The organism is Clostridium sp. UBA5712 (assembly GCF_002419845.1).
GTDB lineage: Bacteria > Bacillota > Clostridia > Clostridiales > Clostridiaceae > Clostridium_J > Clostridium_J sulfidigenes.
Map to the genome: position 1 here is coordinate 71198 of NZ_DIGW01000007.1, position 115343 is coordinate 186540.

The window sequence follows — 115343 nt, forward strand, 5'->3', positions numbered from 1 at the left end:
ACAAATCCTACCTACGAAGATGTATGCTATGGTAATACATATTTTGCAGAAGTATGTGTGATAGATTATGATGAAAGTATAATTTCCTTAGAGGAAATACTAAATAAATTTTGGGGAATAATAGACCCAACCGCACTGAATAGACAGGGAAATGATAGAGGAAGTCAATATAGAACTGGAGTTTATTATGTTGATAAATTAGATGAAGAAATAATTCGAAGAAATATAGAAAAAGTACAGAAAAACTATATAAAGAAAATAGTTACAGAAGTAAAAACTTTAGAAAATTATTATAGAGCAGAAGAATATCATCAAAAGTATTTAAAGAAAAATCCTAATGGATATTGCCATATAAAATTAGATTAATAATAGGTTCAATGCAGTATTTCTACACTGTGTTGAACCTTTATGTTACTATTAAATATATAAATTAAAATCATAGCGTGTTATAAAGGAGAGTTAATCATGGGATGGATTGAAGATATAAAAAATTATATTCCACATAATGAGGAAGAGGAACAGGATAAAAATGTAGCTTTATTAAGTATAAGTAAATTTAATAATTTGTTAACTAGAGAAAATCCATTAATTCATGTAACCAGTTCAGGATATATTGTAAATAAAAATAGAACTAAAGTTTTAATGGTTCATCATAATATTTATAGAACTTGGTGTTGGACAGGTGGACATGCTGATGGGGATGAAGATTTACTTCATGTAGCAATAAAGGAAGCAAAGGAAGAAACTGGATTAGAAAATATAAGAGCTATTACTCCAGAGATATTATCTCTAGATATATTAGAGGTTATTGGACATTTTAAAAGAGGTAAATACGTCTCAGCCCATCTTCATTTATCTCTTGCATATTTGCTAGAAGCTGATGAAGAGGAAAAAGTTAAAATTAAAGAAGATGAAAATAGTGGTGTTAAATGGCTTCCTATTGATGAAATTCACAAACATAGTAATGAGCCTAATATGATAAAATTATATGAAAAATTTAATGATAAAATAAAAAGTAGAGGATGGTAATGAAAAATGGATAATTAGTTATAAGTGCATTTAAGATAGTAATCCTTTTGTATATAATAAAACTAATAGATTAAATAGGTGAAGAACATTGATTAATATATACATTATAAGCACTAAATTAGCAGTGATATTTGAAATGAAAAGCCCTTTTAAGGTTGCGCCTTTAAGCCTATAGTTCCAGTAAAGGATAACTAATAATACTATAGATATTTTTAAAAAGAAACATAGAGGAAAATTAGTCATAATGACTTTTGCAATAGCATTAGCCTCGTAAAATATACCACTGTACTTACCCACAAAAAGCCAAGTAAAAAGCAAATCACTAATATTAAAAAAAAGAATAAAGAGTAATTTTTTTCTTATAGGCTTTGAAGTTGTAACTTCTGATTTAGTTGTAAATTTAATAAAATTCATAAAATAACACCTCACAAAGAAATATATCCATATTATGTTAAAATATGCTATTATATTAAAAGTTTATGTGAGTTACAACTTATATCGTAGAATAAATAGTTCTATGCGATAATGTAAAGGTGTATCAACATAGTTTGTATATTTTATCACTGTAATTTTCAACAGAATCTTTTAAATATAGTGTTGACATATCCACTTTATAAAATATATAATAGTAAAAACATACAATGGTAAAAATAAATATAATTTAATTTGATGATAAGGAAGAGTAGTTTAATTTAGCTTTGATAAAGAGAGTTGGGGATGGTGGAATCCTAGCATGAAGGAATTAGATGAATGGACCTTTGAGAAATAAGGGGAAATTATTAGTGAGAATACCTGATATCGTAGGCTACACGTTACAGTAGATAGAGTATGTAAGTACTTGAAATTAAGAGGCATATTGATAAATTTGTATTAGTGTATTTATCAATAGCAATTTAGGTGGCACCACGGAAGTATCTCCGTCCTATTTTTATAGGACGGAGTTTTTTTTATCTTTTTATTGTTGTATGGAAGTATTTGAAATGTTTTAGGTGGTGGTATGTATGAAGTGAAAGTGCGAAGAATTAAAAGCAAAACTTAATATATTTAATAAAAATTATAGAAATAATTTTGGAGAGAAGGAGATTTTATCATGAAAGGATATTTTGGTAAGTATGGTGGAGCATTTGTTTCAAATGAGGTGAAAAAAGCTTTAAATGAGTTAGAAGAAGCTTTTGAAAAAGCTATTGAAGATAAGGAGTTTATGAGGGAGTATAATTACTATTTAAAGGATTATAGCGGCAGAGAAACACCCTTATATTTTGCTGAGAACCTAACAAAATTTTGTGGAGGTCCTAAGGTATATTTGAAAAGAGAAGATTTAAATCATACAGGAGCACATAAAATAAATAATGTTTTAGGACAAATTCTATTGGCTAAAAGAATGGGAAAAAATAAAGTAATTGCAGAAACGGGAGCTGGTCAGCATGGAGTAGCTACAGCAACTTTAGCTGCAAAATTTGGAATGGAATGTGAAATTGTAATGGGAGAGGAAGATATAAAAAGACAAGAGCTCAATGTATTTAGAATGAAAATATTAGGAGCAAAAGTTACTCCAGCAACTAGTGGTACTAAAACATTAAACGATGCAGTGAATGAAGCTTTAGAAAAATGGGTAAATAATATTTCAGATACTTTTTATGTCCTTGGTTCCGCTGTGGGACCTCATCCTTATCCAAAGATTGTTAAGGAATTTCAGAAAATAATTGGTGAAGAGGCTAGAAAACAAATATTGGAAAAGGAAAATAAACTTCCCAATTATGTAGTTGCATGTGTTGGAGGAGGAAGTAATGCCATTGGAATTTTTACAGCTTTCCTAGAAGATAAAGATGTTAATCTTATTGGAGTAGAGGCAGCAGGCTTTGGAGTAGAAACAGAAATGCATGCAGCTACAATAACAAAAGGAAAAGAGGCTATCATTCACGGTATGAATACCCTTGTATTAAAGGGTGATAGTGGAGATGTTAAGGAAGCTTATTCTATTTCCCCTGGGCTTGACTATCCAGGAGTTGGACCTGAACATGCATTTTTAAGTGAGATTGGTAGAGTAAACTATAAATATATTACAGATGATGAAGCTATAAAAGCTTTTATGCTTTTATCAAAGTTAGAGGGAATAATACCTGCAATTGAAAGTGCTCATGCCATTGCCTATACTATTAAATTAGCAAAAAACCTACAGGAAAATGAAGTCATAGTAGTAAATCTTTCAGGTCGAGGGGATAAAGATGTGTCTGCTATAAATAAACTTCTTAATTAGTATGATTTTAACTGTTATAAGTTTAATTATCTGATTTAAATTGAAAATCCTTTATTTAAAGTATTAATACTTTACCTAGTTTCCTATATAAATATTTATATAGGAAACTAGGTAAATATAAAACTATTTAAATAGTTGTTTTATTCATGCTGGTTTGAGGAGTCTTTGATTTTCAAAAACATTAATAAATTATATAAAGCTACCTCTCATTGAGGTATATTTTTTTGTGTAATACCCCTTATTATCTACAATTTTCTTTATGGCATATAAGAATTTATCAATTTCATCTATTGTATTGTAAATACCAAAACTAATTCTAACCATACCAGGCTGAATATCCTTAGATGCAAGAGTCATTTCTTCTATCATTGATTTAGGAATTTTTAAAAGCCTTTGTAGATATGGATGAGCGCAGAAACATCCACTTCTTACAGCAATGCCAAATTCATAGGATAGTATTTTGGCCACTATAGTATGGTGTATTCCTTCTATATTAAATGGAATAATACTAACTTTATTTTGAAAATCGGAATAATTGCTATATATTTTTACTGAATGTATAGATTGAAGATGTTTTGTAGTATATACAGTTAAATATTTTTCATATTCATCAATATTAGACATTCCAATTTTTGAAAGCTCATTTATAGCAGCACCTAAAGTTATTGAACCAATAAGGTTTGGAGATCCAGATTCTTCCTTATCAGGGGAAGCAGTCCATATTACTTTATCATGAGATACGAATTTAATGGTTCCTCCACCGGTATGGTCAGGTTCATACTCATTAAAAAAATCTTTAGGTCCAATTAATACACCACAACCAAAGGGTGCATACATCTTATGTGCTGAAAAAGCAACAAAGTCAATAGGTCCTAAAGGGAGTTGAAGGCCTATAGAAAATTTACTGTGAGGAATCAGTTGAGCTCCGTCTACTAAAATTTTAGCCCCATAACTATGAGCTAAATTTGCTATGGTATATATAGGATTTTTAATGCCAGTAACATTTGAAGCTCCGGTTATTGCAACTAAAGAAATTCTTCCATTATATAGTTCTAGTTTAGACTTAAAATCATCCATATCTAAATAACCTTCATCATCTACTTCTACATATTTCACTTCAAAATTTTTTCTCCATGGTAAATCATTAGAATGATGCTCCATAGAAGTGGATAGAATAATTGACTCCTTATCTTGACTAGCTAATATACCAGCTAGCTTATTTATAGCTTCAGTACAGTTTTTTACATATATAACATCCATCATATCACTATAATCATTAATGAAAAATTTCACAATTTCCCTTGAAGTTTCATACATATAGGTGGATAATTGAGATTTATATCCATCTCCTCGATGTATTGAGGAGTAATAAGGAGAAAAGTTTATTACTTCATCAATTACAGATTTTAATGGAGGCGTTGTAGCTGCATTATCGAAATTGATACCTATGCAATATGATTTATCTATCAATGGTACTTTAATATCTACTCCATAAACTAATTCTCGATATGGATTATCCCTAAAGTTACTCATTTTTTACCTCCTTAATTAAATAGTTGTTATTATATAATATTAAAGATATATTTTATTGGTGCAGATATTAAAAGAATAGTTGACATAAATACTCTGATTTGATATTATTAAACCATAGTAAAGTACTCAACATTAAGGAATGATTTTTATGAAGTTATCAACTAAGGGAAGATACGGGGTTAAAGCTATGGTTGACCTAGCTATTAACTACGGAAAAAGCCCTATATCTATTAAGAGTATTTCAAGTAGACAAAATATTTCGGAATATTATCTTGAACAGTTATTTTCTGTGTTAAGAAAAGCAGAGCTAATAAAGAGTATAAGAGGAGCCAATGGAGGATACATTCTAGCCAAGGATCCAAAAGAAATTACAGTATACCAAGTATTAGAGGTGCTAGAAGGACCTATCGAAATTTCAACCTGCTTAGATAGTGATGGATGCAATAATATTGATTGTTGTGCAACCAGAATAGTATGGAAAAAAATTAAGGATAGTATTGATTCTGTAACAATGGCAATAACTTTACAGGATATTGTAGACGATTATTTTAACATATTGAAAATTAAAGGAGTGAACCTAAATGAATAAAACAGTTTATATGGATTATGCGGCAACAACATACACAAAACCAGAAGTATTAGAGGATATGATACCTTACTTTACGGAGTTTTATGGTAACCCATCATCTATATATTCGATTTCAAGGGAAACTAAAAAAGCTATAGATAAAGCAAGAAATAGAATAGCAAAAGCTATTAATGCGGATCCAGCAGAAATATATTTCACTGGTGGTGGATCAGAAGCAGATAACTGGGCGATTAAGGGAATAGCACTTGCCAACAAAAATAAAGGAAATCATATTATAACTACTAAAATAGAGCATCACGCTGTACTTCACACTTGTGAATATCTTGAAAAACAAGGATTTGAAGTAACTTATTTGGATGTGGATGAAGAAGGGCTTATTAGATTAGAAGAACTAAAAAATGCTATAAAGTCAAGCACTATATTAGTGACTATAATGACTGCTAACAATGAAATTGGAACTGTACAACCTATTAAAGAAATAGGCGCTATATGTAAAGAAAGAAAAGTTTTCTTCCATACAGATGCAGTTCAAGCTATAGGTCATATAGAGATGGATGTTAAAAATATGGATATAGATGCACTATCGCTATCAGGACATAAAATTTATGGTCCTAAAGGTGTTGGAGTTTTATACCTAAGAAAAGGTATAAAAATTCACAACTTGGTTCATGGTGGAGCGCAAGAAAGAAATAGAAGAGCTGGAACAGAGAACGTAGCTGGAATAGTTGGATTAGGAAAGGCTATAGAGCTAGCTATGGAAAATTTAACTGAAGAAAAAGAAAGATTAACTTATTTAAGAGATAAGCTTATAAAGGGATTACTAGAGATCCCATATTCTAAACTTAATGGTTCAGTAGGAGATAAAAGACTGCCAGGGAACGTAAATATTAGTTTTGAATTTATAGAAGGAGAGTCAGTACTTTTAATGCTTGATGCTAAAGGAATATGTGCATCAAGTGGAAGTGCTTGCACATCTGGATCTTTAGATCCATCTCACGTATTATTGTCTATAGGACTTCCTCATGAAGTTGCCCATGGTTCGTTAAGACTTACAATGGGTGCTAAAACAACTGAAGAAGAAGTAGATTACGTAATAGAAACTGTACCTGCAATAGTGCAAAGGCTTAGAGATATGTCACCATTATATGACAGTTTCTTAAATGGAAAAATTAAAAGCTTTTTTAACAAGGAGGACAAATAATTATGATATATAGTGAAAAAGTAATGGATCATTTTACAAACCCAAGAAACGTTGGAGAAATAGAAAATGCTAGCGGTATTGGAGAAGTTGGAAATGCTAAATGTGGAGATATAATGAGGGTTTATTTAAAAGTTGAAGATGAGAAAATCGTAGATTGTAAGTTTAAGACTTTTGGATGTGGATCTGCCATAGCATCTTCTAGTATGGCTACAGAGTTAATAAAAGGAAAAACCTTAGATGAAGCATGGACACTTACAAATGTAGCTGTAGCAGAAGCTTTAGATGGACTTCCACCAGTTAAAATGCATTGCTCAGTTCTTGCAGAAGAAGCTATTCATAAAGCTATAAATGATTACAGAGAGAAACAAGGATTACAGCCTTGGGATTACGAAGAACATGATGATATACATGATCAAGTTCATGGAGAATAGGTGTGATACTTAGATGAAGAAAAAAGTTGTAATAGGGATGAGTGGAGGCGTTGACAGTTCTGTAGCAGCATATCTTTTAAAAGAACAAGGATATGATGTCACTGGAATAATGATGAAGTTATCTCCAGATAATCCTGAATATGCAGAAAATGAAGGTGGTTGTTGTTCTCTTTCAGCAGTTAATGATGCAAGACGAGTAGCCGATGTTTTAGATATACCCTTCTATGTTATGAATTTTAAAGCTCCTTTTAAAGAGCATGTAGTAGACAATTTTATAGAGGAGTATTTTAGTGGGAGAACCCCAAATCCTTGTATAGAATGTAATAGAAAAATTAAGTTTGAAGAATTTTTAAGAAAAGTTCAAGGGCTAGGCGCTGATTATATTGCTACTGGGCATTATGCTACTATAGATTTCAAAGATGGAAGATATAGATTAAAGCGTTCAGAAGATGATAGAAAAGACCAAACCTACGCGCTATATACGCTAACACAAGATCAATTGGCACATACTTTGATGCCTTGTGGAGCTTATTCTAAAACAGAAATCAGGGCTATCGCTGAAAAAATAGGTTTGGAAGTATTTAGAAAGAAAGATTCTCAAGAAATTTGCTTTATACCTGATAACAATCATGGTAATTATCTTTCTAGATTTAGTGGAAGAGAAGTTGTACCAGGAAATTTTGTAGATAGTACTGGAAAAATTTTAGGTAAGCATAAGGGCATAGTATATTATACTATAGGTCAGAGAAAAGGTCTTGGAATTGCTCTTGGAAAACCTGTATTTGTAACTAACATAATCCCAGAAAGAAATGAAGTAGTTTTAGGCGAAGAATCAGAAATCTTTAATACTACGCTTATTGCTAAAAACATAAATTTAATTCCTATGGATAAAATAGAAGGAGAGATTATGGTTGAGGCTAAGGTAAGATATTCAGCTAAACCGGCTCTTGCAAAACTAACTCAATTAGATGGAAATCATATTAAGTTAGACTTTGAAACCCCTCAACGGGCTATAACTAAGGGTCAGTCTGTAGTTTGTTATCAAGGGGACCTTGTTGTTGGTGGAGGAATTATTGAAAGAGTTATAAAATAGTAAATTAAATATAATTTTAAAGTACAATAAAAAGATTGAATGATATTTTAGGGTTGTCTTAAAGAGAATCAGCTAGATTTATTGATATAAGTTTAGCAATCTTTAAGACAATCCTTGAAGTCATTCTAGGAGGGATTTTTATGGATTACAGTGATAAAGTTCTAGAGCATTTTTATTCACCAAGAAATGTAGGTACTTTACCTGATGCTGATGGCATAGGTGAATGTGGAGATGTAAGGTGTGGAGATGTAATGAAGATATATTTAATTATAGAAGATAATGTGATTAAAAATGCTAAATTTATGACCTTTGGTTGTGGATCTGCTATTGCATCATCCAGTATTGCCACAGAACTTATTATTGGAAAGACTCTAGAAGAAGCCTGGAATCTTACTAATGAATCTGTTATAGAAGCTTTAGATGGATTACCATCTTCTAAAATTCATTGCTCCGTACTTGCAGAACAAACTATACACAAGGCTATTAATAACTATAGAGAATCTCATGGACTTGAAAAGTGGAAGGATAAGTATAACAATGAATAGATGATGTTTTTGGTTATATAACTTAGTCCACATTAATATTAGTATAAACTCTCTTTAAATAGGCAAGGATAGAAATATCATTTCCTATGAAGGGAGTTTATTTTATGGCTAAAAGTAGAGATTACATCTATATGGATGTAATGAATATCCAAGGAAAAAAGATAGGATATATAAAGGATTTATTAGTTGATTTTAATAAGGGGGAAGTGATAGGATTTAAAATTAGCCCATATAGATTATTGGGTAAGGAGTTTAACGTACTAAAAGAGAATATAGTATATTATAAGTCTCAGCTAGTAATTAACAATATAGTTAAGGATAAGTACTTAGAATTTTCAAGTATTCTGAATATGCATGTTATAGATAAATGTTCTAATATATTAGGTTTAGTAAGTGAGGTTATATTCGGTGATGATGACTTTAAAATAAAAGGACTTGCAGTAAAAGATTATAATATATTCAGCATGTTTAAAAGTAGAAGTATTTTATTAAAACCATACTTGATACTAGGAGACGATTATATATTATATACAGCTGAAAACACTAATATAGCTTTGGAATGTATGCCTAATGTAGGAAAGAAAAAAGCTACTAATAAGGATGTATATTATGAAAAAGATTGATTGGAATTGGAGTAACTTAGGTAGGTTAGCAATAGCTCTATTAATTATAGGTATAATAATATTTTTATTGTGGAAGTTTCCTATTTTTACTGAGGTTTTAGGAGTAGTGATAATATCCTTTATAATTTCATATAGTATTAGACCTTTTCATAAGTTCTTTATGGAAAGGGGACTTAATAGAAAGTTAAGTGCTTTAATAGTAATTCTATCTATTATATTATTTGTAGTTATAATATTTTCTATTTTAGTTCCATGGATATATAATGAAAGCTCCAATTTTGCTGAAGTAATAGGTGAGATGAAAGGTTATTATGAAAGAATTACTGGAGATATTAAATATGTTACTGATAGTCCTTTCGTTAAGGAAGTATTATATAATTCCTATGAAAGATTCAAAGACGCTCTTATGGTAATTATATCGAATTTTTTATCAAAAATTGTATCTATAGCTGAAAATTTGTTATTGCTATTTATAATACCAACTTTAGTGTATTTCTTTTTAAGCGACGGAGATAGTATTTCAAAAGGAATCATGAAGTATATGCCTTTTAGCAATAAATATGCCATTAGAAGAGCTTTAAATCACATGGATAAGGTAATGGAAAGATATATAATAACTCAGTTTGAATTGTGTGGAATAATTGGTATATTGACCTTTATAGCACTAAAGGTAAGTGGTATAAAATATGCTTTAATATTATCTTTAGTAAATGCAGTGTTTAATATAATACCATATTTTGGTCCGGTTATAGGAGCTATTCCAATAATTTTAATAGCACTTTTAACATCTACTAAGAAAGCTGTTATTGTTATATTTTGGTTGTTTGTAATTCAACAGCTAGAAGGAGATATTATATGCCCTAAAATTTTAGGTGAAACTGTAGATTCTCATCCAGTAACCATATTATTACTACTTATAATAGGTGGAAGTATAGGTGGAATTTTAGGGATGATTATTGTAATTCCAGTATGGGTAATGATTAAAATAGTTGTAGGAGAAATAGATTATTATTTATTTTAGTTTAGAATTATTGACAATTGCTGAAATGCTAAATATAATTTATCATATAAGTAGAGAACCAGAATCTATGATTTGGTGTGACTCACTTACTCAACGAAGGCAGTGAGTCGAGTTTCAATTAAATAGAGAACTCAAATCTATGATTTGATGTGAATCACTTACTAAGCGAAAGTAGTGAGTCGAGTTCCAATTGAATATGAAGTTATGATAAGAATTAGTAGATATGGGAAACTTTCAGAGAGAAAGTGGTAGGTGAAAACTTTCAGTGAAACATATTGAAGCTGTCTTGGAGCTATAATTAATTAAGAGATACTAGTTAATCTAGTATAATTAGGGTGGTAACGCGGAAAACTTTCGTCCCTTTTCAGGGATGGAAGTTTTTTTTATTTTATTTTAGAAAAATTGAATAAAAGTCATTGTTATTAGAAATAATTAGGAGGAATGTAATATGAATAATATGGGTTTAAATGAAATAAGAGAAAGCTTTTTAAAGTTCTTTGAAAGTAAAGAGCATTTAAGACTTAATAGCTTTTCTTTAGTACCTAAGAATGATAAGAGTCTTTTACTAATAAATGCGGGGATGGCTCCATTAAAGCCATATTTTACTGGTATTCAGACGCCACCAAGTAAAAGAGTAACAACTTGTCAAAAGTGTATAAGAACTGGTGATATTGAGAATGTAGGAAAAACCTCAAGGCATGGTACTTTTTTTGAGATGTTAGGAAATTTTTCTTTTGGAGATTATTTCAAAGAAGAAATTATAGTATGGGCTTGGGAGTATATAACAGAGGTTTTAAAAATATCTAAGGATAAACTATATGTAACTATATATCTTGAAGATGATGAGGCTTTTGATATTTGGACTAAGAAAACTGATATAGAGTCAAGTAGGATCTTTAGATTAGGTAAAGAAGATAACTTCTGGGAACATGGTGCTGGTCCATGTGGTCCATGTACAGAAATTCACTATGATAGAAAATCAGATCTTCCGCAAATAGAAACTACTGAAGAATTTATTAAAGCTGGTGATGAAGATAGAGTAATTGAATTTTGGAATTTAGTTTTCACACAGTTTGACGGAGATGGTAAGGGTGGATATGAGAGATTAGCAAATCCTAATATAGATACAGGAATGGGACTTGAGAGAATATCTACTATAATGCAAGGTGTAGATAATATCTTTGAAGTAGATACAATTAAGGATGTTTTAAGTGCAGTTTGTAAAAAAGCTGGAAAAACCTATGGCGAAAATAAAGATTTAGATGTGTCTATAAGAATAATAACTGACCATGTAAGAAGTATTACCTTTATGATTGGAGATGGAATATTACCATCTAACGAAGGTAGAGGATATGTATTAAGAAGACTTCTTAGAAGAGCTGCAAGACATGGAAGAATTTTAGGAATCACAGGTACATTTCTAAATGAACTTTGTAACGTAGTTATTGATAGTTCAAAGGGAGCTTATGAAGAATTAGAAGAGAAAAAAGACTATATTAAGAAAGTCATTAGCTTAGAAGAAGAAAGATTTGCAGAAACCATAGACCAAGGTATGGATATATTAAAATCCTATATCGATGAAATGAATACTGAAAAGATAAATGTATTAAGTGGAGAAAAAGCATTTAAACTTTATGATACTTTTGGATTCCCAGTTGAACTCACCGAAGAAATTTTAGTTGAAAAGGGAATGAAAATTGATTTTGATGCTTTCCATAAAGAAATGGAAAATCAAAGGAATACAGCAAGAGCTGCAAGAGGTACATCAAACTACATGGGAAATGATGAAGGTGCTTTAAACAATATTCCAATGGAAATAACTACTGAGTTTTTAGGCTATGGAACTATAAGTAGTAAAGGTAAAGTTTTATCTATGATAAAAGATAATGAGTTTGTAAGCAAAGTAGGAGAAGGGGAAAGATTTGTAGTTGTTACTGAAAAAACTCCATTTTATGCAGAAATGGGGGGGCAAGTAGGAGACATTGGAACTATACACACGGATAAATTCCAAGGAAAAGTTTTTGATTGTAAAAAAAGTACCAGAGGTCATATACTTCACTTTGTAGAAGCTATTAAAGGAGAACTTAAGATAGATGAAATTGTTGAACTGTTAGTAGATTCCACTGTGAGAAGTAATATATGCAAAAATCATACTGCTACTCATATGCTTCATGAAGCTTTAAAAGAAGTCTTAGGAGACCATGTAAATCAAGCTGGATCTTATGTAGATGGGGATAGATTAAGATTTGACTTTACCCATTTCTCAGCTATGACTTCAGAACAACTTAAAGAAGTAGAAGAAAGTTTAAACAGTGAAATTCTTAAAGCTTATGATGTAAACACGGAGATTATGACTATAGATGAAGCTAAAGAAAAGGGAGCTGTGGCTTTATTCGATGATAAATATAAAGAGGATGTTAGAGTTGTATCTGTAGGTGAATATAGCAAGGAACTATGCGGTGGAATTCATGTTAAGAATTCTGGCGAAATAGGGCTGTTTAAGATTCTAAATGAGAGTGGAGTAGCAGCAGGAATCAGAAGAATTGAAGCTGTTACAGGTATTAAATCTGAAAGCTATGTAAATGAAAAAGAGGAGTTATTAAAAGAAATATCGGCAACTTTAAAGTGTGGAGAAAAAGATTTATTAAATAAGTTAAATGGATTACTTACTACTTTAAAAGAAAAAGAAAAAGAAATACAAGGATTAAAGGAAAAATTAGCTAGTGGTATTGAAGATGAAATAATTAATAAAGCTGAAAATATTAAAGGAATCAATGTAATTGCAGCTGCGCTAGATGATATTGAAGGAGATGCACTTAGAAATCTATGTGATAAACTTAGGAATAAGGTTTCAGATGCAGTTGTAGTTCTTGGGAGTAGAGTTGCTGGAAAGGTTCAATTTGTTGTAATGGCTAGTAAGGAAGCAGTTGCAAAGGGTGCTCATGCTGGAAAGATTATTAAAGAGGTAGCTATCATCACTGGCGGTGGTGGTGGTGGAAGACCTGACATGGCACAAGCAGGTGGAAAGAAACCAGAAAAACTAGATGAAGCAATTTCAAAGGTAAGTCAAATAGTAGAAACTTTAGTAAAATAGTATACTTTTTGCATCCAATGATGGTATAATAGAAAATAAAGTAAGGTTGAGAAGGTGATATAATGGATAAACAACATACAGTTCAGTTTGATGTAATGAAAGATAAGAAAGATATGACAAAAGTTATACTAACTGATGTATATGATGCTCTAATTGAGAAGGGCTATAATCCAGTTAACCAGTTAGTAGGCTATCTTATATCTGGCGACCCAACTTATATAACCAACTATAATGGCGCAAGAGCATTAGTAAGTAAACTAGAGAGAGACGAGATATTAGAAGAAGTTTTAAAATCTTATCTAGATATAAAATAAAAATGCCTTTTAAGGCATTTTTATTTTAAAATTACACATAATATGTAATAGGTAAAAGTGTAATACAGTCCATTAAAGATGTATATAGTGTTGGAATAATAAATTGATTTTATCCATTAGTGTTAATTATAATAGCATATAATTATTAATTTGTAATGATCAGAATAAGGAGCACCCATATAAGGATAAAGAAGAGGTTTATCCTATGACTACCCGCTCTAATACTCCCATCTTCTTCAAAGTGGGAGTAAAGAGCGGCTACGACCCTGGATAACGATTTCTAACCTTCAGGGGGAGTAAAAACTCCCTCTGAAGCAAAGAACTCTGTTTATCATAATGGAGCTCCTATATTTGTAATATACAGTTAGGAGAAGAGCATGAGAGTACTTGGATTAGATGTGGGTGATAGAACTATTGGAGTAGCTATAAGTGACCCACTAGGCTTCACAGCTCAAGGAATTACCACCATAAGACGTAAAAAGGAAGAGGCAGATATAGAAGAAATTATAAAAATATGCAACGAATATAATGTTGAAACTATAATTTCAGGATTACCTAAGAATATGAATGGTACTATAGGTGAGCAAGCAGAAAAGGTACAAAGATTTTGTGAAGCGTTAAGGGAGCACGTAAACATAGAAATTAAATTTTGGGATGAAAGACTTACTACTAGGGCAGCACATATGGCTATGTTAGAAGCTGATATGTCAAGAAAAAAAAGAAAAGGCTTGGTTGATAAGATAGCTGCTACTTATATTTTACAGGGGTACTTAGATAGTCTTAGTAAATAATATTATCATGAATAAGATAATATATAGTATAAACTTAAATAGGCACTTATAGCTTACAGAATAGAATTGTAATATAGATAATTTCTATATAGAAAAATACTACCAATATGTAGAAGGAGGAAATTTTTATGGAAAATTTTTTAGAAAATATAACATTGACTGACGAAGAAGGTAATGACGTTGAGTTTGAAGTTATAACCAAGTTAGAAATAGAAGATACAGAGTATTTTATAGTAGCGCCTATTGATGATGAAAATGAGGATGCTATTGCATTAAAGGTTCTTAAGGATGAAGATGGAGAAGAATACTTTGCAACAGTAGAGGATGAAGAAGAGTTTAACATGGTTAATGATGCTTTTGAAACTCTATATGATGAAGGTGTTATAGAATAAATATACTTCACCTAGTGGTGAAAGGAGTAGTGTTAATTTATGTCTAATGAGAAAATTGAAAATTTAAAACTTATTCTAAAAGAAAAGGGCTATAAATTGACACCTCAAAGAAGGTCTATACTTGATGAGATTATTAAAAATGAAGGTAGCCACTTAACCACAGAAGAAATATATGATTTAGTAAAGGTTAATTGTCCGGAAATCGGACTTGCAACTGTGTATAGAACTGTTCAGTTATTAGAAGAAATGGGAGTGCTATATAAACTTGATTTAGATGATGGATGCAGTAGATACGAACTTTGTGATGAAGATGAAAGTCATCAACATCATCATTTGATTTGTCAAAATTGTGGTAAAGTCATTGAGGTTGAAGGAGATCTTTTAGAGGAGTTAGAGCAGGGAATAGAAAAAAAGTATAACTTTAAAATAAAAAATCATAGTTTAAAGTTTTATGGAATTTGTGATAATTGTTCTTTACAATAATAACTTTATTATTAGTAGAGATGTTATATAAATCTATACTATATGATATTAAAATTTCTATTAGAAATTAAATGTATATATGTACAGATTAGATTAAGATGCTCAAAAACCTAATCTTTTATATTAATAAAGTTAGGCAGAGCATAAAGAAAATTATGTAGAAAAGGAGGGTAGGTTTTGAAAAAAGAAAAAGAGAAGATTAAAATAATTCCTTTAGGGGGATTAAATGAGATAGGTAAAAATCTAACTGCTATAGAATATAAGAATGATATAGTTGTTATCGATTGCGGATTGAAATTTCCAGATGATGAGATGTTGGGAATTGACGTAGTTATACCAGATGTTACTTATCTAGTTAAGAATATTGATAGAGTAACTGGAATATTTTTAACCCATGCTCATGAAGATCATATTGGTGCTTTACCATATGTATTAAAGCAAATTAATGTTCCTGTTTATGGGACTAAACTTACACTGGGAATTGTGGAAAGTAAATTAAGAGAGCATGCATTATTAGGAGTGGTTGACTTAAGAGAAGTTAAGCCAAAGGATATCATAAAGCTTACTAGTGTATCTGTAGAATTTATTAAAACAAATCACAGTATAGCAGATTCGGTAGCTATAGCTATACACACACCATTAGGTGTAGTACTTCATACTGGAGATTTTAAGATTGACTTTACACCTATAGATGGCAAGGTTACAGATTTAACTAGATTTGCAGAGCTAGGGAAAAAAGGAGTAACTGTACTCTTAGCAGACAGTACTAATGTAGAGAGACCAGGATACACTATGTCTGAAAGCATAGTTGGAGAAAGTTTCGAAAAGATTTTCCATGGTGCTAAGGGAAGAGTTATTGTTGCAACTTTTGCTTCTAATATTCATAGGGTTCAACAGATAATAACAGCAGCTAGAAAGTATAATAGAAAAGTTGCACTTTCTGGTAGAAGTATGGAAAATATAATCGCAGTTGCTATAGAACTTGGATATATTACTATAGAAGAAGATGCATTAATAAGTATAGATTCTATGGGGAAATATCGTGATGATGAAATAGTTATGATAACTACTGGAAGTCAAGGAGAACCTATGGCAGCTCTTTCAAGAATGGCAGCTTCTGAGCATAAGAAGGTAAATATACAAAAGGGAGACCTAGTAATATTATCTGCATCGCCTATACCAGGAAATGAGAAATTAGTTTCTAAGGTTATAAATCAATTGTTTAAACAAGGGGCAGAAGTAGTATATGAATCACTAGCAGAAGTTCACGTATCAGGTCATGCATGCCAGGAAGAGTTAAAACTTATGCATTCTTTAGTAAAACCGAGATTCTTCATACCAGTTCATGGTGAATATAGACATTTAAAACAACATGGTGAACTAGCTGTTAAGTTAGGTTTGTCGGAGAAAAATGTGTATATAGGAGAAAATGGAGATCTTATTGAAGTAAGTAGAACATCTATAAGAAAAGCAGGTACAGTAGCTTCAGGGCAAGTTTTTGTAGATGGACTTGGAGTTGGAGATGTAGGAAATATTGTTCTAAGGGATAGAAAACATCTATCACAAGATGGTATCCTAACTGTTGTAGTTACCATGGGTAAAGATACTGGAAGTGTTATTGCAGGTCCAGATATAATTTCAAGAGGCTTTGTCTATGTTAGAGAATCTGAGGATTTAATGGATAAGGCTAGAGAGGTTGTTAAAGAGGCCCTTGCACATTGTGAAGAAAAACACATTACGGAATGGCCTACTATAAAAGCAACAATTAGAGAAGCTCTTAGAGAGTACCTTTATGAAAAGACTAAGAGAAGACCAATGATTTTACCTATAATTATGGAAGTTTAAAAAACTTCATTTTTCATTAATTGTTATAAGTTGAGATTACACAAATAGTAATTAATGATAAATCTATTCTGTATTGGGATTTAATAATGTTTTAATAACATTGACTTTTTATCCACATAATATTAGAATTGAAATAGTTAATTTAAATTGGATACTTAAGTATCCAATTTTATTTTGTGGTTTATTATTAAAATAAAATTTTGGAGGAAAAATATGAATTTATATACAAGAGAAGATATAAGAAACATCGCTATAATAGCTCACGTTGACCATGGTAAGACAACTTTAGTGGATGCGCTTTTAAAGCAGAGTAAAGTATTTAGAGAAAATGAAGTAATGCAAGAGAGAGTTATGGACTCAAATGATTTAGAGAGAGAAAGAGGAATAACTATTCTTTCAAAAAATACTGCAGTAATGTATAATGGAGTAAAAATAAACATTATAGATACTCCAGGCCATGCTGATTTTGGTGGAGAAGTTGAGCGTGTACTTAAAATGGTAGATAGTGTTTTACTTGTAGTAGATGCTTATGAAGGAGCTATGCCACAAACTAAATTCGTTCTAAAAAAGGCCCTTGAGCTTGGATTAGATCCAATGGTTGTTATCAATAAAATTGATAGAAAAGATGCAAGACCAGAGGCAGTTATAGATGAGATCTTTGACTTATTTGTAGAATTAGGTGCTACAGATGAGCAATTAGATTTTAAAATAATATATGCATCTGCTAGAGATGGAGTTGCAGTATCAGAACTTGAAGATGAACCTGTAGATATGGTTCCATTATTTGAAGCAATTATTGAAACTGTGCATCCACCAAAAGGTTACATAGACGAGCCACTACAAATGCTAGTAACATCAATAGATTACAACGAATATGTTGGTAAAATTGGAATAGGTAAGATTGAAAGAGGAACTATTAAAAAGAATCAAACCGTAGCTCAAATGTCAAAGGACGGATCAAAGAAAAATGTAAAAGTATCAAATGTTTATACTTACGATGGATTAAAAAGAGTTGAGGTAGAAGAAGCTAAACTTGGTGATATTATAGCTATATCAGGAATTCCTGGTATAAATATTGGAGAAACAATAGCAGATGCTACAAACCCAGAAGCATTGCCATTTGTTGATATTGATGAGCCAACGCTTAGTATGAACTTTATAGTTAATAACTCACCTTTCGCAGGTCAAGATGGAGATTTTGTTACATCTAGACACTTAAGGGATAGACTTATGAAAGAACTTGAAACTAATGTAAGTTTAAAAGTTGAAGAAACTGATTCAGCAGACTCATTTAAAGTTAGTGGAAGAGGAGAACTTCATCTTTCAATTCTTATTGAAACTATGAGAAGAGAAGGATATGAATTCCAAGTATCTAAGCCATCTGTTATATACAAACATGAAAATGGAGAACTTTTAGAACCTATGGAAAACTTAACAATGGACGTACCAGAAGAGTATATGGGAGTTGTTATGGAAAAAATGGGTCCAAGAAAAGCAGAGATGGTTAACATGACTAGTGCTGTTAATGGATATACTAGACTTGAATTTAAAGTTCCATCAAGAGGAATAATTGGATTAAGAAATGAGTTTATGACTGAAACTAGAGGAAATGGAATAATGAACCACGTTTTAGTTGGTTATGAAAAATACAAAGGTGATATAGTAGAGAGAAACAGAGGATCTCTAGTTGTGTTTGAATCTGGAGAGTCTATTGGATATGGATTATTCAATGCACAAGAAAGAGGAAGATTATTTATAGGACCAGGAGTTCCAGTATATCAAGGAATGGTTTGTGGAGAATGTTCAAGAAATGAAGATATAGAAGTTAATGTATGTAAGAAGAAACATCTTTCAAATACAAGATCTTCAGGATCAGATGATGCACTTAAATTAATACCAGTACCTAATATGTCATTAGAGCAATGTATAGAATTTATAGCTTCTGATGAGCTTGTAGAGGTTACTCCAAAAACTATAAGATTAAGAAAGAAAATACTAGATCCAACCCTAAGAAAGAGAGCAGCATTAAAGAAATAATATTTCCGTTCATGGGGGTGTAATATGAAGAAAATTGTAAGTATAATTGTAATAGTATTAATAGTAATATTAACAGTCAGTGGTTTTTATTACAATTATTCGACAAAGTCTCCATTAAAAGGTGAAGAAGTCACCGTAGTTGTAAATGAAGGGGATTCGCTTTACAACGTATTAGATAGGTTAGATAATCAAGGTTTTGTAAAAAGTAAAACATTAATCAAGATTTATATGAAGTTGCATAATACTTCAGCAGAACTTGTACCAGGAACATTTAAGTTATCAGGTAATTTAAGCTTTGAGGAGATAATTGCTGTTTTAGAGAATAAAAATAATGAAGGCTCTATATCTGTAACTATTCCAGAAGGATATGATATAGAAAAAATGGCTATATTATTTGAGGAAAAGGGATTATTTACTAAGGATGAGTTCTTAAAAGCTATAAAAGAATATGCAGCTCCTGATTATATTCCATCAAAGGAAGGAAGGAGATATGATTTAGAAGGATTTTTATTTCCTGATACATATTTCTTTAATCAAGGAGTTAAACCTAATGAAGTTATAGCTACTATGAATAATGCTTTTAATTCTAAAATTAATAGCATTATTCCTGAAGGAACTAATATTTACGATATAATAACTATAGCTTCTCTTATTGAAAATGAAACTAGAGTAGATGAAGAGAGACCATTAGTTTCCTCAGTTATATACAATAGGTTGAAAAAGGAGATGAAGCTACAGATTGATGCTACAGTTATTTATGCTTTAGGTGAGCATGTAGATACTGTTTTAAATAAACATTTAGAGGTAGACTCACCTTATAATACTTATAAAAATCATGGATTGCCATTGGGGCCTATATCTAGTCCAGGAATATCATCAATTTTAGCAGCAGCTAAGCCTGAAAGTACTGATTATTTATTTTACGTTTTAGAAAAAGATAAAACACATCATTATTTTACTGATAATGATGTAGACTTTATGAATAAGTTAAAAGAATTAGGATACTAAGATATTAAATTTAGAATAAAAAGTTGTAAGCTCAATAATTTTGAGCTTATAACTTTGTATTATAAAATTATTATATTCTTAATAGTAAATGTATATGATATGTATAAGAGATTTTAAATAGAGTATATAAATAATGATTAAATTATATAGGATTATATGGAGGAAGAAATGAGCGGTATTACATATGATTATATGGAAAATTACTTAAGAGGTCTCATAGGAGATTCTAAAGGGATGTTAAAAGAGTTAGAAAATTTTGCAGAAGAAAATGCAGTGCCTATAGTTCAAAAGGAAACTGCTAGATTAATAGAGTTTATGATTAATTTAAAAAAACCTAAAAAGATACTTGAGCTTGGCACAGCAATAGGATACTCCTCCATTTTAATGTCCTTAGCATCGGAAAATAATGTTACTATAACTACCATTGAAAGAGATGAAAAAATGGTAACCATAGCAACTGAAAATATAAAAAAAGCAGGTTTAGATGAAAAGATATCAATAATACAAGGTGATTGTTTGGAAGTTCTTGAAGGATTAGATGATGAGTATGATCTGATTTTTATGGATGCAGGTAAAGGTCATTATAGTGAATTTTTACCTCATTGCATAAGAATGTTATCAAAGGATGGAATAATTATATCAGATAATGTATTATTTAGAGGTATGGTTGCATGTAAAGACTTGATGATAAGAAGAAAAATTACTATAGTAAAAAGAATGAAGAAATATATGGAAACAATCTCAAAGGATGAAAATTTACTTACAACAGTAATACCAATGGGAGATGGTATAGCACTGACAGTTAGGAGGAATGAAAATGAAAACACCGGAACTATTAGCTCCAGCAGGGAACTTGGAGAAGCTTAAAGCAGCATTAAATTTTGGAGCAGATGCAGTATATCTAGGTGGTAGCAAGTTAAATCTTAGAGCTTTTGCAGATAATTTTAGCAATGAAGAATTATTAGAAGGTATAGAATTTGCTCATTCAAAAGGTAAAAAAGTATATGTAACTTTAAATGTATTTCCACATAATGATGACTTAGATGGTTTAGAAGATTATCTGAAGGAATTATATGAAGCAGGAGTAGATGCAATTATAGTATCAGATCCTGGTATAATTTTGATGGCTAGAGAAACTGTACCAAATATGGAGTTGCATTTAAGTACTCAAGCAAATACTGTTAACTGGAAGACTTGTGAGTTTTGGCATAAGATGGGGGTAAAAAGAGTTGTTTTAGCTAGAGAATTATCCCTTGAAGAAATAAGAAAGGTACAAGAGAAAATACCTGAAACTATGGATTTAGAGATATTTGTTCATGGTTCTATGTGTATGGCATATTCAGGAAGATGTCTTATATCTAACTATATGGTAGGGAGAGATTCTAATAGAGGGTCTTGTGCGCAACCATGTAGATATAAATATCATCTAGTAGAGGAAAAACGTGAAGGAGAATATTATCCTATCATGGAAGATGATAAGGGAACATATATAATGAATTCTAAGGATTTATGTATGATTGAGCATATTCCAGAACTTATGGAAACTGGAGCACTGTCATTTAAAATAGAGGGTAGAATGAAGAGCACTTACTATGTGGCAAGTGTTGTTAAAGCTTATAGAGAAGCTATAGATGAATATATGAAGTCTCCAGAAGACTATAAGTTTAATCCAAGATGGTTAGAAGACTTAAATAAACCTAGTCATAGGCAATACTATACTGGATTCTATTTCAATGAAGAAAATAAACAAGTTCAAGATAGTTCAGCCTATGTAAGAAATTATGACATTATAGGTATAGTTAAGGATTATAATAAAGGAACAGGAATAGTTACAATTGAGCATAGAAATAAAGTAGTTGAAGGAGCTCAAGTAGAGGTTTTAAGACCAATAGGAGAAAATAAGCAAGTTGTTCTTAGAGACCTTCATGATGAAAAAGGAAATAAAATTGAGTCAGCACCTAGTGCAAAAATGATATATACGGCTAAAGTTAATGAAGAATTAGAAGAAAATGATATTATAATAAAGGCTAAGGAGGAAGTTTAATGAAACGTCCAGTTATAATAGGAATAACAGGTGGAACTGGTTCAGGGAAAAGTACCATAGCAAAGGAAATATGCAAAAGTTTTGATGGAAATTGCATAGCTATGATAGAACAGGATTGTTATTATAAGGACCAAAGCCATTTAACTATGGAGGACAGAGTAAAGACAAACTATGATCATCCATATGCCTTCGATACAGCCTTATTAGTAAATCATTTAAAATCTTTAATTGATGGTAAAGCTATTGAGAAGCCTCAGTATGATTTTGAGGTACATAATAGAAAAAAAGAAACTATAATGGTAGAACCAAGAGAAATAGTAATAGTAGAAGGAATACTTGTTCTTGAGGATGAATCTCTTAGAGATATGTTAGATATAAAAATATATGTAGATACTGATGCAGATGTAAGATTCATAAGAAGACTAGTAAGAGATCTTAATGAAAGAGGAAGAACTGTAGATTCAGTAATAACTCAATATTTAACTGTAGTTAAGCAGATGCATGAACAATTTACAGAGAATACTAAGAAGTATGCAGATATTATTATCCCAGAAGGTGGACATAATAAAGTAGCTATAGAAGTTATTAAAGGAAATATCCACCAGATATTAGCAAGACAAGAGTAATTATTACATAGGTCAGTATAATCAAATTTCAAAAATTTGGTATTAAACACCTTTCTTTAGTCAAAGATTATACTAAGGGAGGTGTTTTTATTGTTTCAAAAAAGTAATAAAGGACAGGTAGCTAAGAGAAATTATTACCTATTATCCATTATGATATTAATGTTTATAGGATTAATTATTAGGTTTATCTATGTTCAATTAATGGAGGGGCCTACACTTTCAGTATCTGCTAATGAACAATATTACTATGAAGAGGATATAAATAATATTAACTTTAAGTTGCTTGATCGAAATGACAATAATATTTTTGAAAGTACATTAAAATATTATATAGTGATAGATCCATTAACTTTTTATACATTAAATGAGGAAGCAGCTTTTATTTCAATGAAAAATGTATCCTATATACTGCGAAGTTTTAATAGAGATTATGATATTTCCTTATTACAATATGAAATTGAAAATGGAAATAAACAATATGAAATTGATAAAGAGTGTTATGAAAAGTTAAAAAATATAGAAGATGTAAGAGGGATGTATGTATACGAATATACTGAATATAAAAAGTATAATGATTGGAATATAAAGAATATACTAGCTAGTGGAGTAAAATATTCTGATAATTCAAAGCTGAAAGATGAGGGAACACTAGAAAGAGAAATATATGAATATATTAAGGATAATAAAAAAGAGCAATTAAAGCTTGAAAAGGATGTTAGTGGTAATATTATTAAAAAAGTATTTAGTGATATAAAAGGTAATAATAATGTAGCTACAACCCTAGATTATAATATTCAAAAAAAAGTAGAAGAGATTTTAAAAAGTAAAAATTATGAAGAGTACGGTCAAATTGGAGCAGTACTAATGGAAAGCACCACTGGGGATATATTATCAATGGCGCAGAAAAATGATAGTTTATCTAATGTAAATATTGGAATACCTAGTGGAAATGGTTTTTTACTTGGTTCTACCTTTAAAACTATACTATATGAAGCAGCTTTAGAAAATCAATTAATAGGAAGAGATGAAAAGTTCTATTTAAAGAAAATTTTCCCCAAAAGTATTGAAAAGCTAGGTTCATATAATATGGAGCAAGCATACATAGCATCATCTAATGATACTTTTGCTCAAATTGGATGGAAGGTTGGAATGGATAGAATATATGAATTATCTAATAGATTAGGGTTATTTAATAAGACGCTAAATCTTCAAGATGAGAAAAGTGGAACGATAGAAGGATATAAGGTAGAAAATAACTTAGATATCATTACTAATACATCTATAGGACAAACGGTGAGAACTACACCGCTAGCAGCATTATCCATTCCTAATACAGTAGTTAATGGTGGTAAATATATTAAACCTAAAATTATAAATAAAATAATAAGTGAAGAAGGAAAAATTTTAAAGAAGTATGAAAGTGAATCTATAGAGGTCTTCAGTGAAAGTACTGCTAATATAATTAAAAAAGGTATGATAGGTGTAGTAAATGATGAGCTTGGTACAGGAAGCAATGCTAAAATAGATAATATAGAAATCGGCGGCAAAACTGGTACTACTGAATATTTGAATGGAGATAAAAAGTGTTCTGATGGCTGGTTCGCAGGGTTTTTCAAATATGATAACAAGTATTATTCAATGGTTATATATTTACCACAGGTAGAAGAAAAAAGTGGTAGTAGTCAAATTGCATGTTCTGTATTTAAGGATATAGTAGAAAGTTTAACTCATAGTAATATTATGAAACTAAACTAAAGTTAGATTTTACATTGTATAATATAATATTCCTAAAATATAAAATTTTTCTTTGAAATAAATATTACCATATAGTCACTTTTCCCCTAAAGTAAACATATTATAATAATAAGCACTATTAGGGGGAGCATAAATGTTTTGCTTGAGTTGGTTATTGAATGTAATTAGCGAATATGCCTTACTTACAGGATATGTTTCAGGAAATAACTCTTTTCCACAGCCACTTACAGAAGTAGAAGAAAAAGAATATTTACAGAGATTAAAAGATGGAGATCCTGAAGCAAAGGGTGTCTTAGTTGAGAGAAATCTAAGATTGGTAGCACACATAGTAAAAAAATATTCATTTCCTGGGAAAGAAGTGGATGATTTAATATCAATTGGAACAGTAGGATTAATTAAGGCAATAGATTCATTTGATATGGATAAGGGAACTAGGTTAGCGACTTATGCTGCAAGATGTATAGAAAATGAGATTCTTATGCTTATTAGAAACAATAAGAAAATTAGAAGTGAAGTATACTTGCAAGATCCCATAGGTCTAGACAAAGAAGGAAATGAAATATCCCTTATGGACATATTAAGTAGTGATAAAGATTCCATTTTGGAGGTAGTGGAAAATAAGATACAAGTGAAAAAATTATATTGTATACTGCAAACATGTCTTCAAGAAAGAGAGAGAAGAATAATAGAAATGAGGTACGGGTTAATAGATGGGAAACCAAAAACACAAAGAGAGATAGCTTCAATATTAGGTATTTCAAGATCCTATGTATCTAGAATAGAAAAAAGAGCATTAAAGAAACTACTTAAAGAGTTAAATTTTGGAGAAGGCTAATAATATATATTAATTAATTATTTACTATATAATTATATTTATATTATAAAAGGTATTGATATGTATTGATTCATATATCTTTATGAATCAATACATATCATATTTTTTAGAAAACTTTAACTAATGTTAAAGAATTATATAAATATAAATATATTTAATACGATTATATAAATTGATATACTAATTAAAATTATAGTAAACTTAATGTAAAGTAGATAATTATAAATATAGCAATGTAGGTGGAAATGTATTTTATTATATGTAAGGAGATAAAAAATGGAACTAAAGGAACTTTTAAAATATGTGGTTGAAAATCAAGGTTCAGATTTGCATCTGTCTGTAGGAGCACCTCCTATTCTACGAAGAAATGGAGAATTATCAAATATAATAGAAGAAGTTTTATCTGAAGAAATAGTTAAGAAATATAGTAAGGAAATCCTTGGAGAAGATTACTTTATATATAATGAAATAGGGGAGAGAGATATACTATATACTCTACCGGATGTAGGCAGGTATAGGGTTAATGTATATAAAGAAAGAAGTTTTGATACTATTGCAATTAGAGTAATACCAGTAAAAGTTCCAACTCTAGAAGATTTAAATATGCCTACAATTATAAAGGAATTTACAAATAAAAAGGATGGTTTAATTCTTATAACTGGGCCAACTGGAAGTGGTAAGAGTACTACTATGGCAGCTATGATAAATGAGATAAATTCAAATAAAAAAACTCATATTGTGACTTTGGAGGATCCTATAGAGTATTTACATAATCATAAGAAGTCTCTAATTAATCAACGGGAAATAGGAAGGGATACGGAAAGCTATGATAGTGGGCTAAGAGCCATACTTAGAGAAGATCCAGATGTAATTTTAGTTGGAGAAATAAGAGATTTAGAAACTATGTCAGCAGTACTTCTGGCAGCAGAAACAGGACATCTAGTAATTTCTACATTACACACCATAAGTGCCTACAAAACAATTGATAGGATCATAAATTATTTTCCGTCAGAACAGCAATTAAGGATAAGAAATCAGCTTTCTACGGTGTTAAAAGGTATAGTATGTCAAAGATTATTTAAGAAGGTGGATGGTAGTGGAAGAGTTGCAGCTCTTGAGGTAATGGTTAATACCCCAGCAGTTCAAAATTTAATTAGAGAAGGGAAAATACATCAAATACCATCAACTATGGAAACTTCGTCAAAATATGGTATGCAGACTATGGAAATGGCTATAAGTAAAATTATAAGATATATTGATAAAGAAGAACTGTAAACAGAGTTCTTTGCTTCTTAGAAAACCTATAATATCAATGGTATAGGGAATTTAACTATTGTGTTTTTTTTAATTAAGTTTTATACTATAGATAGAATATAAATGATTAAATGGCGTATTTATAATATATTGAGATAATTTCGTTATTTACCTGTATATGGTAGTAAGGTATTATAGAGACTAGGCATTATATAAATATATTCTAAAAATATTCTGCTATTTTGAAGGAATTTCATTTTTCATGTTGAATATACCTTTGTACACTGTAAACTTCTTAGGGAGTAGAATGTGGGAGGAATATGTTATATGAATAATTACATTGTTGGAATAGATATAAGTTCTTCAAAGGTATGTGGAGTAGTTGGGAGATTAGACCAAGAAAACAAAATACAAGTTATGGGAATTACTACTTCAGATTATGAGGGAGTTAAGGATAATGTAATGTTGGATGAAGAGGATATTTCTTATATTTTACGCAATGTAGTAGAGCGTTTAAAGGAAATTGTAAATTCACCATTAGAAGAAGCATACTTATCTGTACCAATTTCTTTATGTGAAATCGTAAAGACTAAAGGTGTTTTGTCTTTCCCAGAAATGAAAGAGATTAGCAAAGAAGATATATTAAATGTGGGAGAAGTTGCAAAGTTTTGTGTTGGCAAGGAGCAAGAAATTGTCCAAGTTGATATTGAAGAATACATAGTTGATTCTATGAAGAATATTACTAATCCATTAGGAATGAAAGGGAAGGTACTAGAATCAGAAGGCAACGCATTTATACTAGGTAAAAAATATGTTGATGGATATAAAAAATGTTTAAAAGAAACTGGAATCGAGATAAAGGGATGGGTAGTTAATGCTATAGGTATAGGCAAGGATATAATTGAAGATCTTGAACTTGCCAAAGGTGTAGCAATTATCGATATTGGAAGTTCTAATATGGAAGTTACAGTTTTTAAGAATAATAGATTCTTAGATTACTTTTCAGTACCCTTAGGTGGTAATAATATTACAAATGATATTTCTATTTGCCTAAAGTTATCATTACAAGATAGTGAGAGATTAAAATTTAAATGTAATACTTTATTGAACGATAATTCAACTGAAAGTCATAAAATAAAGATTAATACTAGTGGAAATAGTATAGTGGAAATTAATTATGAAATGTTAGTAGATATAATAGGTGAAAGAGTTAAAGAACTACTTGAAATAATAAATAAGCGCATTGAAAAAGAGCAATTAAGTGATCAAATTGGCAGTTTCGTAATTGTTGGAGGTGGAATATCTTTATTTAGAGATATTACGACTATAGCTTCAGAAATATTAGGAAAGCCAGTTAGAATAGGTGTTCCAAATTATGTTGGAGCAGCAAACCCAATATATTCAACAGCTACAGGAATCATAAGAGATGTTTTAAGTAAAGAAGAAATATTTAATAAAGAAAAAAGTTCCTGTGAAAGTTGTAATGAAAAGTTGAGTAGTAGCAATAATAGAAGTAAAGAAAATAAGTTTATAGCAAGACTAAAAGGAATTCTAAAGAGTTTTTCTAATGAGGAGGTAATAAAGTGATTGATTTCGATGTTCAAAATGATGATTTATGTAAAATTAAAGTTGTAGGTTGTGGTGGCGGTGGAAACAACGCTGTAAATAGAATGATTGAAGAAGGACTTAAAAATGTTGAATTCATAGGTATTAATACAGATAAACAAGCATTAGTTTTATCTAAGGCTGAGTTTAAAATCCAATTAGGAGACAAGCTTACTAGAGGCTTAGGTGCAGGTGCAAATCCCGAAATAGGAAGAAAAGCAGCAGAAGAAAGTAAGGAAGAAATAATTGAAGCATTAAAAGGTGCAGATATGGTATTTGTTACTTGTGGAATGGGTGGAGGAACTGGTACAGGAGCTGCACCAGTAGTAGCAGAAATAGCTAAATCTATGGGGATTTTAACTGTAGGTGTTGTAACTAAACCGTTCCCTTTTGAAGGAAGAAAAAGAATGATTCATGCAGAAGCTGGAATTAAGGCTTTAAAGGAATCAGTTGATACATTAGTAACAATTCCAAATGAAAGATTATTATCTCTTGTGGATAAAAAAACTACTCTTGTAGAATCTTTTAGAAAAGCAGATGATGTTTTAAAACAAGGTGTACAAGGTATTTCTGACTTAATAACTATACCAGGATTAATTAACTTGGACTTTGCAGATATAAGCACTATTATGGTTAATAAAGGACTTGCTCATATGGGAGTAGGTGTTGGAACTGGCGATAATAGAGCGCAAGATGCTGCAAGAGAAGCAATAGCAAGCCCACTTTTAGAAACTTCAATTATAGGAGCAACTGGAGTACTTTTAAATGTTACTGGGGGATCTGATTTGTCTTTGTTAGAAATTAATGAAGCTGCACAAATAGTACAGGAAGAAGCTGATCCAGATGCAAATATTATATTTGGTGCTGTAATTGATGAGAGCTTAAATGATGAGATAAGAATAACAGTTATTGCTACTGGATTTGATTGTGAAAAAGCTAAAATGGAAAGTGGAGTAAGCTTTGACTCTATTAAAAGTCAGAGTCCTAAATCAGAGGTAGCAGCAACTCAATCAAGTGAAACTACTACACCTTCTAAAGAGGAAAGTGAAGATTTTACAGTTCCTACATGGCTAAGAAAAAGCATGAGATAATATAAGATTATTATATATTTTATTAAGAGACTATTGCAAAATGATTTTTAATCATTTTGCAATAGTCTCTTCTTATTTAAATTTTAAAAATTCCATGTAAAGGCTGATTTAGAATGAAAGGTATTCTATTTCAGCCCTTTATTATTTCAGGGACTTTTGTTTAAATTACACAGTTTACTTTTTAACAGATACTTAATTTAAAAAAAAAATCGTAAAATGACATAATTTTCTAGTAATAATATGAAATTTTACCATACAATTTTACAAATTTTACCGTAAGTAACCTATATAATAATCTTTAAGGGGGTAAATAAAATGGTAGTGTACTTAGATATGCTTTTGTTAGAAAATTTTTTAGTGAATTTATTTTTATTAACAATAACTATGCAAACTATAAAAAAGAAGGTTTTAATGAGTAGGTTAATGCTAAGTTCAGCTATTGGTGCTTCATATGTTTTTGCTATACTTATTCCTAGGCTACAGTTTTTTACATCTACGCCCTTTAAAATAGTAGTAGCTCTACTGATGATGACGATATCTATTAAAGATAAAAGTATGGGTGAAGTATTAAAAGCTACGGGAATATTTATATTGTATTCTGTGCTTCTTGCAGGAATGTCTTTTTATATAGCCATAAAGGATAATCCATCTTTATCATCAAGTGCTATGATATATAATTTTTCCTATAAAAATCTTATATTGTCTTTAATGATTATTTATATGTTAATTTATAAGTTGACTGTATATGTAAAAGATAGACGCTCATTAATTAATTATGTATATACTACTGAAATATGTATCGATAATGTGAAGACTATAATAAAAGCCTTTTTAGATACAGGTAATGAACTTAGAGAGCCAGCAACAAATTTGCCTGTAATAATTGTAGAAAGGAAGTTTTTCAAAGATTTAAATTTAAAGAACCATAGCATATATAACATTCCTTATTCTGTGGTAAGTGGATGTAATGGAAAACTTATTGGAATTAGACCAGATAGTGTGAAGATAAACATTAACGGAAATATAAAAGAGGAAAGTTTGATATTGGCATTTTGTGATAATAAGCTTAGTAAACATAGTGATTATAATGGACTTTTACCAAGGGGGATTATAGAATAGGAGGAATTTTTATGAATAAAATATCAAAAAAATTTTTAGAAGTGAGAAATGGGTTGCAAAGCATACTAAGTAGATTTTTAAGTAAGTTTAAAGGCTTTGCAAAATCAATTTACTACATAGGGGGAAATGATGCATTACCACCACCATTGACTAAAGAAGAAGAGGAAGTATTGGTAGAAAACCTAGAAATGGGAGATGAAAGCATAAGATCCATATTAATTGAACGTAACTTAAGATTGGTAGTTTATATAGCAAGAAAATTTGAAAATACAGGAGTAAATGTAGAGGATTTAATATCAGTAGGTACTATAGGACTTATAAAAGCCGTAAACACTTTTGCACCAGAAAAGAAGATTAAATTAGCAACCTATTCTTCTAGATGTATAGAAAATGAAATACTTATGTATCTAAGAAGAAATAATAAGATAAAAACAGAAATATCTTTTTATGAGCCATTAAATATTGATTGGGATGGAAATGAACTGTTATTATCAGATATATTAGGAACTGATAGTAATGTAGTATATAACTATATAGAAGAAGAAGTAGATAAACAACTTCTTGGAATTGCTATGGATAAATTAAATAGTAGGGAAAAAGAAATAATAGAGTTGAGATTTGGACTAAATGGAATTACAGAAAAAACCCAGAAGGAAGTTGCGGATATGCTTGGTATATCTCAATCCTACATTTCTAGATTGGAAAAAAGAATAATTAAGAGACTTAAAAAAGAAATTAATAAAATGTTATAAGGTTGTCTTTAGTATAAAAAAGCTACATCAGGAAATAATTTTAATGTAATTATTCTGAAGGGAATGAGACCTTATGATGATTAATAAAGTAGAAATTTGTGGAGTGAATACTTCGAAACTACCTGTATTAAAAGAGAAGGAAATGAGGGAACTACTAATCAAGATAAAGCAAGGTGATAAGGGCTGTAGAGAGGATTTTATAAAAGGAAATCTAAGGTTAGTATTAAGTGTAATTCAAAGATTTAATAACAGAGGGGAAAATGTAGATGACTTATTTCAAGTAGGTTGCATAGGTCTAATGAAGGCTATTGACAATTTTGATTTAAGTCAGAATGTTAGATTTTCCACTTATGCAGTACCGATGATAATTGGAGAAATTAGAAGATACCTTCGGGATAATAACTCTATTAGAGTAAGTAGATCTTTAAGAGATATTGCTTATAAGGCATTACAAGTGAGAGATAAGCTTGTTAACAAAGATAATAAAGAGCCAACTATCTCTCAAATTGCAAAAGAACTAGAAATGCCTAAAGAGGAGATAGTATTTGCACTAGATGCAATTCAAGACCCCATTTCATTATTTGAACCTATTTACCATGATGGTGGAGATGCCATATTTGTTATGGATCAAATTAGTGATAGTAAGAATTTAGATGATGGATGGCTTGAAAATATATCAATAAAAGAAGGTATGAAAAAGCTTACAGATAGGGAAAAACTAATCTTAAACTTAAGATTTTTTCAAGGAAGAACCCAAATGGAGGTTGCTGATGAAATTGGAATATCTCAAGCTCAGGTTTCGAGATTGGAAAAGACAGCACTTAAACATATGAGGAAACATGTGTAATATGCTTATTTACAGGTAGGTAGCTTATTTTAGAATTAAAACTAGTTGCAATAGTTTATGTAATGAAATCATATTGTATTAAAATTCATTGCAATGAGGTTAAAATTAAAAAATTATAACTCTACAAAAAGGAGCCTAGGCTCCTTTTTGCTTTATAGCTTATTATAGATTTAGAATATGTGGATAATTTGATATGAGCCTTTGTATGAAAATAAACATTTATATCTTATACAATATATTGAATAGGTAAGCTTAAAATTATGAAAATTTCAAATTGAGTAAAATTTGATTAAAAGATAGCTGTTCTGTTAAAATATTTTTAGGGGAGATATTATTTAACTTATGTATTAAATTTTTTTGAATTTATCATACTCATGGATAAAAATAGTATGTTTGTAATTTATTAACGAAATAGATTATTATAGGATAAGTTATTTGAGCAGATTTTAGTAATTCTGAAATATTGGATGAAGTTAAGTATATATTTGAAATTGAGGTGATGGAATAGTGGAAGGCGAAAGGATAAAGGAAATAATGATCCAGAGAAAAAATATGAAGTATAGATTAGTTTTTCAAGGAATTATTGTAGGTTTAGTAACAGGAGTAGTAATAGTACTTAATAGGATACTAATAAATAAATTCTCGCTACTTTTTAATAATTTTTATTCATGGGGAAATAAGGATTTATTAAAAGCGATTTTAGTTATTGGAATTTTAGCAACTATTGGAATAATAGTAGGAATCATGGTTAAACATGAAGGCATGATTTCAGGTAGCGGTATTCCTCAAGTAAAAGGACGAGTTATAAATAAATTAAAAATGAATTGGTCTAGAATATTAATATACAAGTTTATTGGAGGATTTTTAGCTTTGTCAGCTGGGCTTTCTGTTGGTAGAGAAGGTCCTTCAGTTCAAATTGGAGCTTCAATAGGTGAAGGAGTTGGAGAAAAAAGTTATAAAAATATGCCAGTTAAAAAGGAATTTTTAATAACAGCTGGAGCGTCGGCAGGTTTGTCTGCTGCATTTAATTCACCTTTATCTGGAATAATCTTTGCATTAGAAGAAATTCATAGAAATTTTTCTCCATTAGTATTATTGACGGTTATGCCGGCGGCTATAACTGCAGATTTTGTGACAAAAAGATTTTTAGGCATTGAGCCAGCTTTAACTGTGGGTGCAATGGATGCATTACCATTAAATTATTATTGGATTTTAATTATATTAGGTATTTTAACAGGAATAATGGGAGTTATATTTTCAAAGGGAATATATTTATTTCAAGATTTATATTCTAAATTTAAAAATATACCTGAAGAAGTAAAAATAATGATCCCCTTTGTACTAACAGCAATTATTGGATTGACAGTACCTATGTTATTAGGTGGAGGTCATGAGCTGATATTACATTTATCTTTAGAAGAAAAATCAATCTTATTTTTAATAATAATATACATAATTAAATTTTTATTACTTTTAATTTGTTTTGGATCTGGGGTACCAGGTGGGATATTCTTACCAATGTTATTATTAGGAGCAATTATAGGAGCTATAGTTGGAAGTTTTTCAATAGATGTTTTTGGAATAAATAGCTCATATATTATTAACTTTATAGCTTTAGGTATGGCAGGATATTTTGCATCTGTAGTCAAAGCTCCTATAACGGGAATTGTTCTTATAATGGAAATGACAGGTTCTTTTAATCATTTGTTGTCTTTATCAGTAGTAGTTATAATTTCATACATTACTTCAGAGTTGTTAAAAAATGAACCAATTTATGAGGTGCTATTAGAAAGATTGCTAAAAAGGGTTGGATTAACTAAAGAGGAAAGTGACAGTAAAAAGACCATATTAGAATTTTGCATTGAAATGGGAAGTATAGGTGAAGGGAAATTTATAAGTGAGGTTGATTGGCCGAAGGGCTGTCTTCTTGTCTCTATAAAAAGAGGAGAAAAAGAAATAATACCAACAGGTAATGTAAAATTAATAGGTGGAGATTATATAGTTGTTTTAGTAAATGTAGATAGACGATGTTTTATAATAGAAGAAATAAATAAACTTACTTTAGTATAAAAAATAGAGCCTAGGCTCTTTTTTTATGTTCTATATTATTTTAAAGAGAATATAGATTAAATGATATAAAATTTAAGGAGGGAGTTTTTCTATGGAAACTTCAATGTTTGCAATAAATAGTTTAAAAACTATGGAGATAATAGATATTAACACAGGTACTAAACTTGGCTATATAAAAGATTTTAAAGTTAATTGTGAAGAATATAAATTAGAAGCAATAATACTTCCAACACAAAAATCAGGATGGTTTTCAAAAAATGAAGATATAGAATTGCCTTGGGAGAGAATTAAAAAAATTGGAGTAGATGTTATTTTAGTAGATGGAGAGGGTATTGTTGAAAATAATTAGGAGAAAATAATTAATTATATACAAATAGTGAATACTTTGTGTATAATCGTAGTATAAACAGAAAAAACTTAGAGGATGTGATTATAGTGAAGTGTCCTTATTGCAATGGAGAAGAAAGTAAGGTTGTAGATTCTAGAGCAACAGAAGATGATGGTGCAATTAGACGTAGAAGAGAATGTCTTAATTGCAATAAAAGATATACTACCTATGAAAAAATAGAGGATATACAAATATTTGTTATAAAAAGAAATTTAACTAGAGAGTTATTTAATAGGGATAAAATCATAAGTGGTGTTATCAGAGCCTGTGAGAAAAGACCTGTATCGAGATTAGAGATAGAAAACTTAGTAAATTCTATTGAAAAAAGACTTAATAATACCATGACTAGTGAAATAAGATCTGAGGAAATAGGAGAATTAATATTGGAGAAATTAAGGTATATGGATGAAGTTGCTTATATAAGATTTGCATCTGTATATAGAAAGTTTGATGATATTAATAGCTTTATAGAAGAGATAAAGGGTTTAAGTGGTGATAAGTAATATGAGATCTTATAACATAGAAAATAATGAATTTCTAACCTATGATTTAGATGATATAACCATTGGATTTTCTACAGCAAAAAATAATTTAAACTTTAATAAAGCATTTAATGAAGGAAAGTCTAGTTTAAATAATTTAAAAAAGTGGTTTAAAGTAAATGAGGTTGTATATTTAAATCAAGTTCATGGAACTAAAGTATTTTCTTATGAAGAAAATATGGATATAGTAAACTATGATGGAGATGGTATTGTAACAAAAGAAAAACAGGTTGCTATTGGAGTATTTACAGCGGATTGTGTACCAATAATTTTAGTAGATACTAAAAATAAAGTAATAGCAGCTCTTCATAGTGGTTGGAAAGGAACTTTGAATAATATAGTTTCTAAAGGAATTAAAGTTATGAAAGAAAATTATGGGTGTAATCATAGCTATATTAAAGCTTTTATAGGACCTCATAATAAAAGCTGTTGCTATGAAGTAAGCCAGGAGCTTATAGATAATTTCAAGGATTGTGATTTATTTAAAAATCAACAGATTAATTATGGTAGAAATTTAGATTTACAAAAGTGTGTAGAGATACAGTTAATGAATGAAGGTATCAAAAATAATGATATAGTATGTTTAAATTTATGTACATACTGTAGCAAGGATAAAAAGTTATATTCATATAGAAAAGAAGAAGAATCTCATGGTAGGTTATTTTCCTTTGTATTTATCCATGAGTTTAAGGAGTGATATTTATGGAAAAAACAATATTAGTAGTTGATGATGAGGCACATATTCAGGAACTAATTAAATTTAATTTAACTAAGAATGGGTTTAAGGTTATAACTGCTGATAATGGAATTGATGCATTAAAAATAGCTGAAGATGAAAAACCAGATCTAATATTTTTAGACCTCATGTTACCGGGGATGGATGGGTTAGAAGTATGTAAGTCTATTAGAAAAAAATCATCTATAGAGTCTACACCAATAATTATGATTACAGCAAAAGGTGAGGAGTTAGACAAGATTTTGGGCTTAGAGTTAGGAGCAGATGATTATATAACAAAACCTTTTTCGGTGAGGGAACTAGTAGCTAGAGCTAAAGCTATATTAAGAAGAACGAGTTTTAAACAAGAAGACAATAGCTTTAAGTTTGGAGATATAAATATAGATTATCAAAAACATGAAGTATATAAAGGAAAAGAAAAAATAGAGCTTACATTAAAAGAGTTTGAACTTTTAGAAATACTGATAAAAAACAAAGGAAAAGTTATGACAAGAGATTTTCTTTTAGATAAGATATGGGGCTACGAATATGTAGGAGAAACTAGAACTGTAGATGTCCATGTGAGACATTTAAGACAGAAAATAGAAGATAATGACAAAAATCCAATTTATATTCAAACTATTAGAGGTATAGGATATAAATTTAATTCTGGGGACAGTTATGAAAGATAATTCACGAAGAACTATGAAAAAAAGACTAATGCTAAGTGTTTTTGCAGCATTAGTTTTTGTATTAGGATTTCTAACTACAGTATTTTATACAATAGTTACCTATGAAAGTGAAGAGAGTGCTAAAGAACAATTAAATGTTTATGCTTATTTAGTAAGTGAACAGTTACACAACATTGACCAGGCGAGTTTTTCTAATGTGGTAGATAAAATGAAAAATTTGAATATTAGAATTACTATTATAAATAGCAATGGCACTGCCCAATTTGATTCTTTAGGAAATGTGGAAAAATTAATAAATTATAATAATAAAGATGAAGTTATCATGGCTAAATCTAAAGGGGAAGGTACTGTTACTAGATATAGTGATAGGGAAGAAACGTATGTTATTTACTATGCTGTAGCTATAGAAGATGGTATAGTGGTTAGAGTTTCAACCCCTGTAAAAGCAACACATAAATTAAATGATACATATATAGTATGGTATGGAAGTGCTATAATTATAATGATTTTTATATCTCTTTGGATTGCCAATAAGTTATCCTATATAATTGTTAAACCAATTAGAGATTTAGATGTTATTACTTCTATGATCACTAATGGAAATTTAAGTAGAAGAATTAAAATTACCACCAATGATGAGCTTGGTAAGTTAGCTTTGAACTTTAATCATATGGCTGATAGACTTGAAAGTAGCTTACATGAGGTAAGTGAAAAGCAAAATAGACTTTCAGCAATTCTTCAAAGTATGGAAAGTGGCGTAATTGCTATAGATAATAGTCACAATATAATAATGATAAACAACTATGCAAAGAAAATTTTTAATATTAAAGAAGATGTAGTAGGCAATCCAGTTGAAAATATATGTAAAGAAGTGAATTTAAAATTTATATTTTCTATGAGAGATAGAGATATTAAAGAGTTTAAGTTAAGTGCTCCTACTATAAAATTTCTTAGGGTTAGAACCGCAGATATTATAGTTCATAATCATCAGCATATTGGAGCAGTAGCAGTAATACAAGATATTTCTGACTTGAAAAAGCTAGAAAATATGAGAACTGAATTTGTGGCTAATGTATCCCATGAACTTAAAACTCCGCTTACATCTATAAGAGGTTTTGCTGAGACTTTAAAAGAGGTTGATGATGATGAGACTAAGAAAAAATTTTTAACTATAATAAATGAAGAAGCAGAAAGACTTACAACACTTATATCAGATATACTATTGTTATCACAAATTGAGCATAAACAAGAATTTAAGAAAGAAGTATTTAATGTAAATAAAGCTATAGAGGATGTTTTTTATTTAATGAAGAATACTGGTGAACAAAAGCAGGTGCATGTAAGTATAGTTGGAGATGAGATACCTAATATTCTAGGAGATAAGGATAAATTTAAACAAATGCTTATAAATCTAGTAGATAATGCAATAAAATATAGTGAAGCCTTTGATACAGTAGTAATAACAAAGATAATTTATGATACCTACTTTAAAGTTATTGTAGAAGATAGTGGTATGGGAATTGCAAAAGAATATATACCAAGACTTTTCGAAAGATTTTATAGGGTGGATAAAGCTAGATCTAGGGCAAAGGGTGGAACAGGATTAGGTCTTGCTATAGTTAAACATATAATTATTGGTTTTAATGGTAGTATAGATGTAGAAAGTACTTTAGGCGTTGGTACAAAATTTATTATTACAATTCCATATCATATAGAAAAATAGAATAATTAAGATAAGATATTCATAAAAGACTAGAGAGAAAATAAAATGTACCCTTTGTCAAGGACAGTTTTAAAAAAGACTAGGCGGTACTAAGAAGATGATTTCTGTATTTTACAGGAGTCATCTTTTTTAAATTCCATTGACCTCTATAATTATTGTAGTAATCCATATATTCATCAATTTCTTCCAAGAGTTCAGCAAATGTATTACAATTTTTAATATTTGTTTTGTCCTTAAGATGTCCAAAGAATGACTCCTGCGGAGCATTATCCCAGCAGTTACCTCGTCTAGACATAGATTGTCCTATATTATACTTTTTAAGCAATTTCTGAAATATGGGACTAGTGTAATGTGCTCCTTGATCTGAATGAATAAATGAATCTGAAGATATTAAATAGTTATTTGATGAAACCAATTTTTCAATAGTTTCAGTCACAATATCTATTTTTAGACTTTTAGATATATTATAGGTTAATAATTCATTGGTTGAACCATCTAAAACGGTTGACAAATAAGCCCTTTGACCATTTTTATAAAATAGATATGTTATATCAGTAAGTAATACCTTTCCAGGGACTTCTTGCTTCAATTCTCTATTTAGTAAGTTTGGTAGGACTGAATGTTCTTTGGTGGCTTTCATCATTCTTCTATATGGGTTAGCTTTTCTATGTGGGCATATGATATCATATTTATCCATGATTCTTCTAATACGCTTTAGATTATATTGCATATTAAACTGATTTTCTAAAGTCATTTTAATTTGTTTAGCACCCTTTTCACGATTCTTAAATTTAAATGCTAATAATACATTGTTATAACTCTCCAAATCACGCTCTTCGCGTGCTATACGATTAGTATGCGCTTTCATAGAAAAGTAATTATAATATCCAGAACGAGAAACATTTGATATTTTACATAAATAACTAACCATATTTTAAAGTTTATATTTATCAATAACTGACTTTATGATGAGATATTTTTCTTGCGTCAGCAACTTTATTTTTGGGTTTTCACACCCCTTTCTAACATCTCTAACTTTTTTAAAAGTTCATTTTCTGCTTCTAATAATTTAATTTTAGCCTGTAATTTTTCATATTTTTCTTCAATGGATAAATTACATTCACTAGTCCTTCCACTATTGAATTTCCTTGTATCTTGCAGCTGTGCAATTCCATTCTTTCGAAAAGCCGCACGTCATCTTTTACCTGATGATCGAATACGACTTTCTCCAATAATTTCTATATCAAAGCCATATTCTTCGAATATTTGTCTTGGAAACTTTCCGCGTTCATTTTCACTAATAAATATTCTTTTAAACTCATCCGAGTATGTAAATCCTTTCATACTAACCTTTTTAACATATTTATTTTTAGATAAAATCTCTATTTGACATTCAGTAAATAATTTTTTGCTCATTATATTTCTCCTAATGTAAACTCCTCTTTATTTCATTATACATAAAAGTACCCTACGGGATAGACTTTTTTTAGTGTCTATCCTATAGGGTACATTTTAAAATTCTCTAGTCTTTTTCTTATGAAGTTAAGAGCTTTGTTTATGTTAAGTATTATTAACCTAAGTAAAGTTTTTTTAATATATGGATAATAATAGCTTAACTAAGAAAGGATATAATCAATATTGTAAGATAAATAAAAAAACAAATTGGAGGGGAATTTAAATGAAAAAGAAGTCAATAAAATTATTAATAGCAGGAATAGTTGCAACAATGACCATGGGATTATTAGTAGGTTGTGGCGGAAAGGATACTTCCAATTCAAATAATAGCGGTAATAATACTAGTGATAATAAAGCAAAAGCAATAACTATTAAAATATCAGGTTCAACTTCTGTAGGGCCATTAATGGAAAAGGAAGCAGAGAGTTACAAAGATGAAAATCCAAATGTTACTGTAGAGGTTCAACAAATAGGATCTTCAGCAGGAATAAAAAATGCTGTAGAAGGTATTAGTGAAATAGGTATGGCTTCACGTGAGTTAAAAGATGAAGAAAAATCAGAACTTGCTGAAACAGTAATTGCTTATGATGGAATAGCCTTAGTAGTCCATCCATCAAATAAAGCAGAAAACTTAACTATGAAACAAATTAAGGACATATATACAGGAGCTATAACTAACTGGAAGGAAGTTGGAGGAGTTGATGCCCCAATAGTGGTAGTTTCAAGGGAAGATGGTTCAGGAACTAGAGATGCGTTCCAAGAAATTGTAGGATATACTTCAGAAGAATTGGAGAAAAATGCAACTATAGCAGAAGGTAATGGAAGTGTTAAAACTACAGTTTCAACAAATAAAAATGCAATAGGATATATTTCTTTTGAACAATTAGATGATTCAATTAAGGATTTAAAAATAGAGGGAAGTGAAGCAACACCTGAAAAAGTATTAAGCAAAGAGTATAAATTATCAAGACCTTTCTTAGTAGTATATAAAGAAGATAAATTAACAAAGGATGGAAAACAATTTATTGACTACATTTTAAGTGAAAAAGGTCAAGGTATTGTTGGAGAAGCTGGTGGAATAAAAGTAAAATAGATAATTTATGCGCCACAATGGGTATAGACCTTTGAGAGAAAAATTATCTTAAAGGTCTATTGAATTAAAATTGGAGGTCAAATATATGTCAGTGAAATCAGTTAAGACGGAAAAACCCCACAAACTTAAGGGGATAAAATATATAATTGATGATATATCAGAGAATGTTTTTAAAGTATGTGCTTTAATAGCAGTAATAAGTTTAATTTTAATAATAGGTTTTGTATTTTATAAGGGTTTGACACCGTTTATATCTAAAGGATATTCCTTTGGAGAATTTTTACTAGGAACAGAGTGGATACCTAGTTCAGAAAAGTATGGAATTCTTCCTATGATAATTGCTTCTATATATGGAACCCTAAGCTCTCTTGTTATAGGGGTACCCATAGGAATATTAACAGCTATTTTTATTGTTGAAATAGCACCTAAATCAGTAGCAAAGATAATGTCTCAGGGAATGGAATTATTAGCAGGAATTCCTTCTGTATTATTTGGAGTCTTTGCACTTGGAATAATAGTACCAGCTATTCAAAGTAAATTATCCCTTCCTAAAGGACAAAGTTTACTTGCCATTATAATAGTTCTTTCAGTAATGATGCTACCAACTATTATTTCAGTGGCAGAAACAGCTATAAGATCAGTACCAAAGCAATATAAAGAGGCATCTTTAGCTTTAGGTGCATCTAAAATTGAAACTATATTTAAAGTAATTTTACCAGCAGCTAAGTCTGGAGTTTTAACAGCTATAGTACTAGGGATGGGAAGAGCAATAGGAGAAACCATGGCAGTTATCTTAGTTGCTGGGAATAGCCCCATAATACCAAATAATATAACAGATAGTGTAAGACCTCTCACTACTAATATAGCATTGGAAATGGGATATGCCTTTGGAACACATCAAGAAATGCTTTTTGCAACAGGAGTAGTTTTGTTTTCTTTCATTCTATTGTTAAATTTTGTAATAGCTAAAATATCAGAAAAGGCAGGTAATTAATATGAGAAAAATAAAAGACAATATATTAAAAACTATTTTATGGTTATCTGCAGCTATTACAGCTCTAATTATTGCTATTATAGTAGGATATATATTTAAAAAAGGTTTTGGACTTGTAGATTTTAACTTTATTTTTGGAGATTATTCTCCCACAAATGGTGGTGGTATATTTCCGATGATTGTTACTACATTGTTAACGGTAATATTATCTTTATTAATATCAATTCCGATAGGGATTTGTGGAGCTATATATTTACAAGAGTATGCAAAGCAAGGAAGAGGAGTTAAATTAATTAGGTTTGCAACAGAAAGTCTTGCAGGTATACCATCTATAATATATGGACTATTTGGAACAGTATTCTTTGTATCTACTCTTAAATTGCAATTTTCAATTGTATCAGGTTCTTTAACACTAGCTATTATTGTATTACCTGTAATTATAAGAACCACAGAAGAAGCTTTAAAGACAGTTCCTCAAAGTTATAAAGAAGGTGCAGTAGCTTTAGGTTCAACTAAGTTTGAAGTTTTATACAAAATAGTAGTTCCTAGTTCAATGCCAGGAATTTTATCAGGAGTAATATTATCTATTGGAAGAATTATAGGCGAATCAGCAGCAATTCTTTTAACCGCTGGTACAGTAGCTGCAATGCCACAAAACCTTATGTCTAGTGGTAGGACTCTTACTGTACATGCTTATCTAGTTACTAAGGAAGCTGGAAATATAGAGCTAGCATCTGCAATTGGAGTTATACTAATATTTATAATTTTAGCTTTAAGCTTGATAGCTAAGGGAATCACCAAAACAATAAATAAAGAAAAATTTTAATCATTAGAATGTAACTAGGAGGAAATATAATGTCAATAATATCTGTAAAAGATCTTAATTTACACTATGGAACAAATCATGCTCTTAAAAATATAAATATAGAAATAGATAAGAATAGTGTTACAGCTTTAATAGGTCCATCGGGGTGTGGAAAGTCTACTTTTCTTAGAACTTTAAATAGAATGAATGATTTAATTGATGATGTAAAAATAGAAGGGCAAGTTTTTTTTGAAGATAACAATATCTACAAAGAGCTAAATGAAATAGAATTAAGAAAAAGAATAGGAATGGTATTTCAAAAACCAAATCCATTTCCAATGTCTATCTATGATAATATTGCCTATGGACCTAGAATTCATGGAATAAAGGATAAAAAGAAGTTAGATGAAATTGTAGAGAAATCTCTTCAAGGAGCAGCTCTTTGGAAAGAGGTAAAGGATAGGCTTAAAAAAAGTGCTATAGGATTATCGGGAGGTCAACAACAAAGACTTTGTATTGCCAGGACCATAGCTGTTGAACCTGAGGTCATACTAATGGATGAACCTACTTCTGCATTGGATCCAATATCAACTTCTAAGATAGAGGAACTTATGGACGTGCTTAAAGAAAAATACACTATAGTCATAGTAACTCATAATATGCAACAAGCAGGACGTATATCAGATAAAACAGCATTCTTCTTAAATGGAGAAATTGTGGAGTATGGAAAGACAGAAGAGATGTTTCATATGCCAAAGGATAAGAGAACAGAAGATTATATCACAGGAAGATTTGGTTAATAATAGAATGAAATTAGGTAGTTATCAATAATTAAAATTTATAAAGTGTAGGTGAAGAAGATGACAAGAAATAGTTTTGATCTTAAATTACAACAACTTCATGAAGATTTAATGGCCATGGGTGAGGCTGTAGCCAAACAAATAGAAGATAGCATTGATGCATTAAAAAAACAGGATGAAATCTTAGCAGAAAAAGTAATTCAAAAGGATGATGTAATAGATGACTTTGAAGAAGATATAGAGGATAAGTGCATAAAACTAATGGCTACAGAGCAGCCCTTAGCCAGTGATTTAAGAAGGATATTTATCACTACAAAGATCATAACTGATTTAGAGAGAATGGGAGACCATGCTGTAGACATAGCTAAGATTTCAAAAAAACTTATAGGAGAAACTTATATTAAGGAACTTATAGATATACCTAATATGGCTAAAATTGTAGAAAAAATGATTAAAGACTCTTTAGAGGTATATATAACTACAGATATAAATAGAGCTCATGAAGTAAGTAAAATGGATGATCAGGTAGATAGATTATTTAAGAGTATATTTGATGAATTACTTGTAATAATGAGAAATGATCAAACTACTATAAATCAAGCTAGTCAATTTTTATTTATATGCAAGTTTTTGGAACGCATGGCAGACCATGCTACCAATATTTGTGAATGGACTATATATTTAGAGAGCGGAGAAAAACTAAAATTAAATTAATTTAAATCCACCTTCAAATTACAAGTTGGCTATGTGTAGTCAGCTTTTTTATTTTACTTAGAAATTAAATTATATTTTTGTTGAAAAATAGAAAGCTTTGAGGTAATCTTAATGAGGTGCATTGACTAGGGAATATAATTAAGATAATATAACATAATAGTGGTATAATCATGCTATAGGAATGAAGGAGATACAAATATGAAAAATGAAATAAGTAAGGTTATTCCAAATTCTATTGCAGAAGAAGTAGATATCGAGGTTGGAGATAGACTTTTAAGGATAAATGAAAATGATGTTAAAGATATAATAGATTATAAATTTCTTATTACTGATGAAGTACTTCTTTTAGAAGTGGAGAAGAAAGATGGAGAGATTTGGGAAATTGAAATTGAGAAGGATTATGATGAAGATTTAGGGATAGTATTTAGAGAAGGAATTATTGATAAACCTATGACATGTCATAATGATTGTATTTTTTGCTTTATAGATCAATTACCGAAAGGAATGAGAGAAACTTTATATTTTAAGGATGATGATTCTAGACTATCCTTTTTACAAGGAAATTTTTTAACTTTAACTAATATGAAAGAAGAGGATATAGAAAGAATAATAAAATACAAGATAAGTCCTATAAATGTATCTGTACATACTACAAATCCAGAACTTAGAGTTAGAATGCTCAACAATAGATTTGCGGGTAAAATATATGATATACTTAAGAGGTTATCAGCAGCAGGAATAAAGATGAACACTCAAATTGTTTGCTGCCCAGGAATTAATGATGGAGAAGAATTAGTTAACTCTATAGAAGATTTATATAGACTTTATCCTAATGTTAATAGTGTAGCAGTAGTACCCTTAGGGATAACTAAGCATAGAGAAGGATTAAAAAAGCTAAATTTATTTACACAAGAAACTTCTTTAAAACAAATCAATTTAGTTAAAGAGCTACAAAAAAAGTATTATGAAGAAAGTGGAACACCCTTTGTTAGATTGTCAGACGAATTTTATATAGTATCAGGTGAGCAATTACCAGACTCTGAGCATTACCAAGGATTTGAGCAAATTGAAGATGGTGTAGGAATGGTGACTCTATTAAAGGATACCATAGATACTACACTTCCAGATTTAAAGAAAGATGGAGTGGGATCTTTTACCTTTGTAACAGGGGCTTTAGTTTATCCTGAAATAGTACATATAAAAGATAAAATTCAAAGGTTAAATAATAATATAAATATTACCGTAGAGGAGATACCAAATAAGTTTTTTGGAGAGACTATAACAGTAACAGGGCTTTTAACAGGAGTAGACATAATAAACACACTTAAAGAAAGAGAAGTTGGAGACTATATAATAATACCCGATAACGTCCTTAGAAAAGGATATGAACTTTCTAATTCAGATGAAGCCATACTGTTAGATGATTATACTGTGGAAGATTTGTCTAGAGAATTAAATAGAAAAGTTATTATTTGTGATTTCACAGGAGATGATTTAATAACTATAATAAATGAACATTTAAGGGAGGATTAATATGGGAAAACCAGTAGTTGCTATTGTTGGAAGACCAAATGTAGGTAAGTCTACACTTTTTAATAAATTAGCAGGAAAGAGAATAGCTATAGTAGAAGATACACCAGGAGTTACAAGAGATAGAATTTATGCAGAGGCTGAATGGCTAAGACATAACTTTACAATTATTGATACTGGTGGAATTGAGCCAGAAAATGAAGACATTATAATGGTTCAAATGAGAAGGCAAGCAAATATTGCTATTGAAACAGCAGATGTAATTGTATTTATAGTAGATGGTAAAGCCGGTCTTCATCCATCAGATTATGAAGTGGCACAAATGCTTAGAAAATCAGGAAAACCAATAACATTAGTAGTAAATAAAATTGATAGAAGAGAATTAGAAGATAATGCTTATGAATTTTATAACTTAGGTATAGGTAATCCAGTAACTATTTCAGCGACTCAAGCATTAGGTCTTGGAGATATGCTTGATGAAGTTGTAGCTCATTTTGATGAGTTGGGAAGTAGCGAAGAAGATGAAGAATACATAAAAATTGCCATGGTGGGTAAGCCTAATGTTGGAAAATCTTCACTTATAAATAAGTTACTAGGTGAAAATAGAAATATAGTAAGTAATATTCCAGGCACCACAAGAGATGCTATTGATAGTAAATTAGAAACTGATGAGGGTAAATTTATATTAATAGATACTGCAGGATTAAGAAGAAAAAGTAAAATTAAAGAAGAGATAGAAAGATATAGCGTTATAAGAACTCTTACAGCCATAGAGAGAGCTGATGTATGTATATTGATTCTTGATGCTACAGAAGAGTTAAGTGATCAAGATGAAAAGATTATAGGATATGCCCATGAACTTAATAAGGCAATAGTTGTAATAGTTAACAAATGGGATTTAATTGAAAAAGATGACAAGACTATGAATGACTATAAAGCTAGAATCGGTAGAGGATTATCTTTTATGCCATATGCTAATTATCTATTTATATCTGCATTAACAGGTCAAAGGGTAAACAAAGTTTTAAATGTAGCTAAAGAGTGCTACAATAATTATACCAAGAGGATAGCTACAGGGGTATTAAATGATGTGGTAAGTAAAGCTGTACTTATGAATGAACCTCCAGTAGTTGCATTAAGAAGACTAAAAATTTATTATGTAACCCAAGTGGATATAAAACCACCTACATTTATATTTTTTGTAAATGATCCAGCTTTACTACACTTCTCTTATGAGAGATATTTAGAGAATAAGTTAAGGGAAAGTTTTGATTTTAAAGGTACTGGAATAAAAACTATATTTAGGAAGAGAAAAGAAGATTAATAAAAGTTTTATATCCTTTATTACAAATGGATTTTTAGTAAATAAGAAGAAATTAATAGAGACAATGAGAATAAATAATATAATATTTATTCTCATTGTTTTATATAATTTAAGAAAGTAGGGATAAGGTGAATAAGATTTCTTTTATAGGAGGAGGAAGTTTCGGTACAGCTTTAGCTGTATTACTTTCTAAGAAAGGGGCAGAATGTTCTGTATGGTGCCATAGTGAAAGCACAGTTAATGATATTAATATAAAAAGAGAAAATGCAAAGTATCTTAAGGGAATTGCCATACCAGAAAAAGTTACTGCCTATGGTGATCTTGAAGAAACTATAGAAAATAGTAATATAATAGTTCTTGCAGTACCTTCAAAGGCTATTAGAGAGATTTCAAAAAAAGTAGAGCCTTTTCTTAAAGGTGATGAAATAATTGTAACTGTGGCTAAGGGCATAGAAAATCATACATTAAAAAGAATGTCAGAAATAATTGAAGATGAAATAAAAGGTCATCCTGTAGTAGTGCTATCAGGTCCTAGTCACGCAGAAGAAGTAGCAATGAATATACCTACTACAGTAACGGTATCATCAAAGGATATGAAAGCTGCAAAAAAAATCCAGGATGTATTTAGCAATAATACATTTAGAGTTTATACAAATAATGATCTTATTGGAGTGGAAATAGGGGGAGCTTTTAAAAATATCATTGCCCTTGCTGCTGGGATTTCAGATGGCATTGGATATGGAGATAATACTAAAGCAGCTCTAATGACTCGAGGTATGAGTGAAATAATAAGGGTTGGAACTAAGCTCTCAGGAAAAGCTGAGACATTCTATGGGCTTACAGGAATGGGTGATTTAATAGTTACTTGCACTAGTATGCATAGTAGAAACAGAAGAGCAGGAATATTAATTGGAAGTGGAAAGACAATGGAAGAAGCCGTAAAAGAGATAGGTATGGTTGTAGAAGGAATTGAGGCTGTTAAAGCCTTTCATGAATTAAAATCTAAAACTGATGTAGATATGCCGATAACTACTGCATTGTATGAAGTTCTTTTTAAAGGTAAGAATGCTAAAGAATGTGTTACAAAATTAATGGGAAGAAAATATAAGGATGAAAACAATGAATTGTAAACATTTATTTAATTAAAATATTTTATTTTGATAATATCTTAATATTTGATATAATGATATAAGGTTAGATAGATGAGAATTAATTTTATTTTCAATGAAAAATTGAAGATAAAGGTAGGAGGCTAACAAAAACGTATGTTGAATAATAAAAATTATACAAAGAAAAAAAATGCATTTTATAAAAGAAAAGATATTTTCTATAAAAAGAAATCAGGTTTTAATAATGGAACTACAATAATTATTGGGTTGTTATTTTTAGTGGGTATAATGATCGGACTTGTGTTAAAGGAAGATTCAAAAGTCCTTAATACAGCTAATATATTCAACAATGATTATGAGAATAAAACTTCTAAATATAGCCAAGGGAAAACAACACCTTCTAGGGGCAATAGTATTAATGAACATGAATATAACGATTTAGAAGAAGTACCTGATTTAAATGACTCTACAGTTAGCGCTACCTTAACAAAGGATGAGATAAATGAAATAAAACATATTATTAATAGTGATACGACAGGATTATATACATTGGTAAACAAAGAAAATTTACTTTCTAAGGAGTATATGCCAGGTAATTTAGTTATTCCGAATATCAACTTAGTATCTGAAAGAAGTAATGAAAAAAACCTAGTTAGTGGAACTATGATTGAAGATTTAGAGCAGATGTTTTATGATGCTCAAGAAGAAGGTATTAATTTATTTTTAAGTAATGGATTTAGAGGATATGATTCTCAGACATATATCTACAATGAGGATATTCAAAATAAAGACAGTGAACATAGTGAATATGTAGCAAAACCTGGTGAAAGTGAACATCAACTTGGATTAGCTATTGATATTACTAGCAGAGATATGGCCTTTGATTTAAATCAATCCTTTGAGAATACCAAAGAAGGTGCTTGGGTTCTAGAAAATGCTTATAAGTATGGCTTTATTTTAAGGTATACTAAGACTAAAGAAGATATAACAGGTTATAAATATGAGCCATGGCATTATAGATATGTTGGAAATAAAACAATTAGTAAACTTTGTCACAATAAGGACTTAACATTAGAAGAATTACTTAGTTATGCTAAAAGTGAATAATTTAATTTAAAAACTTATCAAGTATTAAAAGTTTTCCTTTGAAAATAAAAAGGGGAACTTTTTTATTTTATTAATGCATAATATTAATTCTATATCAATATATATATAATGTTAATATGTAGTTGCGGGAGGGTAGCCTTGGAAAATTTTGATATATATAAAGATATAGCAGAAAGAACTCAAGGGGATATATATGTGGGGGTAGTTGGACCAGTTAGAACAGGTAAATCTACTTTTATTAAAAAGTTCATGGAACTAATGGTTATACCTAACATAGAAAATCCTCATAAGAAGGACAGAGCAAAAGATGAATTGCCACAGAGTGGATCAGGAAAATCTATTCACACTACAGAACCTAAATTTGTTCCTAATGAGGCTGTAGAAATTCAGTTTGAGGACGGAGTGAAATTTAAAGTTAGAATGGTTGACTGTGTTGGATATATAGTAAAGAATGCATTAGGCTATACAGAGGCTGATGCACCTAAAATGGTTTCTACTCCATGGCATGATTATGAAATTCCATTCGAGCAAGCGGCAGAAATAGGAACTAAGAAGGTAATAACAGATCACTCTACAATAGGTATAGTTGTAACTACAGACGGAAGTATCACAGGCTTAGATAGGGAGGATTATGTAGATGCTGAGGAGAGAGTTATAAAGGAGCTTAAAGAGATAAATAAGCCATTTATAATAGTTCTAAACACTGTAAATCCAAATTCAGAAGAGAGTAAAGGACTAGGAAGGGAACTAGAAGAAAAGTATGATGTTCCTGTAAAAGTTATGGATGTAATGAATATAGGAAATAATGAGATTACAGAAATATTTGATACAGTTCTAAGAGAGTTCCCGGTAAAAGAAATAAATATTGATATGCCTCAGTGGATGGAGAGTTTAAATTCATCTCATTGGTTAAAGGTAAACATAATGACTATTCTAAAAGCCATGTGTAAAGATATCTATAAAGTTAGAGATGTTAAGAGATGTCTTGATGCCTTTAAAGGAATTGAATTCTTATCAGACATAAAAGTTAAAGAAATGAACATGGGAGAAGGTACTTCCTGCGTGGATATTAATCCAAAACATGAATTATTTTATAAGATTCTTGGAGAGATTTGTAATACTAATATAAAAAATGAAAATGATTTATTAAATATTATGGAGAGTTTCTACAAGGCTAAAATAGAATATGATAAGGTTGAGGAGGCATTAAAAGAAGTTAATGAGACAGGTTATGGATTAGTTGCACCACAGCTTACTGAAATGAAACTAGAAGAGCCTGAAATTGTTAAGAAGGGTAATCAATATGGAGTAAAACTAAAAGCCTCAGCTCCATCATTACATTTAATTAAAGCTGATATTGAAACTGAAATTCAACCAATAATGGGTAGTGAAAAACAAAGTGAAGAGTTCTACAAATCAATTTTAGAGCAATTTGAAAATGATCCTTCACAAATTTGGCAAAGTAACATGTTTGGAAAGTCTTTAGAAGAATTAGTTAAAGAAGGACTTCAAAATAAACTTTACAAAATGCCTGAAGATGTGCAAATTAAACTTCAAAAAACCCTTCAGAAAATTATTAATGAGGGAAATGGTGGACTTATCTGCATAATTATCTAATGAATGTTAAGACATTTTCTTTAAATTCAAAAATATAGTTTTGAAATTAATATTAATTTCAAAACTATATTTTTTATTGTATAATTCTAAACATTGTAATATATTTAATTATGTAAAAGATTTCATTGGAATGATTATAATGGATAAGGTACATTTACAATGCCCTTGATAAAGAGATATAATTAAAATTGATTATAAACAAGTTAAGTGTAATTGAACTTTTATTTTGGATTGTAAATAATAAAGATTTTGGAGGTACATAAAGTATGAGTAAAGTTGTAGTAATATTTAATGGTGGAACTATATCTATGAAGGTAGATGAAAAGATAAAAGCAGCGGTGCCTAATTTAACAGGTGAAGAAATAATGTCTATGGTAACAGGTATTGAATCCTATGCAGAAGTAGAATCATATACATTTTCTAGCCTTCCAAGCCCTCATATGACCCCAGATATAATGATGGAATTATCAAATTATGTTAAGAAGTTTTTAGAAAGAGAAGATGTAGATGGAGTAGTAGTTACCCATGGAACAGATACTCTTGAGGAAACAGCTTATTTTTTACAGCTAACTATAAATAGTGAAAAGCCAGTAGTAGTTACGGGTTCCATGAGAAATAGTTCTGAGCTAGGATACGATGGACCTGCTAACTTAGCAGCATCAATTTGTACTGCTACATCTAAAGAGTCAAGAAATCGTGGAGTAATTGTATGTTTAAATAATGAACTAAATTGTGCTAGTGAGGTTACAAAGTCTCACTCTATGCACCTTAATACGTTTCAAAGTCCAGAATTTGGGCCAATAGGTATTGTTGACAGTAATGAAGTAAGGTTTTATAGAGGAAGCACTACAAAGGAATATATAAATACTGATGTAATAGAAAATAATGTTCAGCTTATTAAATCCTGTGCAGGAATGGATGGAACACTTATAGATTATTGTGTTAGTCAAGGTGCTAAGGGATTAGTAATTGAAGCTATGGGGAGAGGCAATATTCCACCGTTAATGGCTAATTCTGTAGAAAAGGCTATAAATAAAGGTGTGGCAGTAGTTATAGTTTCCAGGTGTTATAAGGGGAGAGTTCTAGATAGTTATGGTTATGAAGGCGGAGGAAAACAATTAAGAAATATGGGTGTTATATTTGGGGATAGCATGCCAGGGCAAAAGGCTAGAATAAAGATGATTTTAGCCTTGGGAAAAACAAGGAATTTAGACGAAATAAGAGAAGTGTTTGAAAAAGGACATTATTAATATACGAACATTATAAATAAAAATAAAATTAATATACGTAAAAATCATTGACATAGGTATATAAAGTTGATATTATAATCTTGTAAAAAGAAATAATCACTAATTTTCATATAGGTCTAATGCGATGGATTAGATGTTTCTACCGGATACCGATAAAATCCGACTATGAGAATTCCTATGTTAAAAAAACTGTCACTGGGATTCTTATCCAGTGACAGTTTTTTTGCAATAATACATATTAATAGGAGGACAAGTATTATGGAAAAATTTTTTAAGTTAAAAGAAAATGGTACCGATGTAAAGAGGGAAGTTGTTGGTGGATTAATAACTTTCTTAACTATGGCGTATATAATAGCCGTTAATGCTAACATATTAGGAGATCCTGGTGTTGGAATGAATCCAGGAGCAGTTGTTACAGCAACTTGCCTAGCAGCTGGTGTTACTACTATTTTAATGGGAATCTATGCCAATCTACCATTAGGATTAGCTTCAGGCATGGGACTTAATGCATTCTTTGCATATACAGTAGTAATGGAAATGGGGATATCTTGGCAAATAGCGTTAACAGCAGTATTTGTAGAAGGAATTATATTTATTTTATTATCATTAACAAAGGTTAGGGAAGCTATTGTAAATTGTATACCAACTAACTTAAAATATGCAGTTACTGCAGGTATTGGACTATTTATAGCATTTATAGGTTTTGGTAATGCTGGAATAGTAGTTGGAAGTGAAGCTACAAAGGTAACCATGGGTAGCTTAGTAAGTCCAACAGCGTTAATTACAATATTAGGTGTAATGGTTATAGTAATTTTATCTAAAAAAAATGTAAAAGGTGCAATACTTTGGGGAATGGCTGCTAGTGCTATAGCTGCATGGATATATGCTGCTTTATCACCAGAAGCTGCTACAGCTGCAGGAATATATTTACCAAAAGGTATTTTAAAGTTTGAATCTATAGCACCTATTGCAGGTAAATTAGATTTCTCAGTATTCACTAATGCGGGAACTATATCAGAATTTATTTCAGTTGTGTTTGTATTCTTATTTATAGACTTCTTTGATACAGCTGGAACTTTAGTTGGAGTAGCATCAAAGATTGGAATGATAGATAAAGATGGTAAAGTTAAAAATGCAGGGAAGGCATTACTAGTAGATGCAATTGGAACAACTTTTGGAGCTCTTGTAGGAACATCTACAGTTACAACTTATGTAGAGAGTTCTGCTGGAGTTGCATCAGGAGCTAGAACAGGTCTTTCAGCAGTAGTTACAGGAATATTATTCTTACTTGCTATGTTCTTATCACCATTATTTGTTGCTATACCAGGTTGTGCAACAGCACCAGCTTTAATTATTGTAGGGTTCTTCATGATAGAATCAGTTAAAAATATAGATTTTTCTGATTTCACTGAAGGTGTACCAGCGTTCCTTACTATAGCATTAATGCCTATGACATATAGTATTGGAGATGGATTAATGATAGGAATGTTATCTTATGCTATATTAAACCTAATAGCTAATATTACAACTAGGGAAGCTAAGGATAGAAAACAAGTATCTTTCGTTGTATATATTCTAGCAATAATATTCTTATTAAAAATAATCTTTGGTTAAATAAAGTTTTAAATGTATATTTATTAATATCAGTGATGTTATTGAACTAATTTATAAATAAGGGACATAAGCTTAAAATACAAGCTTATGTCCCTTATTTATAGAGTGAATATTTTAAATTATAATGGTTTTTCTAAGGTTTTCTAAAGAATATTTCATTTTTCTTTAAAATTCTTTTGTTTATGGGTTGAAATAAGCCACATACATTATGTATAATAAATAAAGAATTTAAGAAGGTCTAGAAGGGTGCGTTGTATATGATAAAAAGCATGACTGGATTTGGAAGAGGTACATCAGAGAGCGAAGCATCTAGTTTTATTGTGGAAATAAAGACAGTAAATCACAGATACTTTGAGCTTAATGCTAGAATGCCAAGAACTTTAATATCTTTAGAAGATGGTATAAGAAAATATGTAAATGACAAGATTAAAAGGGGAAAGGTAGATATATTTATTACTCAAAATCAAGGAGCTAACGAGGATATGTCTGTAGTGGTAAATGAGAGTTTAGCTGAAAATTATGTGGAGGCATTACATAATTTAAGGGATAAGTATGATTTAAGGGATGATATTTCTGCTACAACCTTAGCACGTTTTCCAGAAGTTTTAAAATTAGAACAAAAGGAAGAAGATTTAGAAAAAACATGGAAGATATTATTACCAGCAGTAGAAGAGGCAGTACACAATCTTGTGTCCATGAGGCAACAAGAAGGTGAAAAACTTTTGATAGATATTACAAAGAGATGTGAATGTATTTCAAGTAATGTTGATATAATTAATAGAAGGGTGCCAGAAGTTACAGAAGAGTATAGAGCAAGACTTCTAAAGAAAGTAGAAGAAATTTTAGCAGAAAAAAGTATTGATGAAAATCGCATTGCTATGGAAGTAGTTCTTCAAGCTGATAAATCCTGTGTTGATGAAGAAATTGTTAGACTTAAAAGCCATGTTGCGCAAGTCATCAAAACTTTTAAACTAGGAGAGCCAATAGGTAGAAAGCTAGACTTCATTGTTCAAGAAATGAACAGAGAAGCAAATACAATTGCATCTAAAGTTAACGATTTGGAATTAACTAATATAGCACTTGATATAAAAAGTGATATAGAAAAGATTAGAGAACAGGTTCAAAACATAGAATAAATTTAGGAGGTAGGGCATGGGTATAAAACTTATAAATATTGGATTTGGAAATATTGTTTCAGCAAATAGATTAGTAGCTATTGTTAGTCCAGAATCAGCGCCTATAAAAAGAATAATTCAAGAAGCTAGAGATAGGGGTATGCTAATAGATGCTACCTATGGTAGAAGAACTAGAGCAGTTATAATAACTGATAGTGACCATGTAATACTATCTGCTGTTCAGCCTGAAACAGTAGCACATAGATTGTCATCTAAAGGTGATGATGCTATAGATGAGGTAGAGGATTAATATGGGAAGTAAAGGACAATTATTAGTTATATCTGGACCATCAGGAGCAGGCAAAGGGACTGTATGTAAGGCGCTAATTGAAAAAAGTCCAATATGGATTTCTACATCTTGCACTACGCGTAAGCCAAGGGAAGGTGAAGTAGAAGGAGTAAATTATTTCTTTATAGAGAGAGATGAGTTTTTAAATAGGATTGATAAAGAAGATTTTCTGGAATATGCAGAGGTTTATGGTAACTTTTATGGGACACCTAAATCTGAGGTTTTAAAGATGTTAGAAGAAGGTAAGGATGTAATATTAGAAATAGATATACAAGGTGCATTAAAAATTAAATCTTCATATCCTAAAGGAATATTTATATTTATTATGCCTCCGTCTATGGAAGAACTTAGGAATAGAATAACAAATAGAGGAAGCGAAACTCCAGAGTCATTAAAGACTAGAATGGAATGTGCTTATGATGAAATAAGCTTTGCATCTAAATATGACTATGCCGTTGTAAATGATAAGGTTGAAGATGCAGTTAAAAAAATTGAAAGTATAATAGTCGCTGAAAAATGTAGAGTATTTAAAATTAAAGATGAGCTATTAGGGAGGTTCTAAAAGATATGAGTAATTCAAAGAGCAATTCAATGATTAATCCATCTATTGTGGAATTATTAGAAAAAGTGGATAACAGATATTCATTAGTAGTATCTACTTCAAGAAGAGCAAGAAAAATAATTGACGGTGAAGAGCCAAAAGTACAAGGCGTAGGTGCAAAGCCATTAACTATTGCTATTAATGAAGTTAAACAAGGGATTATAGAAATTAGAGAGGCAGATGATAAGTTTACTAAGGTTCAAGAAGTTGAACTAGTAAATGAAGAAGCGGAAGAAGGCTCAAATTTAGATGAGTAAGAAAAATGTAGTTATTGGAGTAACAGGTGGAGTTGCAGTCTATAAGGCTCTAGATGTTATAAGCAGATTGAAAAAGAAAGATATAAATGTGGACGTTATTATGACAAAGTCAGCTTGTGAGTTTGTTACTCCATTAAGTTTTCAATCATTAAGTCAAAATGCAGTAATAAAGAATATGTTTGATGAACCTAAGGTTTTTGAAATTCAGCATATATCTTTAGCTAAAAAAGCGGATATACTAGTAGTAGTTCCAGCTACAGCAAATATTATAGGTAAAGTAGCAAATGGCATTGCTGATGATATGTTATCAACTACTATTATGGCTACTAATGCAAAGGTAATCTTTGCACCAGCTATGAATACTAATATGTATAACAATCCCATAGTTAAAGAAAATATTAAAAAATTGAAAAGTTATGGGTATGAGTTTATAAATCCTAGTAGTGGGCGATTAGCTTGCGGAGATGTAGGAAATGGAAAACTTGCTGACACAGAAGAAATTGCAGAAGTGGTTTTATCACATCTTCATGAACCAAAGGACCTAGTAGGTAAAAAAGTGCTAGTAACAGCAGGACCTACTAGAGCTAATATAGATCCAGTAAGGTTTTTAACTAACAGATCTACTGGTAAGATGGGATATGCAATTGCTGAAGAGGCTAGAGACAGGGGAGCAGAAGTGGTTCTTGTCAGTGGTCCTACCAGTATAAAAGCACCATTAGGAGTTAAAATCATAAAAGTAGAAACCAATGAAGAAATGTTAAAGGCAGTTAAAGCAGAATTTGATACTAGTGATATTGTGGTTAAATCTGCAGCAGTAAGCGATTATAAACCTAAGACTTATTCAGATAAGAAGATAAAAAAGGGACCAGGTAATTTAAATATAGAACTAGAAAGAGATAACGATATTCTAAAGGAACTAGGAACCCTGAAAAAACACCAAATCTTAGTTGGATTTGCAGCTGAGAGTAACGATGTAATAGAAAATGCTCACATAAAGCTAAAAAAGAAAAATCTTGATTATATTGTAGCTAATAATATAACTGAAAGTAATGCAGGCTTTGGAAGTGATACTAATAGGGTTACTGTTATAAATAGAGATGGGAAAGAAATATCTCTTGATAATATGAGTAAAAGATTAGTTGGACATGAGCTTTTTAATATGATTTTAAACAATAAATAAAAAGAGCGACTAAGTCGCTTTTTTTATTATTTATTTATATAATATATCTAATGGGTTTAAAAAAGAAGATATGGTTAATAGCTAATTTAGAATGGAGGTAGACACCTCTAGAAGGGGGCTAAAAGTGTATTTAGGAATTATCGTAAATAATGAAGCTGTAAAAGTAGATAAAATATTTACATATAAGGTGCCTGAAAGCTTATATGGTAAAGTAAAAAAAGGCAGAATGGTTACAGTTCCCTTTGGAAATGGAAATAAGAAAATATATGGATTTATAGTTGATATATTTTATGATATAGATGATAATACTAAATTGAAAGAAATTGTTGATATAGATGACAGTATGGAATTTCTTACGGAGGATAATATACGTCTTATAGAAATAATGAGAAGGAAGTATTTATGTACTTATTTAGAATGTATAAAAGTTATGATTCCCAGTGGAATAACTAAAGGAACAACCTTTAAAACTAAAAATAGTGTAATTATTGGTAGACCATTAACAGAAAAATATAGTAAAGAAGAATATATAAATATTGTGAGTTTTATAGGAGAACATAATGGAATTTATAATAAGACAGAACTTACTGGTGAGTTTAAATTTTCTTTGTCTAGGATTAATACATTAATTAAGAATGGATTCTTAGATGTTAAAAAAACTATAGTTAATAGGTATAATGAAAATGTATATAAAAAATATGAGGAAAAAATATTAAATTCAATTCAACAAAGATGTGTTGATACTATATTATCCCAAAGTAGTAGTAATAAATTTCTTATTCATGGTATAACTGGTAGTGGAAAAACTGAGATATATATGAACCTAGTAAAAGAGATGATTAAAAAAAATAAAGATTCTATAATATTAATTCCGGAAATTGCCTTAACTCCTCAAATGGTTGAAAGGTTTAAAGGACGGTTTGGAAGAGATATTGCTATATTTCATAGTAGGTTATCTATAGGTGAGAGATTTGATGAATGGATGAGAGTAAAAACAGGAAATGTTAAAGTAGCCATAGGTGCTAGATCTGCAATTTTTCTTCCTTTTTCTAATTTAGGTCTTATTGTTATAGATGAGGAACATGAAACTAGCTATAAATCAGATAGTGACCCCAAATATCATGCAAGAGATATAGCTAGTTTAAAAGCTGAAATTGAAGGATGTAAAGTGGTGTTAGGATCTGCTACACCCTCCATTGAGACTTATTATAAGGCTACAGAAGGTGAATATGATATAATTACTTTAAATCACAGAGCCGATGGAGCTAATCTTCCAACTATAGAGATAGTGGATATGAGAGAAGAGCTAAAAGAAGGAAATAAGTCTATGTTTAGTAGAAGACTTTATGAAGAAATGACAGCATGCTTAGAAAAAAAAGAGCAAGCCATAATGTTTTTAAATAGAAGAGGATATTCTACTTTTGTATCTTGCAGAGAGTGTGGTTACGTATTTAAGTGTGATAATTGTGATATTTCTCTTACCTATCATAATGATAACAATTTAACTTGTCACTATTGTGGAGCAAAGCAAAGAGCATTAAAAACTTGTCCAAAATGTAAAAGTAAATATGTGAAATATTTTGGAGTAGGCACAGAGCAATTAGAACATAGTGTTAGAAAGACCTTTTTAGATAGTAAACCTCTTAGAATGGATTTTGATACTACAAGGGGAAAAGATTCTTATGAAAAAATATATAAAGACTTTTCTGCAAAAAGGCATAATGTGTTAATAGGTACTCAAATGATTGCTAAGGGCTTGGATTTTAAAGAAGTAACTCTAGTAGGAATAATTGCTGCAGATTTGTCTTTAAATCTACCGGACTATAGAGCTGCAGAAAAGACTTTTCAATTAGTAACTCAAGTAGCTGGGAGAGCAGGTAGAGGGAATAAGGCTGGAAAGGTAATACTTCAGACTTATAATCCAGATAATTATAGTATAGTTTATGCTGCTGCAAATGATTATAAAAGTTTTTATGAAGAAGAAATAATTATTAGAAAGCTAAGGGAGTATCCACCTTTTTCTAAGATTCTGTGTATAAATTTAAGTAGTGAAAATGAGGAACATTTAATAAAAAGTATACAAAGTTTAGCAGATAAAGTAAGGATAAAAAACTATGGAAGTGATAAAATTGAGTTATTAGGACCATGTCCTTGTGGGGTTTCTAAAATAAAAAGTTTGTATAGATGGCAAATTATAATTAAAGGTGATTTTGATGATAATTATGCTATGGATATAAAAAATTTAGTCTATGAACAGATTAATTATAAAAATATAAGAATTGGTATTGATATAAATCCAAATAATTTACTGTAAGGGAGAATGATTATGGCATTAAGAAATATAAGAATTAATGAAGACCCAATTTTAAGGAAGATTAGTAAGGTAGTTAAAAATATTGATGAAAGAACACAAATATTAATTGATGATATGCTAGATACTATGTATGAAGCTAATGGAGTAGGTCTTGCAGCACCACAAGTAGGTATTTTAAAGCGAGTGGTGGTTATAGATATTGGTGATGGACCAATAATACTTATTAATCCAGAGATTGTTGAGGCTAATGGTGAAGTTAAAGATGTAGAAGGATGTCTAAGTGTACCAGGTAAACAAGGAAATGTTATAAGACCCAAATATGTAAAAGTTAAAGCTGAAGACAGAGATGGAAATTCTATTGAAATTCAGGGGGAGGATCTTCTAGCAAGGGCTCTTTGTCATGAAATAGATCATTTAAATGGAATATTATATACTGATAAGACAGTGAAATAGGAGGTATGAAGATGAATATAGTATTTATGGGTACACCAGATTTTGCAGTGCCATCCTTAGAAGCAATTATTGAAAAATATGGAGTTAAGGCAGTACTTACTCAGCCAGATAGACCTAAAGGAAGAGGAAAATCTGTGGCAATGTCACCAGTAAAACAGGTAGCACTTAACCATGATATAAAAGTATATCAACCAGAAAAATTAAAAAATGAAAAAAGTTTAATAGAAGAATTAAAAAATATGAATTTAGATTTCATAATAGTTGTAGCCTTTGGTCAAATTCTATCTAAGGAAGTCTTAGATATACCTAAATATGGATGTATAAACCTTCATGGTTCATTACTTCCTAAATATAGAGGTGCAGCACCAATTCATTATGCTATTATGAAGGGAGAAAAGGAAAGCGGAAATACCACCATGCTAATGGATATTGGTTTAGATACAGGAGATATGTTGTTAAAGAACAAAGTAGAGATTACAGAAAATATGACTACTGCAGAGCTCCATGATAAACTTATGAACAGTGGGGCTGAGCTTTTAATTGAAACTATAGAAGGCCTTTATAATAACAGGATAACTCCAATAAAGCAAGGAGAAAGTGAAAGTTGTTATGCCAGTATGCTGAATAAAGAGATGGCAAAGATTAATTGGAATCAAAGTTCTAAAGACATACATAATTTTGTAAGAGGACTTTACTCTTTTCCAATAGCTTATACTTATTATAAAGATGAGCCTATGAAGGTAATTGAAACTAGACTTACTAACGAGAAGTCTTCTAAAACTCCAGGGACTATTTTAAAAGTTGATAAAGAAGGAATGTTGGTTTCAACTGAAGATAATAATATATTAATAACTAAGGTTCAATTTCCTAATAAAAAGCCTTTAAGAGTAGAAGAATATATAAAAGGAAATTCTATTGAAGATAATATATTATTAAAAAGTTCAAAAGAAGAGTAAAAATTAATTAAATAAAATAAGGAGAAATATATATGGGATATTATTATGGAAGTTTTTTTGACAGAACGATGATTATTCTTATACCAGCTCTTATCATTTCAATATGGGCGCAGATGAAAATAAAAAGTAGTTATACAAAGTATTCACAAGTATATAGTAGAAATGGATATACTGGAAGTCAAGTAGCTAGAATGATATTAGATGCCTACGGACTTTTTGATATTCCAGTATTAGTTACAGGGGGTCACCTTACAGATCACTATGACCCTAGTAAAAAGGTGGTAAAATTATCAACAGATGTATACAACGGTACATCACTGGCAGCTATAGGTGTAGCTGCCCATGAGATAGGTCATGCTATTCAACATAAAGAAGGATATGCACCAATTAAAATAAGAACAGCTTTAGTACCAATTGCTAATATAGGCTCCCAAGCTTCATGGATATTATTCTTTATTGGAATTGTAATGTCTTTTACTCCATTAGTTAACTTTGGTATTATATTATTCTCAGCAGCAGTTCTTTTTCAGATAGTTACACTGCCTGTAGAGTTTAATGCATCCAGTAGAGCTGTAGCCATATTAAGTGCAAGGAATATACTTTATGAAGATGAAGTAAAGGGAGCTAAAAATGTTTTGACTGCAGCAGCATTAACCTATGTAGCAGCAGCAGTTACAGCTATTGCACAGCTTTTAAGACTCATTGCTATAAGAAATAGAAATGATTAGTAGGAAAATGGATAAACACTAGAAATCGTAGATAGGATGATATGAATGATAGGTGCTAGAGAAGTAGCAATAAATACAGTAATGCAAGTCTTTGAAAATAAGGCTTATTCCAATATTGTTTTAAACAACAACCTTAGTCAATGTAATCTTGGAGATAAAGATAAAGCATTAGCTACAGAACTTGTTTATGGTACTATAAAATATAGGTATGCAATTGATAAAATACTTAAGACTTTTTTAGAAAAAAAATTTGACAAAACAGATAAATATATTTTAAATTTATTAAGGGTTTGTATATATCAGCTTAGATATTTAGATAAAATACCTGAGTTTGCAGCAGTAAATGAGGGCGTTAATTTAGCTAAAGCTAATGTGTCTGTGGGAGCTTCCAAATTAGTAAATGGTGTATTAAGAAGTTATTTAAGAAATAAGAATAAAGATTATTATAATAAAGAAAATATTAATGAAAGATTAGCATTTTCATATTCTTTTCCTCAATGGATGGTAAAATTATTTATTGAGCAATATGGAGAGGTAGTTGGAGAAAAGATACTAGATGGGCTTAATAAAAGACCTGCTGTTACAGTTAGAGTAAACTCCACAAAGGGAGATTTTGAACAGGTTTTTCATGAGTTGGAAAAAAATGCTTACAACGTAGAAGAGGGATCTATATGTCCTGAAGCCATAAGAATCGTAAGAGGGAAGAGTGTAGAGGAAAATCCACTGTTTAAGAAAGGTGCTATCACAGTTCAAGATGAAAGTGCTATGCTAGTAGCACCTAGTATGGATTTAAAAGAGCATATGACTATATTAGATTTATGTAGTGCTCCAGGAGGAAAAACTACTCATATAGCTGAAATAATGGATAATACAGGTATAGTTAAGGCTTTTGATATTTATGATCATAAGCTAGAACTTATAAGAAGTAATAGTGAAAGATTAGGACTAACAAACATTGAATTAGATATATTAGATGCTACTAAAGAATGCAAAGAATTAATTGAGGTGGGAGATAGAGTGCTTATAGATGTACCTTGCTCTGGCCTAGGAATAATAAGAAAAAAACCAGAAATTAAATATACAAAAAAAGAGAAAGAATTAAAATCTTTAATAACAGTTCAACGTGAAATAATGAAGAATGCAGCTAAATATGTAAAACCAGATGGAATAATTTTATATTCAACTTGTACTATAAATAAAGTAGAAAATCAAGGAAATATAAATTGGTTTTTAAGTAATTTTAAAGATTTTAGTGTAGAACCTTTAAACTTTGGACAGGTGGAAAATCTGGTCTATGACGAAAAGGGTTCTGTAACAGTGTTGCCTAATGAATATATGGATGGATTTTTTATAGCAAAAATTCGTAGAAATAAATAGGAGTAGAAATGAAAAATATATTAGATTTAGATATAGAAGAACTTAAATCATGGATGAAAGAAAATGGTGAAAAAGAATTTAGAGCTAAACAAGTATTCTCTTGGATTTATAATGAAGTTTGGGACTTCAAAGATATGACTAACATATCTAAAGATACTTTGAAAAAATTAGAAAAAAATTTTTTTATAGGAATACCTAGAATAGTAGAAACATATAGTTCTAAAAATAGTGATACTCGCAAGCATTTATTTCTTTTACATGATGGTAATATAGTTGAAGGAGTGGTTATGCAGTATAATCATGGAAATTCTATATGCATATCAACTCAGGTAGGATGTAATATGGGTTGTAAGTTTTGTGCTTCAACCATTGGAGGAGCTGTTAGAAGTTTAAGTAGTGGAGAAATGTTAGGTCAGATTATGGTTTCACAAAAACAACTTGGGGAGAGAATCTCAAATATTGTACTTATGGGAAGTGGAGAACCGTTAGATAACTATGATAATGTTGTAAAATTTATTAGGGATGTAAATTCTCAGTATGGACTTAATATAGGACAACGTCATATAACTCTTTCTACATGTGGAATTGTGCCTAAGATAAAGATCTTAGCAAATTTAGATTTACAGATAACACTAGCAATTTCATTACATGCTCCTAATGATGAGTTGCGTGTGAAAACTATGCCTATTGCTAAGGTGTATTCTATAGCTGAGCTTATTGATAGCTGTAAATATTATATTGATAAAACAGGTCGAAGAATTACCTTTGAATATGCATTAGTAAAGGGGGTAAACGACTCTAAAGAGCAAGCTGAGCAATTAGTAAAATTAATAAGAGGTATGTTATGTCATGTAAATTTAATTCCAATAAATGAAATAGATGAAAATGATTTAAAAAAATCAAATGAGGAGCAAGTTAAGTGCTTTAGAGATATTTTAATGAAACATGGGATTGAAACTACTGTTAGAAAAGAAATGGGTTTAGACATAAATGCTGCTTGTGGTCAGCTGAGAAAAAGTTATATAGAAAAAAGGGAGTTGTAGTTTTTAATGGGGAGATTGTTAGGAATAGAAACGGATGTTGGAAATAAAAGAACTTTTAATGAAGATTCCGTTGGTTACTATGAAGAAGAAGATTTCGGTATTTTTGTAATAGCCGATGGTATGGGAGGGCATAATGCTGGTGAAGTTGCTAGTAAGATTGCTATAGATACCATTATTGAATATGTAATTAATCATAAAAAGGATAGGTCAGAAGAGGAAATTTTAAATGAGGCAATCCTAAGTGCTAATAGAAAAATATATAGAGAAAGCTTGTTAAACGAAAGTTGTAATGGAATGGGAACTACTCTTGTGGGAGCTTTTGTGAGAGGAAATAACTTAACTATGGTAAACATAGGAGATAGTAGAGGATATATTTTAAAGGATGGACAGCTTGTTAAGGTTACAAAAGATCATTCATTGGTACAAGAACTATTAGATAATGGAACAATAACTAATGAGGAAGCTAAGAATCATCCTAATAAAAATGTTATAACAAGAGCTTTAGGAACTAATCCAGTAGTGACGGCAGATTACTACAGTTTAGATATAAGAGGGATTTCTAAAATTCTTCTTTGTAGTGATGGACTTACTAATGAAGTAAGTGAGGAGGATATTTTTAGAGTTTTACAAGGTTATAATGGCAATCAATGTATGGAACTAATAAACATGAGTAAGAAAAATGGTGGAAGAGATAATATTTCTATCATCATTTTTAAAGGAGAGTGGGAGTGCAGATGATAGGAACTATGTTAGGAAATAGATATGAACTCATAGAAAAGATTGGCGAAGGGGGTATGGCAGTAGTATATAAGGCTAAATGTAGAATTTTAAATAGATTTGTAGCAATAAAAATACTAAAGCCAGAGTACTCTAATAATAGTGAATTTATGGAGAAATTTAGAAGAGAAGCTTTAGCTACAGCAACCTTTTCCCATAGTAATATAGTTAATATTTATGATGTGGGTTCAGAAGAAAATATTAATTATATTGTAATGGAATTAGTGAATGGAAAAACTTTAAAAGAATACATAAGAGAAAATGCACCTCTTTCTATGGACTCAACTTTAAAGATTTCAATACAAATTGCGAAAGCTTTAGAATGCGCTCATAAAAATAAAATTATCCATAGAGATATAAAACCTCACAATATATTAATAAATGAAGAAGGTGTAATTAAGGTTACAGATTTTGGAATAGCGAAAGCTACTTCATCTGATACAATAACTCATACTAATAAAGTTATTGGTTCTGCACATTACTTCTCTCCTGAGCAAGCCAAAGGAAAGATAGTTGATAATAGAACAGATATCTATTCTTTTGGAATTGTGATATATGAAATGCTAACAGGAAGAGTTCCATTTGATGGAGAAAGTGCTGTAGCGGTTGCACTTAAACATATACAAGATACTATTGTGCCTCCTAAGGTTTTAGTTCCTGAAGTACCAGATAGTCTAAATAATTTGGTAATTAAGGCTACCCAGAAGGAAGTTATAAAAAGATATAATAATGTAACAGATATGTTAATAGATTTAATGAGAATAGAGAATAATAATAAGTATATAGTAACACCATCAAATATGGATAATGATTATACTACAGTAATGGATGCAACTCAAATTCAAAATACTATGTATGCCAGCAACCTTGGAAAGAAATTAACCAATAAGGATATGGATGATGAGGAAGAAGAGGAAGAAGACGAGGATTATGAAGAGTATGATGGCGAAAAAAGAAAAACTAGCACTTGGAAAAAGGTATTAATAGTTGGAGGGGCTCTTTTATTAACTATTCTCTTAGGTGTATTTGTAGGTACTAGTATATATAATAAAGGTAACACCAATGTTAAAAAAGACGAATTAAAGGTTCCAAAGATAATTGGACTTACAGCAGATGAAGCTAAAGATGCTGTAGAAAAGTTAGGATTAACTTATGTAGTCTTAGGAGAGGAAGCTAGTGATAAGCCAGCTGGAACTATAATTGCAGTATTTCCATCAGAAGGTACTGCAGTAAAAAAAGAAAGTGAAGTTAGAGTAAGGATTAGTACAGGACCAGGAGAGATTGAGGTACCAGATGTTGTGAAACTGGGTAAAAGTGTTGCCCAAGACCATATAGTTACTCAAGGACTTAAGGTGGGAAAGATAACAGAAGACTATTCTGAAGAAATAGAAGCAGGTGCAGTAATAAGTACCAATCCAGTAGCAAAGACTAAGGTTAAAAAAGGTGATACAGTAGATATAGTTATAAGTAAAGGTTCTAAGATTAAGAAGACACAAGTACCAGATCTCATTGGATTAACACTAAAAGAAGCAGAGCAAGTATTAGCCGTAGTAAATCTAAAACTTGGACCTACTACTGCAGTAATAACTGATGATAAAAGTAGAGATGGAAAGATATTCAACCAAAGTGAACCTGCTCTCACTTCAGTACAAGAAAATGAAAAAATAAGTGTTAATTATTATCAATATAAGGATCCAAATGAAGGCAAGGTTCAAGTACCTAATTTTATTGGAAGAACCATTGAAGATGCACAAGCAACAGCTAACTCACTTGGAGTTAGAATAACTGTTACTGGAGATAGAAAAGGTCTTATAATAAGTCAAGATGTACCTGAAGGTAATAAGTTAGATAAAGGAAGTACTATAAATCTTATAGCTCAAATAAAAGCCCCTAATATAGGCGGCGATGATGACGAAGATAAAGAACCTTAACCAATGAGTTAATAATCCTTAGGTAAGTTTTAAACTTGCCTAAGGATTAGTTAAAATTTAGGAGGAATATATGCAAGGTTTAATAGTTAAAGGAATTGGTGGATTATACTATGTAGATGTTGAAGAAAAAGTTATAGAGTGTAAGGCTAGAGGAAAATTTAGGCATAAGGGTGAAACTCCTATGATTGGTGATGAGGTAATCATAGAAGAAGAAAATGGGAAGGGTGTTATAACGGAAATATTAAAGAGAAAAAACCAACTTATAAGACCTGCCGTTGCTAATGTAACTCAAGCCTTTGTAGTAGTTACTAGTAAGAATCCAGATTTGAATTTAAGCTTATTATATAAATTTCTAGTTTTATGTGAGTATAATCATGTAGTACCTATTATTTGCTTTAATAAAATGGACATTGAAAGTGATTATAGCAAGGAAATAGGTAATATGTTAAATGAAGCTGGATATGAAATAATGTATGTACAAGGAAAACATGGTGTTGGCATAGAACAGTTAAAGGGAAAGATAAAGGGGAATATTACTGTGTTTTGTGGGCCTTCTGGAGTTGGTAAATCTACTATACTGAATAAAGTTTTAGGTAGAGATGCTATGAAAATTGGTGATATTAGTGATAAACTAAAAAGAGGAAAACATACAACTAGGCATAGTGAACTTATAAGGATAGAAGATGGATTTTTAGTTGACACACCAGGATTTTCTTCCTTGGAATTAGATTTCATAGATAAAGAAGAACTACAACATCTATTTCCAGAATTTGAAGAGTTTAAAGATGGATGTAAGTTTAATAACTGTGTTCATTATAAAGAACCAGGTTGTATAGTAAAACAAAAGGTAGAATCTGGACAAATAAATAAAAGTAGATATGAATTCTACATAAAAACATTAGAAGAAATTATTAGTAGGGGGAATAGAAAATGATAAAATTATCACCATCTATATTGTCAGCAGACTTTTCAAGGTTAGGAGAACAGGTTAAAGAAATAGAAAAATATGGAGCGGATTGGGTCCATATAGATGTTATGGACGGTATGTTTGTACCTAACATATCCTTTGGAGTGCCTGTTATAAAACCCATAAGAAATCTTACAACCTTAGTTTTCGATGTACATTTAATGATTGAAGATCCAGCTAGATACGTAAAGGATTTTGTAGATGCAGGAGCTGATATGATAACAGTTCATTATGAAGCTGATAGACATATAGACAGAACTATAAAATATATTAAAAGCTTAGGAGTTAAAGCTGGAGTAGCATTAAATCCTGGTACTCCTGTTTCTATGATAGAAAACTTAATTCCAGATTTAGATATGGTACTTATCATGTCAGTTAATCCGGGATTTGGAGGTCAAAAATATATAGAGTATTCAGTAGATAAAATATCACAGGTTAAAGAGTTAAAGGATAAATATAATAAAGAATTATATATACAAGTAGATGGTGGCATAGATGCAACCAATGTTAGTAAAGTTATAAAATGTGGAGCTAATTCTATAGTAGCGGGTTCAGCAGTATTCAAAAATAATGAAATAGAAAAAAATATAAGTAATATAAAAAGTGGGTTTTAGTATGCAAGCAGTTATAGTTGGAGGAGGAGATCCTCCAAGTAAAAAGATTTTAGATAAATATATAAATGAAAAGTCTATAATTATAGCAGCTGATGGAGGCGCTAACGTTCTTTTAAATCATGAAATACATCCAAATTATTTGTTAGGGGATTTTGACTCTATTGATGAAAAAACGTATATAGAAATAAGTAATAGCTCTAAAACCATTAGATTTCCAAAGGAGAAGGATTATACAGATAGTCATATAGCTTTTAATAAGGCAGTGGAGTTAGGAGCTACAGAAATAATTTTTTTAGGATGTACGGGGAAGAGAATTGATCATTTCTATGCAAATTTATGTATTCTCAATGAAGGTTTAAAAAAATCAATAGATTGTCGTATAATAGATGAGTATAATGAAATCTATCTTATAGATAAACCTACAAATATCTTTGGGAAAAAAGGGGATATATTTTCTCTATTTAGTTATTTAGAAGATACCCATGATTTAACTATAGAGGGAGTCAAATATAAATTAAAGAATTTTGAACTAGCACAAGGAAACAATCTCACTGTATCTAATGAGTTTGAGGAGGAAAAAGTTAGCATAACTTTTTCTAAAGGATGTCTTATAGTAGTGAGAATTCATAAAATATAAATTTAAAATATAGGATTACAGTCATTATTACAATTGATGATTGTAATTTTTTTATTTATGTACCACTTTTTACGTCAATACATATAATGATACTAAAAAGGCTTATGGGGGAAGTAAGTATGAGGAGTAGGACAACTAAAAGGTTGGGACTTATTGTTAGTTCTGTAGGAGCAGGGATAGTATTAGCTATGCTAATTCCATTTTGGGGGTGGATGGTAGCCATAGGTTGTGCCATTATATGTGCTGGATGGTTTATAATGAATAAGTTTTGCTAACAATTGGTTAAGGAGGTTAAAGGGTGACTATAAGAGTAATTAAACTACCTAAGTTTTTATCTAAAATAGTTAAAATTTTTGTAAGAAAAAAACATAGTTATTAATTTTGCACATAAAAAAATGCAACTATAAAGGTAGTTGCATTTTTTTTACCAATTAAACGGCACGTTGAACCTTACCAGAACGTAAGCATCTAGTACAAACGTGTACTGTCTTAGGTGAACCGTTAACTATAGCTTTAACTTTTTTTAAGTTTGGAGCCCATTTTCTTTTTGATTGACGGTGAGAGTGAGAGAATTGTACTCCTGAAACTACACCTTTATCGCATATTTCACATCTTCTTGACATATATTACACCTCCTCAAAATTTCAACATACTGCTATAAATCAAACACAAGTTATTTTAACATAATTACTATGATTGTTGCAAGTATTAAGAAAAATAAACACATACCATTATATTATACATATTGTTATAATAAAATTCAATGATATATATAATTATATTAGTTGAATTAAATCTTAAGTTAATATAAAATGTTTATAAGGTATAATTAAGGAGGAATTGATTATGAAAGCTAATATAACAACTGAAATAGGAAATATATACTATTCTGAAGATGTAATAGCTAATATAGCAGGTGTATCAACCATGGAATGCTATGGAGTTGTTGGCATGGCTTTAAAGAATGCTAAGGATGGTTTATGGGAATTATTAAAAGCTGAAAACCTAGCAAAAGGAGTTAAAATAACTCAAAAAGAGAATGCTATAGCTATAGAACTATATATAATTGTTGAATATGGAACTAAAATTGCAGTAATCGCTAATAATATAATACAAACAGTTAGATACAATTTAGAAAATCTTACAGGTGTTAAGGTTTCTCAAGTTACTGTTAATATTCAAGGCATTAGAGTTTAAGGGGGAACATAAAGTGGCATATACACAGATTAATGGACGTGATTTTTCAAATATGATAAAAAGTGCTTCAAATGCATTAGAGAAGCAGAAAGAATATGTAAACTCCTTGAATGTATTCCCAGTACCTGATGGAGATACAGGAACAAATATGTCTTTAACCTTTAAGGCTGCAGCTAGAGAAATAGAAGGTTTAGAGAATAAGGGTATAGGAGAAGTATCTAAGAGGTTAGCTAAGGGTGCTTTAATGGGAGCTAGAGGAAATTCTGGAGTTATTCTTTCTCAGATTCTAAGAGGTATGGCAAAGGGTCTTGAAAATGCAGAGGAGGCAACTATAGAGGAAGTTAAGAATTCTTTTGTAGAAGGCTCAAATTTTGCTTATAAAGCAGTTATGAGACCAACAGAAGGAACGATTTTAACTATAATTAGAGCGGCAGGAGAAGCTGCTATCTGCAGTGAAGCTGAAAACATAGTTGAATTATTTGAAGAAGTATGTGAAGAAAGTAAAAAGATGCTTGATAAGACTCCAGAAATGTTACCACAGTTAAAACAAGCTAAGGTAGTAGATGCTGGTGGAATGGGATTATTAATAATATTAAGAGGTATGTTAGAAGTTCTAAAAAATAAAAGTGAAGTTTCTTTAATTAATGATTTAGAAGGTGAATCAGAAAATAATTATGATATTCCAGAGCTAAACATGGCTCCTGAAGATATTAAATTTGGATACTGCACAGAGTTTATCATACTTAATGAAGTAAAAGATATACCCAAATTTAAAGATTTCCTTGAATCTCAAGGTGATTCATTAGTTCTTGTAGGATTAGAGGATATAACTAAGGTTCATGTTCATACTAATGATCCAGGAGCAGTTTTATCTAAAGCAGTAACCTTTGGAGATCTTTCAAAAATTAAAATTGAAAATATGAGAGAACAACACAGATCTTTATTAGGAATAGATGAAAGTAGCAATGATGCAGTAGTGGAAGAAGTAAAAGAGGATCCTAAAGCTTATGGTTTCGTAACTGTAGCTAGAGGTAATGGAATTTCTTCAATATTTAAAGATCTTGGCGTAGATCAGGTTATTGAAGGTGGTCAGACTATGAATCCTAGCACAGAGGATATAGTTAATAGCATCAATAAAATTAATGCTGAGGTAGTATTTGTTCTTCCAAATAATAAAAATATAATAATGGCAGCTACACAAGCTGTAGATTTAATAGAAGACAAAAAGGTTATAGTAATTCCTACAAAAACTATCCCTCAAGGAATTACAGCTATAACTATGTTTAATCCAGATGGCTCTTCAGAAGAAAATGAAGCAGCTATGAATGAAACTATAGAAACAGTTACTTCTGGTTCTGTAACCTATGCGGTTAAGGATACTGAAGACAATGGTAGACATATTAAAGAGGGAGATATTCTAGGATTATTAGAAGGAAAAATAAATGAAATAGGTCAGGATGTATATGCTGTATGTAAAAAGCTTATAGAAAACATGGTAAATGAAGATAGCGAGCTTATTACTATATTCTATGGTGAAGACTGTGAAGAGGATAAGGTTAACCAGTTGGTATCAGAATTAGAAGAAGCATATCCAGACATGGATGTTCAATGTTTTAATGGTGAGCAACCATTATACTATTTTATTACATCAGTAGAATAAAAGCCTTAGGGCTTTTTTTCTATGTTAGCCATATGGAGTTGATAAGGTGAATATTTATAGTAGTGTTACAGCAATTAAAGGTGTAGGGCCTAAAATGGCTGAGAAATTGAGTAAATGTGGAATATATAGTATTTTAGATTTATTGTTATACTTTCCAAGGGATTATGAGAGTATCTTTATTGTTGAAGATTTAGATGAAGTGGATTCTAAGGGGAAGATAATTTTAGAGGTTGGAGTGGAGAGAATTTTACCTGACATAAGGACAAAAACAGGCAAAATACTTACAACCATTAGATTTATTCATAAGGGAAGATTAGTTAAGGGAATATGGTTTAATCAGCCCTATGTGAAAAGTAGTTTTAGAATTGGCAGTAGATATGTTATAAGTGGCATTATAGAGAAACAAGGTAGAGATTTTATAATTAAGAATGGAACCATAATGAGGAATACTACTACAGAGAGTACAGATATTATGGCAAGATATCCCTTAAGGGACGATATTTCTAATACTTTTTTAAATAAAATTGTTACAGAAACTTTAAACACAGTAAAAATAAAAGAAAATTTACCAAAGTCAATTTTGGATGAACATGATTTTATGTCTTTGGATAGTGCTATAAGAAATATACATAATCCTAAAAGTTTAAAGTTATTAGAAGAGGCAAGAAAAAGATTAAAGTTTCAAGAGTTATTTACATACTCTTTAAAGCTTATGGCCTTAAAAAATAGAAGTATTAATTCTAAGGGAATCACCTTTTCCATATCGAAGGATCTGAAAGCTTTAAAGGATAAGTTGCCTTTTCAGTTAACAGATGCACAAACTAGAACTGTTAGAGAAATATTAAGAGATCAAAAGAAACCTAGTCCTATGAATAGATTAGTTCAAGGAGATGTAGGTAGTGGTAAGACTATAGTTGCTTTTATTGCCCTTTTTAATGTTATTATGAATGGATATCAAGGTGCCATGATGGCGCCTACAGAAATATTGGCAAAACAGCATTACTACGAGGCAGAAAAAGTCTTTAAGGATTTTAATATTACCATAGAGTTACTAACAGGTAGTACCACAGAAAAAAATAAAAACCTTATAAAAGAAAAGTTATTAAAGGGTGAGATAGACTTAATAATAGGTACTCATGCTTTGATAGAAGATAATGTCCAGTTTAAAAACTTAGGACTTATAATAACTGATGAACAGCATAGATTTGGTGTTGGTCAAAGAACTAGATTTGGAAATAAGCGTGAAGATATTGATGTACTTGTAATGAGTGCTACACCTATTCCAAGGACTTTATGTTTATATCTTTATGGAGATTTAGAAGTATCGATAATAGATACTTTACCACCAGGGCGAAAACCCATTGATACCTATTATTTATCTACTCAGGAAAAGGGGAGAATATATAACTTTGCTTTAGAGGAGATAAAAAAAGGAAGACAGATTTATGTAGTTTGTCCATTGGTTGAAGAAAATGAAGATATGAAATTAAGTTCTGTAACAGCATTATATGAAGAACTAAAAAAAACTTACTTTAAAAGTATGGAAATCGCCATTCTCCATGGTAAAATGAGTAATAAAGACAAAAATTTAATTATGAGTGAATTTAAAGAAGGAAACATTAAGGTGTTAATATCCACTACAGTTATTGAAGTAGGTGTAAATGTACCTAATGCAACGGTTATGATTATAGAAAATGCAGAGAGGTTTGGATTATCTCAATTGCATCAGTTAAGGGGAAGAGTTGGAAGAGGATCTCATAAATCTTATTGTGTTCTTGTAGCTAATATAAAAAGTGAAACAACTAAAAAGAGAATGGACATAATGAAAAATAGTAATGATGGTTTTTATATAGCGGAACAAGATTTAAAATTAAGAGGAAGTGGAGAAATGTTTGGACTTAGACAATCTGGTGAAAATGGATTAATTCTTAGTGATTTATCAGAGGATTTTCAACTATTTAAAATAGCAAATCAGGAAGCTAAGAAATTTATTAATAACAAGGATGAAGAAAACAAAAGAATACTTAAAGAAATAATGATTAACTTAGAGAAAAGCACTAGTTATATTTGCTTTAACTAAGGTCAAAGGAGATAAAAATGAGAGTAATTGCAGGAAAAGCTAAAGGAAGAAAGTTACTATCACCAGAGGGGATGGGCACTAGACCTACTCTAGATAGAGTTAAAGAATCAATTTTCAGCATAATACAAAATAAAGTAAGAGGCAGTATAGTTTTAGATCAATTTTCTGGTACAGGAAGCCTAGGTCTAGAGGCTGCAAGTAGAGGAGCTAAAGAGTGTCATTTAATAGACATGGGAGACGTAACTTATAAATATTTAAAAGAAAATATTAAAAATTTAAAATTTGAAGATTTCTGTACATCTTATAAAGGTGATTCATACAAATACTTAGAGGAGTTTGGGAGAATAGGAAAGGTATTTGATTTAATATTTATAGACCCACCTTATGCAAAAGATATGATTCCACCAGCTCTAGAACTTATTAAAAAACATAATTTACTACAAAGAGATGGCTTGATTGTAACGAAAATAGATTCAGGTGAAGAAATTTGTGAAGGTTATGAAGACATTGTTTTAATAGACCAAAGAAAATACGGAAACACCACTGTATGTTTCTATGAATTTAAGGAGTAAAAAATGATTAAAGCAGTTTATCCAGGCAGTTTTGACCCAATAACAAATGGTCACTTAGATATTATAAAAAGATGTTCATACGTATTTGATCAGGTTACAGTAGCTGTATTACTAAATCCTAACAAAAGTGGATGGTTTAGCATTGAAGAAAGAATTGATCAAATTGAGAGAGTGGTTAAAGCTTTACCAAATGTAAAAGTAAAAAGTTTTACAGGTCTTTTAGTGGATTTTATGGAAGCAGAAGACAGTGATGTAATGGTTAAGGGACTTAGATCTATGTCAGACTTTGATTATGAGTTTCAAATGGCACTAATGAATAAAAAGCTTGATAAAACAAAAGAAACTATGTTTATGATGACCAACTCTAAGTACTCTTATCTTAGCTCATCAGCTATAAAGCAAGTGGCTTTATTTAAGGGACACTTGGATGGATTAATTCCAAAAGAGTTAGAAAATGAAATTAGAGAGAGAGCTAAAAGTTTTGAGGGGGAATTATAGTGAAGGTATTAGAACTATTAGATTATCTACAACAAACTATTGACATGTCACCAAAGAATTTAGTAGGTAAAGTATCTATTAATAAAAAAGAAGTCTTAAGAACTCTTAATGAAATGAGAAAATTGCTACCAGATGAATTTGAAGAAGCTAAAAATTTAATGAATCGTAAAGAAATAATTTTAGACGAAGCAAGAAGTGAAGCAGAACGTATTATTCAGGATAGTAGAAAAAGAGCACAACAAGAATATGAAAACTGTGATGTGTTAGTAGCTGCTAAAAAAGAAGCAGAAGAAATATTAGAAAGTGCTAATGAGGAAGCTAAAAAAATTAAAGGTGAAGCTAATAAGCAAGCTAAGGATTTAAAATTTGGAGTTATGAATTATGCAGACAGCACTTTAAGCAATTTACAAAAGGATATAGACATTATAGGAGAAGAGTCTTTAAAAGTTATACAAAATGAAATGGAAGAAATGCTTGTAAAATTATATAAAGAAATTTCTTCCACTACATCTAAGGTAAGAGAAAATATTAAAGAATTAGGAAATGACTAAAAACAATCTCGTAACTTTTTAAATATTACAGGGATAGAAAATATAAATATTAGTAGTACCAAAAACCCTGGTTTAGATGATAGCATAGTATTGTTTATGAAAAAAGTTTCCTGATTAACTAGAGAAAATGGTAGCTTTAAAAATAACAATGTTATCAAGGTGCATATTATTCCCTGAACAACTTTTAGAAATATATATTTTTTCATTGATACCTTATATTTGTAAACAAAGGAGTATACTTGGAAAGTTATAGATAACCCACTAAAACCTATTAAAAAGCTGCATATAAGAATTTTAATATTTAGAGTTAAGGAGCTTATAGCTACAATGTTACATCCATTTGTAATTTCTATAAATCCAAGGAAGACTCCATCAAGTAGATTGTAATTAATAATACCAGAACTACATAAAGAAATAAGGGCAGTGTGATATATTCCACTGCTTTTTATTATGTTTATAATTACAGAAAAAATAACTACAAAACTACCTATTGATAAGCAGGTTTTGGTAGCATCTTCAAGGGCATTTTTCATAGCTACCCCGAAGTTAGGGCTTTCTTTTATCTGTGTGGCAGCAACAGAAGAATTACTATATATAGTATATTTATTAGTCTTTTTAGTAGGTAATATTAACCCCATAACAATACAAGATAAAGCATTAGAAATAAGAAGGATATAACCCAAAAATGCACTATGGAGCATTGCAGTACCAACAGTACCTATAATAAACAGAGGGCTTCCATTGGTGGCTATATTTAAAAGTCTTTCAAAAGTTGGTTTATCAATAACCTTCCTTTCATAGAGTTCACAAGCATATCTGGACCCAAGAGGATATCCACAAAACAAACTAGCTAAAATAACTACACTACACTCCTTTGGTAGTCTTAAAGGGGTACATAGTATCTTACCTAAAAATTTTGAATAAATTTCTATACCCCCAAAAGAAAAAATTAAGTTAACTATGACCAAGAAGGGGAATAGTGATGGAAATACTGAGTAAAAAAACAGTTTAGCTCCATTTATAGTAAAGGCTATGCAATCTTTAGGATTTAGTATGATGTAAATAATTAAGAGGGAAAATATTGTTGTAAGCAGAAGGTTTTTTGATGAATTTCTAAATAATAAATATATTAAAAATATAATAAGCGCAATTACAATAAAAAATAATGCCTTCATTTAAATAATCCTTTTAAATTGATATACTTAAATATATTTTTTATCTTGGGAATATATGATAACAAAATATAGGTAAAATAAAATCTTCAAGGTACTTCCAAAACAATTCACTAAAAATTAATCTAATGATTTAGGTTATTTTGGTATGGTTCCTTGAAGAATTATGTTTATAATATAATAGGGCTTTGTAGATAATCTTCCATAGCACTTATGGAAGGATTTAGAATGCTATAGCCACTAGTGCATTGTAAATCTAATTTTAAGGTAGGGTTTATATACTTTGGTAGTTTTGAATATATTGGTATAGAAGAATTGTTCTTCATTGATTTTAATGCCATAGCTCCATGTTTAGTGAAGCCCAAAATACGAGCATATGGACAAGGCTCTTTACGCATTTCTAAGGTATTGTATTCATAAAAGCCTAGAAAATACTGACATAGTATTCTACTGATTCTAGTATAGGTATATCGTTTACTTTTTATCATTTCAATACAATGTTCATAATCTTTAGCGTCTTTTATGGTAGCTAATATCTTATTATGGAGACCTTCAGAAGCATCCGGAATTGATTCGAAAAAGTTATTTTTGCTAGTTATAGCCTTATACTTTATATATGGATACATCATGTAATCAAAGGGAAAATTATAATTTTTATTTTTAAGTTCTATCATATCCTCGTAAACACTAGGAGGAACATGAGATATTAATTCTTCCATTGAAGTATTTGATTTCAAGGATTTTCTAATAGCAGTAGCACTTGAGAAGATATTATTTAAATTGGTACTATTGTAATTTCCACCTTCCCTTTTTATGGTATAGGGTACAATATTACTATGAAGTTTTTTTATGCTCTTAAGGTATTCAACACCTAAAATATTATTAGAAGAATTTAGATAATCAGCTAAGTCTTTTTCATTATAGTAATTTTTCTTATTTAAATAATGAATTAAAGCTGAAGAACGAGCCTTTGGAAAAGGTAATCCTCTATCTAAATCTTCTTTCAATAAGGACTTGAATAAAGGAGGTTCTTCTACTAGTAGATCAGATACTTCTTTAAGAAAGTCTATATCACCTGCTTCACTTCCAAAGCAAATTGAATCTACTATCCCTAGACTATTAAGAAGACTTACGGAACCATAAGAAAAGAATTCCGCAGAAGATAGGCTGTATATTGCAGGGAGTTCTAAAACAATATCTACCCCATTATTTAAAGCCATTGATGTTTTTTTCCATTTATCTACTATAGAAGGAATACCTCTTTGATTAAAGTTTCCACTCATTACTGCAATAATTAAATCACTATTAGTCAATTCTTTAGTTTTATTTATATGAAAAAGGTGTCCATTGTGAAGAGGATTATATTCCACAATAATTCCTGATATTTTCATTAAAATTACCTCCTGTACTCATATAACCATAGATTATATCAAAAAAATGTTAATTATCATAGCCTAATTATTAAATTAAGTCAAAAAAATTCAATATAGAGGTTGAAAAATATATATGAAAAGGGGTATAGTAATAAGGGATATTTAGAATATTTTTACTGAAAGGGGTAAGAAAAAATGAGTTTTACACAAAAGGTATGGAAATTAGCACAACAAGAGATGAAGACAATAGTACTTCCAGAAGGTGAAGAAGAAAGAAATTTAAAGGCTTCAGAAATTATCCATAAAAATAAAATAGCTAAAGTTATATTAGTAGGTAGCCAGGATAAGATTAAGGAAAATGCTAAGAATTTCGGGGTAAATATTGAGGGAATTGAAATTGTAGATCCTGAAGTATCACCTAAGACTGCAGAGTATGCAAAAGCATTTTATGAACTTAGAAAAAATAAGGGTGTTACAGAGGAAAAAGCATTACAAACAGTTAAAGACCCAGTTTATTATGGAACAATGATGGTTAAACTAGAAGATGCCCATGGATTAGTTTCAGGAGCAGTACATAGCACAGGAGATTTATTACGTCCAGGACTTCAAATTATAAAAACAGCTCCAGGAATAAAAGTTGTTTCAAGTTTCTTCGTTATGGAACTTGAAAATTCTTCATATGGAGATAATGGTACTCTATTATTTGGAGATTGTGCAGTTAATCCTAATCCAACATCAGAAGAGCTTGCATCAATAGCTATAAGTACAGCAGAAAATGCAAAGACTCTATGTGGAATAGATCCAAAGGTTGCAATGTTATCTTTCTCAACTATGGGAAGTGCTAAACATGAAAATGTAAATAAGGTTGTTGAAGCTACAAGAATGGCAAAAGAAGCTAGACCAGATCTTGCAATAGATGGAGAATTACAATTAGATGCAGCTATAGTTGATAAAGTAGCAAGTCTTAAAGCACCAAATAGTACAGTAGCAGGAAATTCTAATGTTTTAATATTCCCAGATTTACAAGCAGGAAATATTGGATATAAATTAGTTCAAAGATTTGCAGGAGCTGAAGCTATAGGTCCAGTATGTCAAGGGTTTGCAAAACCAATAAACGACCTTTCAAGAGGATGTAGTGTAGATGATATAGTAAATGTTGTAGCAATTACAGCAGTGCAAGCGCAAAATAGCAAATAAATATTATATTGATTTAATTAAAAATATATTGTAATCTAATATAATGATATATTAATATATTACAAATGCGTCAGGAGGAAATGAGAATGAAAGTATTAGTAATAAACTGTGGAAGTTCTTCATTAAAGTACCAATTAATAAACATGGAAACAGAAGAGAGCTTAGCACAAGGATTAGTTGAAAGAATAGGAATTGAAGGTTCAATTTTAACTCAAAAGGTTCCAGGAAGAGATAAATATATAATAGAGCAACCAATGGCTGACCATAAAGATGCAATAAAATTAGTTTTAGATGCATTAGTAGATGGTAACCATGGAGTTATTTCTTCAATGGATGAAATATCAGCAGTAGGACACAGAGTTGTTCATGGTGGAGAAAAATATTCAGAATCTGTAGTAATTGATGATGCAGTTATGGAAAGTTTAGAAGAGTGTGTAAAACTTGCACCACTTCATAATCCAGCAAACATAATTGGAATTAATGCTTGCAAGAGCTTAATGCTAAACACTCCAATGGTTGCAGTATTCGATACAGCATTCCATCAAACAATGCCAAAAACTGCTTATATGTACCCACTACCATATGAGCTATACACTAAGTATGGAATAAGAAAATATGGTTTCCACGGAACATCACATAAATATGTATCAGCAGAATGTGCTAAATTAATGGGCAAAGACATAAAAGATGTTAAAATCATCACTTGTCATCTTGGAAACGGAGCTAGCTTAGCTGCTATAAAAGATGGCCATTGTGTAGATACAAGTATGGGATTCACTCCACTTGAAGGAATAGCAATGGGAACTAGATGTGGAAACATTGACCCTGCTATAGTTACATTCTTAATGAATGAAGGAAAAATGACAGCTAAAGAAGTTGATAATTTAATGAACAAACAATCAGGAGTTCTTGGATTATCAGGAGTAAGTAGTGACTTTAGAGACATAGAAGATGCTGCTAAAGAAGGAAATGAAAGAGCTATTCTTGCTTTAAATGTATATAACTACAGAGTAAGAGAAATGATTGGTGCTTATGCTGCAGCAATGGGCGGAGTAGATGCAGTTGTATTTACAGCAGGACTTGGAGAAAATGCTATAGAAACTAGAGCAGAAATTTGCAAAGGCTTAGAATTCTTAGGTATTGAAATAGATGATGCTAAGAATAATGTTAGAGGAAAATCTACAGAAGTAAGCAAAGATGGAGCTAAAGTAAAAGTATTTGTTATTCCTACAAATGAAGAGTTAGTAATAGCAAGAGATACTAAAGAACTTACTTCAAAATAGTAAAAATATTTATGTGCTTGAGTAAAAAATTAGCTTTTTATCTTAAGGAAAAAATATACATGTGTAAATTACCTTGACTTTTATCGGTATAATTTATATAATAACTTGTGTTTGAATGATATATTTAATTAACTTAAGGAGGGAAGTTGGAGCTTTACTCAAGCTATGCATTTTGCATTATATATAACTAGTCTTAGTTATATGAGGAAAAACAGGTATATTATGTTTTTTCAGAGTGTTGTTATGATTATAAACTTTAAAGATTTAAATGATAAGAACTATGAGAGAAAGAATATAGATATCGAAATTGAGAAAGATAAGTTTTACGATGGTAGTGAAATGGTAAAATACTCCAAGCCTATTAAGTTTAATGGGTTTTTGCGTCGCAAAAAGGAAGTTATAGAACTTATTGGTGACGTAGATACTGAAGTATTATTAAATTGTTCTAGATGTGCAAAAGCTTTTTCTTATGAAGTTAAGGTGCACATAGAAGAAGAAATATCAAACACTGATGATTGTGAGATTATCTCAACCAATACTGAGAATATAGATATTTATGAAATTATTGAAAACAGTATTCTCCTTGAATTACCTGTTAAAAGGTTATGTAAAGAGGATTGCAAAGGCTTATGCCAGACTTGTGGGAAAGATTTAAATTTAGGACAATGTTCTTGTACTGATTTTTATGTAGACCCTAGACTTGAAAAGCTATCACAAATGTTTTCTAACCATAAGGAGGTGTAATAATGGGAAATCCAGCTAGAAAATTTTCAAAAGCAAGAAGAGATTCAAGAAGAGCTCAAACTTTTAAACTTGGTTTACCAGGAATAGTAGAGTGTCCTCAATGCCACGAAATGAAGCTTGCTCACAGAGTTTGTAAGAACTGTGGTTACTACAAGAATAGAGAAGTTGTTTCAACTGAGGAATAAGAAGAAAGTCGATAGACTTTCTTTTTATTTTTATGTGGAAATTTAAATGAAAAAAATATATAATGTATTTAAATATTTTAAAATTATGAAAGGAGTTACTATGAAGGTTGTAGTTGATGGAATGGGTGGAGATAATTCACCTGAAGCTATAGTAGAAGGTTGTGTTCTTGCACAAAAAGAATATGATATAGATATAATAATTACAGGTCAAGAAGATCTTATAAAAAAAGAATTAGAAAAATATGAATATACCAAAGGAAGAATAACTATTTTAAATACTACTGAAATTATTTCAACTAATGAAGCACCAGTAAAAGCTCTAAAGACTAAGAAGGATTCATCTCTTGTTAAAGCTTTAGAATTAGTTAAGAATAAGGAAGCAGATGCCATTGTATCTGCTGGAAGTACAGGAGCCTTCTTAGCGGGCTGTACTCTTATTGTAAAGAGGATTAAAGGGATAAGCAGACCAGCACTAGCACCAGTTATGCCAGGTAAAAATGGTCCATTTATGATAATAGATGTAGGAGCTAATGCAGATTGTAAACCCCATTATTTAACTCAGTTTGCTCAAATGGGTAAGGTATACTTTGAAAGTGTATTATCTGTTGAAAATCCTACTGTAGGTCTTATAAATATAGGATCAGAGGAAGAAAAGGGAAATGAATTAACCAAGGAAGCTTATCAACTTTTAAAACAAAAGAATTTAAATTTTATAGGAAATGTAGAGCCGAGAGAAATTCCTAAAGGAGAGGTAAATGTCCTTGTATGTGATGGTTTTGTAGGGAATACCGTATTAAAGATGTATGAAGGTGTTGCAGAAACCATTCTAAGTGAGCTTAAAAATGAAATAATGAGTTCCGCAACAACAAAAATAGGTGGACTATTATTAAAGCCTGTATTTAAGAGATTTAAAAAGCACTATGACTATAAAGAATACGGTGGAGCTGCATTTTTAGGGGTTGATGGTATTTGCATAAAAGCTCATGGAAGCTCCGATGCCAAGGCTTTAAAAAATGCAATTAAACTTTCTAAAACCTATTATGATACAAAAGTATTAGATAAAGTTAAAGATGCTTTTAAAGAAGAAAAATAAAAAAATTAAAATAAGTGAATAAAATTTTGTAGGTTTAGTATATTATAATATAGTATTTGAAAATAAACAGTTGATTATTATCCAATATGCTATTATATTAAATAGTGATATTATATTGAATTTTTAGGAGGTATATAAAATGTTTGAAAAGATAAGAGCAAAAATCGCGGAGCAACTAAGCATAGATGAAAATGATATAACTATGGACTCTGGATTTGTTGATGATTTAGGAGCAGACTCATTGGACTTAGTTGAGTTAATTATGGCCCTTGAAGAGGAATTTGACATGGAAATCCCTGATGAAGATGCAGAAAAAATAACTAGTGTTGGAGATGTAGTTGACTACATAAAAGCACGAGTAGAAGAATAATATCAGCAGGTTCCGTAGAAATGCGGAACCTTATTTTTAGATTTATTCTTGAATTTATCCACTTGAGTTTATTTACTTGAATAATAATATTAAGTTAGTAGGTTATTTAGATAAATTGAAGAATAAACCTTGGCGAAAGAGGTAAAAAGATGAAAATATTAAAAAGTACATTAGAATTAAAAAATAAATTAGGTATTGACTTTAAAGATTTAACTTTATTACAAACAGCAATAACTCATAGTTCTTACGCTAATGAAAGAAACGCTGCATTCAATGAACGATTAGAGTTTTTAGGAGATACAGTTTTAGAATTAATTATATCTGAATATTTATTTACTAATCACATAAATGAAACAGAAGGATACCTTACTAAGGTAAGAGCTTTAATTGTATGTGAAAATTCTTTATTTGAAATAGCTAAGAAGTGGGAACTAGGAAAATACATTTATATGAGTAAAGGTGAAGAATTAACCGGTGGTAGAACTAGAGTATCAATTTTAGCTGATGCTGTAGAAGCTATTATTGCTGCAGTATACTTAGATGAAGGACTTTTAGTAACTAAGGAATTTGTCCTTAAAAACTTTAACTCAATTATTATTAAAGCAGTTAAAAATGAGATAATTTTAGACTATAAGACAAAGCTTCAAGAAATATTACAAAAGAATGGAGATGTAGATATTTCTTATTCTCTTATTAATTTTGAAGGACCACCTCATAGAAGAGAATTTTTTGTGAAGGTTTTGATTAATGGAGAAGCTAAAGGAAGTGGCTCAGGGTATAGTAAGAAAGAAGCTGAACAAATGGCCGCTAGGGAAGTTTTAATTAAGAGGGGTGATATTAGTGAGTAAGAATCATTATATTATACCTATATTTGTGCCTCATATAGGATGTCCTCATACTTGTGTGTTTTGTAATCAGGATAGTATTACAGGAGATGTAGGGTCAACAGGTAGCGCAGGAAATGTAGATGGTGCTTATGTAAAAAAAACCATAGAGGACTATTTAGAAACTATAGATAGTAGTGATGCTATAATTGAGGTATCATTTTTCGGTGGTACTTTTACAGGAATTAATATGTGCATCCAAAGAGACCTATTATCAGTAGCTCAAAACTATAAAAAAATAGGAAAGATTAAATTTATAAGATTGTCCACAAGACCAGATTATATAGACCAAGAGATTTTAGACCACCTAAAAAGTTTTGATGTAGATATTATAGAATTAGGAGTTCAATCCTTAGATGAAGAAGTTTTACATAAATCAGGAAGAGGGCATAGTTCAGAAGATGTGGAGAAGGCGTCGAAATTAATAAAAGAATATGGATTTACCTTAGGGCATCAAATTATGCTAGGACTCCCAGGAGATACAAGAGAGAAGGATATTGAAACTACAAGAAAAAGTATTTCTATGAATCCAGATATCTGTAGGATATACCCATCCCTAGTTATTAAGGAAACTCCTATGGAAAAGCTCTTAAGGGAAGGCTTATATAAACCATATACTTTAGAGGAAGCTGTAGATATAAGTAAGATAGTCTATGGAATGATGGAGGGTAATGATATAAAGGTTATCCGAATTGGACTTCAACCTACAGAGGAGATTAGTGCTGATGGAGATGTGGTAGATGGACCTTTTCATCCTGCTTTTAGAGAGCTGGTGGAGAGTAGTGTCTACTGTGATATGATTTATGATTACTATAAAGATAAAGAAATGGATAAGTTCAAAATATATATAAACCCTAAAGATATATCTAAGCTTTATTCTAATAAAAAGCAATATTTTAATCTGCTTCTAAAAAAATTAAAGAGTAAAGAAATTTTTGTAACTCAAGAAAGAAATATAGGAAAGTCTTCCATAGGGTTTTATAATGGTACAAAGTTAGATATAATTAATCAGAAGGATTATTTAAAACTTAAATATCAATAAAACTTTTGATTATATAGGCTAAAGTAAATATATATTTTAAAGTATCCTAGTAAGATTATAGGATATCTTCTTTAAATTAAAGTTAGGAGTGGATTTTATGAGGATGACTAAGAAGAAAAGAGAAAAGTATATAAAAATAATAACTACTTGTATATGCATTGCTATGGCTGCAGTACTTATTTTACCTATAATCTTAGGAGCTTAGGAGTGTGAATAGATGTTCTTAAAATCTATCGAAATAAGAGGATTCAAATCCTTTGCAGATAAGACAGAGCTTACATTTAAAAAAGGTGTAACTGTAGTTGTAGGTCCTAATGGAAGTGGAAAAAGTAATATCTCAGATGCTGTAAGGTGGGTGCTGGGTGAACAAAGTATTAGGAATCTTAGAGGAGATAAAATGGAAGATGTAATCTTTGCAGGTACTCAATATAGAAAACCTGTAGGGCTTGCTCAAGTTTCTCTTACTTTAGATAATAGCGATTCTGACTTAGATATAGCCTATTCTCAGGTAACCGTTGCAAGAAGATTATATAGATCAGGTGAAAGTGAGTATTTAATAAATAATACTGTGTGTAGATTAAAAGATGTACAAGCTTTATTTATGGATACAGGTATAGGTAAGGAAGGATATTCATTAATAGGACAAGGTAAAATTGATGCAATCTTAAGTGCTAAGTCAGAGGATAGAAGAAAGTTATTAGAAGAGGCCGCAGGTATAGTAAAATATAAAACAAGAAAAGAAGAGGCTGAGAAGAAACTAGATAACACGGAGCAAAATCTTATTAGAATAAATGATATTATTTCTACCTATGAAGAAAGGCTTCCATCCTTAGAAGAAGATTGTGAAAAAGCCAAAATATTTTTAGAAGCTTCTAAAGAGATAAAAGTAAAGGAAGTTAATATAATCATAGATTTTTTGGAAAAAACTAAAATTAACATAGATAGATACAACAACACAATAAATGCTGTAACTACAGATATAGAAACCTTGAAGAAAGAAAAATATGAATTAAAACTAGCTTATGAAAATAATAATGAAGAGCTAGAAGCTTTAAATAATATTTTAGAAGAAAAGAAAAAGATTTATTATGAAAGTCAAAATAAACATCAAGGAGTAATTGGAGAAGTTAAACTCTTTGAAGAAAAAATATTACATTTAGAAGACAGTATAAATAGATTAAACAGTGAAATACTGCAAAAAAATCAATATCTTGAAGAGTCGTATTTGAAAATAGAAAACCAAAGAAAGAGTATTGCTGCCTTAAAAGAAGAAGAATTAGACATAAATAATAAAATAGAAAAAAAACAATTAGAATTAACAAATGTATTAAATAGTGTGACTAGTGATAATAATAAATTGAAGGAATTAGAAGAGATAAAATTCAAGTATTATAATAATATTAATTCTAAAACTAGCGAAATAGATATTTTAAAAAATAATATCGAAATTAGTAGTGGAAATGTAGAAAATTTAATATTAGATGTTCAAACTTTTAAAAATTCTATATTAATAAATAACAAGACTAAGAATCATTTAATAGAAGAAGAGAATAAGGCTAGTATTAGTATTGAGAAATATGAAGAGGAAGTTAAGGAAAATAGAAAAAAACTATCTAAGTGTAAGCATGACTTAGAGATCTTAGAAAAAAAATTAAAAGAAATATTGAGAGAGCAAGGAAATAAAGAAGCTAGGCTAAATGCTTTGGTAACTTTAGAGAATTCCTATGAAGGATACAATAGATCTGTAAAACTTCTAATGCAACACATAGAGAATAGTAAAGATTATAGAGCAAATGAGGATTGCTATGTACTTGGAGATATAATAAAGGTTCCAGAGAGATTTGAAAGAGCTATAGAGATTGCTATGGGAGCTAGCATATCTAATATTGTCACCAAGGATGAACACATAGCAAAAAATCTTATTAATTACTTGAAAAGTAGTAAAATAGGAAGAGCAACCTTTATGCCTGTAAATATAGTAAAGGGTAAGAACCTATTGGTAGATAAAACTGTAAGGGATACTAAGGGATATATAGGCATAGCTAGTGAACTTATAGAATTTGAAGATAAATTTAAGGGTGTAATCGATCAAGTTTTGGGCAAAACTCTTGTATGTGATACTATGGATAATGGACTGCATATATCTAAAGTTTGTGGCTATAAATATAGAATTGTTACTTTAGATGGAGAAGTCTTTAATCCGGGGGGATCACTAACGGGAGGAAGTTATTCTAAAAATGCTAACGTAATTGGTAGAAAGAGAGAAATTGAAAAATTAACTGAGGAAGTAGAAGAAAGTCACGGAGTAGTTGCTCTTAAAAATGAAGAAATAACATCAGTTAATGTTAAGATTAAAGAACTAGATGATAGAGGTCTTAACTTAAGAGATGAAATACATTACGAGAGTATTAATATAACAAAGATTAAGGGTGAAATATCAAGGGTTACAGAAGAGGAACTAAGAAACAAAAGAGAACTTCAAAAAGCTAGCGAAAATCTGGGTAAGGAAGAGGAGAAAATTAAAGCCTTAAAAGCTAAATTAACTTTTTCACAGCAGGAATTAACTGAGCTTAAAGATAAGGTAATTGAATTAGAAGGTCAATATGATGAGCATAACAATAAAACTAAAGGCAAAAATTTATATATAGATGCCATTAAAGATGAATTAACCTCTATAAAAATAAATAAAGCAAAGCTTTTAGAAGTTATAAGTAATAATATTCAAGAATTAGATAGGATGACCCAGGCAGTAGATATTGAGAAAAGGCTAATTGAAAGCAATTTAAAAAATATAGAAACATCCACTTTAGCTAAGGAAGAATATAGAATAAACATATCTAAAAGTACTGAAAATACTAAGGAAATTATTAAGTTACTTAAGGAGTTAGAGCAGTTTTTTGAAGAAACCCAAGTAGAAAAGTTAAAGATAAAAGATAAAATTCCAGTTATAACTTCAAAAATTGAAGATATTGATTTACAATTAGATAAACTAGAAAAAGAAATTCATAAAAATCAGATTTCTTTGGCTAAAATTGAATCAGAAGAAGAAGTTCTATTGAAGAAGCTTAATGAAGAGTATAATCTTACCTTTGCAGAAGGATTAAGTTTTAAACTAGAGGGTTATGATATAGCTATATTAAAGAATGAAGTTGCAGAATTGAAAAAGAGAATAACTGCTCTTGGAGTAGTTAACCTAGGAGCCATAGAAGAATTTAAAGAAGTAAATGAAAAGTATACTTTTATGAGCACACAGAGGGAAGATTTAGTTAAGTCTAAGGAAGAAATAATTGAATTCATAGGCGAGATAACTGAAAAGATGAGAGATGTGTTTATGGAGAATTTTAAGCAGCTCAGGATTTACTTCAATGACACTTTTAAGGAGTTATTTAAGGGTGGAAGTGCTGATTTAAGTCTTCAAGGTGATGATGAGCTAACCTGTAAGATTGAAATAGATGTAGAGCCACCAGGAAAAAAACTTCAAAATATAAATCTACTTTCAGGAGGAGAGAAGGTTTTATCAGCCATTGCACTACTATTTGCAATACTAAAGATGAAGCCAACTCCATTCTGTATACTAGATGAGATTGAGGCTGCGTTAGATGATGCTAATGTACTTAGATATGGAGAATTTTTAAAAAAATTCTCTGAAAACATACAATTCATAGTAATAACTCACAGAAAAGGAACCATGGAAACCAGTGATATGATTTATGGAGTTACTATGGAAGAAAAGGGTGTATCTAAGGTAGTATCCATGGAATTTAATAAGGAATAAGGAGGATTAATATGTTTGGAGGATTTTTTGATAAGTTAAAACAGGGGCTTAGCAAAACTAGAAATACTATAAATGATGCAGTGACTCAAGTATTAAAACTTGCAGTTACAATAGATGATGATTTATATGAAGAACTAGAAGAAGTATTAATAACTAGCGATATAGGGGTAGAAACCTCAGTAGAAATTATTGAAAGGCTTAGAAAAAAGGTTGTTTCTGAAAGAATCAATGATACTGAAGAAATACTTCCAGCTATGAAATCTATAATTATGGATATGCTAGGAGACTATGAAACCTCAATAATACCTGAATCAACACCAGAAGTAAGATTAGTCATTGGTGTTAATGGAGTAGGAAAAACTACATCAATTGGAAAAATGGCTGCTAGAATAAAAAATAATAATTATAAGGTTTTATTAGCAGCAGCAGATACTTTTAGAGCGGCAGCTATAGATCAATTAGAAGTTTGGAGTAATAGAGCTAATGTGGATCTGATAAAACATCAAGAGGGTTCAGATCCAGCAGCTGTTATATACGATGCAGTACAGGCTGCAAAGGCTAGAAAAGTTGATGTGTTAATTTGTGATACTGCAGGTAGACTTCATAATAAGAAAAATCTTATGGATGAACTTGGAAAGATTAATAGAGTTATCGATAGAGAGTATGGAGAAGCTAAAAAGGAAACTTTACTAGTTTTAGATGCTACTACTGGACAAAATGCAGTTATTCAAGCAAAACAATTTATGGAGGTATGTCCTATAGATGGTATAATTCTAACAAAGCTAGATGGTACAGCTAAGGGTGGTATAGTTATCTCTATAAAACATACTTTAAATATTCCAGTTAGATATATAGGAGTAGGGGAAGGTATAGATGATCTTCAAGAATTTAATTCTAGAGATTTTGTAGAAGCTTTATTTTAACTGTTAAGTAAAAATACTTGACAGCTTAAAATTAATTTGTTAATATAAGTTTTGTGAGTTGGGTGATTATATGGAAAAAAGAGTTGAAATATCAATTTTACTAGATTTTTATAACTCATTACTTACTGATAAACAAAGAGATATTATGGATTTATATTATAATAATGACTTATCTCTATCAGAAATAGCAGAAGTTAATAATACTAGTAGGCAAGCAATTCATGACTTAATTAAAAGATGTGGTAATCTTTTAGAAGAGTATGAAAGTAAACTTCACTTAATGAAAAAAACCTTAGCTATAGAAAACTCTAAGACTGAAATTATTAACAAATTAAAAGGGTTAAAAGGTACTACTTCTGAAGAAAATATAAAAAAAGAAATAGACCATATAATTAAAGATATAGAAGAGAATGTATAGGAGGTTTTCATATGGCTTTTGAAGGACTATCTTCCAAATTACAAGAGACCATAAAAAAGCTAAAGGGTAAAGGTAAGCTTTCAGAGAAAGATATTAAAGAAGCTATGAGAGAAGTAAAACTTGCTCTTTTAGAAGCGGATGTAAATTATAAAGTTGTTAAAAACTTTGTAAAGTCTGTCAGTGAAAAATGTCTTGGTGATCAAGTTATGGAAAGTTTAACACCAGGTCAGCAAGTAGTTAAAATAGTTAATGAAGAATTAACTGAGTTAATGGGAACCACTGAAAAGAAAATAGAATTTGTCAACAATGGAATAACAATGATAATGTTAGTTGGTCTCCAAGGTGCAGGTAAAACAACCATGGCAGGAAAGCTGGCTCTAAATCTTAGAAAAAGCAATAAAAAGCCATTACTAGTAGCCTGTGACGTTTATAGACCAGCAGCTATAAAACAACTACAAGTTGTAGGAAAGTCAATAGATGTACCTGTATTCACTATGGGAGATAAAAATAGCCCAGTAGATATTTCAAAAGCTTCCATTGAACATGCTAAGAGCATTGGAGCTAATGTAGTTATCGTGGATACGGCAGGAAGACTTCACATAGATGAAGCGCTAATGGGAGAACTTGAAGATATAAAAGCTTCAATAAATCCATCAGAAATTTTATTAGTTGTAGATGCTATGACAGGTCAAGATGCAGTAAATGTAGCTGAAACCTTTAATAATACACTAGATATTACAGGAGTTATCGTTACCAAGTTGGATGGTGATACCAGAGGTGGTGCTGCACTATCAATTAAGGCAATCACTGAAAAACCTATAAAATATGTAGGTATGGGAGAGAAGATGACAGATTTGGAAATCTTCCACCCAGAGAGAATGGCATCAAGAATACTTGGTATGGGAGATGTACTTTCTTTAATTGAGAAAGCTCAATCAGCTATCGATGAGAAGAAAGCTACAGAACTCGGTAACAGAATGATGAATCAAGAATTCAATCTTGAGGACTTTTTAGAGACTATGAATCAAATGAAAAATTTAGGACCTATGGGCAAGTTGGTTGAAATGATTCCAGGCTTTAATGCAAAGGAATTAAAGGGTGTGGATTTTTCACAAAGTGAGAAAAATATGGGCAGCATGGAAGCAATAATACATTCCATGACTACAAAGGAAAGAAAAAATCCAAGCATAGTGTCTTCTTCTCCATCTAGAAAGAAGAGAATTGCAGATGGTTCAGGTTCAACTATTCAAGCAGTAAATAAACTTTTAAAAGACTTCGAGATGATGAAAAAAATGATGAAACAGATGAAGGGCATGGGAGGCAAGGCTGGTAAATTTGGTAAAAAAGGCTTGTTTGGAAAATTACCTTTCTAAGTTCAAATACACATAACCTTTGAAGGAGGTGAAAATATAATGGCAGTAAAAATAAGATTAAGAAGAATGGGTGCTAAAAAAGCTCCTTTCTACAGAATAGTTGTTGCTGATTCAAGATCTCCAAGAGATGGAAGATTTGTTGAAGAGATTGGATACTACAATCCAACTACAGAGCCAGTAACTGTTAAAATCGATGAAGAGAAAGCAGTTAAATGGGTAAAAAATGGAGCTCAACCAACAGACACAGTTAAAAGACTTTTCAACAATGCAGGAATAAAATAGGAAAGTTTAATTGATTGGAGGCGCAATCCATGAAAGAATTACTTACAATTATTGCAAGGTCATTAGTTGATAACCCTGATTCAGTGCAAGTAAATGAAATTGCTGGAGAGCATTCTATAATTTTAGAATTAAAGGTTGCTGAAGAAGATATGGGGAAAGTAATTGGAAAACAGGGAAGAATAGCTAAGTCTATTAGAACTGTTGTTAAAGCAGCAGCGATTAAAGAAAATAAAAGAGTTGTTGTAGAAATAATATAAGAGTTAGGAATACCTAGCTCTTATTTTTTTATATATTGTAGTTGACAAGAATTACAAAGAATTATTATAATAAACAGAGTTTATGAAAATTTTTTATGTTAATAATATTAAGTAATTAAATAGTGAGGAGATATATGATGAGGGAATTGATGAGCGTTGGGCAGATAACTAAGCCCCATGGAGTAAGAGGAGAAGTTAAGGTACTTTCTCTAACAGATAGCTTAGAAAGATTTAGAGACTTAGATAAGGTATACATAGATGATAAAGAAATAAAAATTACATCAGTTAAGCTTCAAAAGGATAGAGCTATATTAAAAATAGAAGGAATTGATTCTATTGAAGAAGCCGAAATTTATAGAAATAAATATCTTCAAGTAAAAAGAGAAGATGCTATAAAATTACCAGAGGGTAGCTACTATGTTGCAGATTTAATGGATTGTTATGTTTATGATACAGATGGAGAAGAATTAGGGAAAGTATATGATGTTATTGCAACGGGAAGTAATGATGTATATTGGATTAAATCAGAAGGAAAAGAAGACGTGCTAGTTCCTGCTTTAAAGACAATTGTAGAAGAAGTAGATATAGAAAATAATAAAATTGTAATAAAACCAGTGAAGGTATGGTCTGAATAATGAAGATAGATATATTAACTTTATTTCCAGAGATGTTTCAGGTATTTAATCATAGTATCATAGGAAATGCTATGGAAAAAGGAATATTATCTATAAATACTACTAATATAAGAGACTTCTCTACTAATAAACATAAAAAGGTTGATGATTACCCTTATGGGGGTGGAGCAGGCATGGTGATGACCCCAGAACCCATTGTGAACTCCATAAAACATCTAAGAGAAAATAATAAAGGAAAAGTTATATTTTTAGGTCCTAGAGGTAAGACTTTAAATCAAGAGTTATGTAAAGAACTTGCCAAAGAGGAGGAATTAATATTTTTATGTGGTCATTACGAAGGTATAGATGAGCGAGTATATAAATATATAGATATGGAAATTTCTCTAGGGGATTTTGTTTTAACAGGGGGAGAAATGGCTTGCATACCTGTAGTTGATAGTATTGCTAGAATGATCCCAGGAGTTCTATCCTGTAATGAGAGTTATGAAGAAGAATCCTTTTATGAAGGATTATTAGAATATCCTCAATATACAAGACCTTTTTCCTTTGAAGGAGATGAAGTTCCAGAGGTATTAATATCTGGGCATCACGAAAATGTAAGAAAGTGGCGAAGACTTAAATCATTACTGATTACAAAGGAGAGAAGAAGGGACTTATATAAAAATGTAGAACTGACTAAAGAAGATAAAAAGCTGCTGGAGAATCATCATAAAAAGGATAAATAATATTGCACATTGAAATATTATGTGATAAAATGAGGATTGTGCTAGTACGGGCGGTCCTCTGTCACCCAATGTGAGTAAGAACGTCATAATAAATTTTAGGAGGGAATGCACAATGTTAGATATAATAAAAGCTATAGAAGCAGAACAATTAAGAACTGACTTACCTGAGTTCAATGTAGGAGATACAGTTAAAGTTCACATCAGAATTAAAGAAGGTAACAAAGAAAGAGTTCAAATATTTGAAGGTACCGTTCTTAAAAGACAAAATGGTGGAGCTAGAGAAACTTTTACAGTAAGAAGATTTGCATCAGGAGTTGGAGTTGAAAAAACTTTCCCAATAAATACGCCTGTTATAGAAAAAATCGACGTAGTTAGAAGAGGAAAAGTAAGAAGAGCTAAATTATTCTACTTAAGAGATAGAGTAGGTAAGGCTGCTAAAGTAAAAGAGAGAATGTAAGAAAATGGGGCTAGATAGTCCCTTTTTTTATTACATATATAGAAGTATTTATTATAAATGTGGTGAATACTAAAATAGTTAATTTAATATATCTAATTATAAAATTCTTAGGAGTGAGATAAATGAGTATAAACTGGTTTCCTGGACATATGGCAAAGACCAGAAGAGAAATAAAAGAAAATTTAAAGTTAGTAGATGCAATAATAGAAATTCGTGATGCAAGAATAGCTTATTCAAGTTCTAATCCAGACATTGAAGATATCTGTAGCGAGAAACCTAGAATAATATTATTTAATAAAAGCGATCTTAGTGAAGAATATGTAACAAAGAAATGGGTAAATAAATTATCAGATGATAAAACTAGAGTATTGTCTGTTAATTGCCTTACAGGATCAGGGCTTAACAAAATTAAACCCACTCTAGAAGAGCTTTTGAAAGAGAAGCATGATAGACTTAAAAGTAAAGGCGTAGTAAATATTATTACCAGAGTAATGGTTGTTGGAATCCCTAATGTAGGAAAATCTACATTTATAAATAGGATGGCAAAAAACAGTGCTGCTAAAACGGGAGATAGACCTGGTGTTACAAAGAGTAAACAATGGATAAAAACAAAGATGGGTATAGAACTTATGGATACTCCAGGGGTTTTATGGCCTAAATTTGAAGACGATACAGTAGGGCTTAATTTAGCCTTTACTGGAGCTATAAAGGATGAAATAATGGATGTTGAGGAATTGGCATTAAAGCTTATAGAAAGACTTCAAAGTACACATGGATCAAGGCTAGTGGAGAGATATAAGCTTAAAGAATTAGACGAAAATCCTCTTACTAATATGGATAACATAGGTAAAAAAAGAGGTGCTATAATTTCAGGGGGCAACATAGATTATAATAGAGTAGCTGTAATGCTATTAGATGAATTTAGGGGGGGAAAGTTAGGTCCTATTTCACTAGAGGTACCTGATACAGAAAATAAATATGAGTAGTATAAATTTTTTAAAAGAAATTAAAACTATGAGATTTAACGATATAAAATCTTCTGTCCGTGGGTTTATGTCATTAAAAGATGTAAGTAGCCATGAGGCAGATTATGAAGCTATATATCAAGTATTAAACAATGATCATAGGAAAAATGTAAGAGCTTTAGGAGAAACCCTAAGAAAATATGTGGAGCATTATAAAAATGAATATGCTAGAGTAGAAAAATTATATGATTTTGATAAAAGCTATGGATATGATATTGTAGCTGGTGTAGATGAGGTTGGAAGAGGTCCCTTAGCAGGGCCTATAGTTGCTGCTGCAGTAGTTCTTGACAATAATTCAAGAAATTTAATATTACGAATAAATGATTCCAAGAAGTTAACTAAAGAAGTAAGAGAAGAGTTAAGTGATATAATAAAAAAAGAAGCAATAAGTTATTCTATAGCCCTAAAAACCAACAGAGAAATAGATAAAGAAGGCATAGGATTTTGTAACAATGAAATTTTCAAGATGGCTGTGAGAGAACTAAAAGTTACTCCTGATATAGTATTATCAGATGGATATACTATAAGAGAATTTAACATTAGAAATGAAGCTGTAATTAAAGGAGACACTAAAAGTGCTGCCATTGCGTGTGCCTCTATAATAGCTAAAGTATATAGAGATAATTTAATGGAAGAGTATAGTAAGAAGTATACACAATATCACTTTGATAAAAATGTAGGATATGGTACTAAAGAACATATAGATGTAATAATTTGTCATGGTAGCTGTCCAATTCATAGAGAAAGTTTTCTGAAAAATATACTTAACAAATAATTAATAAAATAAAAAATACCTGAATAAAAAAGTTATCTAATTACTTTTTTATTCAGGTATTTACTTTTTAGAAAGCATTTTTAATCAGTGTAATATTAGGGGATTCACCAGAAGAAATCAGTGTTACCTCTATGGCATCAAATCTAAAATAAGATTTATGTATATTTTTTAAACAAATATAATATTGTGCAGTTTTATACAATTTTCTTTTTTTAGCATTAGTGATACTTTCTAATGGGGTACCGTATCTTTTGCTATATCGAGTTTTTACCTCTATAAAGCAAATATAATTATTATCCTTAGCTATAATATCAATTTCCCCTAACTTACATAAAAAGTTTTCTTCTAATATTATATATCCCTTTTTTTCAATATATTCTCTAGCTAGATTTTCTCCATAATTACCTATAGTTTTATTTAAAATCTTCATTTAAAACTCCCTTTAATGCAAAGAACTCTGTCTACATCTTAGACAATACAATCCAAAGCTAAACTTTGATTTAATTAAAATTTTTACAAAGTTGATTTATTCTAAATTCAATGGTCAATACTTACACTATTAAAGTTGGAAATTTATATTTAGAGGGTGAAATTATGTCAATTCAAATAAAGACTGCAGCCTTTTCTGGAGTGGAAGGTATATTAATTAATGTAGAGGTAGATATCACCTATGGGTTACCTAATTTTAATATTGTAGGTTTAGGGGATACTGCTGTAAAAGAATCTAAGGATAGAGTTAGATCAGCTATAACCAATTCTTCTTTAGATTTTCCAATTAGTAGAATAACTATAAATTTAGCTCCAGCTCATATACGAAAGGAAGGCTCACACTATGATTTACCTATAGCTGTAGGAATTCTTTTAGCAACTAATCAACTTTTCTTAGAAGAGCCAGATAATTTTATATTTATGGGTGAGTTGTCCTTAAATGGAAATGTAAATAAAATTAAAGGGGCTCTTCCCATTGTAATTGAAGGTATAAAACATGGAGTAAAGAACTATATAGTACCTATTGGAAATAAAGATGAATGTGCTTGTATTGAAGAAGCCAATATATATCCTATTAGGAATTTGAGTGAGGTAATTCATCTTTTTACTTATAAGGATGTAAAACCCTATACATTTACCAGTAGAGAAAAGTATAAAAATAATAATTGTCCATTAGATTTTGAAGATGTCATAGGACAGCAAGCAGCTAAAAGAGCATTGGAGGTTGCTGTAGCAGGAAATCATAATGTACTTATGTATGGAACTCCAGGATCGGGAAAAACTATGCTGGCAGAGAGGGTTATTTCTATTATGCCGCCTCTTACCGATGACGAAGCTCTAGAGGTTACGAAGATATATAGTATTAGTGGAGAGCTTAAGGATGAGGGATTAATGGGAAATAGACCCTTTAGGAATCCTCATCATACAATTACTAGTACTGCTTTAATTGGTGGTGGCAGAAACCCCTCAGCAGGAGAAGTATCTTTAGCTCACAATGGAGTGTTATTCCTAGATGAAATATTAGAATTTGATAAAAGGGCTCTTCAAGTTCTAAGACAGCCTTTAGAGAATAAGAGGGTAAGAATTTCAAGAGTAAATGGAACAATAACTTATCCAGCGGATTTTATGCTTGTGGCAGCTATGAATCCGTGCAACTGTGGGATGTATGGAAGTGAAACAAGGTTATGTAAATGTAGTGATAGCGAAGTGAAAAGATATTTATCTAGATTATCTGGACCTTTATTAGAGAGAATAGATATTTTCACTCCAGTAAACTCCATATCCTATGAGACTATAAATAGTGATAAAAAAGAAGAAAAATCAGAGGTTATGGCCCTTAGGATAGAAAGAGCAAGGGAGATACAAAGTGAAAGATTTAGGAATGAACATATAAAATATAATAACGATATGTCTTCTAGTCATATAAAAAAGTACTGTAAGCTTAATGGGGATTCTAATAGGATTCTTGAGTATACCTACAAAAAATACGGACTTAGTACTAGAGTTTATAATAGGATTTTAAAAGTAGCTAGAACTATTGCGGATTTAGATGGTAATAAATCCATAGAAGAAAATCATATTATTGAAGCACTTCAATATAGGAAGTACATAAGGGAAGATATAATATAAGGAATTAGGAGAGTATAGATGGTCGATTTATTTAAATTATGGATTATTACTACGGAAGTATCTAATAATATGAAAAAATACATTTATGATGAATATCATGATTTTGATACCTTGAGAAAAATGGTGATTAATGATAATATGACACTATTGCCTAAAAAAATTGTAGAAAAGTTTCAAAAGTCATATATAAAAATTGAAGAGTTGGCTGTTGAAGAATGCAAATCCATTAAGGATATACATATTTGTACTATTTATGATATAGATTATCCTATAAGTTTACTGCAGTATGAGGATGCACCTTTTGGTATATTTTACAAGGGTAATATTTCGATGGTTAATGAAAAAAAGAATATTTCTATTGTGGGTTCTAGAAAGTGTACTAGATATGGGATAGACGTAACTAATAGTATGGTGGAACAGTTAAGTCCTTATGAAATAAATATTGTAAGTGGTATGGCTAAAGGTATTGATTCTGTAGCTCATAGGGCCGCAATAAAGAACAACATTAATACAATTGCAGTTTTAGGTAGTGGCATTGATGTTATATATCCTAAAGAAAACTATAGACTTTACCATGAAATTTTAGAAAACAGTGGTTGTATAATTAGTGAGTTCCCATTGGGAACACCACCTTTAAGTAGAAATTTTCCAATGAGAAATAGAATTATTAGTGGTATGTGTGAATTGTTAGTTGTCACTGAAGGCGGAGAAAAAAGTGGGACGCTAATTACTGTAGGAGCAGCTTTAGAGCAAGGGAAAAATATAATTGTTGTGCCAGGGAGTATATTCTCCAGTGAAAGTAAAGGTACTAATAAATTAATAAAAGATGGTGCCTATGTTTATACAGACATAGAAGATGTGTTGAATTTATTGAATATTTCTAGAGTTTCCATAGATAATAAAAATATAACTACTGTAAAAAGCAAATTAGAGGAAAGAATATATCAAGTTATAGATGATAATCCTATACACATTGATAAAATAATTAAATTAGTTGATGTTGACATTAATCGATTATATAAGTTATTATTTGAGTTGCAAGTAAAAGAGGAGATTTTATGTTTAAGTGGAAACTTTTATGTTAGAATTAATAAATAGTTAAAAATTTATGAAATATTTAATAAGGTTTGTATATTATGACTTGCAATGAGATAATAATATTTTAAAATATAGTAGGATGTAGAATTTTATATATAATAAAAAGATTATGAGAAATCTGCATGGTGCTTATAAATATGTAATAAAATAAAAAATTATAAGCTATAATGGAGGGGTTAGAATGGGGCAAAAATTAGTCATAGTTGAGTCGCCAGCAAAAGCGAAAACCATAAAGAAGTATTTAGGAAAAAATTATGTAGTAGAAGCATCTATGGGTCATGTAAGAGATTTACCTAAAAGTCAGTTAGGGGTAGATATAGAAAAAAATTATGAACCCAAATACATAACTATTAGAGGTAAAGGGGAACTTTTAGATAAGATTAAGAAGCAAGCTAAAAAAAGTGAAAAAATATATCTTGCTACTGACCCTGATAGAGAAGGGGAAGCTATATCTTGGCATTTAGCTAACATATTAAAAATAGACACTGAAGAGTCATGTAGAATAGAGTTCAATGAGGTCACAAAAAGTGCTGTAAAAAATGCCATAAAATCTCCAAGAAAGATAAATGAAAATGTATTTGATGCTCAACAGGCTAGAAGAGTATTAGATAGATTAGTAGGATATGAGATAAGTCCTATACTTTGGAGAAAAATAAAGTGGGGATTAAGTGCCGGAAGAGTACAATCTGTAGCTCTTAGAATAATATGCGATAGAGAAAAGGAAATTCAAGCTTTTGTACCAGAAGAATATTGGACTGTGGAAGCAAAAGTATCTAAATTAGCAGAAACAAAAACCTTTACAGTGAAATTGCATAGTAAAAAAGGGAAAAAAATTATTATAAATAAAGAAGAAGAAGCTAATAATATTATAAAAGTTGTACAGCAAGGTGAATTTGTGGTTAAAGATATAAAAGATACAGCTAAATCTAAAAATCCACTACCACCATTTACTACTAGTACTCTTCAACAAGATGCCTATAGAAAAATAAACTTTTCAACTAAAAAAACCATGGCAACAGCACAACAGTTGTATGAGGGTATAGAAATTAAAGGACATGGAACTATCGGTCTTATTACTTATATGAGAACAGACTCAGTAAGAGTATCAGAGGAGGCTCAGGGAGCTACTCTTGAATTTATAAAAAATATCTATGGAGATAAATATGCACCAAAGGTTAAAAGAGCTTACAAAGGTAAGAAGGGAGCACAAGATGCTCACGAAGCTATAAGACCCACTAATGTAGAGATTACTCCAGAAATTGCTAAGGAAACCTTAAGCAATGATCAATTAAAGCTCTACACTTTAATTTGGAATAGATTCGTAGCTAGCCAAATGGAGTCTGCAATAATTGATACTACATCAATTTCAATAAGCAATGGGGATTATTTATTTAAAGCTTCAGGATTTAAGGTGAGATTTGATGGGTTTACTAAAATCTATGCCACTGATAATGAAGATGAGGATGGAAATGCAAAATTACCAACTTTAAATACAGATGAAAAGTTAATAGAAAAATCTGTAGATGGAAAACAACATTTTACTCAACCTCCAGCAAGATTTTCAGAGGCATCCTTAGTTAAAACTTTAGAGGAAAATGGAATAGGTAGACCGAGTACTTATGCACCTACAATTACCACCTTATTAAGCAGGAAATATGTAGATAGAGAAAAGAAGGTATTATTTCCTACGGAATTAGGATTCATAGTTAATAATATAGTTAGTGAATATTTTAAACAAATAGTTGATGTAGAATTTACTGCTGAAATGGAAAGTAAACTAGACAGCATAGAAGAAGGAAATGCTAATTGGAAATCTGTAGTAGAAGAATTCTTCGTACCACTAAAGGAAGCTATAGAAATAGCCGAAAAAGAAATAGCTAAGATAACTATAGAAGATAAGGTATCTGACATACCATGTGATAAATGTGGAAGACTTATGGTGATAAAACAAGGAAGATTTGGTGAGTTTCTTGCATGTCCAGGATATCCAGAGTGCAAAAATACAAAGACCATGGCTAGAGAATTAGACGTAAAGTGTCCTAAGTGTGGAGGAAATGTTTTAGAAAAGAGAAGCAAAAAAGGTAAGATATTTTATGGATGTGGAAATTATCCACAATGCGATTTTGTAAGTTGGCATGAACCTACAGAAAAGAAGTGCCCTCAGTGTGGAAGTGTAATGGCTAAAAGGTATAGCAAAGCAAAAGGTGATTATTTAGAATGTATTAACTCAGAATGTAAACATAAGGAGTTAACAGATAATAAATAAAATGGGTTATATTAGTTAAAAATTACCTTGAAGTAAAATTTAATTTAAAAATAGGTTAAATATGTCGAAAATTAATAAAAAACATGTTGATAGAATAAATTCTATATGTTATGATGGTATATGGCAACGAAACAATTCTAAAATTTGTGAAAGAAAAGAATATTTTGAATTATTTAAAAGGTTGCAGTGATAAATAGCATTATGAAAAATGAAAAAAGAAGAAGGAGGAATAGTGATGTCATTATTAGAAAAAACAAGAAAATTAAACAAGATTTTACAAAAGTCAGGTTCAGAACCAGTAGTTTTTGATGATATATGTGGACTTCTAAGTGAAGTGTTAGATTGTAATGTATATGTTATTAGTAGAAAGGGGAAAGTTTTAGGATATAATCTTTCCTATGGATTTGAATGCGATAAAGTTAAAGAACAAGTAGTTGAAAATAAAAGATTTCCAGAGCAATATAATGCTAAACTGCTAAATATAGATGAGACAAAGGCAAATATGCCAAGCAGTGGTATTTGTGTATTTAATGGAGAAGTTCAATGTGACTTTAAAGATATGCTATCAACTATAGTTCCTATTAATGGGAATAGAGAAAGATTGGGAACTTTATTGTTATCAAGATTTTCTAACCAGTTTACTGAAGATGATTTAGTTATTGCAGAATATAGTGGTACTATTGTGGGAATGGAAATGTTAAGAGCTAAGACTGATGAAATAGAAGAAGAAGCAAGAAAAAAAGCTATAGTTCAATTAGCAATAGGAACATTATCTTATTCAGAGTTAGAAGCTGTAGAACATATATTTAACGAACTTGATGGTAGTGAGGGACTTTTAGTTGCATCTAAAATAGCAGATAAGGTTGGAATAACTAGATCTGTTATAGTAAATGCTCTTAGAAAGTTTGAAAGTGCTGGAGTTATAGAATCTAGGTCTTTAGGAATGAAGGGTACTCACATAAAGATTCTAAATGAGAAATTAATAGATGAATTAAATAAGCTTAAATAATTTAATACAATATGTAGAAAAATATTAAAAATAAAAATCCTGATAAAGGATTTTTATTTTTAATAAAGAGGATTCTTTCAATACTCACATGTATTTTAAAAGTTTTCTAGGATACTATATGAATAGTTGTCTAGTTAAATAGTTAAATAGTTAACTATTTGTTCTATCCATGCGGGTTTCAGGGATCTATCTTTTAAAATTCTAGAATTAATATATATTAATTATGAAAAATTATAATTATTGTATTAACAGAATTTTAAATAATAAAAATTTAAAATTAACCTTGTTATTTAGAAATAAATTTGTTGAACATTGATTTTCTATGTGATATAATACACAAGGTAAGAAAATACACACACTACTGAATTTATTAAAAGGTGCTTTAAGGAGTATTTAATAAAAATGATGGTAGTGGAGGAAAAAACCAGGAGGTATATTAAAATGGCAGTTATTTCAATGAAACAATTATTAGAAGCAGGTGTTCATTTTGGACATCAAACAAGAAGATGGAACCCTAAAATGGCTCCATACATCTTCACTGAGAGAAATGGTATCTATATCATTGACTTACAAAAAACAGTTAAGAAAATTGATGAAGCATATGATTTCATAAAATCAGTATCAGAAGAAGGAAAAGATATATTATTTGTTGGAACTAAAAAGCAAGCTCAAGAAGCTATCCAAGAAGAAGCTATCAGATCAAGCATGCATTTTGTAAACAACAGATGGTTAGGTGGAATGTTAACTAACTTCAGAACTATTAAAACAAGAATAGGTAGACTTGAAGCTTTAGATAAAATGGAAGAAGATGGAACATTTGATGTTCTTCCTAAAAAAGAAGTTATTCAACTTAAAAATGAAAGAGAAAAATTAGAAAAGAACCTTGGCGGAATTAGAAACATGGATGCTAAGAATATTGGAGCTTTATTTATAGTTGATCCAAGAAAAGAAAAAAATGCTATACTTGAAGCTAAAACATTAGGAATTCCTGTAATAGCAATAGTTGATACAAACTGTGATCCAGATGATGTTGACTATGTAATCCCAGGAAATGATGATGCTATAAGAGCAGTAAAATTAATAACTGAAAGATTAGCTGATGCTATAATTGAAGCAAGACAAGGTGAAGAAGTAGCTGAATAATATAGCAACTTTCTAAGTAAATTTCAAACAGCCTCATCTATGGTTGTAAAACATATGAAATTTTAAAGGTAGATGAGAGAGAAATCTTTCATTTACCTTTTTGTTAGGAAATTAAAGGAGGAATAAAGATGATAACAGCAGCAATGGTAAAAGAGTTAAGAGAAAGAACTGGATCAGGAATGATGGATTGTAAAAAAGCTCTTAGCGAAACAAATGGAGATATGGAAAAAGCAGTAGAAGTTTTAAGAGAAAAAGGATTAGCAGCAGCAACTAAAAAAGCTGGAAGAATAGCAGCTGAAGGTATAGTTACTACTTATATATCAGAAGATATGAAAATAGGTTCTGTAGTAGAAGTTAACTGTGAAACTGACTTCGTTGCAGCAAACGATGACTTTAAAGCATTAGCAGCAAATGTAGCTAAAATGGCAGCAACTACTAATGTAACTACTGTAGAAGGATTATTAGCAGAAAAATATGTTGGAGATGAAAGCATAACTCTTCAAGACGCCGTTACAGCTCTAATTGCAAAATTAGGTGAAAACATGTCTGTTAGAAGATTTGAAAAGTTTGTAGTTGACAATGGAATAATTCAAAGCTATATCCATGGAAATGGGAAAATAGGTGTTTTAGTTCAATTAGCTTGTGAAAAACAAGATGAAGTACTAAAAACAGTTGCTAAAGATGTAGCAATGCAAGTAGCAGCAGCTAACCCATTATTCTTAAACAAAGATCAAGTAGACAATGAATCTTTAGAAAAAGAAAAAGAAATTTACAGAGTTCAAGCTCTTAACGAAGGAAAACCAGAAAACATAGTTGAAAAAATGGTTATGGGAAGAATAAGCAAATACTACAAAGAAGTTTGCTTAGTAGATCAAGTATGGGTTAAAAATGGAGATTACACTATAAGCAAGTATCTTCAAGAAGAAGGAAAGAAACTTGGAGCAACTATGGAAGTTGTTAAATTTGCAAGATTTGAAAGAGGCGAAGGAATCGAAAAGAAAGAAGAAAACTTTGCTGAAGAAGTTCAAAGACAAATGCAAGGAAAATAATACAAGATAATATTAAAGAGAACCTAGGTTCTCTTTTTTTAAAATCTACATGTATTATAATAACTATATAACTAGAGAAAGTCATATTTATATTGAAGTATCTAATGTAATTTCTATGGTTAATTTTGGTTATTAGTTGGTAAAATACAAAAATATGGTGTAAATATATTGAGTTGGAGGTATAATATATATATGGAAACTGCGAAATATAAAAGAGTCATGCTTAAACTTTCAGGAGAGGCATTAGCGTCAGAGAAGGGGTATGGCATTGATTTTGATACAGCGAACACTATTGCTTTACAAATTAAGAAGTTAGTTGAAATGGGTGTTGAAGTAGGTGCAGTTGTTGGTGGCGGCAACATATGGAGAGGTAGAAGTGGTGAAGGCATGGATAGAACTACCGCGGACTATATGGGTATGCTTGCTACATGTATAAATGCTTTAGCATTACAAGACTCCTTGGAAGCTATAGGTGTTAATACAAGGGTTCAAACAGCTATTGAAATGAGAGAAATAGCAGAGCCTTACATTAGAAGAAGAGCAATGAGACATCTTGAAAAGGGAAGAGTTGTAATATTTGCAGCAGGAACAGGAAATCCATATTTCTCCACAGACACTACAGCAGCTTTAAGAGCAGCAGAAATAGAAGCTGAAGTTATTTTGCTTGCTAAAAAAGTTGATGGGGTATATGATAAAGATCCTCATAAACATGAGGGTGCAGTTAAGTTTAATAATTTATCTTATATTGAGGTATTAGAAAAAGGATTGCAGGTTATGGATTCTACTGCTACATCCCTATGTATGGATAATCAAATACCTATTCTAGTATTTGGTTTAGATGAGCCTCATAATATTATAAGAGCGGTAAAAGGTGAAAATATTGGTACTTTAGTATCATCTAATATATGTAAATAATTGATGGAGGTAATTTTATGGTAAAAGATATCATTAAAAATGCTGATGAGAAAATGAACAAAACTATTTTAAGCTTACAAAATGAGCTTGGAACATTAAAAGCTGGAAGAGCAAACCCTACAATGCTTGATAGAATATTAGTAGAAAGTTATGGAACAATGGTACCTCTTAACCAAGTAGGGAACATATCTGCTCCAGAGCCAAGAGTTCTTCTTATTCAACCATGGGACAAAAGTTGCATGAAAGATATAGAAAAAGCAATTTTAAAATCAGATCTAGGTATTAATCCTAGTAATGATGGCCAGGTTATTAGACTAATTGTTCCAGAATTAACTGAAGAGACTAGAAAAAATTTAGTTAAATCAGTTAAAAAATGTGGTGAAGATGCTAAGGTTGCTATCAGATCCATAAGACGTGATGCAAATGATAAGATTAAAAACTTAAAGAAAAATAGTGAAATCAGTGAAGATGAATCTAAAAAAGCTGAAGATCAGATTCAAAAAGAAACTGATAAGTTTATCAAATTAATTGATAAGGCTATAGAAGAAAAAGAAAAGTCAATAATGTCAGTATAATATGTAAGATAAAACCTGCAAATATTGCAGGTTTTATTATTATGTATTTGTGATATAATAGCATCATGATTACTTGAAATGGAGAGGTATATTTTGGATATATTTAAGTTTAAAAAAGACGCAATTAAAGAAAAAATACAATTAGATATGGAGCGAATCCCTGCCCATATAGCTATAATTATGGATGGGAATGGTCGTTGGGCTAAACAAAGAAAACTTCCAAGAACTATGGGGCATAGAGCTGGTATGAAAAATATTAAAATGATGGTGGAGGAGTCTAGTAATCTTGGAGTTAAATATTTAACATTATATGCTTTTTCAACAGAAAATTGGAAGAGAACAAAAGAAGAAGTGGGAGCTTTGATGGACTTAGTAGTAGAGTTTATAAATAAGGAATTTGAGGAGCTACATAGAAATAATGTGAAACTTAATTCTATAGGAGATATAAGTAAACTTCCTGAGAAATCAAAGGCTGCCGTAGAGGATGCAATGTATAAAACTAGAAATAATACAGGTTTAACTCTTAACATAGCCTTAAATTATGGAGGAAGAGATGAGATTGTAAAAGGGGTTAAAGAAATAGCTAAGGAAGTATTAGAAGGAAAGTTACAAATAGATAACATAGATGATAAAATCATATCAGACCATTTGTATACTAGTGGTATGCCAGATCCTGATATTATTATAAGGCCCAGTGGAGAATTAAGACTTAGTAATTATTTATTATGGCAAAGTGCTTATTCTGAATTTTGGTTTTCCAATATAAATTGGCCTGACTTTACAAAAGAAGATTTGAGAAGAGCAATTAGTGATTTTCAAAAGAGAGATAGAAGATTTGGTGGAGTATAGTAAGAGGTGAGGCAAATGAATAAAAGATATATAGGGGCAATAATATTAGCTCCTCTATTACTATTTATATTTTTAGGGGGGTATTTTTTAAAGATTTCTGTAGTTTTATTATCCCTTGGTGGAATGTATGAATTTTATAAGGTAAGCAAAGTGGATGGATATAAACCTATATCTATAGTAGGATATTTATTATGTTTACTTTATTATATCTATTTAGGACATGGATTTAATTTAAACGTTGCTGTAGGTGTATTTATCCTTGTAGTATTCCTTTTAATGATAGTTCCGGTATTTGATACTGATAGAAACTTCATTGATGTAGCATTGACCATATTACCTTGTTTTTATGTAGGCATATTTTTTAGTTTTATATTATTACTTAATAATATGGAAAATGGAAACTTCTTCATATGGCTTATATTTATATCCTCATGGGGATGTGATACTTTAGCTTATTATTTTGGTAGATATCTAGGAAAACACAAATTAAATCCAAGGGTTAGCCCTAAAAAAACCATAGAGGGAGCCATAGGCGGACTTATAGGAAGTATTTTAGGATGTACAATTTATGGATATATTATAACTAAATTTGGAGTAGTAGTCCCACTATATAACTATATGATAATTGGTCTATTAGGTGGAATTTTTGGACAGTGTGGAGACTTGGTGGCATCTTCAATAAAAAGACATGCGGGTGTTAAGGATTACTCAAATTTGATTCCTGGACATGGTGGTATATTAGATAGGTTCGATAGTATATTGCTAGTATCTGTGGTGGTATATTATTATATTAATATTTTTGTAGCGTAATTATAAGAAATTATTAAGGTATTATTAATTTAAGGGGTTTCTCAAAAAATTTACAAGTCTTTAAGTACTGAGCAGGAAAAAGATAAGTGATCCTCGACATTTGCTTAAGATTAGTTTGTTTTGGGAAATCCCTTTTTAATTTTTGCTTCTTTAAAATTAATTTAGCTATTGGTATTAAAATTAATTTAACTATTAGTATTTTGTATTATTACATATTATAGGGTATAATGTTTTTAGATAAAATTAAAGGAGCGTTAACAGTGAAAAACATAAGCATACTTGGAGTTACTGGTTCCATTGGAACACAGGCGTTAGATATAATAAGAAATAAAGAAAATAAAGTAAACCTAATAGGGGTTACAGCTCATAGAAACTTTAAAGGATTAGTGGATATTATAGAAGAGTTTAGTCCAAAATATATAGGTATAACAGATGAGAAATGTTATGAAGCTATAAAGGAGTATTGTGAAAGAGAAAATAAACAAGTAAACCTATTTGGTGGAGAAGAAGCGCTAGAAAAAGTTGCTACTTTAAAAGAAATAGATACGGTTTTGACTTCTGTAGTAGGAATTGCAGGATTGAAACCAACTATTAAGGCTATTGAAGCTAAGAAAAATATAGCATTAGCTAATAAAGAAACCTTAGTAGTTGCTGGAGATATAGTTATGGCAAAGGCAAAGAAAAATGGTGTTAAAATTCTTCCAGTGGATTCAGAGCATGGAGCTATATTTCAATGTATTCAGGGTAATGAAAAAAAAGATATAAATAAGATAATACTTACTGCTTCAGGTGGGCCATTTAGAGGTAAAACTAGAGATGATTTGAAGGAAATTACCCCTAAAGAGGCTTTAAAACATCCTAAATGGAACATGGGAAGAAAGATTTCTATAGATTCATCAACCTTGGTAAACAAGGGATTAGAAGTTATAGAAGCACACTTTTTATTTGGAGTTGGATATGATGACATTGAAGTTATAGTTCATCCACAAAGTATTGTACATTCCATGGTAGAGTATAAAGATGGTTCAATTATTGCTCAATTAGGAAGCACAGATATGAGGTTACCTATCCAATATGCCTTAAGCTATCCTGATAGAAGGACAGCTATAGCAGATAAGTTAGATTTTAAAACCGTTTCAAGCTTAACCTTTGAACAGCCCGATATAAACACTTTTAGATGCTTAGAATTAGCATTTAAAGCAGGAAAACTTGGTGGTAATATGCCAGCAATTTATAATGGAGCTAATGAAATTGCAGTAGAATTATTCCTGGATGCAAGGATTAAGTATCTACAGATTGAAGAAATAATAGAAGCTGCCATGAATAAGTTTCCGCATGTGAAAAATCCAGATTTACAGCAAGTTTTAGACATAGATAAGCAGGTTAGGGAATATGTTTTAAAGAGATATGTATAAGTGAATAGAGTGGAAGGGGAGAAAAATATTGCAAAGTATTATAGGTAATATACCGTATTTTTTAATGGCTTTACTTGCATTTAGTGTATTAATTATAGGTCATGAGTTTGGACATTTTATAATGGCTAGAGTTAATGGTGTAAAGGTCCTCGAATTTTCCTTAGGTATGGGACCAAAGTTATTTTCTATTAAGGGGAAGGAGACAGAGTATCTTATTAAAGCACTTCCAATTGGTGGTTATGTAAAAATGTATGGAGAAGAAGATGATGTAACTGTAGTGGATGACAGGGCTTTTTCTAATAAGACTTCCTTTCAGAAGTTAACTATTGTAGCAGCAGGTCCTATAATGAATTTTATAATAGCTATACTATTCTTTAGTTTAGTAGGAGGTATTCAAGGACATTCTACTAACGTTGTAGATAAAGTAATAGAAAATTCACCAGCCATGGAAGTGGGAATAAAAGCTGGAGATAAGATTACAGAAGTCAATGGTAAGATGGTTACTACCTGGGAAGAATTTCTTACTGAGATTTTTACAGGAGAAGGAAAGCCCGTTAATATGGAAATAGAGAGAGAGGGACAAAAAATAAAATTTGATTTAGTACCATCCTATAATGAAGGAGAAGAAAGATTTCAAGTTGGGATATATTCTAAGGTTGTAAAGCCTAACTTTATTGAATCTATAAAATATGGACTTAATCAAACGGGAAGCACCATAAGACAGACCTTTGGTTTTTTTGGTCAACTGTTTAAAGGAAATGTTTCTGCTGATGATGTAGGAGGTCCTATAAGCATTATGAAAATTTCAGGAAGAGCTGCTCAGCAAGGAATTCTTACCTTATTAAATATTATGGCTTTATTCAGTGTTCAACTAGCAATATTTAATGTAATTCCCTTCCCTGCCTTAGACGGTGGATGGATATTTCTATTACTATTCCAGATCATAACTGGTAAGGAAGTAAATAAAGAAAAGGTTGCAACAATTAATTACTATGGATTTTTAGCATTGATGTCTCTTATGGTTTTGGTATTGCTAAAAGATATTATAAATCCTATTCAGTTTTAGGAGGAAATTATGAAGAGAAAAGAAACAAGAAAAGTTAAAGTTGGAGATATATACATTGGAGGAGATTCTAGAATTACAGTACAATCCATGACTAATACAGATACAAGAGATGTATCCTCCACAGTAGAGCAAATTTTAAGACTTGAAGAAAGTGGTTGTGATATAGTAAGATGTGCAGTTCCCGATATGGAGGCTGCAGAAGCTATAAAGGAAATCGCAAAACAAATTCACATTCCTTTAGTTGCAGATATACACTTTGATTATAGATTAGCATTAAAGTCTATAGAAAATGGAGTTTCTAAACTTAGAATTAATCCAGGAAATATTGGTGACATAAGTAGAGTTGAGATGGTGGCGAAAGCTGCAAAAGAAAGAAATATACCAATAAGGATTGGGGTTAACTCTGGATCTCTAGAAAAAGAAGTTTTAAATAAATACGGTAGAGTGTGTAGTGAGGCTTTAGCAGAAAGTGCTCTTAATCATGTGAAAATTCTAGAAGCAGTAAATTTTGAAGATATAATCATATCTATAAAATCTTCTGACGTAGTTCAAATGATAGAGGCCTATAATATAGTTTCTAGTAAGGTTAATTATCCGTTGCATATTGGAGTTACAGAGGCAGGTACCACATGGAGAGGTACTGTTAAATCTAGCGTAGGTGTAGGAGCACTTTTAGCACAGGGCATAGGAGATACATTAAGAATTTCCCTTACAGGAGATGTGGTTGAAGAAGTTAAGGTGGGAAGAGAAATATTAAAATCCCTTGGGATGTTAGAGGATGGAATAAAATTTGTATCTTGCCCAACCTGTGGAAGAACTCAAATAGATCTTATTAGTATAGCAGAAGAAGCCGAAAAAAGATTAAGTCACATAAATAAAAATATAAAAGTAGCTATTATGGGATGCGTAGTTAATGGGCCAGGAGAAGCTAGAGAAGCAGATGTAGGAATAGCTGGTGGTAATGGAGAAGGTCTTATCTTTAGAAAAGGTGAGATTGTAAGAAAAGTAAAAGAAGAAGATTTACTGGATGAATTGATTAAGGAGATTGAAAGTTTATAGATAGGAGGAATCTAAATGACATTGTCAGAACTACTAGGATATGATAGTAGATTGCCTATTTATGAAGATATCATCATAAATAAAGTTCAATATCTAAAACAAAGCGAGATGGTTAAGGTAGTATTAAAACATAAGAGTCCCTTAGATGATCCTATGAAGGAGAATATATGTAATCTTATTAAGGATAAACTTTGTGATTTAGGGACTATAGATATCTTGTGGTATAGAGATGTAGAACATGTTGCTTTAGAAGATGTGGTGGGGGAGTATTGGATAGATGTCATTAACTCTCTTGCCTCATCTTTTCCTTCTGCTAAGACTAGTTTACTAAAAGCAGTTAAAAAGCTAGAAAATGACAGAATTAATATAGGTATATCCAATGAATTTATATCTAAGATGCTCTGTCATAAGAATATAGATAGATTAATACAAAGCGAAATTTATAATATGTTCAACATTAAAGTAGAAGTAAAAATATACTATGATGAATCGGCTATTGAAGAAGATTATATTCTAGAAAAGCAAATTGAAGAAAAGAGAATAGTAAGTGATATTATAGCAAATAGTCCTAAGATTTCTAGTAGATCTAGTGATAAAGCTAAAGAAAAGCCTAAAGAAACTAAGGGAGATAAAAAAGCTAGTCCTTGGAAGGAGAATTATAGAAAGAGCAAAGAGCCTTTAGATGACAATGTGGTATATGGTAATAGAAATATAAATGAAGAAACCACAGAAATGTGTGAATTAAATATGGGCTCCGGGAGAGTAGCTGTGGCTGGAGATGTATTTAAGGTAAATATATTTGAAGCTAAAAGTGGAAAAATATATCCTTCTTTATATATTACTGACTACACTAGCTCTATAACTATAAAAATATATCCAAGAAGTAATGAAGAAGTAGAAAAGCTGCTGGAAGAGTTAAAACCAGGGGTATGTTGCAAGGTTTATGGGGAAGTAGAAATTGATAGATTTTCTAAAGATTTAGTGATTAATGCAAAGTCTATTGTAAAGTTGAAACCTAGTGAAAGAATGGATGGTTGTGAAGTTAAGAGGATAGAGCTTCATGCTCATACTACCATGAGCTCCATGGATGCAGTGGTTACACCTTCAAGTCTTATTGCTAAAGCTGCTAAATGGGGACATAAGGCAATTGCCATAACAGATCATGGAGTAGCTCAAGCCTTTCCAGAGGCCATGGATGCAGGGAAGAAACATAATATAAAAATTATATATGGAATAGAGGGATATTTAGTTAATGATGGAGTAGGTATAGCTACCGGATGTAGAGGAATAGATTTTAATAGTTCCTTTGTAGTATTTGATATTGAAACTACAGGATTTTCAAGTCACCAAGATCGCATTATAGAAATAGGAGCTGTTAAAATAGAGAATGGACATGTTATTGATAGCTTTAATGAACTTATAAATCCAGAGATGAGCATTCCATATAAAATAACAGAGCTTACAGGTATAAGTAATGATATGGTGAAGGGTTGCAAAACCATAGAAGATGTTCTTCCTAGGTTTTTAGACTTTGTAGGGAGTTCTGTAGTAGTAGCTCACAATGCGGAGTTTGATACGGGATTTATTAAGTCTAAGTGCAGAAATCTTGGGTTGCAATTTAAAAATGGAATTATAGATACATTACCTTTAGCTAGATTTTTATTTCCACAACTTAAAAAGCATAAGCTTAATGTAATATGTGAATACTTAAAGATATCCTTAGAAAACCATCATAGAGCTGTGGATGATGCTAAGGCTACTGGAGATATTCTTTTAAAATCCTTTGATATGTTAAGAGAGAAGGGTTTTAATAATTTAGATGGAGTTAATAAGGAATATTTAAAATCCTTTGATGTAAAAAAAGCTCCTACATACCATGTAATAATTTTAGCCAAAAACCAGAGTGGATTAAAAAATCTATATAAGCTAATATCCTTTTCTAACTTAGACTATTATCAAAGACGACCAAGGCTTCCTAAGAGTCTAATAGAAGAATATAGAGAGGGACTTATTATTGGTTCTGCATGTGAGGCTGGAGAGATATTTAAGGGGGTTCTAGCAGGAAGGTCCCTAGAGGACATGGAACATATAGTGGAGTTTTATGATTATTTAGAAGTACAACCCATTGGGAATAATGAATTTTTAATAAAGAAGAACATGGTTAAGGATGAAGAAGGACTTAGGGATCTCAATAGAAGGGTATGTGAACTTGGAGATTTCTATAATAAAAAAGTAGTTGCCACAGGGGATGTACACTTTTTAGAACCGCGAGATGAAGTCTTTAGAAGAATTTTAATGGCTGGAAAAGGGTTTGATGATGCTGATAATCAACCTCCACTATATTTCAAAACCACTACAGAAATGTTAAGAGAGTTTTCATATTTAGGTGAAGAAAAGGCCATGGAAATTGTGGTGGAAAACCCTGAGTATATACAAAGCTTAGTTGGAGAGGTTAAACCAATTCCAGATGAAACCTATGCTCCTAAAATAGAGGGTGCAGAGGATGATATTAGAAACATGACTTTAAATAAAGTAAAATCCATATATGGAGATAATCTTCCAGAAGTTATTCAGAAAAGACTTGATAAGGAATTAAACTCTATTATAAATAACGGATATGCGGTGCTTTATCTTATAGCACAAAAATTAGTGGCAAAGTCTATCAGTGATGGATATCTAGTTGGATCTAGGGGATCTGTTGGATCTTCATTTGTAGCTACCATGTCAGATATAACAGAAGTTAATGGGCTTCCACCTCATTATGTATGTCCTAATTGTAAAAATAGTGAATTCATTTTAGATGGATCCATAGGTTCGGGAGTTGACTTACCAGATAAAAACTGCGAAAAATGTGGAACTCCTTATATAAAAGATGGTCACGATATTCCTTTTGAAACTTTCTTAGGTTTTGAGGGAGATAAGGAACCAGATATAGACTTAAATTTCTCAGGGGATAACCAAGGTGATATTCATAGATATACAGAAGTTCTTTTTGGAAAAGGTCATACCTTTAAAGCAGGAACCATAGGAACTATTGCAGATAAGACTGCCTATGGATATGTTAGAAAGTATTTAGATGAAAGAGATATAAATACTACTAATGCAGAAATAGAAAGATTAACTATTGGATGTACTGGGGTAAAGAGAACTTCAGGGCAACACCCAGGAGGAATTATGGTTGTACCTAGTGACAATGAAATATTTAATTTTTGTCCAATACAACATCCTGCAGATGATCCAAAATCAGATATAATAACAACTCACTTTGATTATCACTCTATTAGTGGTAGGCTTTTAAAACTTGATATACTAGGCCATGACGATCCTACTATGCTTAGGATGCTTCAAGATTTAACTGGAATAAGTCCTCAAAGTGTACCTTTATCAGACCCAAAGGTTTTGAGTCTTTTCACAGGGACAGAAGCTCTTGGCATAACTCCCGAAGAACTGGGTTGTGAAGTTGGATGTTATGGTGTTCCAGAGTTTGGAACTAAATTTGTTAGACAGATGCTATTAGATACAAAACCACAAACATTTTCTGACCTAGTTAGAATTTCTGGTCTTTCTCATGGTACTGACGTATGGCTTAATAATGCTCAATATTATATAAAAGAAGGATATACTACCCTTAAAGATTGTATATCTACCAGAGATGATATTATGGTTTATCTTATATATAAAGGACTTCCGCCCAAGACTGCGTTTACCATCATGGAGAAGGTTAGGAAAGGAAAGGGTGTATCAGAAGAGTTTGAAGCCATAATGAGAGAACATAATGTTCCAGATTGGTATATAGAGTCCTGTAAAAAAATTAAATACATGTTTCCTAAAGGTCATGCTGTTGCCTATGTAATGATGGCTATGAGAATAGCTTATTTTAAGGTTCATCACCCAAAGGCTTATTATGCAACTTATTTTACTGTTAGAGCAGACGATTTTGATGGTGATTTAGTTATAAAGGGTGAAGAAGCAATGAAAGATACTATGGATGAATTAAATGCTTTGGGGAACAATATAGGTACGAAAGAAAAAGGTCTTCTTACCACCTTAGAACTTTGTTATGAAATGTACAAAAGAGGTATAAAATTTCTACCCGTAGATGTATATAAATCAGAGGCAGTAAAATTTACAATAGAAGGAGATAATATAAGAATTCCTTTAAGTGGACTTACTGGAGTAGGGGAAAATGCAGCAAAGGCTATAGCAGAAGCTAGAAATCATGGAGAATTTATATCTAAGGAAGATCTTCGTATAAGAAGTAAAGCTACAAAGACTGTAGTAGAAGCTTTGGCAAATCACGGAGCCATAGGGGATTTACCAGAAACAAATCAATTAAGTCTTTTTTAACAACTGTTTATTTAAATAATTTA

The 115343-nt window shown here is 30.6% G+C and carries 108 protein-coding genes, 2 pseudogenes, 1 riboswitch and 1 other annotated feature (1 of these 112 cut by a window edge); of the genes and pseudogenes, 103 read left to right on the forward strand and 7 right to left on the reverse strand.

Going from position 1 to position 115343, the window contains the following annotated elements; genetic code table 11:
- Together msrA and B3B03_RS02745 are read left to right on the forward strand one after the other, a co-directional pair.
- Positions 1-366, forward strand: the 3' portion of a protein-coding gene (msrA, locus tag B3B03_RS02740) for a peptide-methionine (S)-S-oxide reductase MsrA (RefSeq protein ID WP_346848297.1). The gene continues 108 nt to the left of window position 1, outside the view; 366 of the gene's 474 nt are visible here — the last part of the coding sequence; the start codon falls outside the window, past its left edge; the stop codon is at positions 364-366.
- A 99-nt stretch (positions 367-465) separates the two neighbouring features.
- On the forward strand, positions 466-1029 hold the full coding sequence (locus B3B03_RS02745) for an NUDIX hydrolase (protein WP_346876438.1): 564 nt from the start codon (positions 466-468) through the stop codon (positions 1027-1029).
- Between the two features lie 30 nt (positions 1030-1059).
- Here B3B03_RS02745 and B3B03_RS02750 read toward each other — a convergent pair whose 3' ends face one another.
- Positions 1060-1443 (reverse strand): DUF5658 family protein, encoded by a 384-nt coding sequence (locus tag B3B03_RS02750; RefSeq protein WP_346848299.1) that lies wholly within the window; start codon positions 1441-1443, stop codon positions 1060-1062.
- Between the two features lie 676 nt (positions 1444-2119).
- Here B3B03_RS02750 and trpB point away from each other — a divergent pair.
- Positions 2120-3286, forward strand: a complete 1167-nt coding sequence (gene trpB / locus B3B03_RS02755) for a tryptophan synthase subunit beta (protein WP_346876439.1) — start codon at positions 2120-2122, stop codon at positions 3284-3286.
- 189 nt (positions 3287-3475) lie between these two features.
- Here the strand turns inward: trpB and B3B03_RS02760 are convergent, their stop codons facing one another.
- Positions 3476-4819: an aminotransferase class V-fold PLP-dependent enzyme gene (locus B3B03_RS02760; RefSeq protein WP_346876440.1), complete on the reverse strand. Its 1344-nt coding sequence runs from the start codon at positions 4817-4819 to the stop codon at positions 3476-3478.
- 148 nt (positions 4820-4967) lie between these two features.
- On the opposite strand from B3B03_RS02760, the gene B3B03_RS02765 reads away from it, so the two are divergent.
- From B3B03_RS02765 to B3B03_RS02920, 32 genes are all read left to right on the forward strand, one after another.
- The gene (locus B3B03_RS02765) at positions 4968-5408 is read left to right on the forward strand and encodes an Rrf2 family transcriptional regulator (RefSeq protein WP_346876441.1); all 441 of its coding nucleotides are present in this window, start codon (positions 4968-4970) and stop codon (positions 5406-5408) included.
- Positions 5401-6609, forward strand: coding sequence for a cysteine desulfurase NifS (nifS, locus tag B3B03_RS02770; RefSeq protein WP_346876442.1), 1209 nt, complete (start codon positions 5401-5403; stop codon positions 6607-6609). The genes B3B03_RS02765 and nifS overlap by 8 nt, the downstream gene beginning before the upstream one ends.
- Positions 6610-6611: 2 nt before the next feature.
- Positions 6612-7040 (forward strand): Fe-S cluster assembly scaffold protein NifU, encoded by a 429-nt coding sequence (gene nifU / locus B3B03_RS02775; protein ID WP_035133240.1) that lies wholly within the window; start codon positions 6612-6614, stop codon positions 7038-7040.
- A gap of 13 nt (positions 7041-7053) precedes the next feature.
- Positions 7054-8133, forward strand: a complete 1080-nt coding sequence (gene mnmA / locus B3B03_RS02780) for a tRNA 2-thiouridine(34) synthase MnmA (RefSeq protein WP_346876443.1) — start codon at positions 7054-7056, stop codon at positions 8131-8133.
- Positions 8134-8273: 140 nt separating this feature from the next.
- A complete protein-coding gene (nifU, locus tag B3B03_RS02785; RefSeq protein ID WP_346848304.1) occupies positions 8274-8678 on the forward strand; it encodes a Fe-S cluster assembly scaffold protein NifU in 405 nt (134 codons plus the stop codon).
- A gap of 104 nt (positions 8679-8782) precedes the next feature.
- Positions 8783-9301 (forward strand): PRC-barrel domain-containing protein, encoded by a 519-nt coding sequence (locus B3B03_RS02790; protein ID WP_035133245.1) that lies wholly within the window; start codon positions 8783-8785, stop codon positions 9299-9301.
- Positions 9288-10322 carry an AI-2E family transporter gene (locus B3B03_RS02795; protein WP_346848305.1) on the forward strand — a complete coding sequence of 345 codons (1035 nt, stop codon included), beginning with the start codon at positions 9288-9290 and terminating at the stop codon, positions 10320-10322. Before B3B03_RS02790 ends, B3B03_RS02795 begins: the two co-directional genes overlap by 14 nt.
- A 195-nt stretch (positions 10323-10517) precedes the next feature.
- Positions 10518-10687, forward strand: a binding site (T-box leader).
- A gap of 83 nt (positions 10688-10770) precedes the next feature.
- The gene (gene alaS / locus B3B03_RS02800; protein ID WP_346876444.1) at positions 10771-13416 is read left to right on the forward strand and encodes an alanine--tRNA ligase; all 2646 of its coding nucleotides are present in this window, start codon (positions 10771-10773) and stop codon (positions 13414-13416) included.
- A 62-nt stretch (positions 13417-13478) separates the two neighbouring features.
- The gene (locus tag B3B03_RS02805) at positions 13479-13730 is read left to right on the forward strand and encodes an IreB family regulatory phosphoprotein (RefSeq protein ID WP_035133250.1); all 252 of its coding nucleotides are present in this window, start codon (positions 13479-13481) and stop codon (positions 13728-13730) included.
- Positions 13731-14107: 377 nt separating this feature from the next.
- Positions 14108-14521, forward strand: a complete 414-nt coding sequence (ruvX, locus tag B3B03_RS02810) for a Holliday junction resolvase RuvX (RefSeq protein ID WP_346848307.1) — start codon at positions 14108-14110, stop codon at positions 14519-14521.
- A 128-nt stretch (positions 14522-14649) separates the two neighbouring features.
- Complete coding sequence (locus tag B3B03_RS02815) at positions 14650-14913, forward strand: DUF1292 domain-containing protein (RefSeq protein ID WP_035133255.1); 264 nt, start codon at positions 14650-14652, stop codon at positions 14911-14913.
- Between the two features lie 39 nt (positions 14914-14952).
- Positions 14953-15396, forward strand: a complete 444-nt coding sequence (locus B3B03_RS02820) for a Fur family transcriptional regulator (protein ID WP_035133257.1) — start codon at positions 14953-14955, stop codon at positions 15394-15396.
- Positions 15397-15573: 177 nt separating this feature from the next.
- Positions 15574-17241: a ribonuclease J gene (locus tag B3B03_RS02825; protein ID WP_346848308.1), complete on the forward strand. Its 1668-nt coding sequence runs from the start codon at positions 15574-15576 to the stop codon at positions 17239-17241.
- 213 nt (positions 17242-17454) lie between these two features.
- Positions 17455-19278, forward strand: coding sequence for a translational GTPase TypA (gene typA, locus B3B03_RS02830; RefSeq protein WP_346848309.1), 1824 nt, complete (start codon positions 17455-17457; stop codon positions 19276-19278).
- Between the two features lie 24 nt (positions 19279-19302).
- Positions 19303-20286, forward strand: coding sequence for an endolytic transglycosylase MltG (gene mltG / locus B3B03_RS02835; protein WP_346876445.1), 984 nt, complete (start codon positions 19303-19305; stop codon positions 20284-20286).
- 168 nt (positions 20287-20454) lie between these two features.
- Positions 20455-21153, forward strand: a complete 699-nt coding sequence (locus B3B03_RS02840; protein WP_346876446.1) for an O-methyltransferase — start codon at positions 20455-20457, stop codon at positions 21151-21153.
- Positions 21104-22330 carry a U32 family peptidase gene (locus B3B03_RS02845; RefSeq protein WP_346848312.1) on the forward strand — a complete coding sequence of 409 codons (1227 nt, stop codon included), beginning with the start codon at positions 21104-21106 and terminating at the stop codon, positions 22328-22330. Before B3B03_RS02840 ends, B3B03_RS02845 begins: the two co-directional genes overlap by 50 nt.
- The gene (gene udk, locus B3B03_RS02850) at positions 22330-22956 is read left to right on the forward strand and encodes a uridine kinase (RefSeq protein WP_346848313.1); all 627 of its coding nucleotides are present in this window, start codon (positions 22330-22332) and stop codon (positions 22954-22956) included. The genes B3B03_RS02845 and udk overlap by 1 nt, the downstream gene beginning before the upstream one ends.
- Before the next feature lie 90 nt (positions 22957-23046).
- Positions 23047-24711 carry a penicillin-binding transpeptidase domain-containing protein gene (locus B3B03_RS02855; protein ID WP_346876447.1) on the forward strand — a complete coding sequence of 555 codons (1665 nt, stop codon included), beginning with the start codon at positions 23047-23049 and terminating at the stop codon, positions 24709-24711.
- A 133-nt stretch (positions 24712-24844) separates the two neighbouring features.
- A complete protein-coding gene (sigK, locus tag B3B03_RS02860) occupies positions 24845-25546 on the forward strand; it encodes an RNA polymerase sporulation sigma factor SigK (RefSeq protein WP_035133266.1) in 702 nt (233 codons plus the stop codon).
- 276 nt (positions 25547-25822) lie between these two features.
- Entirely contained in the window at positions 25823-26821 is a 999-nt protein-coding gene (locus B3B03_RS02865; RefSeq protein ID WP_346876448.1) for a type IV pilus twitching motility protein PilT, read from the forward strand.
- A 306-nt stretch (positions 26822-27127) separates the two neighbouring features.
- Positions 27128-28387 carry a cell division protein FtsA gene (gene ftsA / locus B3B03_RS02870; RefSeq protein WP_346876449.1) on the forward strand — a complete coding sequence of 420 codons (1260 nt, stop codon included), beginning with the start codon at positions 27128-27130 and terminating at the stop codon, positions 28385-28387.
- Positions 28384-29496 carry a cell division protein FtsZ gene (gene ftsZ / locus B3B03_RS02875; RefSeq protein ID WP_346876450.1) on the forward strand — a complete coding sequence of 371 codons (1113 nt, stop codon included), beginning with the start codon at positions 28384-28386 and terminating at the stop codon, positions 29494-29496. Before ftsA ends, ftsZ begins: the two co-directional genes overlap by 4 nt.
- A gap of 315 nt (positions 29497-29811) precedes the next feature.
- Positions 29812-30615, forward strand: coding sequence for a sigma-E processing peptidase SpoIIGA (gene spoIIGA, locus B3B03_RS02880; protein WP_346876451.1), 804 nt, complete (start codon positions 29812-29814; stop codon positions 30613-30615).
- 11 nt (positions 30616-30626) lie between these two features.
- Entirely contained in the window at positions 30627-31367 is a 741-nt protein-coding gene (gene sigE / locus B3B03_RS02885; protein WP_346848319.1) for an RNA polymerase sporulation sigma factor SigE, read from the forward strand.
- Positions 31368-31440: 73 nt separating this feature from the next.
- A complete protein-coding gene (gene sigG / locus B3B03_RS02890) occupies positions 31441-32214 on the forward strand; it encodes an RNA polymerase sporulation sigma factor SigG (RefSeq protein WP_035132671.1) in 774 nt (257 codons plus the stop codon).
- Positions 32215-32721: 507 nt separating this feature from the next.
- On the forward strand, positions 32722-34284 hold the full coding sequence (locus B3B03_RS02895) for a ClC family H(+)/Cl(-) exchange transporter (RefSeq protein WP_414632445.1): 1563 nt from the start codon (positions 32722-32724) through the stop codon (positions 34282-34284).
- Between the two features lie 91 nt (positions 34285-34375).
- Positions 34376-34633, forward strand: a complete 258-nt coding sequence (locus tag B3B03_RS02900; protein WP_346848320.1) for a YlmC/YmxH family sporulation protein — start codon at positions 34376-34378, stop codon at positions 34631-34633.
- A gap of 86 nt (positions 34634-34719) precedes the next feature.
- Complete coding sequence (gene nrdR, locus B3B03_RS02905; protein ID WP_035132824.1) at positions 34720-35175, forward strand: transcriptional regulator NrdR; 456 nt, start codon at positions 34720-34722, stop codon at positions 35173-35175.
- A 1-nt stretch (position 35176) separates the two neighbouring features.
- Complete coding sequence (gene pgeF / locus B3B03_RS02910) at positions 35177-35911, forward strand: peptidoglycan editing factor PgeF (RefSeq protein WP_346848321.1); 735 nt, start codon at positions 35177-35179, stop codon at positions 35909-35911.
- Positions 35911-36621: a response regulator gene (locus B3B03_RS02915; protein ID WP_278245238.1), complete on the forward strand. Its 711-nt coding sequence runs from the start codon at positions 35911-35913 to the stop codon at positions 36619-36621. The genes pgeF and B3B03_RS02915 overlap by 1 nt, the downstream gene beginning before the upstream one ends.
- On the forward strand, positions 36611-38344 hold the full coding sequence (locus tag B3B03_RS02920) for a HAMP domain-containing sensor histidine kinase (protein ID WP_051824030.1): 1734 nt from the start codon (positions 36611-36613) through the stop codon (positions 38342-38344). Before B3B03_RS02915 ends, B3B03_RS02920 begins: the two co-directional genes overlap by 11 nt.
- Before the next feature lie 79 nt (positions 38345-38423).
- On the opposite strand, the pseudogene B3B03_RS02925 reads toward B3B03_RS02920, so the two are convergent.
- Positions 38424-39760 (reverse strand): annotated as a pseudogene (locus B3B03_RS02925) (IS3 family transposase).
- A gap of 262 nt (positions 39761-40022) precedes the next feature.
- On the opposite strand from B3B03_RS02925, the gene B3B03_RS02930 reads away from it, so the two are divergent.
- The 29 genes and pseudogenes from B3B03_RS02930 (at position 40023) to B3B03_RS03070 (ending at position 69330) form a co-directional block, all read left to right on the forward strand.
- Entirely contained in the window at positions 40023-40892 is an 870-nt protein-coding gene (locus tag B3B03_RS02930; RefSeq protein WP_346876453.1) for a phosphate ABC transporter substrate-binding protein, read from the forward strand.
- An 85-nt stretch (positions 40893-40977) separates the two neighbouring features.
- Complete coding sequence (pstC, locus tag B3B03_RS02935; protein ID WP_346876454.1) at positions 40978-41886, forward strand: phosphate ABC transporter permease subunit PstC; 909 nt, start codon at positions 40978-40980, stop codon at positions 41884-41886.
- A gap of 1 nt (position 41887) precedes the next feature.
- Positions 41888-42712 carry a phosphate ABC transporter permease PstA gene (gene pstA / locus B3B03_RS02940; RefSeq protein ID WP_346848325.1) on the forward strand — a complete coding sequence of 275 codons (825 nt, stop codon included), beginning with the start codon at positions 41888-41890 and terminating at the stop codon, positions 42710-42712.
- A gap of 29 nt (positions 42713-42741) precedes the next feature.
- Positions 42742-43491 (forward strand): phosphate ABC transporter ATP-binding protein PstB, encoded by a 750-nt coding sequence (pstB, locus tag B3B03_RS02945; protein ID WP_346848326.1) that lies wholly within the window; start codon positions 42742-42744, stop codon positions 43489-43491.
- 60 nt (positions 43492-43551) lie between these two features.
- Complete coding sequence (phoU, locus tag B3B03_RS02950; protein ID WP_346848327.1) at positions 43552-44205, forward strand: phosphate signaling complex protein PhoU; 654 nt, start codon at positions 43552-43554, stop codon at positions 44203-44205.
- A gap of 198 nt (positions 44206-44403) precedes the next feature.
- Positions 44404-45738, forward strand: coding sequence for a DUF512 domain-containing protein (locus tag B3B03_RS02955; protein WP_346848328.1), 1335 nt, complete (start codon positions 44404-44406; stop codon positions 45736-45738).
- 1 nt (position 45739) lies between these two features.
- Complete coding sequence (gene der / locus B3B03_RS02960; RefSeq protein ID WP_035132691.1) at positions 45740-47059, forward strand: ribosome biogenesis GTPase Der; 1320 nt, start codon at positions 45740-45742, stop codon at positions 47057-47059.
- A gap of 128 nt (positions 47060-47187) precedes the next feature.
- On the forward strand, positions 47188-48189 hold the full coding sequence (locus B3B03_RS02965) for an NAD(P)H-dependent glycerol-3-phosphate dehydrogenase (RefSeq protein ID WP_346848329.1): 1002 nt from the start codon (positions 47188-47190) through the stop codon (positions 48187-48189).
- A gap of 135 nt (positions 48190-48324) precedes the next feature.
- Positions 48325-49275 (forward strand): M15 family metallopeptidase, encoded by a 951-nt coding sequence (locus B3B03_RS02970; RefSeq protein ID WP_346848330.1) that lies wholly within the window; start codon positions 48325-48327, stop codon positions 49273-49275.
- Between the two features lie 138 nt (positions 49276-49413).
- Entirely contained in the window at positions 49414-50892 is a 1479-nt protein-coding gene (spoIVA, locus tag B3B03_RS02975) for a stage IV sporulation protein A (RefSeq protein ID WP_346848331.1), read from the forward strand.
- Positions 50893-51158: 266 nt separating this feature from the next.
- Entirely contained in the window at positions 51159-52142 is a 984-nt protein-coding gene (locus B3B03_RS02980) for an asparaginase (RefSeq protein WP_035132697.1), read from the forward strand.
- Positions 52143-52228: 86 nt separating this feature from the next.
- A riboswitch (purine riboswitch) is annotated at positions 52229-52328 on the forward strand.
- 72 nt (positions 52329-52400) lie between these two features.
- Positions 52401-53756 (forward strand): NCS2 family permease, encoded by a 1356-nt coding sequence (locus B3B03_RS02985; protein ID WP_346848332.1) that lies wholly within the window; start codon positions 52401-52403, stop codon positions 53754-53756.
- A 257-nt stretch (positions 53757-54013) separates the two neighbouring features.
- Entirely contained in the window at positions 54014-54892 is an 879-nt protein-coding gene (locus tag B3B03_RS02990; RefSeq protein ID WP_346848333.1) for a YicC/YloC family endoribonuclease, read from the forward strand.
- A gap of 16 nt (positions 54893-54908) precedes the next feature.
- Complete coding sequence (remA, locus tag B3B03_RS02995) at positions 54909-55181, forward strand: extracellular matrix/biofilm regulator RemA (protein ID WP_035132703.1); 273 nt, start codon at positions 54909-54911, stop codon at positions 55179-55181.
- Position 55182: 1 nt separating this feature from the next.
- The gene (gene gmk / locus B3B03_RS03000; RefSeq protein WP_035132704.1) at positions 55183-55782 is read left to right on the forward strand and encodes a guanylate kinase; all 600 of its coding nucleotides are present in this window, start codon (positions 55183-55185) and stop codon (positions 55780-55782) included.
- A 5-nt stretch (positions 55783-55787) separates the two neighbouring features.
- Positions 55788-56009, forward strand: a pseudogene (rpoZ, locus tag B3B03_RS03005) (DNA-directed RNA polymerase subunit omega); the annotation flags it as partial.
- 61 nt (positions 56010-56070) lie between these two features.
- Entirely contained in the window at positions 56071-57258 is a 1188-nt protein-coding gene (gene coaBC, locus B3B03_RS03010; RefSeq protein WP_346848335.1) for a bifunctional phosphopantothenoylcysteine decarboxylase/phosphopantothenate--cysteine ligase CoaBC, read from the forward strand.
- A 91-nt stretch (positions 57259-57349) separates the two neighbouring features.
- Positions 57350-59572, forward strand: a complete 2223-nt coding sequence (gene priA / locus B3B03_RS03015; protein ID WP_346848336.1) for a primosomal protein N' — start codon at positions 57350-57352, stop codon at positions 59570-59572.
- Positions 59573-59584: 12 nt separating this feature from the next.
- Complete coding sequence (gene def / locus B3B03_RS03020) at positions 59585-60025, forward strand: peptide deformylase (protein ID WP_346848337.1); 441 nt, start codon at positions 59585-59587, stop codon at positions 60023-60025.
- Between the two features lie 11 nt (positions 60026-60036).
- On the forward strand, positions 60037-60981 hold the full coding sequence (gene fmt / locus B3B03_RS03025; protein WP_346848338.1) for a methionyl-tRNA formyltransferase: 945 nt from the start codon (positions 60037-60039) through the stop codon (positions 60979-60981).
- A 32-nt stretch (positions 60982-61013) separates the two neighbouring features.
- The gene (locus B3B03_RS03030; protein ID WP_346848339.1) at positions 61014-61709 is read left to right on the forward strand and encodes a zinc metallopeptidase; all 696 of its coding nucleotides are present in this window, start codon (positions 61014-61016) and stop codon (positions 61707-61709) included.
- Between the two features lie 45 nt (positions 61710-61754).
- Entirely contained in the window at positions 61755-63086 is a 1332-nt protein-coding gene (rsmB, locus tag B3B03_RS03035) for a 16S rRNA (cytosine(967)-C(5))-methyltransferase RsmB (protein WP_346876455.1), read from the forward strand.
- Between the two features lie 8 nt (positions 63087-63094).
- On the forward strand, positions 63095-64129 hold the full coding sequence (gene rlmN / locus B3B03_RS03040) for a 23S rRNA (adenine(2503)-C(2))-methyltransferase RlmN (RefSeq protein WP_346848341.1): 1035 nt from the start codon (positions 63095-63097) through the stop codon (positions 64127-64129).
- A 6-nt stretch (positions 64130-64135) separates the two neighbouring features.
- Positions 64136-64867, forward strand: coding sequence for a Stp1/IreP family PP2C-type Ser/Thr phosphatase (locus B3B03_RS03045; protein ID WP_346876456.1), 732 nt, complete (start codon positions 64136-64138; stop codon positions 64865-64867).
- Positions 64864-66837 (forward strand): Stk1 family PASTA domain-containing Ser/Thr kinase, encoded by a 1974-nt coding sequence (pknB, locus tag B3B03_RS03050; RefSeq protein WP_346848505.1) that lies wholly within the window; start codon positions 64864-64866, stop codon positions 66835-66837. Before B3B03_RS03045 ends, pknB begins: the two co-directional genes overlap by 4 nt.
- A gap of 70 nt (positions 66838-66907) precedes the next feature.
- Positions 66908-67771 (forward strand): ribosome small subunit-dependent GTPase A, encoded by an 864-nt coding sequence (rsgA, locus tag B3B03_RS03055; protein ID WP_346848342.1) that lies wholly within the window; start codon positions 66908-66910, stop codon positions 67769-67771.
- Positions 67768-68418 carry a ribulose-phosphate 3-epimerase gene (gene rpe, locus B3B03_RS03060; RefSeq protein ID WP_346848343.1) on the forward strand — a complete coding sequence of 217 codons (651 nt, stop codon included), beginning with the start codon at positions 67768-67770 and terminating at the stop codon, positions 68416-68418. The genes rsgA and rpe overlap by 4 nt, the downstream gene beginning before the upstream one ends.
- A 1-nt stretch (position 68419) precedes the next feature.
- Positions 68420-69055, forward strand: a complete 636-nt coding sequence (locus tag B3B03_RS03065) for a thiamine diphosphokinase (RefSeq protein WP_346848344.1) — start codon at positions 68420-68422, stop codon at positions 69053-69055.
- 119 nt (positions 69056-69174) lie between these two features.
- Complete coding sequence (locus tag B3B03_RS03070) at positions 69175-69330, forward strand: hypothetical protein (protein WP_198028577.1); 156 nt, start codon at positions 69175-69177, stop codon at positions 69328-69330.
- A 156-nt stretch (positions 69331-69486) separates the two neighbouring features.
- On the opposite strand, the gene rpmB is transcribed toward B3B03_RS03070, so the two are convergent.
- Positions 69487-69678: a 50S ribosomal protein L28 gene (gene rpmB / locus B3B03_RS03075; protein WP_035132719.1), complete on the reverse strand. Its 192-nt coding sequence runs from the start codon at positions 69676-69678 to the stop codon at positions 69487-69489.
- 223 nt (positions 69679-69901) lie between these two features.
- Between rpmB and B3B03_RS03080 the strand changes: the two genes are divergently transcribed.
- From B3B03_RS03080 to B3B03_RS03105, 6 genes are read left to right on the forward strand one after another with little or no spacing between them, the layout of a single operon-like run.
- Positions 69902-70252, forward strand: a complete 351-nt coding sequence (locus B3B03_RS03080; RefSeq protein ID WP_147519512.1) for an Asp23/Gls24 family envelope stress response protein — start codon at positions 69902-69904, stop codon at positions 70250-70252.
- Positions 70253-70265: 13 nt separating this feature from the next.
- Positions 70266-71912 (forward strand): DAK2 domain-containing protein, encoded by a 1647-nt coding sequence (locus B3B03_RS03085; RefSeq protein ID WP_346848345.1) that lies wholly within the window; start codon positions 70266-70268, stop codon positions 71910-71912.
- A gap of 46 nt (positions 71913-71958) precedes the next feature.
- Positions 71959-73992: an ATP-dependent DNA helicase RecG gene (gene recG / locus B3B03_RS03090; RefSeq protein ID WP_346876457.1), complete on the forward strand. Its 2034-nt coding sequence runs from the start codon at positions 71959-71961 to the stop codon at positions 73990-73992.
- 17 nt (positions 73993-74009) lie between these two features.
- Entirely contained in the window at positions 74010-74564 is a 555-nt protein-coding gene (rsmD, locus tag B3B03_RS03095) for a 16S rRNA (guanine(966)-N(2))-methyltransferase RsmD (protein WP_035132725.1), read from the forward strand.
- A 3-nt stretch (positions 74565-74567) separates the two neighbouring features.
- Entirely contained in the window at positions 74568-75062 is a 495-nt protein-coding gene (gene coaD, locus B3B03_RS03100; RefSeq protein ID WP_035132727.1) for a pantetheine-phosphate adenylyltransferase, read from the forward strand.
- Positions 75062-75613 carry an ATP synthase F0 subunit B gene (locus B3B03_RS03105; protein WP_035132729.1) on the forward strand — a complete coding sequence of 184 codons (552 nt, stop codon included), beginning with the start codon at positions 75062-75064 and terminating at the stop codon, positions 75611-75613. Before coaD ends, B3B03_RS03105 begins: the two co-directional genes overlap by 1 nt.
- Here the strand turns inward: B3B03_RS03105 and ylbJ are convergent.
- Together ylbJ and B3B03_RS03115 are read right to left on the reverse strand one after the other, a co-directional pair.
- On the reverse strand, positions 75610-76788 hold the full coding sequence (ylbJ, locus tag B3B03_RS03110) for a sporulation integral membrane protein YlbJ (protein ID WP_346848347.1): 1179 nt from the start codon (positions 76786-76788) through the stop codon (positions 75610-75612). The two genes, B3B03_RS03105 and ylbJ, sit on opposite strands and share 4 nt — an antisense overlap.
- 167 nt (positions 76789-76955) lie before the next feature.
- Positions 76956-78176: a nucleotidyltransferase gene (locus tag B3B03_RS03115; protein ID WP_346848348.1), complete on the reverse strand. Its 1221-nt coding sequence runs from the start codon at positions 78174-78176 to the stop codon at positions 76956-76958.
- A 177-nt stretch (positions 78177-78353) separates the two neighbouring features.
- On the opposite strand from B3B03_RS03115, the gene pta reads away from it, so the two are divergent.
- The 19 genes from pta to B3B03_RS03210 all read left to right on the forward strand — a co-directional run bounded on the left by pta (position 78354) and on the right by B3B03_RS03210 (position 95601).
- The gene (gene pta, locus B3B03_RS03120) at positions 78354-79355 is read left to right on the forward strand and encodes a phosphate acetyltransferase (protein WP_346848349.1); all 1002 of its coding nucleotides are present in this window, start codon (positions 78354-78356) and stop codon (positions 79353-79355) included.
- Between the two features lie 86 nt (positions 79356-79441).
- On the forward strand, positions 79442-80638 hold the full coding sequence (locus B3B03_RS03125; protein WP_346876458.1) for an acetate kinase: 1197 nt from the start codon (positions 79442-79444) through the stop codon (positions 80636-80638).
- Between the two features lie 243 nt (positions 80639-80881).
- A complete protein-coding gene (locus B3B03_RS03130; RefSeq protein ID WP_346848350.1) occupies positions 80882-81382 on the forward strand; it encodes a DUF177 domain-containing protein in 501 nt (166 codons plus the stop codon).
- 2 nt (positions 81383-81384) lie between these two features.
- Positions 81385-81567 carry a 50S ribosomal protein L32 gene (gene rpmF / locus B3B03_RS03135; RefSeq protein WP_035132741.1) on the forward strand — a complete coding sequence of 61 codons (183 nt, stop codon included), beginning with the start codon at positions 81385-81387 and terminating at the stop codon, positions 81565-81567.
- A 100-nt stretch (positions 81568-81667) separates the two neighbouring features.
- Complete coding sequence (gene plsX / locus B3B03_RS03140) at positions 81668-82660, forward strand: phosphate acyltransferase PlsX (protein ID WP_346876514.1); 993 nt, start codon at positions 81668-81670, stop codon at positions 82658-82660.
- Positions 82661-82799: 139 nt separating this feature from the next.
- A complete protein-coding gene (gene acpP / locus B3B03_RS03145) occupies positions 82800-83030 on the forward strand; it encodes an acyl carrier protein (RefSeq protein ID WP_035132743.1) in 231 nt (76 codons plus the stop codon).
- A 149-nt stretch (positions 83031-83179) separates the two neighbouring features.
- Entirely contained in the window at positions 83180-83878 is a 699-nt protein-coding gene (gene rnc / locus B3B03_RS03150) for a ribonuclease III (protein WP_346848351.1), read from the forward strand.
- Entirely contained in the window at positions 83871-84956 is a 1086-nt protein-coding gene (locus B3B03_RS03155; protein ID WP_346876459.1) for an elongator complex protein 3, read from the forward strand. The genes rnc and B3B03_RS03155 overlap by 8 nt, the downstream gene beginning before the upstream one ends.
- 217 nt (positions 84957-85173) lie before the next feature.
- Positions 85174-88731, forward strand: a complete 3558-nt coding sequence (smc, locus tag B3B03_RS03160) for a chromosome segregation protein SMC (protein ID WP_346876460.1) — start codon at positions 85174-85176, stop codon at positions 88729-88731.
- Between the two features lie 11 nt (positions 88732-88742).
- Positions 88743-89654, forward strand: coding sequence for a signal recognition particle-docking protein FtsY (ftsY, locus tag B3B03_RS03165; RefSeq protein WP_346848354.1), 912 nt, complete (start codon positions 88743-88745; stop codon positions 89652-89654).
- Positions 89655-89724: 70 nt separating this feature from the next.
- Complete coding sequence (locus B3B03_RS03170; protein ID WP_346848355.1) at positions 89725-90072, forward strand: putative DNA-binding protein; 348 nt, start codon at positions 89725-89727, stop codon at positions 90070-90072.
- 11 nt (positions 90073-90083) lie between these two features.
- Entirely contained in the window at positions 90084-91445 is a 1362-nt protein-coding gene (ffh, locus tag B3B03_RS03175) for a signal recognition particle protein (RefSeq protein ID WP_346876461.1), read from the forward strand.
- 39 nt (positions 91446-91484) lie between these two features.
- The gene (rpsP, locus tag B3B03_RS03180; protein ID WP_035132758.1) at positions 91485-91727 is read left to right on the forward strand and encodes a 30S ribosomal protein S16; all 243 of its coding nucleotides are present in this window, start codon (positions 91485-91487) and stop codon (positions 91725-91727) included.
- Between the two features lie 29 nt (positions 91728-91756).
- Entirely contained in the window at positions 91757-91984 is a 228-nt protein-coding gene (locus tag B3B03_RS03185; protein WP_035132761.1) for a KH domain-containing protein, read from the forward strand.
- Positions 91985-92121: 137 nt separating this feature from the next.
- Positions 92122-92619, forward strand: coding sequence for a ribosome maturation factor RimM (gene rimM, locus B3B03_RS03190; RefSeq protein ID WP_346876462.1), 498 nt, complete (start codon positions 92122-92124; stop codon positions 92617-92619).
- The gene (gene trmD, locus B3B03_RS03195; RefSeq protein WP_035132765.1) at positions 92619-93344 is read left to right on the forward strand and encodes a tRNA (guanosine(37)-N1)-methyltransferase TrmD; all 726 of its coding nucleotides are present in this window, start codon (positions 92619-92621) and stop codon (positions 93342-93344) included. Before rimM ends, trmD begins: the two co-directional genes overlap by 1 nt.
- Positions 93345-93456: 112 nt before the next feature.
- Complete coding sequence (rplS, locus tag B3B03_RS03200; protein WP_035132767.1) at positions 93457-93801, forward strand: 50S ribosomal protein L19; 345 nt, start codon at positions 93457-93459, stop codon at positions 93799-93801.
- Between the two features lie 122 nt (positions 93802-93923).
- The gene (gene ylqF, locus B3B03_RS03205; RefSeq protein WP_035132769.1) at positions 93924-94787 is read left to right on the forward strand and encodes a ribosome biogenesis GTPase YlqF; all 864 of its coding nucleotides are present in this window, start codon (positions 93924-93926) and stop codon (positions 94785-94787) included.
- 67 nt (positions 94788-94854) lie between these two features.
- Positions 94855-95601: a ribonuclease HII gene (locus B3B03_RS03210; protein ID WP_414632764.1), complete on the forward strand. Its 747-nt coding sequence runs from the start codon at positions 94855-94857 to the stop codon at positions 95599-95601.
- A gap of 67 nt (positions 95602-95668) precedes the next feature.
- Here B3B03_RS03210 and B3B03_RS03215 read toward each other — a convergent pair whose 3' ends face one another.
- The gene (locus B3B03_RS03215; RefSeq protein ID WP_346848358.1) at positions 95669-96031 is read right to left on the reverse strand and encodes a YraN family protein; all 363 of its coding nucleotides are present in this window, start codon (positions 96029-96031) and stop codon (positions 95669-95671) included.
- Positions 96032-96195: 164 nt separating this feature from the next.
- Between B3B03_RS03215 and B3B03_RS03220 the strand changes: the two genes are divergently transcribed.
- The 14 genes from B3B03_RS03220 to B3B03_RS03285 all read left to right on the forward strand — a co-directional run bounded on the left by B3B03_RS03220 (position 96196) and on the right by B3B03_RS03285 (position 115320).
- Positions 96196-97719, forward strand: coding sequence for a YifB family Mg chelatase-like AAA ATPase (locus B3B03_RS03220; RefSeq protein ID WP_346876463.1), 1524 nt, complete (start codon positions 96196-96198; stop codon positions 97717-97719).
- Between the two features lie 18 nt (positions 97720-97737).
- Positions 97738-98817, forward strand: a complete 1080-nt coding sequence (gene dprA / locus B3B03_RS03225) for a DNA-processing protein DprA (RefSeq protein WP_346876464.1) — start codon at positions 97738-97740, stop codon at positions 98815-98817.
- Between the two features lie 181 nt (positions 98818-98998).
- Complete coding sequence (gene topA, locus B3B03_RS03230) at positions 98999-101083, forward strand: type I DNA topoisomerase (RefSeq protein ID WP_346848361.1); 2085 nt, start codon at positions 98999-99001, stop codon at positions 101081-101083.
- A gap of 232 nt (positions 101084-101315) precedes the next feature.
- A complete protein-coding gene (gene codY, locus B3B03_RS03235; RefSeq protein WP_346876516.1) occupies positions 101316-102092 on the forward strand; it encodes a GTP-sensing pleiotropic transcriptional regulator CodY in 777 nt (258 codons plus the stop codon).
- A 441-nt stretch (positions 102093-102533) separates the two neighbouring features.
- Positions 102534-103235, forward strand: a complete 702-nt coding sequence (rpsB, locus tag B3B03_RS03240) for a 30S ribosomal protein S2 (RefSeq protein ID WP_035132782.1) — start codon at positions 102534-102536, stop codon at positions 103233-103235.
- A gap of 128 nt (positions 103236-103363) precedes the next feature.
- A complete protein-coding gene (tsf, locus tag B3B03_RS03245) occupies positions 103364-104284 on the forward strand; it encodes a translation elongation factor Ts (RefSeq protein ID WP_035132784.1) in 921 nt (306 codons plus the stop codon).
- A 192-nt stretch (positions 104285-104476) separates the two neighbouring features.
- Entirely contained in the window at positions 104477-105199 is a 723-nt protein-coding gene (gene pyrH / locus B3B03_RS03250) for a UMP kinase (RefSeq protein WP_035132786.1), read from the forward strand.
- A gap of 17 nt (positions 105200-105216) precedes the next feature.
- On the forward strand, positions 105217-105774 hold the full coding sequence (gene frr, locus B3B03_RS03255; RefSeq protein ID WP_035132788.1) for a ribosome recycling factor: 558 nt from the start codon (positions 105217-105219) through the stop codon (positions 105772-105774).
- A gap of 90 nt (positions 105775-105864) precedes the next feature.
- Positions 105865-106623: an isoprenyl transferase gene (locus B3B03_RS03260; protein WP_414632763.1), complete on the forward strand. Its 759-nt coding sequence runs from the start codon at positions 105865-105867 to the stop codon at positions 106621-106623.
- 15 nt (positions 106624-106638) lie between these two features.
- Positions 106639-107433, forward strand: a complete 795-nt coding sequence (locus B3B03_RS03265) for a phosphatidate cytidylyltransferase (protein WP_346876466.1) — start codon at positions 106639-106641, stop codon at positions 107431-107433.
- Positions 107434-107693: 260 nt separating this feature from the next.
- Positions 107694-108848, forward strand: a complete 1155-nt coding sequence (locus B3B03_RS03270; protein ID WP_346876467.1) for a 1-deoxy-D-xylulose-5-phosphate reductoisomerase — start codon at positions 107694-107696, stop codon at positions 108846-108848.
- A gap of 64 nt (positions 108849-108912) precedes the next feature.
- Positions 108913-109914, forward strand: a complete 1002-nt coding sequence (gene rseP, locus B3B03_RS03275; RefSeq protein WP_346848508.1) for an RIP metalloprotease RseP — start codon at positions 108913-108915, stop codon at positions 109912-109914.
- Positions 109915-109923: 9 nt separating this feature from the next.
- A complete protein-coding gene (gene ispG / locus B3B03_RS03280) occupies positions 109924-110973 on the forward strand; it encodes a flavodoxin-dependent (E)-4-hydroxy-3-methylbut-2-enyl-diphosphate synthase (protein ID WP_346848365.1) in 1050 nt (349 codons plus the stop codon).
- 15 nt (positions 110974-110988) lie between these two features.
- Positions 110989-115320: a PolC-type DNA polymerase III gene (locus tag B3B03_RS03285; protein WP_346876468.1), complete on the forward strand. Its 4332-nt coding sequence runs from the start codon at positions 110989-110991 to the stop codon at positions 115318-115320.
- Positions 115321-115343 lie beyond the last annotated feature (23 nt).

What these genes read in the sequence shown, in the direction of transcription:
- B3B03_RS02745 (WP_346876438.1), top strand. Translation starts at nt 466, where the DNA reads ATGGGATGGATTGAAGATATAAAAAATTATATTCCACATAATGAGGAA.
- B3B03_RS02750 (WP_346848299.1), bottom strand. Translation starts at nt 1,443, where the DNA reads ATGAATTTTATTAAATTTACAACTAAATCAGAAGTTACAACTTCAAAG.
- trpB (WP_346876439.1), top strand. Translation starts at nt 2,120, where the DNA reads ATGAAAGGATATTTTGGTAAGTATGGTGGAGCATTTGTTTCAAATGAG.
- B3B03_RS02760 (WP_346876440.1), bottom strand. Translation starts at nt 4,819, where the DNA reads ATGAGTAACTTTAGGGATAATCCATATCGAGAATTAGTTTATGGAGTA.
- B3B03_RS02765 (WP_346876441.1), top strand. Translation starts at nt 4,968, where the DNA reads ATGAAGTTATCAACTAAGGGAAGATACGGGGTTAAAGCTATGGTTGAC.
- nifS (WP_346876442.1), top strand. Translation starts at nt 5,401, where the DNA reads ATGAATAAAACAGTTTATATGGATTATGCGGCAACAACATACACAAAA.
- nifU (WP_035133240.1), top strand. Translation starts at nt 6,612, where the DNA reads ATGATATATAGTGAAAAAGTAATGGATCATTTTACAAACCCAAGAAAC.
- mnmA (WP_346876443.1), top strand. Translation starts at nt 7,054, where the DNA reads ATGAAGAAAAAAGTTGTAATAGGGATGAGTGGAGGCGTTGACAGTTCT.
- nifU (WP_346848304.1), top strand. Translation starts at nt 8,274, where the DNA reads ATGGATTACAGTGATAAAGTTCTAGAGCATTTTTATTCACCAAGAAAT.
- B3B03_RS02790 (WP_035133245.1), top strand. Translation starts at nt 8,783, where the DNA reads ATGGCTAAAAGTAGAGATTACATCTATATGGATGTAATGAATATCCAA.
- B3B03_RS02795 (WP_346848305.1), top strand. Translation starts at nt 9,288, where the DNA reads ATGAAAAAGATTGATTGGAATTGGAGTAACTTAGGTAGGTTAGCAATA.
- alaS (WP_346876444.1), top strand. Translation starts at nt 10,771, where the DNA reads ATGAATAATATGGGTTTAAATGAAATAAGAGAAAGCTTTTTAAAGTTC.
- B3B03_RS02805 (WP_035133250.1), top strand. Translation starts at nt 13,479, where the DNA reads ATGGATAAACAACATACAGTTCAGTTTGATGTAATGAAAGATAAGAAA.
- ruvX (WP_346848307.1), top strand. Translation starts at nt 14,108, where the DNA reads ATGAGAGTACTTGGATTAGATGTGGGTGATAGAACTATTGGAGTAGCT.
- B3B03_RS02815 (WP_035133255.1), top strand. Translation starts at nt 14,650, where the DNA reads ATGGAAAATTTTTTAGAAAATATAACATTGACTGACGAAGAAGGTAAT.
- B3B03_RS02820 (WP_035133257.1), top strand. Translation starts at nt 14,953, where the DNA reads ATGTCTAATGAGAAAATTGAAAATTTAAAACTTATTCTAAAAGAAAAG.
- typA (WP_346848309.1), top strand. Translation starts at nt 17,455, where the DNA reads ATGAATTTATATACAAGAGAAGATATAAGAAACATCGCTATAATAGCT.
- mltG (WP_346876445.1), top strand. Translation starts at nt 19,303, where the DNA reads ATGAAGAAAATTGTAAGTATAATTGTAATAGTATTAATAGTAATATTA.
- B3B03_RS02840 (WP_346876446.1), top strand. Translation starts at nt 20,455, where the DNA reads ATGAGCGGTATTACATATGATTATATGGAAAATTACTTAAGAGGTCTC.
- B3B03_RS02845 (WP_346848312.1), top strand. Translation starts at nt 21,104, where the DNA reads ATGAAAACACCGGAACTATTAGCTCCAGCAGGGAACTTGGAGAAGCTT.
- udk (WP_346848313.1), top strand. Translation starts at nt 22,330, where the DNA reads ATGAAACGTCCAGTTATAATAGGAATAACAGGTGGAACTGGTTCAGGG.
- sigK (WP_035133266.1), top strand. Translation starts at nt 24,845, where the DNA reads ATGTTTTGCTTGAGTTGGTTATTGAATGTAATTAGCGAATATGCCTTA.
- B3B03_RS02865 (WP_346876448.1), top strand. Translation starts at nt 25,823, where the DNA reads ATGGAACTAAAGGAACTTTTAAAATATGTGGTTGAAAATCAAGGTTCA.
- ftsA (WP_346876449.1), top strand. Translation starts at nt 27,128, where the DNA reads ATGAATAATTACATTGTTGGAATAGATATAAGTTCTTCAAAGGTATGT.
- spoIIGA (WP_346876451.1), top strand. Translation starts at nt 29,812, where the DNA reads ATGGTAGTGTACTTAGATATGCTTTTGTTAGAAAATTTTTTAGTGAAT.
- sigE (WP_346848319.1), top strand. Translation starts at nt 30,627, where the DNA reads ATGAATAAAATATCAAAAAAATTTTTAGAAGTGAGAAATGGGTTGCAA.
- sigG (WP_035132671.1), top strand. Translation starts at nt 31,441, where the DNA reads ATGATGATTAATAAAGTAGAAATTTGTGGAGTGAATACTTCGAAACTA.
- B3B03_RS02900 (WP_346848320.1), top strand. Translation starts at nt 34,376, where the DNA reads ATGGAAACTTCAATGTTTGCAATAAATAGTTTAAAAACTATGGAGATA.
- pgeF (WP_346848321.1), top strand. Translation starts at nt 35,177, where the DNA reads ATGAGATCTTATAACATAGAAAATAATGAATTTCTAACCTATGATTTA.
- B3B03_RS02920 (WP_051824030.1), top strand. Translation starts at nt 36,611, where the DNA reads ATGAAAGATAATTCACGAAGAACTATGAAAAAAAGACTAATGCTAAGT.
- B3B03_RS02930 (WP_346876453.1), top strand. Translation starts at nt 40,023, where the DNA reads ATGAAAAAGAAGTCAATAAAATTATTAATAGCAGGAATAGTTGCAACA.
- pstC (WP_346876454.1), top strand. Translation starts at nt 40,978, where the DNA reads ATGTCAGTGAAATCAGTTAAGACGGAAAAACCCCACAAACTTAAGGGG.
- pstA (WP_346848325.1), top strand. Translation starts at nt 41,888, where the DNA reads ATGAGAAAAATAAAAGACAATATATTAAAAACTATTTTATGGTTATCT.
- pstB (WP_346848326.1), top strand. Translation starts at nt 42,742, where the DNA reads ATGTCAATAATATCTGTAAAAGATCTTAATTTACACTATGGAACAAAT.
- phoU (WP_346848327.1), top strand. Translation starts at nt 43,552, where the DNA reads ATGACAAGAAATAGTTTTGATCTTAAATTACAACAACTTCATGAAGAT.
- B3B03_RS02955 (WP_346848328.1), top strand. Translation starts at nt 44,404, where the DNA reads ATGAAAAATGAAATAAGTAAGGTTATTCCAAATTCTATTGCAGAAGAA.
- der (WP_035132691.1), top strand. Translation starts at nt 45,740, where the DNA reads ATGGGAAAACCAGTAGTTGCTATTGTTGGAAGACCAAATGTAGGTAAG.
- B3B03_RS02970 (WP_346848330.1), top strand. Translation starts at nt 48,325, where the DNA reads ATGTTGAATAATAAAAATTATACAAAGAAAAAAAATGCATTTTATAAA.
- B3B03_RS02980 (WP_035132697.1), top strand. Translation starts at nt 51,159, where the DNA reads ATGAGTAAAGTTGTAGTAATATTTAATGGTGGAACTATATCTATGAAG.
- B3B03_RS02985 (WP_346848332.1), top strand. Translation starts at nt 52,401, where the DNA reads ATGGAAAAATTTTTTAAGTTAAAAGAAAATGGTACCGATGTAAAGAGG.
- B3B03_RS02990 (WP_346848333.1), top strand. Translation starts at nt 54,014, where the DNA reads ATGATAAAAAGCATGACTGGATTTGGAAGAGGTACATCAGAGAGCGAA.
- remA (WP_035132703.1), top strand. Translation starts at nt 54,909, where the DNA reads ATGGGTATAAAACTTATAAATATTGGATTTGGAAATATTGTTTCAGCA.
- gmk (WP_035132704.1), top strand. Translation starts at nt 55,183, where the DNA reads ATGGGAAGTAAAGGACAATTATTAGTTATATCTGGACCATCAGGAGCA.
- coaBC (WP_346848335.1), top strand. Translation starts at nt 56,071, where the DNA reads ATGAGTAAGAAAAATGTAGTTATTGGAGTAACAGGTGGAGTTGCAGTC.
- priA (WP_346848336.1), top strand. Translation starts at nt 57,350, where the DNA reads ATGGAGGTAGACACCTCTAGAAGGGGGCTAAAAGTGTATTTAGGAATT.
- def (WP_346848337.1), top strand. Translation starts at nt 59,585, where the DNA reads ATGGCATTAAGAAATATAAGAATTAATGAAGACCCAATTTTAAGGAAG.
- fmt (WP_346848338.1), top strand. Translation starts at nt 60,037, where the DNA reads ATGAATATAGTATTTATGGGTACACCAGATTTTGCAGTGCCATCCTTA.
- B3B03_RS03030 (WP_346848339.1), top strand. Translation starts at nt 61,014, where the DNA reads ATGGGATATTATTATGGAAGTTTTTTTGACAGAACGATGATTATTCTT.
- rsmB (WP_346876455.1), top strand. Translation starts at nt 61,755, where the DNA reads ATGATAGGTGCTAGAGAAGTAGCAATAAATACAGTAATGCAAGTCTTT.
- rlmN (WP_346848341.1), top strand. Translation starts at nt 63,095, where the DNA reads ATGAAAAATATATTAGATTTAGATATAGAAGAACTTAAATCATGGATG.
- B3B03_RS03045 (WP_346876456.1), top strand. Translation starts at nt 64,136, where the DNA reads ATGGGGAGATTGTTAGGAATAGAAACGGATGTTGGAAATAAAAGAACT.
- pknB (WP_346848505.1), top strand. Translation starts at nt 64,864, where the DNA reads ATGATAGGAACTATGTTAGGAAATAGATATGAACTCATAGAAAAGATT.
- rsgA (WP_346848342.1), top strand. Translation starts at nt 66,908, where the DNA reads ATGCAAGGTTTAATAGTTAAAGGAATTGGTGGATTATACTATGTAGAT.
- rpe (WP_346848343.1), top strand. Translation starts at nt 67,768, where the DNA reads ATGATAAAATTATCACCATCTATATTGTCAGCAGACTTTTCAAGGTTA.
- B3B03_RS03065 (WP_346848344.1), top strand. Translation starts at nt 68,420, where the DNA reads ATGCAAGCAGTTATAGTTGGAGGAGGAGATCCTCCAAGTAAAAAGATT.
- B3B03_RS03070 (WP_198028577.1), top strand. Translation starts at nt 69,175, where the DNA reads ATGAGGAGTAGGACAACTAAAAGGTTGGGACTTATTGTTAGTTCTGTA.
- rpmB (WP_035132719.1), bottom strand. Translation starts at nt 69,678, where the DNA reads ATGTCAAGAAGATGTGAAATATGCGATAAAGGTGTAGTTTCAGGAGTA.
- B3B03_RS03080 (WP_147519512.1), top strand. Translation starts at nt 69,902, where the DNA reads ATGAAAGCTAATATAACAACTGAAATAGGAAATATATACTATTCTGAA.
- rsmD (WP_035132725.1), top strand. Translation starts at nt 74,010, where the DNA reads ATGAGAGTAATTGCAGGAAAAGCTAAAGGAAGAAAGTTACTATCACCA.
- coaD (WP_035132727.1), top strand. Translation starts at nt 74,568, where the DNA reads ATGATTAAAGCAGTTTATCCAGGCAGTTTTGACCCAATAACAAATGGT.
- ylbJ (WP_346848347.1), bottom strand. Translation starts at nt 76,788, where the DNA reads ATGAAGGCATTATTTTTTATTGTAATTGCGCTTATTATATTTTTAATA.
- B3B03_RS03115 (WP_346848348.1), bottom strand. Translation starts at nt 78,176, where the DNA reads ATGAAAATATCAGGAATTATTGTGGAATATAATCCTCTTCACAATGGA.
- pta (WP_346848349.1), top strand. Translation starts at nt 78,354, where the DNA reads ATGAGTTTTACACAAAAGGTATGGAAATTAGCACAACAAGAGATGAAG.
- B3B03_RS03125 (WP_346876458.1), top strand. Translation starts at nt 79,442, where the DNA reads ATGAAAGTATTAGTAATAAACTGTGGAAGTTCTTCATTAAAGTACCAA.
- B3B03_RS03130 (WP_346848350.1), top strand. Translation starts at nt 80,882, where the DNA reads ATGATTATAAACTTTAAAGATTTAAATGATAAGAACTATGAGAGAAAG.
- rpmF (WP_035132741.1), top strand. Translation starts at nt 81,385, where the DNA reads ATGGGAAATCCAGCTAGAAAATTTTCAAAAGCAAGAAGAGATTCAAGA.
- plsX (WP_346876514.1), top strand. Translation starts at nt 81,668, where the DNA reads ATGAAGGTTGTAGTTGATGGAATGGGTGGAGATAATTCACCTGAAGCT.
- acpP (WP_035132743.1), top strand. Translation starts at nt 82,800, where the DNA reads ATGTTTGAAAAGATAAGAGCAAAAATCGCGGAGCAACTAAGCATAGAT.
- rnc (WP_346848351.1), top strand. Translation starts at nt 83,180, where the DNA reads ATGAAAATATTAAAAAGTACATTAGAATTAAAAAATAAATTAGGTATT.
- smc (WP_346876460.1), top strand. Translation starts at nt 85,174, where the DNA reads ATGTTCTTAAAATCTATCGAAATAAGAGGATTCAAATCCTTTGCAGAT.
- ftsY (WP_346848354.1), top strand. Translation starts at nt 88,743, where the DNA reads ATGTTTGGAGGATTTTTTGATAAGTTAAAACAGGGGCTTAGCAAAACT.
- B3B03_RS03170 (WP_346848355.1), top strand. Translation starts at nt 89,725, where the DNA reads ATGGAAAAAAGAGTTGAAATATCAATTTTACTAGATTTTTATAACTCA.
- ffh (WP_346876461.1), top strand. Translation starts at nt 90,084, where the DNA reads ATGGCTTTTGAAGGACTATCTTCCAAATTACAAGAGACCATAAAAAAG.
- rpsP (WP_035132758.1), top strand. Translation starts at nt 91,485, where the DNA reads ATGGCAGTAAAAATAAGATTAAGAAGAATGGGTGCTAAAAAAGCTCCT.
- B3B03_RS03185 (WP_035132761.1), top strand. Translation starts at nt 91,757, where the DNA reads ATGAAAGAATTACTTACAATTATTGCAAGGTCATTAGTTGATAACCCT.
- rimM (WP_346876462.1), top strand. Translation starts at nt 92,122, where the DNA reads ATGAGGGAATTGATGAGCGTTGGGCAGATAACTAAGCCCCATGGAGTA.
- trmD (WP_035132765.1), top strand. Translation starts at nt 92,619, where the DNA reads ATGAAGATAGATATATTAACTTTATTTCCAGAGATGTTTCAGGTATTT.
- rplS (WP_035132767.1), top strand. Translation starts at nt 93,457, where the DNA reads ATGTTAGATATAATAAAAGCTATAGAAGCAGAACAATTAAGAACTGAC.
- ylqF (WP_035132769.1), top strand. Translation starts at nt 93,924, where the DNA reads ATGAGTATAAACTGGTTTCCTGGACATATGGCAAAGACCAGAAGAGAA.
- B3B03_RS03210 (WP_414632764.1), top strand. Translation starts at nt 94,855, where the DNA reads ATGTCATTAAAAGATGTAAGTAGCCATGAGGCAGATTATGAAGCTATA.
- B3B03_RS03215 (WP_346848358.1), bottom strand. Translation starts at nt 96,031, where the DNA reads ATGAAGATTTTAAATAAAACTATAGGTAATTATGGAGAAAATCTAGCT.
- B3B03_RS03220 (WP_346876463.1), top strand. Translation starts at nt 96,196, where the DNA reads ATGTCAATTCAAATAAAGACTGCAGCCTTTTCTGGAGTGGAAGGTATA.
- dprA (WP_346876464.1), top strand. Translation starts at nt 97,738, where the DNA reads ATGGTCGATTTATTTAAATTATGGATTATTACTACGGAAGTATCTAAT.
- topA (WP_346848361.1), top strand. Translation starts at nt 98,999, where the DNA reads ATGGGGCAAAAATTAGTCATAGTTGAGTCGCCAGCAAAAGCGAAAACC.
- rpsB (WP_035132782.1), top strand. Translation starts at nt 102,534, where the DNA reads ATGGCAGTTATTTCAATGAAACAATTATTAGAAGCAGGTGTTCATTTT.
- tsf (WP_035132784.1), top strand. Translation starts at nt 103,364, where the DNA reads ATGATAACAGCAGCAATGGTAAAAGAGTTAAGAGAAAGAACTGGATCA.
- pyrH (WP_035132786.1), top strand. Translation starts at nt 104,477, where the DNA reads ATGGAAACTGCGAAATATAAAAGAGTCATGCTTAAACTTTCAGGAGAG.
- frr (WP_035132788.1), top strand. Translation starts at nt 105,217, where the DNA reads ATGGTAAAAGATATCATTAAAAATGCTGATGAGAAAATGAACAAAACT.
- B3B03_RS03265 (WP_346876466.1), top strand. Translation starts at nt 106,639, where the DNA reads ATGAATAAAAGATATATAGGGGCAATAATATTAGCTCCTCTATTACTA.
- rseP (WP_346848508.1), top strand. Translation starts at nt 108,913, where the DNA reads ATGGCTTTACTTGCATTTAGTGTATTAATTATAGGTCATGAGTTTGGA.
- ispG (WP_346848365.1), top strand. Translation starts at nt 109,924, where the DNA reads ATGAAGAGAAAAGAAACAAGAAAAGTTAAAGTTGGAGATATATACATT.
- B3B03_RS03285 (WP_346876468.1), top strand. Translation starts at nt 110,989, where the DNA reads ATGACATTGTCAGAACTACTAGGATATGATAGTAGATTGCCTATTTAT.